The organism is Uliginosibacterium silvisoli (assembly GCF_036017035.1).
GTDB classification, from domain to species: domain Bacteria; phylum Pseudomonadota; class Gammaproteobacteria; order Burkholderiales; family Rhodocyclaceae; genus Viridibacterium; species Viridibacterium silvisoli.
In genome coordinates this window covers 1,751,846-1,866,201 of the sequence record NZ_JAYXHS010000001.1, presented here as the reverse complement: position 1 = coordinate 1,866,201, position 114,356 = coordinate 1,751,846, and the positions used below count along the sequence as shown (strand labels likewise).

General features: G+C 62.9%; 104 protein-coding genes, 2 tRNA genes and 1 pseudogene (1 of these 107 cut by a window edge). 39 read left to right on the top strand and 68 right to left on the bottom strand.

Features of this window, described 5'->3' with window-relative positions; genetic code table 11:
• Together alc and VVD49_RS08460 are read left to right on the top strand one after the other, a co-directional pair.
• Positions 1–356, top strand: the 3' portion of a protein-coding gene (gene alc, locus VVD49_RS08465; RefSeq protein WP_327598702.1) for an allantoicase. It extends 652 nt beyond the left edge of the window; only the last 356 of its 1,008 coding nucleotides appear in the window; its start codon lies beyond the left edge, outside the window; the stop codon is at positions 354–356.
• A 121-nt stretch (positions 357–477) separates the two neighbouring features.
• Complete coding sequence (locus tag VVD49_RS08460; protein ID WP_327598701.1) at positions 478–981, top strand: ureidoglycolate lyase; 504 nt, start codon at positions 478–480, stop codon at positions 979–981.
• A 106-nt stretch (positions 982–1,087) separates the two neighbouring features.
• Here VVD49_RS08460 and VVD49_RS08455 read toward each other — a convergent pair whose 3' ends face one another.
• The 4 genes from VVD49_RS08455 to VVD49_RS08440 form a co-directional block, all read right to left on the bottom strand.
• A complete protein-coding gene (locus VVD49_RS08455; RefSeq protein WP_327598700.1) occupies positions 1,088–1,405 on the bottom strand; it encodes a FlxA-like family protein in 318 nt (105 codons plus the stop codon).
• 161 nt (positions 1,406–1,566) lie between these two features.
• Positions 1,567–2,094, bottom strand: coding sequence for a hypothetical protein (locus VVD49_RS08450; RefSeq protein ID WP_327598699.1), 528 nt, complete (start codon positions 2,092–2,094; stop codon positions 1,567–1,569).
• A gap of 200 nt (positions 2,095–2,294) precedes the next feature.
• Positions 2,295–3,260 (bottom strand): trypsin-like serine protease, encoded by a 966-nt coding sequence (locus VVD49_RS08445; RefSeq protein ID WP_327598698.1) that lies wholly within the window; start codon positions 3,258–3,260, stop codon positions 2,295–2,297.
• Between the two features lie 181 nt (positions 3,261–3,441).
• Positions 3,442–5,367 carry a PhoX family protein gene (locus tag VVD49_RS08440; protein WP_327598697.1) on the bottom strand — a complete coding sequence of 642 codons (1,926 nt, stop codon included), beginning with the start codon at positions 5,365–5,367 and terminating at the stop codon, positions 3,442–3,444.
• A 373-nt stretch (positions 5,368–5,740) separates the two neighbouring features.
• Between VVD49_RS08440 and VVD49_RS08435 the strand changes: the two genes are divergently transcribed.
• Both VVD49_RS08435 and VVD49_RS08430 read left to right on the top strand, forming a co-directional pair.
• Positions 5,741–7,810, top strand: coding sequence for a spermidine synthase (locus tag VVD49_RS08435; RefSeq protein ID WP_327598696.1), 2,070 nt, complete (start codon positions 5,741–5,743; stop codon positions 7,808–7,810).
• Positions 7,811–7,936: 126 nt separating this feature from the next.
• A complete protein-coding gene (locus tag VVD49_RS08430; protein ID WP_327598695.1) occupies positions 7,937–9,559 on the top strand; it encodes a methyl-accepting chemotaxis protein in 1,623 nt (540 codons plus the stop codon).
• A 7-nt stretch (positions 9,560–9,566) separates the two neighbouring features.
• Here the strand turns inward: VVD49_RS08430 and VVD49_RS08425 are convergent, their stop codons facing one another.
• The 3 genes from VVD49_RS08425 to VVD49_RS08415 form a co-directional block, all read right to left on the bottom strand.
• Positions 9,567–11,006, bottom strand: a complete 1,440-nt coding sequence (locus VVD49_RS08425; protein WP_327598694.1) for a hypothetical protein — start codon at positions 11,004–11,006, stop codon at positions 9,567–9,569.
• Positions 11,007–11,101: 95 nt separating this feature from the next.
• A complete protein-coding gene (locus VVD49_RS08420) occupies positions 11,102–12,385 on the bottom strand; it encodes a hypothetical protein (RefSeq protein ID WP_327598693.1) in 1,284 nt (427 codons plus the stop codon).
• Between the two features lie 55 nt (positions 12,386–12,440).
• Complete coding sequence (locus VVD49_RS08415) at positions 12,441–13,796, bottom strand: hypothetical protein (protein WP_327598692.1); 1,356 nt, start codon at positions 13,794–13,796, stop codon at positions 12,441–12,443.
• A 136-nt stretch (positions 13,797–13,932) separates the two neighbouring features.
• On the opposite strand from VVD49_RS08415, the gene VVD49_RS08410 reads away from it, so the two are divergent.
• From VVD49_RS08410 to VVD49_RS08355, 12 genes are all read left to right on the top strand, one after another.
• Positions 13,933–14,709 carry a hypothetical protein gene (locus VVD49_RS08410; protein ID WP_327598691.1) on the top strand — a complete coding sequence of 259 codons (777 nt, stop codon included), beginning with the start codon at positions 13,933–13,935 and terminating at the stop codon, positions 14,707–14,709.
• Between the two features lie 499 nt (positions 14,710–15,208).
• A complete protein-coding gene (locus VVD49_RS08405; protein ID WP_327598690.1) occupies positions 15,209–16,204 on the top strand; it encodes an ABC transporter substrate-binding protein in 996 nt (331 codons plus the stop codon).
• A gap of 275 nt (positions 16,205–16,479) precedes the next feature.
• Positions 16,480–17,547, top strand: coding sequence for an aromatic ring-hydroxylating dioxygenase subunit alpha (locus VVD49_RS08400; protein WP_327598689.1), 1,068 nt, complete (start codon positions 16,480–16,482; stop codon positions 17,545–17,547).
• A gap of 186 nt (positions 17,548–17,733) precedes the next feature.
• Complete coding sequence (locus VVD49_RS08395) at positions 17,734–18,756, top strand: aromatic ring-hydroxylating dioxygenase subunit alpha (protein ID WP_327598688.1); 1,023 nt, start codon at positions 17,734–17,736, stop codon at positions 18,754–18,756.
• A 46-nt stretch (positions 18,757–18,802) separates the two neighbouring features.
• Entirely contained in the window at positions 18,803–19,798 is a 996-nt protein-coding gene (locus VVD49_RS08390) for an ABC transporter substrate-binding protein (protein ID WP_327598687.1), read from the top strand.
• Position 19,799: 1 nt separating this feature from the next.
• Positions 19,800–20,789, top strand: a complete 990-nt coding sequence (locus VVD49_RS08385) for an isopenicillin N synthase family dioxygenase (protein WP_327598686.1) — start codon at positions 19,800–19,802, stop codon at positions 20,787–20,789.
• Positions 20,790–20,821: 32 nt separating this feature from the next.
• Positions 20,822–21,664 carry an ABC transporter ATP-binding protein gene (locus tag VVD49_RS08380; protein WP_327598685.1) on the top strand — a complete coding sequence of 281 codons (843 nt, stop codon included), beginning with the start codon at positions 20,822–20,824 and terminating at the stop codon, positions 21,662–21,664.
• A 9-nt stretch (positions 21,665–21,673) separates the two neighbouring features.
• Positions 21,674–22,480 carry an ABC transporter permease gene (locus VVD49_RS08375; protein ID WP_327598684.1) on the top strand — a complete coding sequence of 269 codons (807 nt, stop codon included), beginning with the start codon at positions 21,674–21,676 and terminating at the stop codon, positions 22,478–22,480.
• Between the two features lie 216 nt (positions 22,481–22,696).
• A complete protein-coding gene (locus VVD49_RS08370; protein WP_327598683.1) occupies positions 22,697–24,124 on the top strand; it encodes an amidohydrolase family protein in 1,428 nt (475 codons plus the stop codon).
• The gene (locus tag VVD49_RS08365) at positions 24,121–25,155 is read left to right on the top strand and encodes a PDR/VanB family oxidoreductase (RefSeq protein ID WP_327598682.1); all 1,035 of its coding nucleotides are present in this window, start codon (positions 24,121–24,123) and stop codon (positions 25,153–25,155) included. The genes VVD49_RS08370 and VVD49_RS08365 overlap by 4 nt, the downstream gene beginning before the upstream one ends.
• 389 nt (positions 25,156–25,544) lie before the next feature.
• Complete coding sequence (locus VVD49_RS08360; RefSeq protein ID WP_327598681.1) at positions 25,545–26,426, top strand: hypothetical protein; 882 nt, start codon at positions 25,545–25,547, stop codon at positions 26,424–26,426.
• Between the two features lie 579 nt (positions 26,427–27,005).
• Complete coding sequence (locus VVD49_RS08355; protein WP_327598680.1) at positions 27,006–27,452, top strand: hypothetical protein; 447 nt, start codon at positions 27,006–27,008, stop codon at positions 27,450–27,452.
• Positions 27,453–27,525: 73 nt separating this feature from the next.
• On the opposite strand, the gene VVD49_RS08350 is transcribed toward VVD49_RS08355, so the two are convergent.
• Positions 27,526–28,539 carry an adenosine deaminase gene (locus VVD49_RS08350; protein WP_327598679.1) on the bottom strand — a complete coding sequence of 338 codons (1,014 nt, stop codon included), beginning with the start codon at positions 28,537–28,539 and terminating at the stop codon, positions 27,526–27,528.
• Between the two features lie 190 nt (positions 28,540–28,729).
• Positions 28,730–29,824: a BMP family ABC transporter substrate-binding protein gene (locus tag VVD49_RS08345; RefSeq protein ID WP_327598678.1), complete on the bottom strand. Its 1,095-nt coding sequence runs from the start codon at positions 29,822–29,824 to the stop codon at positions 28,730–28,732.
• 250 nt (positions 29,825–30,074) lie between these two features.
• Here VVD49_RS08345 and VVD49_RS08340 point away from each other — a divergent pair, with 250 nt between their 5' ends.
• The 11 genes from VVD49_RS08340 (at position 30,075) to guaD (ending at position 43,342) form a co-directional block, all read left to right on the top strand.
• On the top strand, positions 30,075–30,575 hold the full coding sequence (locus VVD49_RS08340) for a nucleoside deaminase (protein WP_327598677.1): 501 nt from the start codon (positions 30,075–30,077) through the stop codon (positions 30,573–30,575).
• A 121-nt stretch (positions 30,576–30,696) separates the two neighbouring features.
• Positions 30,697–32,169 carry a xanthine dehydrogenase small subunit gene (xdhA, locus tag VVD49_RS08335; RefSeq protein ID WP_327598676.1) on the top strand — a complete coding sequence of 491 codons (1,473 nt, stop codon included), beginning with the start codon at positions 30,697–30,699 and terminating at the stop codon, positions 32,167–32,169.
• A 118-nt stretch (positions 32,170–32,287) separates the two neighbouring features.
• Entirely contained in the window at positions 32,288–34,624 is a 2,337-nt protein-coding gene (gene xdhB / locus VVD49_RS08330; protein ID WP_327598675.1) for a xanthine dehydrogenase molybdopterin binding subunit, read from the top strand.
• Positions 34,621–35,805, top strand: coding sequence for a xanthine dehydrogenase accessory protein XdhC (gene xdhC, locus VVD49_RS08325; protein WP_327598674.1), 1,185 nt, complete (start codon positions 34,621–34,623; stop codon positions 35,803–35,805). Before xdhB ends, xdhC begins: the two co-directional genes overlap by 4 nt.
• Positions 35,798–37,357, top strand: a complete 1,560-nt coding sequence (locus VVD49_RS08320; protein WP_416384894.1) for an ABC transporter ATP-binding protein — start codon at positions 35,798–35,800, stop codon at positions 37,355–37,357. The genes xdhC and VVD49_RS08320 overlap by 8 nt, the downstream gene beginning before the upstream one ends.
• A gap of 167 nt (positions 37,358–37,524) precedes the next feature.
• Positions 37,525–38,643: an ABC transporter permease gene (locus VVD49_RS08315; RefSeq protein WP_327598672.1), complete on the top strand. Its 1,119-nt coding sequence runs from the start codon at positions 37,525–37,527 to the stop codon at positions 38,641–38,643.
• Entirely contained in the window at positions 38,640–39,578 is a 939-nt protein-coding gene (locus VVD49_RS08310) for an ABC transporter permease (protein ID WP_327598671.1), read from the top strand. The genes VVD49_RS08315 and VVD49_RS08310 overlap by 4 nt, the downstream gene beginning before the upstream one ends.
• A 71-nt stretch (positions 39,579–39,649) precedes the next feature.
• Positions 39,650–40,255: an acyl carrier protein phosphodiesterase gene (locus tag VVD49_RS08305; RefSeq protein ID WP_327598670.1), complete on the top strand. Its 606-nt coding sequence runs from the start codon at positions 39,650–39,652 to the stop codon at positions 40,253–40,255.
• A gap of 15 nt (positions 40,256–40,270) precedes the next feature.
• Positions 40,271–40,591, top strand: a complete 321-nt coding sequence (locus VVD49_RS08300; protein WP_327598669.1) for a YnfA family protein — start codon at positions 40,271–40,273, stop codon at positions 40,589–40,591.
• A gap of 5 nt (positions 40,592–40,596) precedes the next feature.
• Positions 40,597–41,973 carry an 8-oxoguanine deaminase gene (locus VVD49_RS08295; protein ID WP_327598668.1) on the top strand — a complete coding sequence of 459 codons (1,377 nt, stop codon included), beginning with the start codon at positions 40,597–40,599 and terminating at the stop codon, positions 41,971–41,973.
• A 22-nt stretch (positions 41,974–41,995) separates the two neighbouring features.
• Positions 41,996–43,342 carry a guanine deaminase gene (guaD, locus tag VVD49_RS08290; RefSeq protein ID WP_327598667.1) on the top strand — a complete coding sequence of 449 codons (1,347 nt, stop codon included), beginning with the start codon at positions 41,996–41,998 and terminating at the stop codon, positions 43,340–43,342.
• Positions 43,343–43,436: 94 nt separating this feature from the next.
• Here guaD and VVD49_RS08285 read toward each other — a convergent pair whose 3' ends face one another.
• Both VVD49_RS08285 and VVD49_RS08280 read right to left on the bottom strand, forming a co-directional pair.
• A complete protein-coding gene (locus tag VVD49_RS08285) occupies positions 43,437–44,000 on the bottom strand; it encodes an RICIN domain-containing protein (protein ID WP_327598666.1) in 564 nt (187 codons plus the stop codon).
• A gap of 217 nt (positions 44,001–44,217) precedes the next feature.
• Positions 44,218–45,120, bottom strand: coding sequence for a LysR family transcriptional regulator (locus VVD49_RS08280; RefSeq protein ID WP_327598665.1), 903 nt, complete (start codon positions 45,118–45,120; stop codon positions 44,218–44,220).
• Positions 45,121–45,232: 112 nt separating this feature from the next.
• Here VVD49_RS08280 and VVD49_RS08275 point away from each other — a divergent pair, with 112 nt between their 5' ends.
• Positions 45,233–45,874, top strand: a complete 642-nt coding sequence (locus VVD49_RS08275; RefSeq protein WP_327598664.1) for an NAD(P)-dependent oxidoreductase — start codon at positions 45,233–45,235, stop codon at positions 45,872–45,874.
• A 58-nt stretch (positions 45,875–45,932) separates the two neighbouring features.
• Here the strand turns inward: VVD49_RS08275 and VVD49_RS08270 are convergent, their stop codons facing one another.
• Both VVD49_RS08270 and leuE read right to left on the bottom strand, forming a co-directional pair.
• Positions 45,933–46,439 (bottom strand): fimbrillin family protein, encoded by a 507-nt coding sequence (locus VVD49_RS08270; protein ID WP_327598663.1) that lies wholly within the window; start codon positions 46,437–46,439, stop codon positions 45,933–45,935.
• Between the two features lie 60 nt (positions 46,440–46,499).
• Positions 46,500–47,147: a leucine efflux protein LeuE gene (leuE, locus tag VVD49_RS08265; RefSeq protein ID WP_327598662.1), complete on the bottom strand. Its 648-nt coding sequence runs from the start codon at positions 47,145–47,147 to the stop codon at positions 46,500–46,502.
• 112 nt (positions 47,148–47,259) lie between these two features.
• On the opposite strand from leuE, the gene VVD49_RS08260 reads away from it, so the two are divergent.
• Entirely contained in the window at positions 47,260–47,571 is a 312-nt protein-coding gene (locus VVD49_RS08260; RefSeq protein WP_327598661.1) for a hypothetical protein, read from the top strand.
• A gap of 24 nt (positions 47,572–47,595) precedes the next feature.
• Here VVD49_RS08260 and VVD49_RS08255 read toward each other — a convergent pair whose 3' ends face one another.
• The 10 genes from VVD49_RS08255 to VVD49_RS08210 form a co-directional block, all read right to left on the bottom strand.
• Positions 47,596–48,543 carry an ABC transporter permease gene (locus tag VVD49_RS08255; protein WP_327598660.1) on the bottom strand — a complete coding sequence of 316 codons (948 nt, stop codon included), beginning with the start codon at positions 48,541–48,543 and terminating at the stop codon, positions 47,596–47,598.
• Positions 48,540–49,607 (bottom strand): ABC transporter permease, encoded by a 1,068-nt coding sequence (locus VVD49_RS08250; protein WP_327598659.1) that lies wholly within the window; start codon positions 49,605–49,607, stop codon positions 48,540–48,542. Before VVD49_RS08250 ends, VVD49_RS08255 begins: the two co-directional genes overlap by 4 nt.
• Positions 49,597–51,159 (bottom strand): ABC transporter ATP-binding protein, encoded by a 1,563-nt coding sequence (locus VVD49_RS08245; RefSeq protein ID WP_327598658.1) that lies wholly within the window; start codon positions 51,157–51,159, stop codon positions 49,597–49,599. Before VVD49_RS08245 ends, VVD49_RS08250 begins: the two co-directional genes overlap by 11 nt.
• 334 nt (positions 51,160–51,493) lie before the next feature.
• Positions 51,494–51,790 carry a GIY-YIG nuclease family protein gene (locus VVD49_RS08240; protein ID WP_327598657.1) on the bottom strand — a complete coding sequence of 99 codons (297 nt, stop codon included), beginning with the start codon at positions 51,788–51,790 and terminating at the stop codon, positions 51,494–51,496.
• Between the two features lie 156 nt (positions 51,791–51,946).
• Complete coding sequence (locus VVD49_RS08235) at positions 51,947–52,942, bottom strand: BMP family protein (protein WP_327598656.1); 996 nt, start codon at positions 52,940–52,942, stop codon at positions 51,947–51,949.
• A gap of 100 nt (positions 52,943–53,042) precedes the next feature.
• On the bottom strand, positions 53,043–53,786 hold the full coding sequence (locus tag VVD49_RS08230) for a TetR/AcrR family transcriptional regulator (RefSeq protein WP_327598655.1): 744 nt from the start codon (positions 53,784–53,786) through the stop codon (positions 53,043–53,045).
• The gene (upp, locus tag VVD49_RS08225; protein WP_327598654.1) at positions 53,786–54,430 is read right to left on the bottom strand and encodes a uracil phosphoribosyltransferase; all 645 of its coding nucleotides are present in this window, start codon (positions 54,428–54,430) and stop codon (positions 53,786–53,788) included. Before upp ends, VVD49_RS08230 begins: the two co-directional genes overlap by 1 nt.
• A 190-nt stretch (positions 54,431–54,620) precedes the next feature.
• Complete coding sequence (locus tag VVD49_RS08220; protein ID WP_327598653.1) at positions 54,621–55,889, bottom strand: URC4/urg3 family protein; 1,269 nt, start codon at positions 55,887–55,889, stop codon at positions 54,621–54,623.
• Positions 55,886–57,127: a GTP cyclohydrolase II gene (locus VVD49_RS08215; protein WP_327598652.1), complete on the bottom strand. Its 1,242-nt coding sequence runs from the start codon at positions 57,125–57,127 to the stop codon at positions 55,886–55,888. The genes VVD49_RS08220 and VVD49_RS08215 overlap by 4 nt, the downstream gene beginning before the upstream one ends.
• Before the next feature lie 284 nt (positions 57,128–57,411).
• On the bottom strand, positions 57,412–57,834 hold the full coding sequence (locus VVD49_RS08210) for a VOC family protein (RefSeq protein WP_327598651.1): 423 nt from the start codon (positions 57,832–57,834) through the stop codon (positions 57,412–57,414).
• Between the two features lie 198 nt (positions 57,835–58,032).
• On the opposite strand from VVD49_RS08210, the gene VVD49_RS08205 reads away from it, so the two are divergent.
• Positions 58,033–58,458 (top strand): PACE efflux transporter, encoded by a 426-nt coding sequence (locus VVD49_RS08205; protein WP_327598650.1) that lies wholly within the window; start codon positions 58,033–58,035, stop codon positions 58,456–58,458.
• Here VVD49_RS08205 and VVD49_RS08200 read toward each other — a convergent pair.
• The 11 genes from VVD49_RS08200 to VVD49_RS08150 form a co-directional block, all read right to left on the bottom strand.
• Complete coding sequence (locus VVD49_RS08200; RefSeq protein WP_327598649.1) at positions 58,419–58,838, bottom strand: NUDIX hydrolase; 420 nt, start codon at positions 58,836–58,838, stop codon at positions 58,419–58,421. The genes VVD49_RS08205 and VVD49_RS08200 overlap by 40 nt on opposite strands.
• Positions 58,839–58,843: 5 nt before the next feature.
• Entirely contained in the window at positions 58,844–60,337 is a 1,494-nt protein-coding gene (locus tag VVD49_RS08195; RefSeq protein WP_327598648.1) for a CoA-acylating methylmalonate-semialdehyde dehydrogenase, read from the bottom strand.
• A gap of 118 nt (positions 60,338–60,455) precedes the next feature.
• Positions 60,456–61,268 carry a M48 family metalloprotease gene (locus tag VVD49_RS08190; RefSeq protein ID WP_327598647.1) on the bottom strand — a complete coding sequence of 271 codons (813 nt, stop codon included), beginning with the start codon at positions 61,266–61,268 and terminating at the stop codon, positions 60,456–60,458.
• A gap of 263 nt (positions 61,269–61,531) precedes the next feature.
• Positions 61,532–62,554: a zinc-binding alcohol dehydrogenase family protein gene (locus tag VVD49_RS08185; RefSeq protein WP_327598646.1), complete on the bottom strand. Its 1,023-nt coding sequence runs from the start codon at positions 62,552–62,554 to the stop codon at positions 61,532–61,534.
• 51 nt (positions 62,555–62,605) lie between these two features.
• On the bottom strand, positions 62,606–63,412 hold the full coding sequence (locus tag VVD49_RS08180; RefSeq protein ID WP_327598645.1) for an ABC transporter ATP-binding protein: 807 nt from the start codon (positions 63,410–63,412) through the stop codon (positions 62,606–62,608).
• Between the two features lie 21 nt (positions 63,413–63,433).
• Entirely contained in the window at positions 63,434–63,874 is a 441-nt protein-coding gene (locus VVD49_RS08175; protein ID WP_327598644.1) for a GlcG/HbpS family heme-binding protein, read from the bottom strand.
• Positions 63,875–63,882: 8 nt separating this feature from the next.
• Positions 63,883–64,701, bottom strand: a complete 819-nt coding sequence (locus VVD49_RS08170) for a D-glutamate cyclase family protein (RefSeq protein ID WP_327598643.1) — start codon at positions 64,699–64,701, stop codon at positions 63,883–63,885.
• Positions 64,702–64,860: 159 nt separating this feature from the next.
• Positions 64,861–65,649 carry an SDR family oxidoreductase gene (locus tag VVD49_RS08165; protein WP_327598642.1) on the bottom strand — a complete coding sequence of 263 codons (789 nt, stop codon included), beginning with the start codon at positions 65,647–65,649 and terminating at the stop codon, positions 64,861–64,863.
• Positions 65,640–67,139 (bottom strand): dihydropyrimidinase, encoded by a 1,500-nt coding sequence (hydA, locus tag VVD49_RS08160; protein ID WP_327598641.1) that lies wholly within the window; start codon positions 67,137–67,139, stop codon positions 65,640–65,642. The genes VVD49_RS08165 and hydA overlap by 10 nt, the downstream gene beginning before the upstream one ends.
• A complete protein-coding gene (locus tag VVD49_RS08155; protein ID WP_327598640.1) occupies positions 67,136–67,936 on the bottom strand; it encodes an ABC transporter permease in 801 nt (266 codons plus the stop codon). Before VVD49_RS08155 ends, hydA begins: the two co-directional genes overlap by 4 nt.
• Position 67,937: 1 nt before the next feature.
• Positions 67,938–68,984 (bottom strand): ABC transporter substrate-binding protein, encoded by a 1,047-nt coding sequence (locus VVD49_RS08150; protein ID WP_327598639.1) that lies wholly within the window; start codon positions 68,982–68,984, stop codon positions 67,938–67,940.
• Between the two features lie 154 nt (positions 68,985–69,138).
• Here VVD49_RS08150 and VVD49_RS08145 point away from each other — a divergent pair, with 154 nt between their 5' ends.
• Positions 69,139–69,861, top strand: coding sequence for a GntR family transcriptional regulator (locus VVD49_RS08145; RefSeq protein WP_327598638.1), 723 nt, complete (start codon positions 69,139–69,141; stop codon positions 69,859–69,861).
• Positions 69,862–70,006: 145 nt separating this feature from the next.
• Here VVD49_RS08145 and VVD49_RS08140 read toward each other — a convergent pair whose 3' ends face one another.
• The 6 genes from VVD49_RS08140 to VVD49_RS08115 form a co-directional block, all read right to left on the bottom strand.
• Complete coding sequence (locus VVD49_RS08140; RefSeq protein ID WP_327598637.1) at positions 70,007–70,582, bottom strand: lipid-binding SYLF domain-containing protein; 576 nt, start codon at positions 70,580–70,582, stop codon at positions 70,007–70,009.
• Positions 70,583–70,748: 166 nt separating this feature from the next.
• Complete coding sequence (locus VVD49_RS08135) at positions 70,749–70,916, bottom strand: hypothetical protein (RefSeq protein WP_327598636.1); 168 nt, start codon at positions 70,914–70,916, stop codon at positions 70,749–70,751.
• A gap of 27 nt (positions 70,917–70,943) precedes the next feature.
• A complete protein-coding gene (locus VVD49_RS08130; RefSeq protein WP_327598635.1) occupies positions 70,944–72,017 on the bottom strand; it encodes a BamA/TamA family outer membrane protein in 1,074 nt (357 codons plus the stop codon).
• 266 nt (positions 72,018–72,283) lie between these two features.
• Positions 72,284–73,726 carry a DUF1254 domain-containing protein gene (locus tag VVD49_RS08125; protein ID WP_327598634.1) on the bottom strand — a complete coding sequence of 481 codons (1,443 nt, stop codon included), beginning with the start codon at positions 73,724–73,726 and terminating at the stop codon, positions 72,284–72,286.
• Between the two features lie 59 nt (positions 73,727–73,785).
• Positions 73,786–74,406, bottom strand: coding sequence for a hypothetical protein (locus VVD49_RS08120; RefSeq protein WP_327598633.1), 621 nt, complete (start codon positions 74,404–74,406; stop codon positions 73,786–73,788).
• Between the two features lie 48 nt (positions 74,407–74,454).
• Positions 74,455–74,892, bottom strand: a complete 438-nt coding sequence (locus VVD49_RS08115; protein WP_327598632.1) for a response regulator — start codon at positions 74,890–74,892, stop codon at positions 74,455–74,457.
• A gap of 222 nt (positions 74,893–75,114) precedes the next feature.
• On the opposite strand from VVD49_RS08115, the gene VVD49_RS08110 reads away from it, so the two are divergent.
• A complete protein-coding gene (locus tag VVD49_RS08110; RefSeq protein WP_327598631.1) occupies positions 75,115–76,272 on the top strand; it encodes a DUF748 domain-containing protein in 1,158 nt (385 codons plus the stop codon).
• Between the two features lie 15 nt (positions 76,273–76,287).
• Here VVD49_RS08110 and VVD49_RS08105 read toward each other — a convergent pair whose 3' ends face one another.
• From VVD49_RS08105 to VVD49_RS08020, 18 genes are all read right to left on the bottom strand, one after another.
• Complete coding sequence (locus tag VVD49_RS08105) at positions 76,288–77,727, bottom strand: BatD family protein (protein WP_327598630.1); 1,440 nt, start codon at positions 77,725–77,727, stop codon at positions 76,288–76,290.
• A gap of 254 nt (positions 77,728–77,981) precedes the next feature.
• Positions 77,982–79,730, bottom strand: coding sequence for a VWA domain-containing protein (locus VVD49_RS08100; RefSeq protein WP_327598629.1), 1,749 nt, complete (start codon positions 79,728–79,730; stop codon positions 77,982–77,984).
• 2 nt (positions 79,731–79,732) lie between these two features.
• Positions 79,733–80,779: a vWA domain-containing protein gene (locus tag VVD49_RS08095; RefSeq protein WP_327598628.1), complete on the bottom strand. Its 1,047-nt coding sequence runs from the start codon at positions 80,777–80,779 to the stop codon at positions 79,733–79,735.
• Entirely contained in the window at positions 80,766–81,320 is a 555-nt protein-coding gene (locus VVD49_RS08090) for a DUF4381 domain-containing protein (protein ID WP_327598627.1), read from the bottom strand. The genes VVD49_RS08095 and VVD49_RS08090 overlap by 14 nt, the downstream gene beginning before the upstream one ends.
• The gene (locus VVD49_RS08085; protein ID WP_327598626.1) at positions 81,313–82,296 is read right to left on the bottom strand and encodes a DUF58 domain-containing protein; all 984 of its coding nucleotides are present in this window, start codon (positions 82,294–82,296) and stop codon (positions 81,313–81,315) included. Before VVD49_RS08085 ends, VVD49_RS08090 begins: the two co-directional genes overlap by 8 nt.
• A 24-nt stretch (positions 82,297–82,320) precedes the next feature.
• The gene (locus VVD49_RS08080; RefSeq protein WP_327598625.1) at positions 82,321–83,733 is read right to left on the bottom strand and encodes a DUF1254 domain-containing protein; all 1,413 of its coding nucleotides are present in this window, start codon (positions 83,731–83,733) and stop codon (positions 82,321–82,323) included.
• Positions 83,734–83,807: 74 nt separating this feature from the next.
• Positions 83,808–84,785 (bottom strand): AAA family ATPase, encoded by a 978-nt coding sequence (locus tag VVD49_RS08075; RefSeq protein WP_327598624.1) that lies wholly within the window; start codon positions 84,783–84,785, stop codon positions 83,808–83,810.
• A 31-nt stretch (positions 84,786–84,816) separates the two neighbouring features.
• Positions 84,817–86,229, bottom strand: a complete 1,413-nt coding sequence (locus VVD49_RS08070) for a DUF1254 domain-containing protein (protein WP_327598623.1) — start codon at positions 86,227–86,229, stop codon at positions 84,817–84,819.
• Between the two features lie 66 nt (positions 86,230–86,295).
• Positions 86,296–87,324 (bottom strand): DUF1254 domain-containing protein, encoded by a 1,029-nt coding sequence (locus tag VVD49_RS08065; protein ID WP_327598622.1) that lies wholly within the window; start codon positions 87,322–87,324, stop codon positions 86,296–86,298.
• A 61-nt stretch (positions 87,325–87,385) separates the two neighbouring features.
• Positions 87,386–88,837 carry a DUF1254 domain-containing protein gene (locus VVD49_RS08060; protein ID WP_327598621.1) on the bottom strand — a complete coding sequence of 484 codons (1,452 nt, stop codon included), beginning with the start codon at positions 88,835–88,837 and terminating at the stop codon, positions 87,386–87,388.
• Positions 88,838–88,950: 113 nt separating this feature from the next.
• On the bottom strand, positions 88,951–89,715 hold the full coding sequence (locus VVD49_RS08055; RefSeq protein WP_327598620.1) for a transporter: 765 nt from the start codon (positions 89,713–89,715) through the stop codon (positions 88,951–88,953).
• A 136-nt stretch (positions 89,716–89,851) separates the two neighbouring features.
• Positions 89,852–92,452, bottom strand: coding sequence for a fused MFS/spermidine synthase (locus VVD49_RS08050; RefSeq protein WP_327598619.1), 2,601 nt, complete (start codon positions 92,450–92,452; stop codon positions 89,852–89,854).
• Between the two features lie 112 nt (positions 92,453–92,564).
• Positions 92,565–94,187 (bottom strand): arylsulfatase, encoded by a 1,623-nt coding sequence (locus tag VVD49_RS08045; RefSeq protein ID WP_327598618.1) that lies wholly within the window; start codon positions 94,185–94,187, stop codon positions 92,565–92,567.
• An 85-nt stretch (positions 94,188–94,272) separates the two neighbouring features.
• On the bottom strand, positions 94,273–95,238 hold the full coding sequence (locus VVD49_RS08040) for an HAD family hydrolase (protein WP_327598617.1): 966 nt from the start codon (positions 95,236–95,238) through the stop codon (positions 94,273–94,275).
• A gap of 262 nt (positions 95,239–95,500) precedes the next feature.
• Positions 95,501–96,178 (bottom strand): response regulator transcription factor, encoded by a 678-nt coding sequence (locus tag VVD49_RS08035; RefSeq protein ID WP_327598616.1) that lies wholly within the window; start codon positions 96,176–96,178, stop codon positions 95,501–95,503.
• Entirely contained in the window at positions 96,175–97,077 is a 903-nt protein-coding gene (locus tag VVD49_RS08030) for a sensor histidine kinase (protein ID WP_327598615.1), read from the bottom strand. The genes VVD49_RS08035 and VVD49_RS08030 overlap by 4 nt, the downstream gene beginning before the upstream one ends.
• Before the next feature lie 606 nt (positions 97,078–97,683).
• Positions 97,684–97,760, bottom strand: a tRNA-Met gene (locus VVD49_RS08025).
• A gap of 75 nt (positions 97,761–97,835) precedes the next feature.
• Positions 97,836–97,911, bottom strand: a tRNA-Thr gene (locus VVD49_RS08020).
• A gap of 129 nt (positions 97,912–98,040) precedes the next feature.
• Between VVD49_RS08020 and VVD49_RS08015 the strand changes: the two genes are divergently transcribed.
• The 3 genes from VVD49_RS08015 (at position 98,041) to VVD49_RS08005 (ending at position 102,151) form a co-directional block, all read left to right on the top strand.
• Positions 98,041–99,570, top strand: a complete 1,530-nt coding sequence (locus VVD49_RS08015) for a hybrid sensor histidine kinase/response regulator (RefSeq protein WP_327598614.1) — start codon at positions 98,041–98,043, stop codon at positions 99,568–99,570.
• Positions 99,571–99,593: 23 nt separating this feature from the next.
• Positions 99,594–100,235 carry a response regulator transcription factor gene (locus tag VVD49_RS08010; protein ID WP_327598613.1) on the top strand — a complete coding sequence of 214 codons (642 nt, stop codon included), beginning with the start codon at positions 99,594–99,596 and terminating at the stop codon, positions 100,233–100,235.
• 86 nt (positions 100,236–100,321) lie between these two features.
• Positions 100,322–102,151: a GGDEF domain-containing protein gene (locus VVD49_RS08005; protein ID WP_327598612.1), complete on the top strand. Its 1,830-nt coding sequence runs from the start codon at positions 100,322–100,324 to the stop codon at positions 102,149–102,151.
• On the opposite strand, the gene VVD49_RS08000 is transcribed toward VVD49_RS08005, so the two are convergent.
• The 4 genes from VVD49_RS08000 to VVD49_RS07985 form a co-directional block, all read right to left on the bottom strand.
• Positions 102,152–102,463: a DUF167 domain-containing protein gene (locus VVD49_RS08000; protein ID WP_327598611.1), complete on the bottom strand. Its 312-nt coding sequence runs from the start codon at positions 102,461–102,463 to the stop codon at positions 102,152–102,154.
• A complete protein-coding gene (locus tag VVD49_RS07995; RefSeq protein ID WP_327598610.1) occupies positions 102,460–102,999 on the bottom strand; it encodes a YggT family protein in 540 nt (179 codons plus the stop codon). Before VVD49_RS07995 ends, VVD49_RS08000 begins: the two co-directional genes overlap by 4 nt.
• A gap of 69 nt (positions 103,000–103,068) precedes the next feature.
• Positions 103,069–103,881 carry a pyrroline-5-carboxylate reductase gene (gene proC, locus VVD49_RS07990; RefSeq protein WP_327598609.1) on the bottom strand — a complete coding sequence of 271 codons (813 nt, stop codon included), beginning with the start codon at positions 103,879–103,881 and terminating at the stop codon, positions 103,069–103,071.
• Positions 103,882–103,981: 100 nt separating this feature from the next.
• The gene (locus tag VVD49_RS07985; RefSeq protein ID WP_327598956.1) at positions 103,982–104,704 is read right to left on the bottom strand and encodes a YggS family pyridoxal phosphate-dependent enzyme; all 723 of its coding nucleotides are present in this window, start codon (positions 104,702–104,704) and stop codon (positions 103,982–103,984) included.
• A gap of 130 nt (positions 104,705–104,834) precedes the next feature.
• Between VVD49_RS07985 and VVD49_RS07980 the strand changes: the two genes are divergently transcribed.
• Both VVD49_RS07980 and VVD49_RS07975 read left to right on the top strand, forming a co-directional pair.
• Positions 104,835–105,881, top strand: coding sequence for a type IV pilus twitching motility protein PilT (locus VVD49_RS07980; protein WP_327598608.1), 1,047 nt, complete (start codon positions 104,835–104,837; stop codon positions 105,879–105,881).
• A gap of 93 nt (positions 105,882–105,974) precedes the next feature.
• On the top strand, positions 105,975–107,108 hold the full coding sequence (locus tag VVD49_RS07975) for a PilT/PilU family type 4a pilus ATPase (RefSeq protein ID WP_327598607.1): 1,134 nt from the start codon (positions 105,975–105,977) through the stop codon (positions 107,106–107,108).
• A 69-nt stretch (positions 107,109–107,177) separates the two neighbouring features.
• Here VVD49_RS07975 and VVD49_RS07970 read toward each other — a convergent pair whose 3' ends face one another.
• From VVD49_RS07970 to VVD49_RS07960, 3 genes are read right to left on the bottom strand one after another with little or no spacing between them, the layout of a single operon-like run.
• Entirely contained in the window at positions 107,178–108,329 is a 1,152-nt protein-coding gene (locus tag VVD49_RS07970; protein ID WP_327598606.1) for a THUMP domain-containing class I SAM-dependent RNA methyltransferase, read from the bottom strand.
• A gap of 10 nt (positions 108,330–108,339) precedes the next feature.
• Positions 108,340–108,783, bottom strand: coding sequence for a CopD family protein (locus VVD49_RS07965; RefSeq protein WP_327598605.1), 444 nt, complete (start codon positions 108,781–108,783; stop codon positions 108,340–108,342).
• Between the two features lie 7 nt (positions 108,784–108,790).
• Positions 108,791–109,693 carry an NAD-dependent epimerase/dehydratase family protein gene (locus VVD49_RS07960; protein WP_327598604.1) on the bottom strand — a complete coding sequence of 301 codons (903 nt, stop codon included), beginning with the start codon at positions 109,691–109,693 and terminating at the stop codon, positions 108,791–108,793.
• Positions 109,694–109,723: 30 nt separating this feature from the next.
• Here VVD49_RS07960 and VVD49_RS07955 point away from each other — a divergent pair, with 30 nt between their 5' ends.
• Entirely contained in the window at positions 109,724–110,749 is a 1,026-nt protein-coding gene (locus tag VVD49_RS07955) for a CDP-6-deoxy-delta-3,4-glucoseen reductase (RefSeq protein WP_327598603.1), read from the top strand.
• 157 nt (positions 110,750–110,906) lie between these two features.
• Complete coding sequence (locus VVD49_RS07950; RefSeq protein ID WP_327598602.1) at positions 110,907–112,046, top strand: EAL and HDOD domain-containing protein; 1,140 nt, start codon at positions 110,907–110,909, stop codon at positions 112,044–112,046.
• Between the two features lie 45 nt (positions 112,047–112,091).
• Here VVD49_RS07950 and VVD49_RS07945 read toward each other — a convergent pair whose 3' ends face one another.
• From VVD49_RS07945 to VVD49_RS07935, 3 genes and pseudogenes are all read right to left on the bottom strand, one after another.
• Positions 112,092–112,457 carry a DUF2237 family protein gene (locus VVD49_RS07945; RefSeq protein WP_327598601.1) on the bottom strand — a complete coding sequence of 122 codons (366 nt, stop codon included), beginning with the start codon at positions 112,455–112,457 and terminating at the stop codon, positions 112,092–112,094.
• Between the two features lie 10 nt (positions 112,458–112,467).
• On the bottom strand, positions 112,468–113,913 hold the full coding sequence (locus VVD49_RS07940; RefSeq protein WP_327598600.1) for a mannose-1-phosphate guanylyltransferase/mannose-6-phosphate isomerase: 1,446 nt from the start codon (positions 113,911–113,913) through the stop codon (positions 112,468–112,470).
• A gap of 59 nt (positions 113,914–113,972) precedes the next feature.
• Positions 113,973–114,356, bottom strand: a pseudogene (locus VVD49_RS07935) (UDP-glucose 4-epimerase); the annotation flags it as partial.

Genomic DNA, 114,356 nt, shown 5'->3' with positions numbered 1-114,356 from the left:
GCGACGGTTGGGAAACGCGTCGCCGCCGCGAACCGGGCAATGACTGGAGCATCATCGCGCTGGCCGCACCCGGCATCATCGAGCGCGTCGAAGTCGACACGGCCTTCTTCAAAGGCAACTTCCCGGACTCCTGCTCGCTGCAGGCTGCGCGCATGACGGGCGGCACGGACCAGTCGCTGATCACGCAGAGCATGTTCTGGCAGGAGCTGTTGCCGCAACAGAAGCTGTCGATGGATGCCGTGCATAGCTTCGACGGACTCGCCGCGCTCGGACCGGTGACGCATGTGCGGTTCAATATCTTCCCGGATGGCGGGGTGAGTCGTTTGCGTTTGTTCGGGAAGGTGGCAGGAGCCTAGCCCGCTTGCCGTCATTCCCGCGAAGGCGGGAATCCACGTCAAAACCAGACTTAGCTATCACGTAGAAGTGGATGCCCGCCTTCGCGGGAATGACAGAATTTGAAGGCGTGACCAATCAACGATGACCGACGCACTCCACCTGAAAATCGAACCCCTCACGCACGAAGCCTTCGCGCCTTTTGGCGACGTCATCGAGGCCAGCGATGCGGTGAAGCATTTCCCGATCAACGCGGGCAATACGGAGCGCTACCACGACCTCGCGAATCTCGACGCGGGGGAGGACGGTCGCGTCATCGTGAGCATCTTCCGCGGCCTGCCGCGCGCGCTGCCCTTCATCGTGCCGATGATGGAGCGTCACCCCAAAGGCTCGCAGGCCTTCGTGCCGCTGTCAGGGCGTCCGTACCTGGTGGTCGTCGCACGGCCCGGCGAGCCGCCGACGGCAGGCCATCTGCGCTGCTTCCTTGCAACGGCGGCACAGGGCGTCAACTATGCCAAAGGCGTGTGGCACCACCCCTTGATGGCGCTCGACGAAGTCAGCGACTTCCTCGTCATCGACCGCAGCGGGCCCGGCAATAACTGCGACGAGATCGAGCTGGCGCCGGTGGCGATCATTCCGGCGCTATAGGTTCTCGCAGGCCGGAAAGGCAGAGCGCCTTCCGACATCGGGCCCTGAATCAGGCCCACCACCTATCGATGATGTGAAATGCCGGAAGGCGCTCCGCTTTTCCGACCTACGCGAATTCGTCCACGTTGTTGCCCAGCGTCGCGCTCGACGAACGCCCGGTTGCGGCCTGCGCACCTTGAGCATCCTGGCTGCTCGTCGTCGATTGCTCCTGCGCCTTCGCTTGCGCGATCTTCTGCTCCAGCGCGGCGATCTGCTGTTGCAGCTGCTGCGCCTTGGCTGCGCTGTCCGCGCTGGTCGTATCCTTCTGCGCTTCGGTCAGTTGCTTCTGCAATGACGCGAGCTGCCGCTCCAGCGTCGTGACGTTATTCGAACTGCTCGCGGTCACGGCAGTGACGCTGCTGGCGGAGGAAATGGCGGAAACCATGGTTGAGGTCCTTGACGATATGAATGGTGCCGTGTGCGGCAGGCATACTCATTTATCGACCAGGGCGCGGCCGAGCGAAACCCGCGCGGGGTAAAGCCCGGTAAAAGCGCGTAAAGCCCGACGCGCCACCGCGAGGAGCGCCGGGACCTCGCAACCGACGATCAGGACAAGGCAGTACCTACTGGCGTCGTGCTCGCTGCAGCGCCCGCCCCTGCACGAATGCGCCGCACCTGCAGACCAGCCCCGATCAGGAACAACAGCCCCAGAACGCCAGCAACCACCTGCAGTTCGGGCGCCTCGGCGTTGGGCAACAGGGGAGCGCCCAGAGGTAGCCGCGTCGTGGTCTCGGTAATCGCGGGAATCCAGTGGAACATGAAGGTCAGCGACATGCCCACGACTGCTGCATAACGCGACCACCGACCGAGCAAGGCTGTGTTGTTCGCAACATAAACACCCGCCAGCACCAGCAAGGTGAGCACGCCCAGCGCGTGTGGCTTGCCGAAGCCGCCGTGCTGGAAGATGCCGAAGCCCGTGAGGCACGTCAGCACCGTAGTCCACACATACAGCTTGCCGACGGTATTGGCGGGAGAGATCTCCTTGTCGCGCACGAGCGCAAAGATGCCCGCGAACACCGCGACGAGGCTGATGAGGGTGTGAACAAAACCAAGCTGGGTCAGACCGTAGATCATGGAGTGCTCCTTTCTTGCGACGTCAGGCTTGCCTCGGCGAATGCCGATGCTGAAGTGATGCAACGGGCATGCATGAATCGGGCCGGATCTGGCCGGCAAACCCGTATCGGGCCCCGGCGTTCTTCAGCCTGGCTACGCCGGGCAGCCAGGCCCGACAATCCATGCCATGCCGAATCTAGGCAGCCGGGCTTACGCAGATACTACGGCCGAGCGGAAGTGCGATTGCGGCGCCGGGCAATGCCCCCCAGCAGGCCGGCGCCCGCCATCAGCATCGCCCATGACGGCGCTTCCGGAACCGCCGCTGGAAGATAGCTTTGCAGCCAGGCTGACTGCGCGAACACGGAGGTATCGCCCGCGATATCTCCGAATCGGCCATCAACCGGGCAGTAACCCGATGGGCAGCTCGCGAAAGAGTGAACCCCGGCGAGCAGCCATTCCCCGCCCACATTCACCAGCGTGGCGCCACCGGAATCGCCGGGAGCGATGGTCGCTTCGCTGGCCCCCAGGCCGGCCGAGCCAAAGATACTGCTGCTGCCGGCGGGGCTGTCAAAGTCGTAGAGGTAGACGCTGCTCGAGTAGGCATGCTGGGTGTAGTACAGGCTGCTCGCGTCGTACTCGTTGTATCCGTAGCGAAGCGTGCCGAAGGTATTGGCATTGAAGCCACTCGCGCCCGTACCGACGAAGCCATAGCCCGCGATGATCACGCTCGCACCCTGCACATTGCCAGACGCGAACTGGTACCCGTCAATCGATGTAATGGCGCTGGCCAGTTTGATCAGCGCGATGTCATTGCCGGCGGAGGTGTCGCCTGTCCATCCGCCGTGGGTATAGAACTCGGTTGCGCTGGCGGTCACGCTGCCGCCCTTGAAAGACAGGGCGACGCTGGAAGTCGTCAAGGTGCCGCTATCGCCGCTCAGGCAATGTGCGGCAGTGAGCACATACTGCCCGCCCGCGATCAGGCTGCCGCTGCAACCGAAATTGCCGTCGCTACGCGACACGATGAGCTGGCCCACGCCATCGAGGTAGTCGATGCCACCGCCGAGCCAGCTCGCTGGATTCTGACTGGAGACGATGGCCTGCGCCGGCATGGCGGCCATGCCGAGCACGGCGCCGGTAGCCCAGGGCAAGCAAGCACGAACATGTTGCAAGACACTTCCGGCTTTCATTCGTCAGCTCCGCATGATGTGGCGTCCGGTTCATTGTAGTCGGATTTGACCATGTCATTATTTCAGCGGACGGACGGGAGCCAACGCACCGCACGGCAGCCTCCATCAACAAGGCTGCCGTGAATGAAAAAAGGGCAGCACCTTGCGGCGCTGCCCCTGGCTGGTCCTCGTCCGGCGGGCCTTATGACAGCACGGGCACGCCTGTCAGATAACCCACTGCCGCACCGAAGCGATCCTTGTAGTTGGCACGCACCAGTGGCTCGACGGTCGCCTGCACCTTGCCGTGCAGCGCGGGGATCCAGTCGCCGGCGTGCTGGAAGTTGCTCATGATGTAGGTCCAGCCATGGATCTCATCGACTGCATGCAGACCGGTCGATTCGGCACCGACCGGCATCGAGGCGATGCGCGACAGCTTCTTCGTGTCGACGTTGTAGGCCCACAGGAAGTTATTGACGTGGGTGCTGCTGTCTTCGCCGATGAACAGGGTGCGCAGCTTCTCGGAGAACTTGAGGTTGTCCGGGTTGGCGATCTTGTCGGGGTTGGCGAGATTACCCAGCGCGTCAGAGGGGATGTCTTCCCCCATCAACAACGCACGCGTGCGCACCGGCACCCACTCGCTGTTGATCTGCTTGCCACCGACATCGCTCTGACCGCCGGCGAGGTTGTGTGCAAACACGCCGCCAGCGATGACTGCCTTGTCGACCGTAATGCCGACCGACTCACGCCAGGCGGCATTGCCCTTGACCATGGACGCCTGGATATTCTGCAGCGCCGAGTAGGCGATCTTGTCTTTGGCGTTGACTGTCGTGCCTTCGAGCTTGGTGAAGCCCATGCTGGCACCCACGAGATTGGAATAGCGGTGTGTCTCGAGGAAAGCTGCCGCCTTCTCCATGCCCGGCTTGAGCTTGACCCAGTTCGCCACGCCATCGACGAAGACCTTGGTATAGCTCGCGTCGTTCGGGTCGGTCTTCGACGCCGTCATGATGTCGGCCGGCTTGAGCGTATTGGCAAGGGCTTCGATCTCGGCGCTGGTGGCGTGGCCGAGATTGACCCAGGTGAGGCTTGCGCCCGCTGCGTTCGGGTCCAGCGAGAAACCGGCACCGACCTTGGCAACGTACAGGGAGCCGGCCGACAGGTCTTTCTCCTTGTCGGCGACGAACATGTACAGGCCGCCGTTAGTGAAGTCATCCCCCATCAGCACGGTGCGGTTGTCCGGCATCACCTGGATGAGTTCGTGCGAGATGCGGCCAAGGCAGTAGTGCTTCTTCACGCTGCCAGTGCCGTCCGGCTTGATGGTGATTTCAGGCAGGTGGCCGTAGTGGTACGGATTGGCCTTGGTCTCGTCGCCGTACAGGTTCTTGCTATAGGCCTTGAACACCTTGTTGTCGGCGATGAACTGCGCGTCCGGCTCGTACTCTTCGCTCGACAGGTGCGTGTTCCACGGCGACAGGCTGGCGCCACAGGTGATCCACAGGCCGTGCGCGCTGGACATGTCGACGTTGTGATACTTCACCAGCGTCAGCGCACCGGTGGTCTGGTCCTGGTCCAGGGTGAGAATGGCGATCGGCGAGGGCAGCACGCCATAGGTGTTGTTGCCGCCCTGGTCACGCGTCGTGTACTCGAACTGCACGGCAGCGAACACGGCCTTGCCCTTGATGCCCGGCACATTCGCATCCGCCAGCGTCAGCAGCGATGTGCCGTCAGGACCGTCGGAATAGAAATGGCGCTCTTTCCCCGCGACCGACTTGTCGATGATGGGCTTGTTGTTGATGTCGTAGTAGCCGCCCGCGAGGATGCTGCCGCCCTTGCCGTCCGGCACCATGTCGCCAGTCATGAAGAAAGGCTGGTACTTCAACGCGTAGGTCTGTTGCGTACCATCGACGTAGTCCACGACGAGACCGGACTTGACCAGGGTCGTCGCCATCTCGGCCGGGTTGTTCAGGCTGGGTGCTGCCATCGAGGTAAAGCTGACGGCGCGCGCGGCCGGGCGGCTGCCCATGCTGGCGCAGGCAGACAGCACGGACGCGCTCAGGCCGCTGGCGAGTGGCAGCAAGGGCGCACTGCCGATGAGTTTCAGGGCGTGGCGGCGTGATTGATTGTGTTCCATGGCTAAAACGTGCTCCCTCGTTTGTGGCTTGCTCAATCCGCCAGTTTGAGGCGCCTACATGACAGATTTGTGATGCACACACGCAGCGGGGGCTCACTCGGGCATGACGGGCGATGCACATAGAACAGCCCGGACGGCACGATTCTAAGACCGGCGAACAGCCCTCCCTCAGCAAAGTCATGCATGCAAACGGCTCCTGCGCCAGCGGATATGGTTCGGCACATCCCGCACATATGCAGAGACCATGCACACGTGTCACGAATGTCGGCGACAATCGAACCCGCAGGTGAAGATTTTCCCCAGGGCCCATGGTCAGTCCAGACTCATCCGGCGGATGAACCTGAACAGGCCTCTGCACAGGAAACATGCATCCATGAGAGCTGCCGAGTTTGAGGTTACCTCGCACGCCGCTTCGCGCCTCGCCTCCCGCATCGTCTTTGCGGGCACGATCTTCATCAGTGCCTTCGCACTCTTCCTCGTGCAACCCATCATCGCCAAGCAGATCCTGCCGTGGTTTGGCGGCTCGGCTGCCGTGTGGGCGATCTGCATGGTGTTTTTCCAGGTCGTGCTGCTGGCTGGCTATGCCTACTCGGACTGGGTCACCCACCATCTCACGCCACGACGCCAGGCGATCCTGCATATCGCCCTGCTTGCCATCAGCCTCTCCTGCCTGCCCATCATCGCCGACCCGCACTGGAAACCCTCCGGCGACGAAGACCCCTCCCTCCTCATCATCCGCCTGTTGCTCGGCACCATCGGCCTGCCCTATTTCCTGCTCTCCACCACCGGCCCGCTGATCCAGTCCTGGGTCTCGCGCACATTGATCGGCAGCCACGTCTACCGCTATTTCTCGCTCTCCAATCTCGCGTCGCTGATCGCGCTGATCTGCTACCCCTTCCTCATCGAGCGCCACGCCGCCATCGTCGGCCAAGCCTGGGGCTGGTCGGCGGCCTACGCAGCGTTCGCGATCCTGTGCGCCGCCTCCGCGATCTACTTCGTGCGCCATGCGCATGCACTGCCGCCCGAAGCGCATGCGCGACAACACACGCCCGAAGGCGACTGGGACCCGACCCTGCGCGACTACCTGCTATGGCTCACACCGGCGGCCATGGGCTCATGGTTGCTCGTCGCGATCACCAACCACATCACGCAGAACGTCGCCGCCATCCCCTTCCTGTGGCTGCTACCGCTGACGCTCTACCTGCTGACCTTCGTGCTGTGTTTCGAGAGCGACCGCTGGTATCGCCGCAAGCTGTTCCTGCCGGTCACGGCCACCGTGCTCGGCCTGTGCGCCTACGGCCTGCAGGCCAGCCTCGGTTTCAATATCTGGACAGCCATCCCGTTGTATGCCGCTGGCGTTTTCGTGATCTGCATGTTCCTGCACGGCGAGCTGGCGCGCCTGCGCCCCGGCCCGCGCCATCTCACGCGCTTCTACCTGATGGTGTCGCTCGGCGGCGCACTCGGCGGCATCGTCGTCGGCCTGATCGCGCCGCGCGTGCTGCCCGCCTACTACGAGCTCGGCATCGGCCTCGTCATCACTGCGCTGCTGGCCGTCTCGATCCTGCGCAGGCACCGCTCGCTGCAGCTTGCCGCGAGCGCACTGGCCGCGTGCTGCGCGTATTTCCTTTACGTACAGATCCACGACGACTTCGCCGGCAGCCGCCGCATCGAACGCAATTTCTACGGCACGCTGATCACGCTGGACACGCATCGTGATGACGCCAACGACGACGTGCGCCAGCTCTACCATGGCTCGGTCAAGCACGGCGAGCAGTTCCTCGCGCCTGCGCGCCGCCGTGAAGCGACCGCCTACTACGGCGCCAGCGCCGGCGTCGGCCTGGCCATCGCCAACACACCTGCACTCAACAAGAAGGTCGGCGTGATCGGCCTCGGTGCCGGCACGCTGGCGGTGTACGGCCAGCCCGGTGACAACTACCGCATGTACGAGATCAACCCGGAAGTCATCGAGCTCGCACAGAACGAGTTCAGCTTCATGGCGGACAGCAAGGCCACCATTGCGACCGTGCTCGGTGATGCGCGCCTGTCGCTCGAACGCGAGGCGCCGCAGAACTTCGACGTGCTCGCCGTCGATGCCTTCTCCGGCGACTCAATCCCGGTGCACCTGATCACCACACAGGCAATGGATGCCTACCTGCGCCACATGAAGCCGGACGGCATCATCGCCTTCCACATCACCAACCGCTTCCTGCGCCTCGCGCCCGTCGTCGCCAACATCGCCGCGGCCAAGGGCCTGCACACTGCCTTCATCCACGACGAGAACGACAACCCGGCCCTGCGCAACACGGACTGGATCCTGGTGGCACGCAACCCGGCCGTGCTGGCACAAGACGCCATCCGCAAGGCGAGCAGCCCGCTCGAACCCATGCCGGCGCTGGGCGTATGGACTGACGACTTCAACAACCTGTTCGAGGTTCTCAAGTAAGGCGACCTCGCCGGCACACCCCTCGGGCATGAGTACAACTACTCATGCCTCCACGGTAGAACTACCCATGTACTCCCCGCGCGAGCGGCCGTTAAGGCCAGTAACCCCCAACACTGGTACGCAACGATGTTCGCCAATCTCCCTCTCAAGACCAAGATGCTGGCCGTCGCCGCAGCAGCACTTGTCGGCATGCTCGCCGTCGGTACCATCGGCGCCTTCAGCCAGCGCAGTCACGCCTACGCTGAGCGCGAGGCCTTGTTGCGTTCCGTAGTCCAGAGCACACGCTCGCAACTGGCGTACTTCGAGAAGCTGGAGAAGGAAGGCAAGCTGTCGCGCGAAGAAGCGCAGGCGCAAGCCCGCGAGCTCGTTCGCAATGCGCGCTACGCCGGTACGGAATACATCTTCATCTTCGACACGGCGGGCAACAGCCTGCTGCTGCCTTCCGCACCGGAAAAAGAAAACAAGCCGATGATGGACGCCAAGGACGCGGACGGCGTCCCCTATGTCTCGCATCTGATAGACGCGGCGAAGAAGGGTGGCGATTTCGTGCATTACAAATTCGTACGCCTTGGCGGAACAGTCGCCGCAGACAAGACCTCCTATGCTGAACTCGTGCCCCAATGGGACTGGGCCATCGGCACCGGCATGTACGTCGATGACGTCGCCGCAGCGTTCCGCAAGGAGCTGCTGACCAGCCTGGCCATCGTCGCGGCACTGACCCTCGGCGTATTCGGCCTCGTCGTGGTGATCGGGCGCTCGGTGATCGCGCAGATCGGTGGCGAACCCGGTCATGCAGTGGCCATCATGAAACAGGTCGCCGAGGGAGACTTGCGTATGAGCGTGCCCTCCGCCGCTGCCGGCAGCGTGCTGGCCGAACTGAATGCATTGATCGGCAAGCTGCGCAGCATCGTGCAGGAAATCACTTCGGGTGCCGACCGCATTGCCACCGCTTCGCAGGAAATCAGCGTCACGTCTTCGACAGTTGCCGAAGGCGCGCACCAGCAATCCGATTCAGCACAGACCATGGCCGCCGCCATGGAAGAGCTGACCGTCAGCATCTCCCACATCTCCGAGCACGCAGCCCAGACCGAGCAGCATGCGCGCGGCGCCGCCGAACACGCGGAAGCAGGCAAGGAACAGGTGCAGAACGCGACCATGCAGATGCGCGACCTGGCCGGCGCAGTGGAAGACGCCAACACGCGCATCGAGAGCCTCAGCAAGCGCGCTGCGGCCGTCGGCACCATTGCCGCCTCCATCAAGGAAATTGCTTCGCAGACCAATCTGCTTGCGCTCAATGCAGCCATCGAGGCGGCACGTGCCGGCGAAACCGGGCGCGGCTTTGCCGTCGTTGCCGACGAGGTGCGCAAGCTGGCGGAACGTACCGCCACCGCCACGGTGGAAATCGAAACCATGCTGGGTGCCATCCAGACCGAGACCGGCGGTGCCGTCGAGGCCATGACAACCGCATCCAATCGCGTTGGCGCGAGTGTTGCCGCGGCTGAAGACTCAGCGCGCCTGCTCGACCTGATCACCGATGGCGCGACGCGCGCCACCAATCTCGTCAGCGAAGTGGCCGACTCCACGCGCGAACAAAGCACGGCCAGCACCAGCCTCGCCCAACAGGTCGAGCAGATCGCTCACATGGTGGAAACCACCTCGCAAGGTATGAGCGAGACAGCCCATGCCACACAGGAGCTGGAGCGCGTTGCCAGCCAGCTCAACGTGGTGGTGTCGCGCTTCCAGTGCTGAGTGAGGCTCAATCCATCCTGCACGGGTCAAGCTGGACGGCCTTGCCATCGCGGAAGCAGGTCACCGAGGTCGGGTACTTCGTGTCCGGCAGCAGGAACCCGCCTGGCCGCGTGTAGCCATAGATCGTCATGGGGCCATGCAGCTTGCCATCCTTCATCAGGGTGCGGCTGGCCAGTCGCAGTCCGTCGTAGCCCAGCGACTCGGCAGTGTTCGCCGAGGTCGGGCGCGTAAAGCTCGCTTTCAGCCCGCCGGAATATTTCTGCACGTCTGAATTGGCGAACAGCGCGACCGAGATGGATGCGGAGCGCGACTGCATCTGGTCGCCCTCGCTGTAGATCACCATGAAACTCTCGGACGGATCGCCCTGCATGCCTTTGCGCATCATGGCGTCGGTGGACGCATCGGCATAACGCGTCAGCGACGAGCCCGTGCGCGTGGCCACGTACCAGGGCCCGGCCGGCTTGCCACCCACGACCGTGCCGCGCACGTGCACCAGGCGCGGGCCGACATTGACCATGCCCTGGCTGGACCACACGCTGTTGCCAAACCCCCATAGCTCGAGTGGGCCGTTCAGCACGCCCTGGCTGCAAGTCGCCTGCACTGGCCAGATGCGAATGTCGCGCAGGTAGCTGAGGTAATCCGCGCTCATGCCCGGCTGCGCCAGCATGGCCTTGCGGTCTGAGGCAGACATGTCCCCCATGTCGGTCAGCCCGGCGAGTTTGCGCATGGCCTCGAAGGCGCCTTCGCAGGGCATGGCGATCGCCTGTGAAGGGGGGCGAAAACTTGCGCCCTCCTCGCCCACATAACTTACGACTTCCGTGCGAGCCTTTTGCAACCATTCCGCCATGCCGGCGTCGGGCGCGGGCGGTACATCCGTGTCGACACGTGCGCCAGGGCGTACACCACGCGGACAATCCGGGCAGTCCGCCGTCGGCGCAGCGCCCCGCGCGCGCAGCTCCGCGAGCAAGCCGTCGACGACAGGGTCGACGCGCTGGCGCTGCGCCGCCACGCTCTGCGTATAAGCAGCATTGTCCACGCGTGCCTGCTCTTCAGCGGCACGACGACGCACCTGCGCTTGCCGCTCAGCCTCCACTGCGGCCTGCTGGCGACGTGTCGCCTCGATACGCTCGCCCCCCGCTGTCAGGGTCTCCGGCCCCAGCGCAACTTCGATCCGCTTGGCCGTGCCACCCGCCACGCGCACCGTCTGTTCGAAGACGCGCTCACGCGTGTCACCGATCTTCTTCACGACACGTATCGCGTGGCTGCCTGCGGCCAATGTGATATCCACCGGGCATTCGCCTTTGAACTGGGCGTCAACAAAGACTTCTGCATCCTTGGCCTCGCCGTCGCAGAGCACACGCAACGCAGCGCTCTCGGCGACACTCTTCGTCTGAGCATTTGCCATCGGCACGACGACGGGCGCGCACACCGCGCCCAGCACCAACATCCGGACCAAAACCCCTCGCACGTCCCTTGCACACCCTCTCACACACCACCTCCAGCCTCGGATCCAGGAAACGACGCAGCCCGACGGGCAAGCGTTCATCGTTGCAACATGCCACCCGCCACGACGCGCTGCGACAGGCAGCCCGACGGTTCATCCCACTCCGCACGCAGCACCATCACCTGGGTGAAGTTGCTGAAAGCCACCTCGCGCATGCAGATCATCGTGCGACCGCCCCGCGGGCCGGGCTCATTCGCAGACAGTCCGCAATCGAGCCGGGTCCCCATGTCGCCTTCGAGCTTGGAGGACTCGTCGCGCGTCTTCAGGCCGAAGCGCTTGCCTGCCTGCAGCGGGAAAGGCTGACCCCAGGTCGACTCCACCACCGTGAGTGAATTGCGCGGACCGAACAGACCACCCTGGCGCCACTCCAGATTCAACAGCCCTCCCAACAGGTAGGTGCCCGATGCGCTGTTGACGATCTGGGGTACGCCGCTTTCCGACTCGACGTCAAACAGGCCATTGTCATTGCGCCGGCAGGTGCCGCGATTGATCTCGTTCGCGCTGCCGAGATCGAAGCTGAACTTGCGATTGCCGCCGGGCGTCACGAAGAACGCATCGCGCAACACGAACTCGCGCACGGCATCCTTGCCGCGGATCGCTACGTTCCTGACCGGCTCCGTCGGCAAAGCCAGCATCTGCGCAAGGGCATCAGCGTCCGCACGCCCCAGCGGCACGCCGAAGCGTGTGAGCTTGATGACGGCCTGGCGACTGCCGGCATCCGCCGCCCTGCCGTACCAACTGCGTGCGGTGCTCATGTCAGGCTTGCCGTCGACGCCCGTCTCGAAGAGCCCGCCCAGGGTGAGCATGGCGGCCACGTCGCCAGCGGCCGCCGCAGTCTCCAGCGCTGTCATCTGCTTGCGTAGCTCGCGTTCACGCTCAGCCCTCGCGCGTTGTGCCTGCTCGAGGCGTTCCCGCTCACGCTGCTCGACCTGCTCCCGCGCCACGCGCTCAGCCTCCAGGCGCTGCGTCTCGCGCACTTTCGCCGCGGCCGTCAGCTGCGGCAGGCCAAGCACGATCTCAAGTCGCTTGATCGTTCCCTCACCCACGCGGGTCTGCTGTTCGAACACGCGCTCGCGATCGGCGCCTGATGCCTTGACCGCACGGATGTTCAGGACGCCTTCCGGCACCGTCGCGTCGAACGGACATTCACCACGGAACTTGCCGTTGATGCTGACCTCGGCACCGAGACTGTCCCCATCGCAGAGAAAGCGTATGGCGGCGGTGCCGGGCGATTGTTGTGCGTGGGCCAGCGGCACGACGCCGAAAAGCAGACCGAACACCAGCCCCTGCGGGCGGCAGACACGAGAGAGTCGCTGAATCACGAGTACTCCAGAAAACAGTTGGACAGGAAACTTCCACCGACGCATCGAGCGGGCTTCACCACGACGCAGGCATGCCGTTCCAGATCTTGCGGATGTCGCGGTTCCAGGTCATTCCACCGGTATCGCCGACCGACAACTTGAATCCGCAGCCGAAGACAAAGCCCGTGTGCGACTTGCCATTGCGCTTGCGTGTCAGGGTGATCAGCCCGTCCGACAGTTGCCGGGCGTTCTCGCAGCCCACGCTCTTGAGCTGCTCCTCGCGCGTCTTCTCTCCCACGATGGTCTCGTCGACGCGGCCATCGCACCACCAGTACGTCTTCTTGTCGTTCTGCCAGCAAAATGCCAATGCTTCCGGCATGTTCTCTTTCGCCTGCTCGGCAGCGAGCTTTTCGGCCTCGCGGGCTTTCTTGCGCTCTTCCTCTTTCTCGCGCGCAATGCGTTCCTTCTCCGCCCGCTCCTTGTCGACGCGTTCCTTTTCGAGACGGGCCTGCTCTGCACGTTCCTTGTCAAGACGCTCGCGCTCCCTGCGCGCATCAGCTTCGCGCTGGGCGGCGGCCTGGCTTGCGGCGGCCTGACTCGCCGCTGCCTGGCTTGCTGCGGGCTGCGTACTGCCGCGCGAATCGTCCGTCAGCGCGGCCAGCGGAATACCGGCCGCCTTCGCGCCAGCGCGCAGGGCTTCATCATTGCTGACACCCGCGGCCGACGCCGTGGTGTAGATGCCATTCGAATTGCCGGCGGTGGCAACCCGTTGCGCAGACGGTGTTTGTGCGGGCGCTTGGGCAGACGCCTGCGCGACCGGTCGTTGCAGGGTCTGCCGGGCTGCGGCAATACGCGCCCGCTCTTCGGCGAATCGCTGTTGCTGCCGCGCGTTGTCGGCCGCGAACTGCTGCTGCATCTGGTTGAAGCGTTGCTGACCGGCCAGCTCCTGCGCGCGCTGGTTGCTGCGCAGCTGGGCGTAGGTGTCCAGCCCGGCCTTGACGGCGCCGAAAGCGGCCTGCCAGGCATTGTCGCGATTGGCCTGCTCTTCTGCGCGCGCCTCGGCGTCGGCCTGCTGCCGGCGGTAGCGCTCTTCGGCGAGCGCCAGCTGGCGCTCCTGCTCGGCGAGTGCATCCTCTTCGGCCTTGAGGCGTTTCCGCTCGGCGACGAGCGCCAGGGCCGCGCGCTCGACATCTGCCTTGTCCTTGCCGTTGTTGGCAAACTTGCGCGCCTTGCGCAGCTCGGCTTCGCTGCAATCGAAGTTGCGCGCACGCGTGCAACGATCGGCCTTCTCGATCGCCTCATCGAGGTCCATGCGATCAAGCTGGTCGAGCTTGTCGCTCATCTCCAGCAGGTCACCAACGGCGGCGTTGGCGGGACAGGTGAACACGGCCAGCAGGCCATACAGGAACCAGTGGCAGGTGAAACGGCGCATCGTCGGGGCTCTCGGCGGATTCGGCGGGATCGTTTCCCGTGCGCCAAGGCGCACACGGGCGTGCAGATTCTATCGGCACACGGGCGTCAACTTGTAGGGCAAGCATCACGCCGCGAGACAGACGGGGCGCGGCTCCGTGCCAGACCCGGCGCGGCCACGCGCGGTGTATCGTCTCGACTTCGTCGGGCGCCAGCGGCGCCATCCACCGCGCATCCCGACCTGGACGACGCAAGGCAGGAAGATCCTCAAGGAGAACATCGTGGCGAACTGGTTCAAGGAAGAGATCGCGCAGTTCGGCGAGACCGTCGACAGCTCCATCCAGAAAGCCAGCACGCAGATCCAGACCCACATCGACACCATTGGCGAGGAGCTGAACAAGCAGCGCTCGCTGACCAAGGCCGACGTGGAATCCCTGATCGACTACGCGGCGCTGAAATTCGGCACGGTGCTCGACGAGCGCGTCGAAAAGGCCAAGACTGAGTTTGCCGCGCTGGTGACGGAGAAAGTCGCCGAAGTGCGCACGCAGCTTTCCGAAGCGGCAGACGAGCAGAAGAAAATGGCGGTCAGGAATGCCACGGTGGCCGTCGGCGCCGCGCTGCTGATCGGCATCCTGTCGCTGGCATACCGCAAGGTCCTGCATGGCGAGGTCGACCTGCTGACGATCTTCCGCATTTCGCTGCTGGCCATGGCCTGCGGCCAACTGGTGTGGCTGGCACAGCGCTACCTGATCCGCTTCATGAACCTGAACCGCACGCGCAAGAACATGTTCATCGTTGGCTCACAGTACATCGGCGTACTCAGCCCGAAGGGCGCACTCAGCCAGTTGCTGGCCTTTCTCGTGATCGCACTCCTGTGGCTGGTCGTGAGCTTCTGGCCGCAGATCTCGCTGCACTTGTCGAGAATCCTGGGATAGCACAGTCGGAGCTCCTGCCGAAACGGCCGGCAGCGGAGCAGTGATCGCCGCCGCTGAGGCCCGGGCACAAGTGCGGTGCGTGCATGCCCCATCAGATACCACGACACGCGCCCGCTCAGGCCAGCATGGCCGGCGGATTGCCATTCAATTGACATTTCGCTGCCACGAAAATGCTTGCCACTCCTTGATCTCCATCAACAAGCCGGCGGAATTTTCCCTTAATGGCACAGGGGTTGCTTTAAGGAGGGTGGAGTAGAAGCTGTCAGCTGCGGTTGCCATCAGTTTTCAACGAGGTCTTCCACAGCAGGTCATTGCTCCGGTAGCAGTCGCTTGTCGACTGCTGCGCACCCGGTACCGGGTGCTTGTGTTCGTTACGGAACGCAACGGGGATCCTTGCTACTTCGTCATGAAGTCGTTCATCCAGAACGATGCCAGCCCCCAGCGTGTTCCGGTTCCCCGCACTTGAATTCAAGTGCGAACTTCTCAACGGAGAACCAGCATGCTTCACACATCCAGTCTCAAATCATTCTTCTCTCGCAGCGTGCTTGCTTCCATTGCCGCGCTCACCCTTGCCACGCCTGCCCATGCCGACGACAAGGTCACCTTCCTCACTTCGTGGTTTGCGCAGGCCGAGCATGGTGGTTTCTACCAGGCCGTCGCGAAAGGCATCTACAAGAAATACGGCCTCGACGTCACCGTGAAAATGGGCGGACCGCAGGTCAACGGCATGCAGTTGCTTACCGCGGGCCAGGCTGACTTCATCATGGGTTATGACTTCCAGGTACTGAACTCGATCGAGAAGGGGCTGCCCGTCGTCACCGTCGGCACGTCTTTCCAGAAAGACCTGCAGGGCATCATGACGCACGACGACGTGAAGAGCCTGGCCGAACTCAAGGGCAAGACCATCCTCGCCGGCACCACCGCGCACACCAGCTGGATTCCGTGGATCAAGGCCAAGTACGGTTTCACCGATTCGCAGTTCCGCACCTACACCTTCAACCTGCAACCCTTCTTCGCCGACCCGACCCTGTCGCAACAGGCCTACCCGTCGTCCGAGCCCTTCCAGGCGATGAAGAACAACGTGAAGGCCAACTTCTTCCTGTTCGCCGATGAGGGCTACCCGCCATATGGCACCACCATCGTCAGCACGCAGAAGCTCGTCGCCGAGAAACCTGACCTCGTCGCGCGCTTCGTCAAGGCGTCGATCGAGGGCTGGAAGAGCTACCTCGCCGATCCTGCTGCCGCGAACGAGCTGATCAAGAAAGACAACCCGAAGATGGACGACGAGCAGATTGCGTATGGCATCAAGCGCATGAAGGAGTTGAAGGTCTTCGACGGCGGCGATGCGGCAAAACTCGGCGCGGGGATCATGACCGATGCGCGCTGGGAAGCGACCTACAAGTTCATGGTGGGTGCGGGCTTGCTGAAGGCGGATACGGACTGGAAGAAGGCTTACACGACGCAGTTCGTGAAGGATCTGAAGATCATGCCTTGATTGAACCCTGCCCTCACCCGGCCTGACGGCCACCCTCTCCCATGCTTGGGAGAGGGGACTGCAACGAGGGGGCCGGTCTTGATGCATCGGACACTGTCTGCCGTCCCCTCTACCGCTTGCGGGAGAGGGTGTCGCGACAGCGACGGGTGAGGGGCGATGACAACGCGCAATAGACACACGCCGCAAATGGCACAGCAGCAACTCAGCGAAGGCGACCATCTTGGCGCGCCGGCTGAAGGCGAGGAGAGATCGCCACCAGGCATGGAGAAGCTCACATGCTCGTCACACAACAGAAAGTCCTGCGTCGTTTCTGGTACGCGATCATGCCGATCAGCAAGCTCGACGCCGGCCCGCAGCCCTTCACGCTACTCGGCGAGAAGATCGTCCTCTGGAAGAAATCCGACGGCACGCCCGCCGCATTGCGCGACCGTTGCTGTCACCGCACGGCGAAGCTCTCGAAGGGCTTCGTCGAGGGCGATCATATCGTCTGCGGCTATCACGGTTGGCAATACGACTGCAGCGGCAGCTGCGTGAAGATTCCGCAAGCGCCTGCGATGGCAATTCCCGCCGGCGCAAAAGTCCCGGCCTTCCCCTGCCAGGAGAAATACGGCTACGTGTGGGTTGCGCTCGAAGATCCGCTCAAGCCCATCATGGACATTCCGGAACACGCTGAAGGCAGTTATCGCTGCATCCAGCAGTTCGATGTGAGCTGGAAAACGGGCGCGCTGCGCCTGATGGAAAACTCCTTCGACGCTGCGCATTTCGCCTTCGTGCACAAAGGCACCTTCGGCCAGTTCTCGCAGCAGAAGCCGGAGTTCTTCGGCATCACGGAAACCGACTACGGCTTCGAAGCCGAGACAAAGCTCACCATCAACAACCCGCCGGCCTCGCATCGCATCACCGGTACGACCGAGCCGACAACGCGGCGCCACTTCCGTAACCAGTGGCACCTGCCCTTCAACCGTCGCCTGGGCCTCAACTATCCGAACGGGCTCGAGCATCTGATCATCACCTGCGCCACGCCGATCGATGACGAAAACATACAGATCCTGCAATGGCTGTACCGCAACGACACGGAAGCGGATTGCCCGGCCGCCGAGCTGAACGAATGGGACCTGCGCGTCATTGCAGAGGACAAGGAAATTCTTGAAACGGTGGATGCCGATGCACCGGTGGATCTCGGGCGGCGGGTCGAGCAGAACATGGCGGCGGATCAGCCGGGCTTGATCATGCGGAAGCGGTTGCTGGCTTTGCTTGAGCAACACGGGGAGCAGGAGGTGCATCGTGCAGCGAAGACGATTATTCCGATTCGTGAGGTCACCACCTGCCCTCTCCCGGCCTGACGGCCACCCTCTCCCGCAAGCGGGCGAGGGAACGGCAGCGACCATCACGTGGCAGTTCCCTCTCCCCCGCCGGGGAGAGGGTGGCCGTCAGGCCGGGTGAGGGCAGCTCTCGAAAGAATGGAAAGACCAGCGAAGGCGACCACATCGGCACACCGGCTGGCGTAGTAAAGATTGAGGAGTAGAAACATGTTGGTTACGAAACAGAAAGTTCTGCGTCGCTTCTGGTACGCACTGATGCCGATGACATCGCTCGACGACGGCCCCAAGCCCTTCACCCTGCTCGGTGAGAAGATCGTTCTCTGGAAGAAAGCGGACGGCACGCCCGCCGCGCTGCGCGACCGTTGCTGCCATCGCACGGCGCAGTTGTCGAAAGGCTTCGTCGAGGGCGACAACATCGTCTGTGGTTATCACGGCTGGACTTACGACTGCAGTGGCGCCTGCGTGAAGATTCCGCAGAGCCCCGGCACGGCCATTCCCTCGGGCGCGAAAGTCGACGCCTTCCACTGCCAGGAAAAATACGGCTATGTGTGGGTCGCGCTGGAAGACCCGTTGCGCGACATTCCGCACTTCCCCGAAGACAGTTCGCCCGAGCATCGCCGCATCTTCCAGTTCTACGAGCAATGGAAGACCAGCCCGCTGCGCATGATGGAGAACTCCTTCGACAACTCGCACTTCAGCTTCGTGCACAAGGCCAACTTCGGCATCCTCGATCAGCCGACGCCAGCACCTTACGAGTTCCGCGACACCGACTATGGTTTCGAAGCGGAAACTCGCGTGCCGATCCGCAATCCGGAAGCGAGCTTTGCCATCACCGGCACCACCGACCCGATCACCGAGCGTCACCTGATCAACCGCTACTACCTGCCCTTCTGCCGCCGCTTCGGCTGCAAGTACCCGGCCAGTGGCATCGATCACATCATCTACAACTGCGCCACGCCGATCGATGACGAGAACATGATTCTCGTGCAGTGGCTGTATCGCAACGACAGCGAAGAATCCGTCAGCACGCAGGCACTGATCGACTGGGACGCGGCCATCACGGCCGAGGACCGCGACATCCTTGAAGCGACCGATGCGGATGCCTGCGTCGATACGCGTCGCCGCGTGGAATTCCACATGCCCTCTGACAAGCCCGGCCTGATGATCCGCAAACAGCTGATGGACCTGCTCACCGCGCACGGCGAAGAGGAGATTCATCGTGGCTCATGACTTCATGCCTCAGTTCGCCTCTTTCTCAATTCACCGGAGATTCACCATGCACAAGCTCACCCTCATCGCCACCGCACTCGTGGGTCTCTCCAGCTTGTCCGCACAGGCGGCCGAGAAAATCCGTTTCGGTCTCAACTGGCTGCCGCAGGCCGAGATGTGCGGCTTCTACCAGGCGAAGGCAACGGGCCTCTACGACAAGGCCGGGCTCGACGTAGACATCATCCCCGGCGGGCCAGACCGCAATATCCCGCTGATCGTTGCCTCGGGCGAGCTGGACCTTGCCATGGGCTCGAGCTTCACGACGCTCAACATGGTCAATCAGAAGATCCCTGCGAAGACCATTGCGGCCTATCTGCAGAAGGATCCGCAGACACTCGTCGCGCATGCCGATCAGGGCGTGAAGACGCTGGCCGATCTCAAGGGTCGCCCCATCATGGTGGCGAAGTTCTCGCAGGCGGAGTTCTGGCAATTCCTCAAGCAGAAGCACGGCTTCTCGGACAGCCAGCTGCGGCCCTACACCTACTCCGCTGCGCCCTTCCTCAACAATCCGAAAGCCGTGCAGCAGGGCTACATCACCGAAGACGCGATGCTGCTCGGCAAGGAGCTGCCCAAGCCGCCCGTCTCCATCCTGCTCGCTGACTACGGTTACCAGAACTACGCGACCACCGTGTTCGGCATGAACAGCACGCTGGAGAAACGCAAGGCTGCTGTCGCCGCCTTCATCGACGCCAGCCGTCAGGGCTGGGAGCAATGCGTGCAGGGCGATTACACACCCGCATTGAAAGCGACGCTGGTCGCCAACCCACAACACGGCGAGCCGCTCTACCACTTCAAGATGAAACAGATGCGCGAGCTTGGCCTGATCGACAGCGGCGATGCGAAGAAGGGCGGGCTTGGCGCGATGAGCGATGCGCGCTGGAAGGCGTTCTTCACCACCATGGCCGCAGCAGGCGTCTACCCTGCCAAGCTCGACTACAAAGCCGCCTACACGCTTGATTTCGTCAGCGCTGGGCCAGCCGCGGGCAAGAGCGGAGAGAAATGAGATGGCGACGCAGACGATAGTGCCCGTCATCGATATGACGGGCTTCCTGCACGGCAATGCGGCCGACAAGGCTGACATCGCGCGCCAGTTCGGCGCCGCATTCGAGCAGGTCGGCTTCGCGGCCATCGTCGGTCATGGCGTGCCGGAGACGCTGGCGCAGGAGATGTACGCGCAGGCCAGCAACTTCTTCGCACGACCGTTCGCCGAGAAGGTCGCACACATGCCGCCGGAAGCTGCAAAGGGCCGCGGCTACCTGCCGCTGGGCATCGAAAGCGTGGCTGCCACGCTTGCCGGTGAAACGCCTCCCGACCTGTGCGAAGCGCTGGTCTTCGGCTCGCTGCAACGCGAGCGCGCCGGGCTTGGCAAAGCCAACATCTGGCCAACGGAGCCGGCCGCGCTGAGTCCTTGCGTGAATGCCTGGTTCGACGCCATGCACGCGCTTTGCGGCCAGCTGATGCGCATGTCCGCGCTGGCGCTGGATCTGCCCGAGGATCACTTCGAGTCGAGTTTCACCGAGCCCTCGCTGACGCTGCGCTTCGTCAACTATCCCGATCAGATCGAGCCGCCCGCAGCCGGGCAGCTGCGCTATGGCGCCCACCATGACTACGGCGGCCTCACCATCCTGCGCCAGGATCCAGCGCAAGGCGGCCTGCAGATATGCCGAAGGGATGACAACGGCAATGACACATGGCACGACGTGCCCGCCATTCCCGGAAGTTTCGTCATCAATGCGGGCGACCTCATGGCACGCTGGACCAATGACCGCTGGCGTTCGACGCTGCATCGCGTGAGCAACCCGCCGCGTCATCTCAGTGGCTCGACGCGGCGCCTGTCGATGGTCGCCTTCACCGGCCCCAATGACGCGACCGAAGTCCGTTGCCTGCCCACCTGCCGCAGTGCCGATGCACCGCCGCTCTATCAACCCGTACTGGCCGGTGACTACATCCGCCAGAAGCTCGCGGCCTCCATGGATATCGGCAAAGCTGCCTGACCATGACGCGACCAGAAGAAAAGGAAGACTCCATGCTGATGAAATACAGCGAGATCGCCCCCGACGACGCCTCAGGCGACCTTGGCGAACGACTCACGCCCGATGCGAACACCGTGCTCTTCGCCAATCGTGTCGAGAAGACCTATGGCAACGGCACGCGTGCCCTCGATGAAGTGCGCCTGCGCATCCAGCGCGGTGACTTCGTCTCCCTGCTCGGCCCGTCGGGCTGCGGCAAGAGCACGCTCTTGAAGATGTACGCCGGCCTCGAAGCCCCTTCGCACGGCCACCTGCGCTGGCTGGGTACGGATACACCCGCGAAGAGCGGCCTGAAGATCGCGATGGTGTTCCAGGAAGCCACGCTGATGCCCTGGGCCAATATCGCAACGAACGTGCGCCTGCCACTGGACCTCGCCGGTGTGCCACGCGCGGAAGCGGACGCCCGCGTCGAGAGAGCATTGGAACCCGTCGGCCTCGGCGCTTTCGGTAAAGCCTATCCGCGCGAGTTGTCCGGCGGCATGCAGATGCGTGCCTCCATCGCGCGCGCACTGGTCACCGAACCGGATGTGTTGTTGATGGACGAACCCTTCGGCGCGCTCGACGAGTTCACGCGCAACAAGCTCGATGCCGACCTGCGCGCGCTGTGGGCTGCACGCAACCAGCAGCTCACCGTCGTGTTCGTCACGCACAGCATCTACGAGTCCGTGTACCTGTCGAGCCGCGTCGTGATGATGGCAGCACGCCCCGGTCGCATCGTCGCCGACGTAGCGATTCCCGAACCGGTACGCGACGAGGAGTTCCGCCTGTCCGATGGCTTCGCCCACCACTGCCGCGACCTGTCGGCACGCCTGCACGCCGCCAGCGGCGGCCAGCATTAGGAGAAGGTCATGAACATCAAGATGAAAACGCCGCTTCTGCACAAACCCGCTGTCGTGAAGATCGTCGCGCCGCTGATAGTCGGCGCAGTCCTGCTGATCGCCTGGCAGATTCTCTGCGTCGCATGGAAGGTGCCCATCTACCTCATTCCGAAGCCGACCGACATCCTCACCACGCTGTGGACCGACGGCCCCGGCCTGCTGCGCGCGCTGGGCGTGACACTGAAGATCACCTTCCTCGCCTTCTTCACGGCAGTCGTGCTGGGTGTCATCGCGGCCTTCCTGTTCGTGCAGAGCAAACTGATCGAGACCAGCCTGTTCCCTTACGCGATCCTGCTGCAGGTCACGCCCGTAGTCGCCATCGCACCACTGATCATCATCTGGGTGAAGAACCCGACGCTGGCGCTGGTGGTGTGCGCAACCCTGGTGGCCCTGTTCCCCATCATCTCCAACACGGTACTGGGCCTGCGCAGTGTGAATCCGGGCCTGCTCAACCTGTTCCGACTCAACGGTGCCAACCGCTGGCAGACACTGGTACGCCTGCGTATTCCAAGTGCATTGCCTTACTTCTTCGGCGGCCTGCGCATCTCGAGCGGCCTCGCACTGATCGGCGCGGTCGTCGCGGAGTTCGTGGCAGGTACAGGCGGTACGGGTGCGGGGCTGGCTTACGAGATCCTGCAGGCGGGCTTCCAGATCAACATCCCGCGCCTGTTTGCTGCGCTGGTGCTGATCTCGATTACGGGCGTCATGCTGTTCTCGATAATGGCTTGGCTGGCCAAGATCTCTCTCTCGCATTGGCATGAAAGTGAGATGGGCTAGCACCAGCGCTCAAGCTGGATCGCTCCCAATAAGTACCCTTCCCCCTCTCCCGGCCTGACGGCCACCCTCTCCCTCAGGGAGAGGGGACTGCAACGTGCACGCGGACTCCAGCCGTTCCCTCCCCCGCGGGGGAAGGTGCCCGGAGGGCGGGAGAGGGGAAATCGCTCGCGCCCCAACTCACAGACTTGTCGCACAGAAAAATTTGAAGGCAACGCCATGACCTCCCTACTCATCAAGAACGCCACCGCCATCCTCACCGGCTTGCCCGGCGACAAGGCCCGCCACGCCGGCCCCGATATCCGCATCACCGACGGCAAGATCGCAGCCATTGGCCAACTCACCGCAGCTCCCGGCGAGCATACCCTCGACGCCACCGACTGCGTCATCTATCCCGCCTGGATCAACACCCATCACCACCTCTTCCAGGCGCTGCTCAAGGGTGAGCCGCAAGGCATCAATGCGACGCTCACACCCTGGCTGGCGGCAACGCCCTACCGCTTCCGTGGCGCATTCGATGCAGAGTCCTTCCGCCTCGCAGCGCGCATCGGCCTCGTCGAGCTCGCGCTGTCCGGCTGCGCCACGGTCGCCGACCACAACTATCTCTACTACCCCGGCCAGGACTTCGATACCTCGGCCATCCTCTTCGAGGAAGCCGACGCGCTGGGTCTGCGTTTCGTGCTGTGCCGTGGCGGCGCGACGATCACGCGCCAACTCGAGGCGGAGCTGCCGCAAGCATTGCGACCTGAAACCATGGACGCTTACATGACCGACATGGAGCGCCTCGCCGCGCGTTATCACGACGCCTCCCCCACGGCGATGCGCCGCGTGGTGATGGCACCGACGACGCCGCCGCATTCGATGCGCCCCGAAGAGCTTCGCGAGTGCGCAGCGCTGGCGCGCAAGCTCGGCCTGCGCCTGCACTCGCATCTCTCCGAGACCGTTGCCTACCAGGACAGCGTGTTCGGTACGCACGGCATCAGCCCGGTGCGCTTCTGCGAGTCCATCGACTGGCTCGGCAATGACGTCTGGTTCGCCCATCTCGTCAAACTCGATCCGGACGAGATTGCCCTGCTCGGTGCGACGCGTACCGGCATCGCGCATTGCCCGCAAAGCAACGGCCGCCTGGGTAGCGGCATCGCGCCGATCCGCGCGCTCGAAGCGGCGGGCGTACCCATTTCCATCGGCGTCGACGGCGCGGCTTCCAACGAGGCGGCCGACATGATCTCGGAAGTTCACGCCACCTGGCTCATGCAGCGCGCCAAGGGCGGCGAAGCGGCGACGCCCAAGTTTCGCGCTGGCTCGGGCGAAGCCGGTGCCGACGAGGCAAGCGTGGAGGAGGTCGTGCGCTGGGGTACGGCAGGCGGGGCAGCCGTGCTGGGCCTGCCCGGCACCGGCACGCTGGCAGCGGGTCAGGCGGCTGACATCGCGATCTACGACCTGTCACGCAACCCGCGCTACTTCGGTTTGCACGATCCCGCCATCGGCCCGGTAGCAAGTGGTGGCACAGCGCATCTGCGTGCGCTGCTCGTGGGCGGCCGACAGATTGTCAGCGAAGGCGCCCTGCCCGGCCTCGACATGGCCGAGCTGGCCCATCAATCGCGCACGGCTGTGCGGAAACTCATCGCGCGCGCGGAGGCAGCATGAGCACGAGCCTTACCAGCGCGCCCGATCAGCTCCGGCCTGTTGCCTCTTCCGTGTCGAACAGCGCCCCCTCCTTCATCGACACGCTCGTCCGCAGCGTGCGCATCGAGGCGGAAGATATCCGCAGCTTCGAGCTTGCCCCCCTGCCTGGTGAACAACTGCCTGACTGGACGCCCGGCGCCCACATCCAGGTGCGGCTGGCAGGCGGCCTTACGCGCGCTTACTCGCTGTGCAACCACCCCGGCGAGACGGGCAGCTATCGCATCGCCGTCAAGCTCGAAGCGCAATCACGTGGCGGCTCGCGCGCCATGCATGGTCTGGCCCCCGGCGACCGTGTGCAGATATCCGCGCCACGCAATCTGTTCGGACTCGACATGGCGGCGACCGCCCATGTACTGATCGCCGGCGGCATCGGGGTCACGCCGCTCTACGCCATGTTCAACGCACTGAAGGATCACGCAGAATGCGAAATGCATTACTTCGCGCGCAGCAATCTGCATGCAGCCTTCAGCGATAGACTGAGTCAGCGCAGCCACCTGCATCATGGACTCGACGCCGAGGGGACATTGCAGACCTTGCGTGCACTTGCCGCCATGCATGCGCGACGCCCCGGCACGGTGTTCTACACCTGTGGCCCCGCTGCCTTCATGGATGCGGTGGAAAAGACGCTCGCCGCTGCGGGCATACCTGCCGCGCAACTACGCAGCGAACGCTTCGGCACCGAAGCTACGCCCGCGAAACCTGTTTCCGGCGAGGCCCTGCCCAGCGGCAGTTTCCGCATCGTCTTCGCACGCAGCAAGATAGAGGCGGAGGTGACGCGGGGCGAGTCCATCATTGGCGTCGCTCGCGCGCATGGTGTAGACATCCCAAGCTCCTGCGAGCAAGGCGTGTGCGGCGCATGCCTGAGCGATGTACTCGATGGCACGCCGGAACATCTGGATGCCTATCTTTCGAGCGCCGAGCAGGCCGGTAACAAGCTCATCCTGCCCTGCGTGTCGCGCTGTGCAGGCGCATGCCTGGTCATCGACCGCTGATTCCGCCGCCATACCCCTGTTATGTGTTGCGGATTTGCCACGGGCACATGTGCAAACGTTTATACCGCGAATGTGAAATGACGTTTTCCCGCGCACTGCAAACAAGCCATTTCGTGCAGCTTTGCAGTGCGCAGCCCCGAGACATGCTGTAAGCATCGCCACAACACCCACCAGACAAGGGTTTTCGCAAAGCCGGAATTTCCGTCGTAGCGCTGAAACCGTGCATGAATTTCGCGGCAAAGCGCACCACTGAGGCACATAGGGTTTTACGTATGCCTCTCATGCGCCGGGCAAGCGAGGGGGCTCCCTAGAATCAAGCTGCGTTCGTTAAGGCACCTTCCGATGTGTGCCTGCGGCGAAACCCAATTGAATCCTAGCGGAGGTAAGAGATGAAATCTTTCGGACACAAGACAGTTGCAACTGTCATAAGCACCGGGGTAACTGCTGCACTGTTGTCGCTGTCTGCAAATACTCAAGCGGCTGACTGGAGCGACACCTATCTCGGCTATCGCTACGGCACAGGCTTTGCCGAACCCTTCGGCTCGACCGACATCGCCAAGAACATCTTCAATCTTGGCCATGCCAGCGGCTACAAGTACGGCACCAACTTCCTGAACGTCGACCTGTTGCTGTCCGACAAGAACGACCCTGCTGCACCAAACTCCACCCAGGGCGCGCAAGAAATCTACATGGTCTATCGCAATACGGTGGACATCGGCAAGGTCGTCGGCAAGGATCTCGGCGCCGGACCGCTTGCGGGCTACGGCATTACCCTTGGCTTCGACGCCAACAGCAAGAACGATGCGGGCTACAACTCGGCCAAGCGCATGCTCGTGCTCGGCCCGACCATCAACTTCAAGGTGCCGGGCTTCCTGGCCGTCAGCGTGCTTGCGCTGTGGGAAAGCAATGCCCCGTACAACAAGTTCACCGGCGTGCAGACGAAGCGTTATTCCTACGACGTCCACCCTGCCTTGACGGCGGCCTGGGGCATTCCGTTCAACGTCGGTCCGGTGGGGCTGTCGTTCGAAGGTTTCATGAACTTCATCGCAGACAAGGGCAAGAACGAATTCGGCGAACCGACGGCACCTGAATTCAACTTCGACGCCCAGATCATGTACGACGTAGGCGCGCTGCTCGGTTCGAAGAACACCTTCAAGATGGGCTTCGAATACCAGTACTGGCACAACAAGTTCGGCAACTCTCACAAGGGTGCTGCCGGCCCGGGTGCGCTGGCATCGACGCCGATGATTCGCGCCGAGTACCACTTCTGATCCTGCATGACCCCGCTCGCGGGGACTTGTAGAGCACGAGCGGCCTTCTCCATGCTGAGAAGGCCGCTTGTTTTCTACCCCTCGAAACGGGCTCGATTCGCATTTTCTATCGCCCGACTGCAATCAATTGTGAGAGAGCCCGGCAGCACTTCGGCACCGCGCCCCGCACTGCGTCAAATGTAGGAATAACTCCTACATGCCGGATGGATGAAGCTCTGGTGGATGGATTTTGCTGCCGCCGCCCTGCTCGCAGTAAGGCCGGTCCCGGCAGCACCACGAATCGCGGTTTTACCGTACGGGAACACCCTGCACAGCCACTGGCACCTGAATGCAGCCCCGCGCCACGCCTTGCTCTGCGGGCCGTTACACTGCGCGGCACGCCCTGCCCGCAAGCTCATCCGCACCCCTGCCACAAAGCACCTGACAACCTGCTCCAGCCAGCCTTGTAGCAGATGGCTTCCGCTTTCTTACCTTTAGCGGAAGTCATAAAAATATCCTCCTGAAGTTTCCGGGAGCAGCTTCGTAAATTGCCTCATACGCCGCATATCTGCGCGCACTTGAGACTTTTGAGATGCTGTCATGAAAAATATTCTTGCTTTGTTGTCACTGCTGTTCTCGCCACTGTCAGCAACGACTGCCAATGCTTCCGAGGATCTGGGCTGGGCGGTACTGTCCGGCTTCGAATCCTGGCACTCGGACAACCGGGACGACCTCAACCCGCACAACACGGGTATCGGCGTGCGCGCTCCCGGCGGCTGGACGCTGGGCACGTACTACAACAGCATCCGTCGCTGGTCGGTATATGCCGGCAAGGAATGGCAATGGAAGCTGTTCGGCACCGACGACCGCGCCCTGCGCATTGGCGGGGTGGCTGGCGCGGTGTCCGGCTACAAGGGCGGCATCAAGGCTCTGCTCCTGCCAGAGCTCATGATGGTGTGGAAGCCCGTTGAACTGGGCATCATCGTGATTCCGCGTTACTCCAAGGACCCCGTGACCGTTGCGGCGCAGTTGCGCTACACCTTCTAGGGGCGGCAAGCGGAAAGAAAACGGCAGCCCACAGGCTGCCGTTTTCTTTGCAGAGGCGCGAGACGTCTGCTGTTCAGGCCAGCGCCAGCATGTGGGCATCCACTTGCGCCAGCCACTTCTCCTTCTGCGCTTCATCGACGAAGGACGCGTCGAAGCTGTTGCGGAAAAACTCCCGCCAGGTTGTGGCATCGAATGCGAACGCGGCCTGCACGGCGCGGATATTTGCGCCAAGGTAGCCGCCGAAATACGCCGGGTCATCACTGTTGATGGTGATGCACAGACCGCCGGCCAGCATGCTCGGCAAGCTGTGCAACTCCATCTTCTCGAACACGCACAGGCGCACATTCGACAGCGGGCAGACGGTCAGCGCAATACGGTCATGCGCCAGGCGATGGGTCAGTGCCGCATCCTCCACCGCGCGCACGCCATGATCAATGCGACTGACCTTGAGCAGATCCAGCGCCTCGACGATATAGGCCGGCGGACCTTCCTCGCCCGCATGCGCCACGACCGGCTTGCCAAGCGCGCGGCATTTGGCAAAGACGCGTTCGAACTTCGACGGCGGGTGCCCCACCTCCGACGAATCCAGGCCGAAACCGTGGATGCGGTCGATGAAAGGCAAGGCCAGCTCCAGCGTTGCAAACGCATCCTCTTCAGACAGATGACGCAGGAAGCACAGGATCAACCGCGTGCTCATGCCCCACTCTGCCGCCGCAATGGCAGCGCCTGCCTCCAGCCCCTTCAGCACGGTCTCGAAGGACACGCCGCGCGGCGTGTGCGTCTGCGGGTCGAAGAAGATCTCGGCATGCACGACATTGTCTTCACGCGCACGGCGCAGGTAGGCCAGCATCAGGTCGCTGAAGTCCTGCTCGGTGCGCAGCACATCGGCACAGGCGTAGTAGAGATCGAGGAAGGACTGCAGGTCACTGAAGTCGTAAGCCGCGCGCAGCGCCTCGACACTGGCATGCGGGAAGGCAATGTTGTTGCGCTGGGCCAGCGCAAACGCCAGCTCGGGCTCCAGCGTGCCCTCGATATGGACGTGGAGTTCGGCCTTGGGGCAGCTCAGTGCGCGTTTCAGGACATCCATGATTTGCTCCCGGAATGCAAAACGTCATTCTCCACGAGAATGACGTTTGTTTTGGAACAACCGCACGCAATAGAACCGCAAGGCAGGGAGCGAGCGCGCGGCTGGCTAGGCGGCTCACGCAGAGCAGTGCTCAAGCACGGCGAGTGAGCCAACAACGCCAGACGTGCGCGCAGCCCCTGCATTGCGAGTTCTATTTCGGGATTGTGCCCTCTACGCCTTCCACATATACGTTCCATTTACCGAGGTCAGCGTCGGTTGGCGTCTTGCCTGCCGCCACGATTTCCTTGCCCGTGTTGTCCTTCAGCGGCCCCGTGAAAGGATGCAGCTTGCCGGCCTTGATGGCATCGCGACGCTCTTCGGCCAGCTTCTTCACATCGGCCGGGGTCGAAGGGCCGAAGCTCTCGATGTTCACTGCGCCATCTTTCACACCCGCCCAGATCTGTGAAGGCTTCCAGGTTCCCGCTGCGACCGCCTCGAGTTGCGGCTTGTAAATGATGTCCCAGTGCAGGACGGACGCTGCCAGCTGCGCTTTCGCGCCGAACTTGCTCATGTCCGAATCCCAGCCGAAAGCGTAGATGCCCTTCTCTTCAGCAGCCTGCACGACGGCTGGCGAATCGGTGTTCTGCATCAGCACGTCGGCGCCTTGCGAGATCAGCGTCAGAGCGGCTTCACGCTCCTTGCCCGGATCGAACCAGGTGCTCACCCAGATGACCTTGGTGGTGATCTTCGGATTGATACTGCGTGCGCCGATCGTAAAAGCATCGATGTTGCGGATCACTTCCGGGATCGGGAAGGAGCCGACCACGCCGAGCTTGCCGCTCTTGCTCATCTTGCCGGCGACGACGCCAAGCATATAGGCGCCTTCATACGTGCGAACGTCATAGGTGCCGAAGTTCTTCGCGCTCTTGTAACCGGTGGCGTGCATGAAAGCCACCTTGGGGAAACTCTTCGCCACCTTCTCCATGGCGTTCATGTAACCGAACGAGGTCGCGAAGATGATCTTGTTGCCCTTGGCCGCGAGATCGCGGATCACACGTTCGGCATCGGCCGTCTCGGGGACGTTTTCCACGAAGCTCGTCTTGACCTTGCCACCCAGTTCTTCCTCGGCTTTCTTGCGACCCACATCGTGCGCGTAGGTCCAGCCATGGTCACCGGTCGGGCCAATGTAGACGAATGCGGCCTTGGCCGGATCGGCCGCGCCGGCTGTTGCACTCAGCGCTGCCAGGGCCGCTGCGCAGCCCGCAACCCGAACTGTCTTGCTCAAGCCCTTCAAGAATGATGACATCCCGACTCTCCTGTATGACATCCGAGGGAAGCCCCGTCGGACGATGGTGGTACGAACATGAACGACAGACACCCGCTGTTTCCGATATTCCGGAAAAAGTGATGCCGGGCAAGCCGCCCGGCGATCTGCGATGGAGAGGACTTTAATCCCCTCAGAGAGGCGATACCATCGCCACTGAATTATGAGACTTATATGTGCGCCATGCACTGAATGCGAGCAGCGCGAGCCACAATTGCGCCAGGAGAATCAAATGCCCACACCGATCACCGAACTCGACATGCGCCTGCTGAGGCAGGCCATTGCACTGTCGGCCGAAAGCCGCAGTCGCAAGCGCCACCCGTTTGCCGCCCTCGTTGCCGACCAGGAAGGCAATGTCTGGGTGGAATGCTTCAATGATTCCAGGCCACCGACCGGCGACCCGACCTGCCACGCCGAACGCCTCGCCGCCGCGCAGGCGGCACGCATCATTCCGCAGGAGAAACTGGCAGGCTGCACGCTGTACACGAGCGCCGAACCCTGCGCCATGTGCGCCGGCGCGATCTACTGGTGCGGCATCGGCCGCGTCGTGTATGGCCTGTCGGAAGAGCGCCTGCTGACGCTGACCGGCGACGACCCCGAGAACCCGACCCTGTCCCTGCCCTGCCGCGAAGTCTTCACGCGCGGCCAGCGCCAGGTCGAGGTCTTCGGCCCACTGCTCGAAGACGAAGCCGCCGTGCCGCACCACCAGTTCTGGCGCCCGGCAGGCAACTGACAGCCCGGCTGGAACATCCGTGTTGGCTGATCAAGCCTATCGCCGGCACCGACGATAAACCGGCATAGCGCGTGCTAGCCTGAATCTACAAACTCCGAAACATCAAAAGGCATCGCAAGATATGTCCCAACGCGCAATCCGCTTCTGGCATCGGGGCAAGGTCGTCGAAGTCTCCGGCGTGTCACCGCAACGCACCGTCCTGCAATGGCTGCGCGAAGACGCCCATTGCACGGGCACCAAGGAAGGCTGTGGCGAGGGCGACTGCGGCGCCTGCACGGTAGTCGTCGGCAGTCGTGACGACGCGGCACCGGGCGGCGTGCGTCTCGAAGCCGTCAACAGCTGCATCCAGTTCATGCCGACGCTCGATGGCAAGGCTTTGTTCAGCGTAGAGGACGTGAAGCTGACGGATGGCACGCTGCACCCTGTACAGGAAGCCATGGTCGAATGCCATGGTTCGCAGTGCGGCTTCTGCACCCCCGGTTTCATCATGTCGCTGTGGGCGCATTACGAAAACAATCGCGAGAGCCGCGACGCGGCGCCGACGCGCGATGAAATCACGGACACCCTCTCCGGCAACCTGTGTCGCTGCACCGGTTACCGCCCCATCATCGATGCAGCGCAAGCAGCCTGGCAGAAGCCCTGCGTGAAGCTCTCGCGCGCGCCGCTGCGCAGCACGCTCGACGAACTCGCCGCGCAACCCGCCCTCGAATACAGCGATGGCAAGCAGACCTTCTTCGCGCCCCGCTCGACCGACGAACTGGCCAGCCTCTACGCCGCGCATCCCGATGCACGCATCCTCGCCGGCTCCACCGATGTCGGCCTGTGGGTCACCAAACAACTGCGCCAGCTCGGCGACATCATCTATGTCGGCGCCGCCGAGGATTTCGCGCAGATCGCCGTCGATGACAAATGGATCGAGATCGGTGCCGGCGTTTCGCTCACCGATGCCTTCGACACCCTGACGGCCGACGAGCCGCAATGGACGGAAATGGCCGAGCGTTTCGCCTCGAAACCGATCCGCAACGCCGGCACGCTGGGCGGCAACGTGGCCAACGGCTCGCCCATCGGCGACAGCATGCCCGCCCTCATCGCGCTCGGCACACTGGTGGTATTACAGCAAGGCGAGCGCATCCGCGAAATGCCGCTCGAAGCGCTGTACCTCGCGTACCAGAAGAACGCCATGGAGAAAGGCGAATTCGTGCGCGCACTGCGCATCCCGCGCGCAAGGCCGGAACGACTCTTCCGCACCTGGAAAATCTCCAAGCGCCGCGACCAGGATATCTCCGCCGTGTGCGCCGCATTCTCGCTGACGCTTGCCGAAGACGGTACCGTCAGCGCGGCGCGCATCGCCTTCGGTGGCATGGCAGCCACACCCAAACGTGCGGCCGCTGCAGAAGCCGCGCTGACAGGCCGCATCTTCTCCGACGAGAGCACCTGCGATGCCATGCGCGCCCTCACCGGTGACTACCAGCCACTGGCTGACATGCGCGCCTCGGCCGAATACCGCATGCAGGTCGCACAGAACCTGTTGTGGCGACTGTGGCTGGACTATTCCAGCAGCGATGCCGTGCGCATCGAGGAGCTGAACGTATGAACGTCATTACGCGCGCAGGGTGGGTTCGGACGCAGTTGGCAACAGCGGCGGCGACCCACCATCGGGCACCAACGGAGGTGGGTTGCTTCGCGAACCCACCCTACAAAAGGGTATCGACATGAACGCAGTCGAACCACGCATCGCCACGCAGGACGAAAAGACCGTCGGCCTCTCCATCACGCATGAGAGCGCGGCCCTGCATGTCAGCGGCAGCGCCAGCTACATCGATGATCTGCTGGAGATGCAAGGCACCTTGCACGCAGCCTTTGGCCTGTCGACCTGCGCGCATGGTCGCATCCTGTCCATGGATCTCGATGCAGTGCGCCAGGCTCCGGGCGTGGTGAGCGTACTCACGGCCAGGGACATTCCCGGCCTCAACGATTGCGGCCCCATCATCAAGGACGACCCCATCCTCGCCGACGGCCTCGTGCAGTTCTATGGCCAGCCGATGTTCATCGTCCTCGCCGAAAGCCACGACGCCGCCCGCCGCGCCGCGCGTCTCGCCAAGGTTGAATACGAAGCCCTGCCCGCCATGCTGACGACGGCGGAGGCGATCGCTGCCGAATCCTGGGTGCTGCCGCCGGTCGACATGCACAAAGGCGACGCCGAGGCCGCACTCGCGGCCGCGCCGCAGCGTCTCAAAGGCAAGGCACATCACGGCGGGCAGGAGCACTTCTATCTCGAAGGCCAGATCGCCTACGCCCTGCCGCGCGACCAGGACACGATGCACCTGCACAGCTCGACGCAGCACCCGACCGAAATGCAGCACGCCGTTGCTCACATGCTGCACTGGCACAGCCACCAGATCAGCGTGGAATGCCGGCGCATGGGCGGTGGTTTCGGTGGCAAGGAATCGCAATCCGCGCAGATTGCCTGCGCTGCTGCGCTGGGCGTGTGGAAAACCGGCCGCCCGGTGAAGATGCGCCTCGATCGCGACGACGACATGACGCTCACCGGCAAACGCCACGATTTCGATTTCGAGTGGGAAGTCGGCTTCGACAACGAAGGTCGCATTCTCGGCCTGCGTGTGCAGATGGCTTCACGCTGCGGCTTCTCGGCAGACCTATCCGGCCCCGTGAATGACCGCGCGCTGTGCCACATCGACAACTGCTACTACCTCGATGCGGTCGCCGTGAAGAGCCTGCGCTGCAAGACGCACACCGTGTCGAATACCGCCTTCCGTGGCTTCGGTGGCCCACAAGGCATGTTCGCCATCGAGTACATCCTCGACGACATTGCACGCCACCTCGGTCGCGACGCACTCGATATCCGCCGCCTCAACCTCTACGGCGACTCGGCCGGAGACGAACGCGTGATGACGCCCTATGGCGCCAAGGTCGAGGACAACGTCGCGCCGGCCATGATCGAAGAACTCGCCGCGAGCAGCGACTACGCCGCGCGCCGCGCTGCCATTACTGCGTTCAACGCCAGCAGCCCGGTCATCAAGCGTGGCCTGGCGCTCACGCCGCTCAAGTTCGGCATCTCCTTCAACGCCACGCTCTACAACCAGGCCGGTGCCGTCGTGCACGTTTATGCCGATGGCACAGTGCTGGTCACGCACGGCGGCACGGAGATGGGCCAGGGTCTGTACACGAAGATCCGCCAGATCGTCGCCCACGAACTGGGCCTCTCGCCGGCCACGGTACGCCTGTCGAGCACCGACACCAGCCGCGTGCCCAACACCTCGGCCACGGCCGCATCAAGTGGCGCCGACCTCAACGGCAAGGCCGCGCAGGCGGCCGCGATCAAGATCAAGCAACGCCTGACTGATCTCTTCGCGAAACACCACGGCGTGCCCGCAGACAGCGTCGTCTTCGCCAACGATTGTGTGCAGAGCGGCAGCGCAAGCATGCCCTTCGCCGAACTGGTCATCGAAGCCTACCGCTCGCGCATCCAGCTGTGGGACTCCGGCTTCTACTCGACGCCGAAGATCCACTGGAACAAGGAAACCCTGCAGGGCAAACCGTTCTTCTACTACGCCTACGGTGCCTCCTGCGCCGAGGTGGCCGTCGACACGCTCACGGGCGAGTCGAAGGTGTTGCGCGTCGACATCCTGCATGACGTCGGCAAATCGCTGAACCCGGCGATCGACATCGGCCAAATCGAAGGCGGCTTCATTCAGGGCATGGGCTGGCTCACGACGGAGGAGCTGTGGTTCCGCCCGGCAGGCGCACAGCAAGGCCGCAACATGACGCACGCGCCCTCGACCTACAAGATTCCCGCCGCCAGCGACTGCCCACCGGTGATGAACGTGAAGCTGTTCGACAACGCCAATGTCGAAGACACCATCCACAAATCCAAGGCCGTCGGCGAACCGCCGCTGATGCTCGCCTTCAGCGTGTTCTTCGCGCTGCGCGACGCTTGCTCGGCCGCACGTGGCAGCACGGCGCCGCTGCAGGCTCCGGCGACGGCAGAAGCCATCCTGCGCGCGATTACAGAGGACGCCACGGCATGAACTGCTGGCGCGCCCTGCCCGGCCTGCTCGAACACGAAGACCTCGTACTCGTGACGGTTGCGCAGACGCGTGGCTCGGCACCGCGCGAAGCGGGCACCAGCATGCTGGTCAGCCTCACGCGCACGGTCGACACGATTGGCGGCGGCCATCTCGAATGGGAAGCGATGGCGCACGCGCGGGCGATGTTGCTGCAGGCGACGTCGGCGCCTGCGCTGCAGCGCCTGTCGCTCGGCGCGAGTCTCGGGCAGTGTTGCGGTGGCGTGGTGTGGCTGGTGTTCGAGCGGATTGCTCGGGCTTCGCGAGTGGAGTGGATTGAGCGTCTTGGCGTGATTGACGGAGGTCGGGCTTTGACGCGTGAGCTGTTTTCGCATGCTGCGTCGCAGTGGACGATATGTGGCGTGGATGAAGCGGCGCGGAATCCGGGGGCTTGTCTCGATACGTACCATCCCCCCTCACCCGGTACTGACGCACCCTCTCCCTCTGGGAGAGGGAACGGCAACGCTCCGGCCCGACTCCAGCAGTTCCCTCTCCCTGAGGGAGAGGGTGGCTCGAAGAGCCGGGAGAGGGGGGATGGTGCAAGAAGCGACACGCCTGCGATTGCTGTAACGAGCACATCACCTGAGCCTGCCAAAGCCGCGTGGCACCTCACCCACACCATCACCCCACCCAGCTTCAACATCACCCTCTTCGGCGCCGGCCACGTCGGCGCTGCCATAGTCAATGTCCTCGCGACGCTCGATGTGCACATCCGCTGGGTAGACGTACGCGACGATCTCTTCGGCGCCACACCGTCGAACGTCACCTGCATCGCCACTGACGCGCCGGAAGAAGAAGTCGACAAAGCGCCACCCAACAGCTTCTTCCTCGTCCTCACGCACAGTCACGCACTGGACCTCGAACTCACCGCACGCATCCTCAAACGCGATGCCTTCGCCTGGTTCGGCCTGATTGGTTCGCGCACCAAGCGGGCGCGCTTCGAGCACCGCCTGCACGCACAAGGTATCGCAGCCGCGCAGCTCGCACGCATGACCTGCCCCATCGGCGTGGCAGGCATCCGCGACAAGGCGCCACAGGCCATTGCCATCGCCGTCGTGGCCCAGCTCTTGCAAGCAAGGGAGCACACCACGCACAGACAAATGCAGGAGAGGGCTATGGGAAAGGAATTGACGCATGATGACTGAAGAGCCGATAGCGCCCGAGAGAGCCCCGACGCAAACGCCGATCGAACCGCGCCTGGCCCTGCACCACATCACCAAGCGCTACCCGGGCGTCGTTGCCAACAACGACGTGAGCCTCACCGTCATGCCCGGCGAGATCCACGCCGTGCTCGGTGAGAACGGCGCGGGCAAGAGCACCTTGATGAAGATCATCTACGGCACAGTGCAGGCCGATGAAGGCCAGCTGATGTGGAACGGCCGCGAAACGGTGATTCCGAATCCGGCGGCCGCGCGCGCCTTCGGTATCGGCATGGTGTTCCAGCACTTCTCGCTCTTCGAGACGCTGACGGTCACCGAGAACATCGCGCTCGCACTCGATGCGCCGTTCGACCTCAAGGCCCTCGCTGTTCGCGTGAAGACCGTTTCCGAGAAATACGGCCTGCCGCTGGACCCTTACCGCCTCGTGCACAGCCTGTCGGTCGGCGAGCGCCAGCGCGTCGAGATCGTGCGCTGCCTGCTGCAGGACCCGAAGCTGCTGATCCTCGATGAGCCGACTTCGGTGCTCACGCCACAGGCCGTGCTCAAACTGTTTGAGACCCTGCGCCAGCTCGCCAGCGAGGGCGTCTCCATTCTCTACATCAGTCACAAGCTACACGAGATCCAGACCCTGTGCGATGGCGCTACGGTGATGCGCGGCGGCAAGGTCACGGGCCACGCCAATCCGAAAGAGGAAACCACCGGCAGTCTGGCACGCATGATGATCGGCCGCGACCTGCCGGTATGCCAATCGCCTGACTATGCAGGTGACACAGGCAACGCGCTGGAAGTGCGCAATCTCACGGCAGCCTCCGACGATCCTTTCGGTGTCTCGCTGAATGACATCAGCCTGAGCGTGCAGCGCGGCGAGGTCGTCGGCATTGCCGGCATCTCCGGCAACGGCCAGGCAGAGCTGCTTGCCGCCCTGTCTGGCGAACACACGGTGGGCGACGACGCGGTATTGCTCGACGGCGTGCCGGTCGGCCAGCTCGATGCCGGCCAGCGCCGCGATCTGGGCCTCGCCTTCGTGCCGGAAGAGCGCCTCGGTCGTGGCGCGGTCCCCTCCATGTCGCTGGCCAATAACGCCATGCTCACCGCACACCGCCAGAGCGGCATGAAGAAATATGGCCTGCTCAACTACGCCGCCACACGCGAGTTCGCCAAGCGCTGTATCGAACGCTTCGACGTGCGCTGCAATGGCGAACAATCGGCCGCGCGCAGCCTGTCCGGCGGCAACCTGCAGAAATTCATCGTCGGCCGCGAAATCATGCAGTCGCCCAAAGCCATGATCGTCGCGCAGCCCACCTGGGGTGTCGACGTGGGTGCCTCGGCCTTCCTGCGCCAGACCCTCATCGACCTGTCACGCAGCGGCGTCGGCGTGCTGGTGATCTCGGAAGAGCTCGACGAGCTGTTCGAGATCTGTGACCGCATTGCCGTACTGTCGGAAGGTCGCCTCTCTCCCGCCGTACCCAAGACGCAGACCAATGCCGAAGACATCGGTTTGTTGATGGCGGGCAAGGCGGAGAAGGAACCGGTTTGATGCCTTTCCGATTGTCCCCGCACGCCCACCGACTATCCGTTGGCACCGAGCGTAGTGCAACGCAGTCGAAGTGTGTGCCCGCATGCCCATGCTTCGACTTCGATCGCGTCGCCCACCTCCGCTCTGCACGAACGGGTCCGCACTCCAACTCCTAACACGACCAGACCATGGCCCTACTCGAACCCCGCGCCAATCCCTCTCGCGTCATGCAGTGGGCTGCTCCCCTGATCGCCATCGTGCTGATGCTGCTGGTCGGCGCCGTGCTGTTTGCCAGCCTGCACGTCAGCCCGCTCAAGGCCTTCTACGTGTTCTTCATCGAGCCGCTCGAGACCAGCAACGGCTGGAGCGAACTTGTCCTCAAGGCCTCACCGCTGATCCTGATTGCCGAGGGACTGGCGCTGGGCTTCCGCGCACGCATCTACAACATCGGTGCCGAAGGCCAGTTGCTGATGGGCGCAATCTGCGCCAGTGGCGTAGCGATCTACAGCCATGGTTCGGAAGCCGGCTGGGTATTGCCGGCGATGGTGATTGCCGGCGCCATCGGCGGCGCGATCTGGGGGGCGATTCCCGCATGGCTCAAGACGCATTTCAACGCTGAAGAGACGCTCACCACGCTGATGCTCACCTACATCGCAACGCTGTTCCTGTCGTGGCTGGTCAGCGTGCCCTGGCGCGATCCGGACGGCAGCAATTTCCCGCAATCCATCATGTTCGGCGACAGCGCGCTGTTCACCCTGCTGTTCGATGGCCTGCGCATCAACACCTCGGTGTTCATCACCATCGCCGCCGTGCTGATCTTCTGGGTATTCGTCTCGCGCAGCTACACGGCCTTCCAGATCGCAGTGGGCGGGCAGGCGCCGGCTGCAGCGCGCTACGCCGGTTTCTCGTCGCGCAAGACGGTGTGGCTGAGCCTTGTCATCTCCGGGCTCACCGCGGGGATTGCCGGCGCGGGTGAGGTCGCGGGCCCGGTCGGCCAGCTCACGCTGTCCATGTCCCCCGGCTACGGCTACGCCGCCATCATCGTCGCCTGGGTCGGGCGCCTGCACCCGCTGGGCATCGTTCTGTCGGGCTTCCTGATGGCGATGATCTACATCGGCGGCGATGCAGGCCAGGTGTCCCTGCAACTGCCGTCGGCCATTACGGGCCTGTTCCAGGGCATGTTGCTGTTCTTCCTGCTGGGCGCGGATGCCTTCGTCAACTATCGCCTGAAGCGCCGCAAGCCGCGCGCGCACCTGGAATCCCACACAGCAGCTGCCCCCAAGGCAGCACCGGAGGCCGCGACATGACCGACTCATTCTTCGTCCATCTGGTCCCCATCCTCATCGGCACGCTCGGCGCCGCCACGCCACTGGTCTTCGCAGGACTCGGCGAGCTCGTGGCCGAGAAAACGGGCGTCATCAATCTCGGGGTCGAAGGCATGATGCTGATCGGCGCCATCGCAGCCTTTGCCGCGGCCGTCGGCACCGAGGGCAACCTCGCCGTCGGCCTCATTGCCGGGGCCATTGCCGGGGCCGCAGCGGCGCTGCCCTTCGGCATCCTCACCCTGTCGCTGGGGGCCAACCAGGCCGCCTCGGGCCTGGCGCTGACCATCTTCGGCCTTGGCCTGTCTGCCTTCATCGGCCAGAGCTTCGTCAGCTACAGCCTGAGCGGCGTGAAGCCGATTGCCATCCCCTTGCTGTCGAAGATCCCGGTGCTGGGGCCTGTGTTCTTCAATCAGGACATCGTCGTCTATCTGTCCTTCGTGACCTTCGGCCTCGTCGCCTGGACACTCGCCAAGACCCGTCTCGGCCTGATCCTGCGCGCCGTCGGCGAGTCGCCCGAAGCGGCACACGCCATCGGCTACCCGGTGACCGCCATCCGCTACGGCGCGGTGGTGTTCGGCGGCGCCATGGCGGGCATCGCCGGTGCATACCTCTCCGTCGTCTACACGCCGCTATGGGTGCAGAACATGACGGCAGGCCGCGGCTGGATCGCCGTCGCGCTGGTCGTCTTCGCCACCTGGAAACCGGCGCGCCTGATGCTGGGCGCCTACCTGTTCGGCGGCGTCACCATCCTGCAACTGCATGCGCAGGGATTCGGCGTGGCAATCCCCTCGCAACTGCTCTCCGCCCTGCCCTATATCGCCACCATCGTCGTGCTGGTACTGATCTCGCGCGACCGCAAGCTGCTGCAGCTCAACCTGCCGGCCTCGCTGGGCAAGCCGTTCATTGCAGGTGGTTAGACATGCCGCCGGGCGCAGCGCACACTGCGCCCTTGCGCGCTCCTCTGCGCGTGGAACCTGCGTGGAGCTCAATGAATTTTCTGGCGCACATCCTTCTCGCCCGGCACAGCGACGACGCCATGCTCGGCGCCTTGCTGGGCGATTTCTGCAGACCGGGACAGGAACGCGACTTCAGCGTCGAGACGCAGCGTGAAATCCTGATCCACCGGAAAGTGGATGCTTTCACCGACAGCCATCCCCTCGTGCGCGAAGCAAAGACGCAATTCCGTGAACACACGCGACGCTTCGCCGGCATTGCACTCGACGTGTTCTACGACCACGTCCTGGCCGCAAACTGGGCGCGCTATAGCGACCAGGCACTGGATACCTTCACCCGCGATTTCTATCGCGTGCTGCTCGCCCGGCGCAGCAGCCTGCCGGATAGTGCAGCCACCGTCGCGCAGTACATGACGAGCCAGGACTGGCTGGGCAGCTATATCGACTTCGAAGGCGCGCGGCTCGCCGTACGGAGAATCTCGCGGCGCCTGTCGAAGAATGGCGAGCGACTTGCGGAAGCGGCCGACGATCTCGAAACCCACTACGCACGATTCGCGACCGGCTTCCACGCGTTCTTTCCGGAGCTGCAGGATTTTGCCGCGCGCACGCGCGAACACATGAGCACACAGCCGACCTCTTGAATGCCTCCTGAACCGATGAAGACACTCCTTCTGTTCCTGCTCACCGCCGTCGCTGAAATCGTCGGCTGCTATCTGCCCTGGCTGTGGCTCAAGCAGGACAAGAGCATCTGGCTGTTGATACCGGCTGCGCTCAGCCTGGCGTTATTCGCATGGCTGCTGACACTACACCCGACAGCGGCTGGCCGCACTTACGCAGCTTACGGTGGCGTCTATATCGCCGCCGCCATCGCCTGGCTGTGGCTCGTCGACGGCGTACGCCCGACAAGCTGGGATCTGGTCGGCTCGGCCGTATCGCTACTGGGTATGACCATCATTGTTCTAGCACCAAGGAGTTGAACGCCATGAGCACGCTGCTCCTCAAGAATGCCGACATGCTTGTCACCATGGATGCCACGCGCCGCGAAATCGCCGGCGGCGGCGTGTTCATCCGCGACAACGTGATCGAAGCCGTCGGCGCCGTGCACGAGTTGCCGAGCGGCGCTGACGAAGTCATCGACCTCGCAGGTCACGTGCTGATGCCCGGCCTCATCAACACGCACCATCACATGTATCAAAGCCTCACGCGCGCCATCCCCGCCGCGCAGGACGCCGAATTGTTCGACTGGCTGCAGGCGCTGTATCCGATCTGGGCCCACCTCACGCCGGAGATGATCCGCGTATCGACGCAGACCGCTATGGCCGAGCTGATCCTCTCGGGCTGCACGACCTCGTCCGATCACCTCTACATCTATCCGAATGGCTGCCGGCTCGACGACGCCATCGAAGCTGCACGCGAGATCGGCATGCGCTTCACGGCGACTCGCGGCAGCATGAGCGTCGGCCAGTCGCAGGGTGGTCTGCCGCCTGACAGCGTGGTGGAGAAGGAAGACGACATCCTGCGCGACACGCGCCGCCTCATCGAGACGTACCACGACGCCAGCCGCCACAGCATGCTGCACATCGCCGTCGCGCCCTGCTCGCCTTTCTCGGTCAGCCGTGAGTTGATGCGTGAGTCCGCCGTGCTGGCACGCGAGTACGGCGTACGCCTGCACACCCACCTCGCCGAGAACGTCAAGGACGTCTCCTACAGCCTGGAGAAGTTCGGCATGACGCCCGCGGAGTACGCCGAATCCCTCGGCTGGACAGGCAACGACGTGTGGCACGCCCACTGCGTGCAACTCGACGACGCGGGCATCAACCTGTTCGCACGCAGCGGCACCGGCGTCGCCCACTGCCCGTGCTCGAACATGCGCCTCGCTTCGGGCATCGCGCCGATTCCGAAGATGCGCGAGGCCGGAGTCCCCGTCGGCCTCGGCGTCGACGGCTCGGCATCGAACGATGGCGCGCACATGCTCGGCGAAGCACGCCAGGCGATGCTGCTGGCGCGCGTCGGCTTCGGCCAGTCGGCGATGAACGCACGCCAGGCGCTGGAAATTGCCACACTGGGTGGCGCCCGCGTGCTGGGCCGCGACGACATCGGCGCCATTGCGCCGGGCATGAGCGCCGACTGCGTAGCCTTCGCGACAGACAGCGTCGGCATGGCCGGCGGTGCCGTGCATGACGCCGTCGCCGCCCTCATTTTCTGCGCGTCGCCGCAGGTGGCGTACTCCGTCATCAACGGCCGCGTCGTCGTGAGCGCAGGCAAACTCACCACTGTCGATCTGCCTGCTGTCGTCCAGCGTCACAATGCGCTGGCGCAACAACTCGCGGCACTGGCCCGTGCCGCAGAGGCCCCCTGATACATTCCTCAAGGAGCGCTCGATGAATCCACACAATCACGCCATCCTCGTCCGCGGCAGCATCCTGCACTTCCTTGCCGACCCCGGCGAGGCGGATAGCGCCGATAGCTGGCAGTACTTCGAAGACGGCGCGCTACTCATCGAGGACGGCAAGGTCGTTGCCTGCAACCACTGGCAACAAGTCCTCGCCTCGCTGCCTGCACTCACGCGCACCACCGCACGCACTTACGACTACAGCGGCAAGCTCATCCTGCCGGGCCTCGTCGACACGCATGTGCATTACCCGCAGATGCAGGTGATGGGCTCTTTCGGCCGTCAGTTGCTCGACTGGCTCGAGCACTACACCTTCCCGGCCGAAGCCAGCTTCGCCGATCGCAAGATTGCCGAGAGGACATCGGCCTTCTTCCTCGACCGCCTGCTCGCCCACGGCACGACGACGGCATCCGTCTTCGCCACCGTCCACCCGCATTCGGTGGATGCCTTCTTCGAAGCCGCACAGGCGCGCAACCTGCGCATGCTGTGCGGCAAGGTGATGATGGACAGGCACTGCCCCGAGAACCTGCGCGACACGCCGCAGAGCGCGCTCGCCGACAGCCAGAAACTCATCGAGCGCTGGCACGGCAAGGACCGCCTGCGCTACACCGTGACGCCCCGCTTCGCACCGACCTCGACGCCCGAACAGCTCACCGTCGCCGGCGAATTGTTCACCGGCTTCCCCGACATGCACCTGCAGTCGCATCTCTCGGAGAACCGTCGCGAGATCGAGTGGGTCAGCGAACTCTTCCCCGGCCACCGCAACTATCTCGACGTCTACGATCATTACAAACTGCTCGGCCGCGGCGCCATCTATGGCCACGGCATACACCTCGATGCAGCCGAGCGCGCACGACTCGCCGAAACGCAGACGGCCATCGCCTTCTGCCCCACCTCCAACCTGTTCCTCGGCAGCGGCTTCTTCCATCACGACGCGGCCCACGCAGCAAGCATGCCGGTTGGCCTGGCCACCGATGTCGGCGGCGGCACCAGCCTCTCCATGCTGCGCACCATGGCTGCCGCCTACACCGTCAGCCAGGTACAGCACCAACCGCTCTCGCCCTGGCGCGCCCTCTACCTTGCGACGCTCGGCGGCGCCCACGCCCTGTCGCTCGACAAGTTCATCGGCAACTTCCAGATCGGCAAGGAAGGCGATTTCGCCGTCTTCGACTACAAGGCCATCCCCGAACTCGAATGGCGTGTCAGCCATGCGAAAGGCATCGAAGAGAAACTGTTTGCCCTGATCACACTGGGGGACGAGCGTTGCGTTGCCGCCACGCACATCCTCGGCAAACCCGCCACGCCGACGAGTGCAAGCCGCGAGATGAGCCAGTGATGCCAAGGCGGGCGGCCCACTTGGGGCGCACACTGGCACGCAGGTATCGGCCCCGTTCAACGAGAGTGCGGTACCCCCTGCGTGCCGACTTTTCCTACAGCTTCAGCCTGATCGTCCAGCGACGGGAGGGATCGCTGTCACAGTTGAACTGAAGCGCCTTCACGTTGTTGGCGGCACTCACCCCGCCGGCAATCGTCAGGCACTTGTTGGTCTGCACATTCCGGATCTGATAAACCCCGCTGCCGGTCACATCGCTGACCCTCCAGGTACGCGAGGGATGATTGTCACAGTCGAATTGAAGCGCCGTTACATTGTTCTCGGTGCTCAAACCGCCTGCGATTGTCAGGCACTTCCCTGTCTGCACGTTCCTGATCTGGTAAGTGCTGCCATCGACCATCTCTTTGATAGTCCAGCGACGTGAGGGATCACTGTCGCAATCGAACTGCACGGCGTCGACGTTGTTGTCAGTGCTTACACCTCCGGCGATCGTCAGGCATTTGCCGGTCTTGGCATTAATGAACATCAACTCGCTGGATATGGCAGCAGCGCCGGCAGGTTGTGGCCAAGCCCCCATGACCGCCAGGGCAAACGCACCTACACAGCCGATGGGCAAAATGCGAAACGGATTTTCTCTGTCTGCTGCATGACGGTTCTTCATACTCTTCTCCTTGCACGTTGGAAGCGAAGGCCATCGGCCGGGGCGCGCTCATGTGCCCGGACAACACGGCGTGTCCATGCAACGTAACAGGCCCCCCTGACGCTCTTCCCCCCGCAAGCGGGGGTATCCGGAGCGAAGGACTGCAGACCAACAGGCGAAAATCCACCCAACGACCACCCGCCGAGCGCAGATGTCGATACTGAACCCCATATCCGTCTCAGACAGATGCGCCGGGCACGCTGCGCAGATAGCTCTGCAGGGCTTCGATGGCGTGCCGGACTTTCGCTGGCTGGGCGTCGCGCTGTGGCGTAACGGCCCAGATCGGGAAGGTACGTGAATGCCATTCAGGTAGAACGGCAACGAGCCGGCCGCTGCGCAGATCATCATCGACATCAGCGCGCACCAGCTGCGCAATACCCAGGCCTGCGCCGCACATCTGCTGCAGGCTGAGCTGGTTGTTGCTGGTAATACGCGGTTCGATGCGCAATTGCTCCACAGGCTTGCCCGGCGCACTGAGTTCAAGCTCCAGGCCTGCGCCATCGCGCGGCAAACCAAGCCAGTCATGACGCAGCAGATCGGCGGGCGCCTGCACGGGCGCACGCCGCGCGAGCAAGGCCGGTGCCGCGCACAACACCGTATCCAGAGCACACAGGCGCCGCGCCGACCAGGACGAGTCCGCCAGACGCCCTGCGCGCAAGGCCAGGTCGATGCGCGCCTCGATGAGATCGATCATCTCGTCGGCCACCATGAGATGCAGCGTGAGCCCCGCGTTGGCGGCCAGCATGGGCGCAAGAGCGGGCGCGACAAGGCGCGCGAAGCCGACAGGGGCGGAGATGCGCAACTGTCCGGTCGGCGCGTCATGCGCGAGGCGCAACTGCGCCTCGGCGGCATCCGCCGCGACCACCATGGCCTTGCAGTGCACGGCGAAGCGCTGGCCTGCATCGCTCAGGCTGATCTTGCGCGTCGAGCGGTGCAACAGGGTCACACCGAAAGATTGCTCCAGCGTGCGCAGCTGCTGGCTGACCGCCGAGGTACTCATGCCCAACTGTCGCCCGGCCGCGCTGAGCGAACCGTGCTCGACCACTGCAGCGAAGATCGCCATCCGCCTCAGATCTGCCATTGTGAAGCCCCGCTTAAATATATAAGCAAAAAATAGCGACTTCCGGAGCATTTGTGAAGCGCCTAATATTCCTCCATCGCTTCATTCCGAAGCTCTTTCAGGAAGACGCATCATGAAAATCGCTCTGATCGGTGGCACAGGTTTCGTTGGCTCGGCCGTGCTCAAGGAATTGCTGGATCGCGGTCACGAGGTGGTTGCGCTGGCGCGCACCCCCGGCAAGTACGCCTCGCAGCCGAAGCTATCCGTTGTGCAGGCCGACGTGCTCGACGCCAGGCAGGTGAGCAGCGCGGTTGCCGGCACCGACGCCGTGGTCGATGCCTACAACCCGGGCTGGAGCAATCCGGATATCTACAACGAATTCCTGGCAGGTACGCAGGCAATCCTCGACGGCATCAAGACCGCCGGTGTGAAACGCGTGCTGGTGGTCGGTGGCGCGGGCAGCCTCTACGTCGCGCCCGGTCTGCAGCTGATCGACACGCCGGAATTCCCCGCTGCGTACAAGCAGGGCGCGCTCGGCGCACGCAAGGCACTCAACGACTTGCGTGACGAGCAGACGCTGGAATGGAGCTTCCTGTCACCGCCCGTGTTCCTCGCTCCCGGTGAGCGCAGCGGCAAGTACCGCTTCGGCAAGGACGACCTACTGTTCGATGGCGACAAGCCCGCCGGCATCTCCGTCGCCGACCTGGCTGTGGCCATCGTCGACGAGATCGAGGAAGGCCGTCACATCCGCCAGCGCTTTACCGTCGCTAGCTGATCGCGCTTTTGACTGACACGCCGTGCGCGGTGTCGCAGACACCGCGCACGGCAATGCATCAAGGCTGGATGCCCTTCGGGGCGATGATGTTCTGCGCAAGCATCTCGTCAGCCAGCTCTTGCACCGAAGCGCGCGAGAACTTCTGCGGATTGCCGTCCACCACCAGCAGGTACGACCAGACAGGCTTCTGGGTGGCCACGTGCACCAGAACCGCATCCACATTGATCACCACCCCTGCTCTTGCACGCACTGATGACGGACGGAGCAAGAGCACATAGCTCGCGTCCGTCTGCACAGGCTTCTGCAGTGGCCCGGTAGTCACCCGCACGTTGCTGATGTCGAAGGTGTTGCCGACTTCCTTCCCGATGAAATGCATATAGATGCCGATCTGGGCATTGGCGGCGGCAGCAATCGACCGGGTCGTCGTGGGCTCCGGAGACTCGTTGACCACGACATGCAGCGACGACACCGGCTCGGGCAGATCGGCAAGTTTGCGTCCGCTCGTTGCACAGGCGGCAAGCATGAGGCACAGGGCGGCGATAAAGGCGAATGAAGAGCGGGGCATGGAATGAATGCCATGGAGATTTATCAGGTGGCGCGCATTCTATCCTGAACGCCCCGCACTTCAGACCAGGCGTGCCGTCGCCAGCTTGATGCAGAAACCGATGAAAGCCAGACCGACCAGCCCCATCGCGAGCGCCGCGCTGCGCTGATGCGCGCGGAACTGTTGCGCCAGATGCGCGCCGCCGAAGATCAGCATCGACAGGTAGAGCGCGCTGAGGATCTGCACGATGACACCGAGGATCAGGAAGGACAGCCCCGGGTATTCGTAGTGCGGGTCAACGAACTGGATGAAGAATGAGATGAAGAAGAGGATGGCCTTCGGGTTCATCAGGCTGATCACGAGGGCCTTGTGGAAAGGCTGGCCGACGTCGGTGGTGCCCGGGTCGGCATCGACGGGCGCTTTGCCACGCCAGCGCATGATGGCCGTGCGCAGCAAGCCGATACCGATCCAGCCGAGGTAGGCGGCGCCCACGTACTTGATCAGCATGAACAGCAAGGGCGTGGTGTGCAGCAAGGTGGCGACACCGCTCGCCGAGAGAATCATGAGGATGGTGTCGCCGACGAAGATGCCGCAGGCGCCGCGATAGCCCGTCGCCACGCCGAAGCGCGAGGCGATGGCCATGACGTAGAGGGAGTTCGGGCCCGGCAGCAGGACGATGAAGATCGAGCCGAGAATATAGGTCGTGAGGTCGGTGATGCCATAGAACATGTGGCGATTCTACCGTCACGACCGCTTCGCCAACTCGCGGCGCAGAGGTACTCTCTGTCGCCAGCATCTGCTATCGCCTGCAACGGCGGCAAGAATCGATATCAGGAAGAAGATGAAGATCACCGTACTGCGCCAGGCTTGTTGCGCCCAGGACGATCAGGCTGGTCCGCTGGACATGCAGTTCAGCATCGAGCCCGACGCCACGCTTGCCTCTCTCATCCAGGAAATCGCCAGGTCGGGCTTCCTGCAATATTCCTCATCGCACAACCGGTTGACCGGGGAAGTGGATGACATTGCGCTCGTCGAGGTCTTCTCCCCCTGGAGCGTCGATGCGAAGCCTCCGGAATTCAGGATCGATCCACAGACAAGCGCCCTTGCCCTGCTCGACGGGAAGACGCTGTTTTTCAATTTTCGCCATGTATAGGCCGCGCCCCGGCTCGCAGGGTGCTCAGCGCTCGCCCTTGCGATAAGGCTTCATCAGCGCTTGCGGATACGCAGCCCGGCGCGCCATGAAGATCAGCGCAAGGATGGACAGCAGGTACGGCAGCATCAGGTAGAGCTGGTAGGGCAAGGCACCGCCCGACTGCTGCAGGCGCAACTGCGCCGCATCGAAAGCCGCGAACAGGATGGCGCCGAGCAGCGCCTTGCCCGGCCGCCACGAGGCGAACACGACCAGTGCCACGCAGATCCAGCCGCGTCCGTTGATCATGTTGAAGAAGAAGGCGTTGAAGGCTGACAGGGTCAGGAACGAGCCGGCCACACCCATCAGCGTCGAGCCAGCGACGATGGACAAGGTGCGTACGCGGATGACATCCAGCCCCTGCCCTTCGGCCGCAGCCGGGTTCTCGCCGACCATGCGCAGCGCCAGCCCGGCCGGCGTGCGGTAGATCAGGTAGATCATCAGCGGCACGATCAGCAGCGCGAGCAGGGTCAGTGCCGTCTGCGCAGCGAGCACCGGGCCGATCACGGGAATGCCCTGCAAGGCCGCCAGCGGTGCGAACGGCTCAATGGTGGGCGGCGTCGTCACCTTCGGAAAACTCACGCGATAGGCGAACGACGCGAGGCTGGTCGCCAGCATGGTCAGACCCAGCCCGGCGACGTGTTGCGAGACGGTCAGCCACACCGTGAGGATGGCGTGCAGCAAGCCGCACAGCGCGCCGGTGAGCGCAGCGACGAGCACACCGGTCCACAGGTCGGCGCCGTGGTACACCGCCAGCCAGCCGGTGAAGGCCCCCGCCACCATGATGCCTTCTATACCCAGATTGAGTACGCCGGCGCGCTCGCAGACGAGTACGCCCAGCGTGCCGAAGATCAGTGGCGTGGCGATGCGCAGCGTGGCGATCCAGAACGGCACTGAAGCCAGCATGTCGGCGAGCGTGGAGAGGAAGTCCATCATGCCCGTCCCCAGCGGATGCGGTAACGCGTCAGTAGCGTCGCAACCAACATGGCCAGCAGCGCGGTCGCGACGATGACATCGGCAATGTAGTTGGGCACGCCGATGGCGCGACTCATGCTGTCAGCACCGACCAGCACGGCGGCGACGAACACGGCAGAGAGCATCACGCCGAGCGGATGCAGGCCGGCCAGCATGGCGATCACGATGCCGGCGTAGCCATAGCCCGGCGACATATCGAGCGTGACGTAACCCGCGCGCCCAGCCACCTCGCCGACACCGGCGAGGCCTGCCAGCGCACCCGAGATCAAGGCGCACAGCAACACGGTGCGCCGCACCGGCAAGCCGGCGAAGGCCGCTGCGCGCGCATTGGCACCCACCGCACGCAGCGCGAAGCCGAAAGTGGTGAAGCGCTCGACCAGCCACACGATGACGGCCAGCGCACTCGCCATGAGCAGGCCGCTGTGCACACGCGTGCGCTCAAGCAGCTTGCCGAATTCGAGTTCGGGATTGATGCCCACCGACTGCGGCCAGCCCATCGCCATCGGGTCTTTCATCGGGCCGTCGAGCATCATCGACACGAACAGCAGCGCGATGAAGTTGAGCAGCAGCGTCGTCACCACTTCATCGACGCCAAGCTTCGCCTTCATCCACGCAGGGCCGAGCAGCAGCAAAGCGCCCGCGGCCGCACCCGCGATCAGCATCAGCGGGAAGAGCACGGCAGGCGGCAGATCAAAGCCCGTGCCGCCGTGCAGGCCACCGACGGCTACCGCCGCCAGCGCGCCGACATACAGCTGGCCCTCTGCGCCGATGTTGTAGAGCCGCGCGCGAAACGCCACCGCAGCCGCGAGACCGGTGAGGATCAGTGGCGTGGCGCGCGTAAGTGTTTCGGCTATCGCGAAGCGCGAACCGAATGCGCCTTCGATGAGCAAGGCATACGTGCGCCCCACCGGCGCGCCCGCCCAGGCCACGAGCAAAGCGCATATACCGAAGGTGAACAGGATGGCGATGACGGGCGCCAGCACCAGCGCACTGCGCGAGACCTCGCCGCGTGCTTCAAGCCGCATGTTGCTCCCCCGCTCCACCCGCCATGGCGAGCCCGATGTCGGAGAGTGTCCATTGCTCGGTCGGCAAGGCCTTGCCGAGACGCCCCTTGAACATCACGGCAACGCGGTCGGCAATCGCGAACAACTCATCGAGGTCTTCCGAGATCAGCAACACGGCGGCACCCTGCGCAGCGGCATCCAGCAGGCAGCGATGCACATAGGCGACGGCGCCGATGTCGAGACCCCAGGTCGGCTGGTTGGCGATGATGAAAATTGGCGTCGCCGCTTGCGTCTGATCGCTTTGCGAAACAGACAAGGCGCGGCCGAGAATCAGCTTCTGCATATTGCCGCCGGACAGCACGCGCGCCGCGACGTCGATGCCGGACAGGCGCACGTCGAAACGCTCGACCAGCGAACGCGTGAAGGCACGCGATGCCTTGCGACGGATGAAGCCGAAACGTGAAAAGGCAGGCAGGTGCAGGCGCTCGGAGACGGCGTTCTCCCACACCGCCAGATCGCCGACCACGCCAACGGCATGCCGATCTTCCGGAATGCGTGCGACACCACGCGCCACCCATTCGCGCGGGTTGGCACGCATCGATTCGCCCTTGATCGATACCTTGCCCGCACTCGCCGCCAGCGTGCCGCACAGCAACTGCGCAAGCGCCAGCTGACCGTTGCCGGACACGCCAGCGATGCCGACGATCTCTCCTGCATGTACTTCGAGATCGAGGGCGCCGAGCAGATGTCGACCGCCCTGCACGACACTCGCACGTTCGAGTCGCAACACCACGTCGCCATGTGCTGCCGCATCGGGGCCACGCTCACGTTGCGGCAGACTCACTGTGCGCCCCACCATCAACTCTGCGAGTTCTGCCTTGCTGGTCTCATGCGTGGCGCGCGTACTGACCAGCTTGCCTGCACGCAACACGGCCACGCGATGCGATACGCGCAGCACTTCGTCAAGCTTGTGACTGATGAAGATGATGGACAGGCCTTGCGCCACGAGTTGCGCCAGCGTGGCGAACAGCGACTCGCTCTCCTGCGGCGTGAGCACAGCCGTCGGCTCATCGAGAATCAGGATGCGTGCGCCGCGATACAGCGCCTTGAGAATCTCCACGCGCTGCCGCTCACCGACCGACAGCGAGCCGACTGCGGCATCGGGATTCACACCGAGACCAAAACGCTGTGCCGTGTCGACCAGCTTCGCGCGCGCAGCACGACGTCGCGAGAAGAGTTGCCACAAAGGCTCCGTTCCCAGCAATACGTTGTCGAGCACGCTGAGGTTGTCAGCCAATGCGAAGTGCTGATGCACCATGCCCACGCCCGCAGCAAGCGCGGCTTTCGGATCTCCAGCGGGCAGCGCTTTGCCGAACACTTCGATGCTGCCGGCATCTGCCACGTAATGCCCGAAGAGGATGCTCACCAGCGTGCTCTTGCCGGCGCCGTTCTCGCCGAGCAAGGCCAGCACTTCGCCGTGACCCAGTTCGAGCGAGATATCGTCATTGGCCACCAGCGAACCGAAGCGCTTGGTGATGTGCGACAAGCGCAGCGCTGATCCGATCTGGGTCATGGTTGACTGCCCGCGCGATGTGGCCGCCAGACACCCCGTCGTTCCCGCGAATGCGGGGACCCAGTGACTTTCGGGAGGTAACCAACGCCGCTGGATTCCCGCGTTCGCGGGAATGACGGGATTGGGCGGCTGGTGGTGCTTTTCGATCGTTGTGGTAGACGCCGTACGTCTGGATCAGTTCGACTTCCAAGTCGCGAACCTGTCACGCAAGCGACCAAAGTGCCTGGCAGCCCAACATACCGCCACACACGCCGTCGTTCCCGCGAACGCGGGAACCCAGTGGCGTTCGCGTCGCCCACGAAACTGGACTCCAGCTTTTGTCCAAATGAGGACGCTACGCGGCAAGGCTTTCCCATAGATCGTTCCAGTAAGGATTGCTCGCTTCGATCAACTCGATCTTCCATGCGCGAGTCCATTTCTTCAGCTGCTTCTCGCGCGTGATGGCTGACTCCATCGTGCCGTGCTGTTCGTACCAGACGAGTAACTTAACGTCGTGGCTCGAAGCAAAGCCTTTGACCACCTTGTTGCGATGCTCCCAAACCCTCTTCACCAGATCCGATGTGACACCGATGTACAAAGTGCCGTTGCGTTGGCTGGCGAGGAGATAAACACAGGGCGAAAGCTCTCTCACGGAAAATTCAGCTCGGGTGATGCGGCACCTGATGCCGCGAAGCGGCAATCCTACAACTCTCCGTCGTTCCCGCGAACGCGGGAACCCAGTGGCGTTGGCGACCCAACGAAAGCCGCTGGATTCCCGCTTTCGCGGGAATGACGGACGCTTGGTTGGTCAATTGGACTTCGGCTCGGTCTCGACGACCTTCACCACGAACTTGCCATCGGCAATCGCCTTCTCCTTGGCTTTCACCTTGGCAACGATGTCGGCAGGAATCTTCTTCTCGAAGGTGCCCAGCGGCGCGAGCTCCGAGCCCTTGTACTTCATCGTCGAGAACACGCCGTAGTCCTCCGGGGTGAACTTGCCGGCCTTCACTTTGGCGAGCGCCGCATTGATGGTCGGCTCCATGTTCCACAGTGCGGAGGCCACGACCGTGTCGGGGTATTGCGGCTGCGTGTCGATCACGTTGCCGATGGCCAGCTTGCCCTTCTCCTTCGCTGCATCCGACACACCGAAGCGTTCGGCGTAGAGCACGTCAGCGCCCTTGTCGATCATCGCGAAAGCCGCTTCCTTGGCCTTGGGCGGATCGAACCACGAACCGATGAAGCTGACCGTGAACTTCACCTTGGGGTTGATCTCTTTCGCGCCCTCCATGAAAGCGTGCATCAGGCGATTCACTTCCGGAATCGGGTAGCCGCCCACCATGCCGATGTGGCCGCTCTTGCTCACGCCAGCGGCGATCATGCCGCTGAGGTAGGCCGGCTCCTGGATGTAATTGTCGAACACCGAGAAGTTGGGTGCCTGTGGTTTGCCGGACGAGCCGAGCAGGAAGGATGTCTTCGGATAATCCTTCGCCACCTTGCGTGCAGCCGCTTCGACCGCGAAGGCCTCGCCGACGATGAACTGGTTGCCTTGCTCGGCGTACTGACGCATGACGCGTTCATAGTCGGCATTGGTCACGTTCTCGGAGAACACATAGTCAATCTCTCCACGCGTCTTGGCAGCGTTCAACGCCTTGTGGATGCGTGACACCCACTGCTGCTCGACGGGCACGGTGTAGATGGCAGCGACCTTGAGCTTGGTCTGGGCCAGTGCGGTGCCCGGGCCGAACAACATGGCACTGACAGCGAGCGCGGCACACAGCAAGCCGCGACGGGATAGATGGCTCATCGGAACTCCTTTCAGTAAGGCAACGAAAACTCGGTTACAGGCAATCAGCAAGGACCGGCATGCACTCTGATGCATGCCGCGAAAACGGGTTTGACCGGCATCAGTTGTGCTCGCTTGCAACATCCAGTCCACATGCGCGCAGGACGAAGTTCTCGACATGCGTGGCAGCACGCGACATGGCACGCGGCCCCAGCGTCTCGGCGCCCAGCACGGCAGAAATCTGCGGTTCGAAATCGGCGTAGGTCTGGGTCATCGCCCACAGGCTGAAGAACAGATGCACTGGATCCACCGGCGCCATGCGGCCGGCCTCTATCCAGCCCTCAACCACTTTCGCCTTGCGGCGCATCAGCGGGCGCAGCTCGTTGCGCAGGATGTCGCCAATCTGCGGCGCGCCGTGCAACAACTCGTTGGCAAACACACGCGAGGCATCCGGCCGCTCGGCGGTGAGCACCATCTTGTGGCGGATGTACCGGCACAGCGCATCGCGCGGCTCGGCATCGGGCGCGATGGCATCCATGCCCACCAGCCACAGCTCGAGGATATTGGCGAGCACCGCACGGTGCAACGCTTCCTTGGTGCCGAAGTAATAATGCAATGTGGATTTCGGCAAGCCCGCCGCGAGGGCCAGTTCGCTCATGCTGGCGCCTGCGAAACCGGCGCGCGCAAAAACCTTCTCCGCTGCCTGCAGGATCGTGCTCTCCTGCGCCTGACGGATGCGCCCTGCCTTCGCATCGGGCACGGCCTGGCCTGCCGCAGGCAAACCGGCCGACACGTCAGCAGCAAGAGGTTTGCGCACGAGTGCCCGGGCAGCGGAGCCCGAGATCGCGCGCGGGCGCGCCGGCATCACTTCGTCCCGAAGATCCGGTCGCCCGCATCGCCCAGCCCGGGCACGATGTAGCCGTGATCGTTCAGGTGCGAATCCACCGAACCGGCCCAGATCGGCACATCCGGGTGCGCCTCCTGCATCGCCTTGACGCCTTCCGGCGCCGCGATCAGGCAGGCGAGCTTGAGGCTGTTCACGCCGCTCTCCTTCAGGCGATTCAACGCGGCAATCGCCGAGTGGCCTGTGGCAAGCATCGGATCAACGACGATCACGAGGCGGTCCTGGATGTCGTCCGGCAGCTTGAAGTAATACTCGATCGCCTCCAGCGTTTCCGGATCGCGATACAGGCCGATGTGGCCGACGCGCGCGCCCGGCAGCAAGTCGATCATGCCATCGAGCATGCCGTTGCCGGCGCGCAGGATGGACACGAGGCACAGTTTCTTGCCGCTGATGACAGGTGAATCGAATGTAGTGATCGGCGTCGTGATCGAGATTTTCTCGGTCGGCAGGTCACGGGTAATTTCGTACGCGATCATCGACGCGACTTCGCGCACCAACCGGCGGAAATTGTCAGTCGTCGTGTCCGCACTGCGGATGTAGGAGAGCTTGTGTTGCAGCAACGGGTGGTCGATGACGGTGACGTTGGGAAAATCAGTGGCAGGCATGGAGCTCTCCTTCGTTAAATCAGATATACAGACTGCGACTCAGATTGCTGAGCAATAGACTCAGTTGTAGGAGCGGGCCATGCCCGCGACACCACGCACTGAATCGAGGCCAGAGCTACAACGAGACCTACGTGGTCGCGGGCATGGCCCGCTCCTACACGAGAAACCCCGGCGTCACTCCGGCGTGCATTCAAAACACCGTCCCGTCACTCACCAGATTCAAAGGTGGCCCGCCACCCGCGCGCTTCTCCGCCGCAATCCGTCGCCCCGCCGCCCAGGTGCCGCCTTCAAGCACACGCGCCAGCGGAAATTGCGCAGTGGTCAGGCCGAACTGTGTGCGCACCAGATCGGCAATGCGGTCCAGCGCAATCACGGTTACGGCGCGCCACTCGACGATGGCCTCATCGTCGACCTTCCAGCTGCGCGTGCTGAACTCAGGGTCGCGCGGCACCAGCAGACCGAGGTCGAGCAAAAGGCCGCCGTTGCGGTACTCCGGCAAACCGGTCAATGCGTCCAGCCCTTCGATCTGCAGGCCACTCTGCTCCAGCGGTTCGAGCAACGAGTAGGTCAGCCACTGTGTGAGCTTGTGGAACGGCACCCAGCCGTCGGCCAGTGCGGGGTGACGCCAGCAGTCACCAAGCGACACACCGTGCAGCTCCGCACGGCCGGGCCATACTGGCCCGAGGGCACGCAGCAAGGTCTCGACAACGAAGGCCGCGCCGATCTTGCCGCCCTGTGAATGCGCCAACAGGTAGTCATAGAGATTGCCGATGCGGCGCTCACTGCTATCGCCATTGATCTTGCCGAACACGGCTGGTGTCGCCGCCACCACCTCGCCTAACCGGCGCATGAGTGCAGCGCGCCCCTCCAGGCCGACAAGCTCGTTGCCCGGGCCCGCCTGGAAAGCCGTTGCCAGACGCAGCGGCGTGATCTCGCGCAGCGCTGTCGCATCGGTGCGCAGCGGCTGGCCCTTCACCGCGGAGAAAGTGCCGGCCTCGAACATGCGCAGGCTGGCGACGCCGAGACCTTCAGAGCGCGCATGCGTCTGCCCGGTCGGCTCGTCGATGAATTTCCACACGGGTCCCGCGCCCGCATCCAGCAGCACGCTCGGGATTACGAGATCGATGGCCACACGTGCCCGCTCAGCCGGATCGCTGTTCAGCCCGTTGCTTTCGGCAAGTATCTGCCAGCGATCCACACCACCCGCCTCGAAGTGCCTATTGCGACTGTGGTATGGCACATTCAGATCGGGATAGCGCAGACGGATGGTCTCCGCAACGAAAGCAGCCACATCCGTCAGGCGCTCGGCATGCCAGGTGAAGTGCTTCGAGGCGCCGTCGCGCACCCAGCGCGCAACCGCCGCGCAACGCACGCGCACGGCATCGGTGGTCAGCAGGTCGCTGGCCGGGTGCTCGGGCGCAACCGGCGTATGCCAGCCCGTCAGATTTTCAGCCTTCATTCGTCGAGCCCCCGACCTTTCGGCAGCAGCAGCTCGGCCGCTTCGGGCACGCTCTCGGAGAAATAGCCAGCAGCTTTCTTCGCATCCATCTCGACACGTGCATCAGCGGGAATCAATTCATCGGGGATCGGCACGCGCTGCACGACTTCGATGCCCTGCGCGACGAGCGCACCATGCTTCATGTCGCTCATCGACGCCCAGCGATCGATACGCGTGATGCCGAGCCAGTGGAACACGTCGGGCATCAGCTCCTGGAAGCGCATGTCCTGCACGCCGGCCACGCATTCGGTGCGCGCGAAATAGGTCTCGGCGCGATCGCCACCGACCTGGCGTTTGCGCGCGTTATACACGAGGAACTTTGTGACTTCGCCCAGCGCGCGGCCTTCCTTACGGTTGTATACCACCAGGCCCACGCCACCCTGTTGCGCCATCTCAATGCACACCTCGATGCCGTGCGCGAGATACGGGCGACACGTACAGATGTCCGAACCGAACACGTCCGAGCCATTGCATTCGTCGTGCAGACGGCAAGCAACTTTCGTCTCCGGCTTACCGAGTTTCTCGACATCGCCGAAGAAGTACAAAGTCATACCGCCGATGGGCGGCAGGAACACTTTCAGGTCGGAGCGCGTCACGAGTTCGGGGAACATGCCGGCCGTCTGCTCGAACAACGCACGACGCAGAGAGCTCTCCTTGACACCGAAGCGCTCGGCGAGGCCCGGCAGATACCAGACGGGCTCGATGGCCGCCTTGGTCACGCGCACATCGCCATTCGCGGCCAGGATGTCGCCGTCCGGCTTCAGGCGGCCGGCGAGGATCGCATCCTTCAGCTCCGGCATATTGATGTGCGCCTTGGTGATCGCAATCGACGGCCGTACATCCAGCCCCGCCGCAATCTGTTCGGCAAAGGCCTCACCGACGCGATGCCCCCACGGATCGAGCGAGATAATCTTCGAAGGGTCAGCCCACTGCGGATGCGGCCCGATGTTCACCACCGGCGCGGTGTTCGTGTAGTCCGGCTTGTGATCGCGACCGAGATGCCCGGCCGCCACGGCCAGCGCGCGATACACCGAGTAGGCGCCCGAGTGGGTCCCGATGGCATTGCGTTGCGCAGCTTGCGTCAGGCTGGCCACAACGGGCCCGCGTTCCAGCGCGGTTGCCGCCCCCCAATGCACGTGAGCCACTTGAGACATCTTCCCGCCGCGTGGGTGGGAAGTCAGCATGATGTGATCCGACATTCAGAGCCTCCGAAACCTGACCGAATGGTCAGCTTTTACATTAGCTCAAAGCCAGATCTGTGCCATGGGGAAATGACCTCGTTTTATGGGGAAACCAGGATTTGATGCACCCGTTGCGGGCCGAACGCATCGATCGATGTGCCGAAATGATGCAACTCTAGAGCCTGCCCGATCTCTGAAAAATCATCGTCATCCCAGCCAAGGCCGGGATCCAGTACCAGATGTCCGATCTGGATCCCGGCCTTCGCCGGGATGACAAGCCTCTTTGGATGGGCGCTGCGGATCTAGTCCGGCGCAGCCCACGCAGGATTCCACACCACCTCCCACAGATGCCCATCCGGGTCCTGGAAGTAGCCTGCATAGCCGCCCCAGAAAGTGTCCTGTGCAGGCTTGACGATCTTCGCGCCCGCCTTAGTTGCTTCGCCCATGACAGCATCGACTTCAGCCTTCGACGAGACGTTATGCCCGATCGACAGCTCAGTCCCGCAGGGCGCGCTCACCGGCAAGCCCGAGTCATGCGAGAGGCTGGCGCGCGGCCATAGCGCGAGCTTGATTCCGGCCTGCAGGTCGAAGAAGGCGACCGCGCCATGTTCGAACTCCTTGCCGATGATGCCTTCGGTCTGCAGGCCGAGGCCGTCGCGATAGAAGGCAACGGCGCGCTCCAGATCGGCGACGCCCAATGTGAGAACGGTGATGCGTGGTTTCATGCGACGCCCTTTCTTTCCGGCATATCAATTCGTCCAGCCTTTTCCGCCATGGAATGGCAGCAAGCGGACGTGCACATGATCCGCGACTTATAAGCGTCTTGCACACCGACACAGGGTGGCGCAGCCAGAATGTGAGACGATGCCGCACGCCACGTTGCCGGGTAACCGGCGCGCAACCCACCTGATGTCATCCTGTCCATGCAAGGCAAGCAACGCAAGGTCGTACACGCCGTCCTGTTCGAACTCTTCGCCGTCATCAGCGTCACGCTCGCTTTCATGGCGACGACGCAGCACGGTGTCGGCCGCTCCGGCTCATTGGCGATCGCCACCTCGCTGGTCGCCATGTCGTGGAACATGGCCTACAACGTGCTGTTCGAGAAATGGGAGGCACGCCAGACGAAACGCGGTCGCAGCCTGAAGCGGCGCATCATTCACTCCATCGGCTTTGAGGCTGGCCTGGTTGTCCTGCTGCTGCCACTCGTGATGTGGTGGCTGGATCTGGGGCTGTGGCCAGCCCTGACACTCGAGTTCGGTCTCGTGGTGTTTTTCGTGGTGTATGGGCTGGTGTTCAACTGGTGTTTCGATCACATCTTCGGGCTGCCCAACTCGGCAAAGCCTCGCTGAGAAGACGCTGACGTGGATAGTGCGCGCGCGCCCTCACCCGGCGCTGTCGCGCACTGATCGGCATCATCCGAAGTAAGCCAGCCGAGTGCATCGATTTCCGCCTGCGGCGCCGGCTCACCCACACCATCCGCGAAGAAGCATGCCATACGCATCGGCAACGCCAGTCCATACGCGTCATCATGAACAACACAACATGGAAACAGGCTGTCCGGCCTGAGCGTCACGCCCAGTTCTTCGCCAACTTCGCGCAGCAGCGCCTGCGCTTCGCTCTCGCCCGCCTCGCGCTTGCCGCCCGGCATGTACCAGACCTCGCGTCCACGCGCACGTACCGCGAGCATCCTGCGGTCACGCACGCAGACCCAGGCGACAACGTCCAGCACGCTTGTTATTTCAACGTCGGCATGACGAACTCGGCACCGGCGCGAATACCGGTCGGCCAGCGGCTCGTGACGGTCTTGAGGCGCGTGTAGAAGCGCACGCCCTCCATGCCGTGCATGGCGTGATCGCCGAACATGGATTGCTTCCAGCCGCCGAAGCTGTGGAAAGCCATCGGCACGGGAATCGGCACGTTGATACCGACCATGCCGATCTCGACACGCTGCACGAACTCGCGTGCGCAGTCGCCGTCACGCGTGAACAGCGCAACGCCATTGCCATAGGCATGTGCATCGATGAGTTTCACCGCCGCATCGAAATCCGGCACGCGTACGACGGCGAGAACCGGGCCGAAGATCTCTTCGCGCCACAGGCTCATCTCGGGCGTCACCTTGTCGAACAGACAAGCGCCGAGGAAGAAGCCGGCTTCATGACCCGGCACTTTCAATGCGCGACCATCGACCACCAGCGTGGCGCCATCGGCCACGCCTGCATCGACGTAACCACGCACCTTGTCGAGGTGCGTACGGGTGACCAGCGGGCCCATCTCGGCCTTGTCATCCGTGCCGGCGCCGACCCGCAAGGCTTTCGCGCGCGTGGCCAGCTTGTCGACCAGCGCGTCAGCCACATCACCGACCGCCACCGCGACGGAGATCGCCATGCAGCGCTCGCCTGCCGAGCCGTAGGCGGCTCCCATGAGGGCGTCGACAGCCTGATCGAGATCGGCGTCGGGCATCACGACGAGGTGATTCTTGGCACCGCCAAGGGCCTGCACGCGCTTGCCGTGTGCCGTGCCGGTCGAATAGATGTGGCGCGCGATGGGTGTGGAGCCGACGAAGCTGATGGCGTTGACGTCGTCATGCACGAGCAGCGCATTCACTGCTTCCTGATCGCCATGCACGACGTTGAAGACACCGTCGGGCAAACCCGCTTCCTTGAGCAGGTCGGCGAGCATCAGGCTGGCCGACGGGTCGCGTTCGGAGGGCTTGAGGATGAAGGCGTTGCCACAGGCGAGTGCCACCGGCAGCATCCACAGCGGCACCATGGCCGGGAAGTTGAAAGGCGTGATGCCGGCAACGACACCGAGCGGCTGGCGCAGGCTGTAGCTATCTACACCCGTGCCGACCTGCGGCGAGAACTCGCCCTTGAGCAGGTGCGGAATGCCACAGGCAAACTCGACGACTTCGAGGCCGCGCGTGACTTCACCGAAGGCATCGCCCTGCACCTTGCCGTGCTCGCTGCTGATGAGGGCAGCCAGTTCCTGCTGATGCTTCTCCAGCAGCTCCTTGAACTTGAACATGACGCGCGCGCGGCGCAGTGGCGAGGCGTCGCCCCAGGCGGGCTGCGCGGCTTTTGCCACGGCGACGACGCGCGCCACGTCGGCCACGTTGGCGAGCACGACTTCGGCCGTCTGCTCGCCGCTGGCGGGATTGAACACCGGCGCGCTGCGGCTGCTGCTGCCTGCGTCGCGTTGTCCGGCAATGAAGTGCGTGATCCTGTTCATGCGCTGACTCCTGAGCGTGGTGCTGCCACGGGATGCTTCTATTGTGGCAGGCAGCAGGCACGCATTGGTTGCGCAAGATGAATATCTGTCATGCGCAGACCCGAAGGCCGCGGGCAGACTAGCGGGTGCTACCGGCGCGCAAACCCAGCGTGTCGTGCAGTGCGTACAGACGACGTGCGATGGGCAGGAATTGTTGTGCCTCGGCCAGGCGCCGCGGATCTTCGGGATGGGTCGCGACGACGGCCTGATGTTGTTCGCCGGCAGCGAGCTTGCGCAGGAAGCCGCTGGCACGGTCCGGGTCGTAGCCCGCCAGCGCGGCGAACATGAGGCCAGTCCGGTCGGCTTCGAGCTCCATGTCGGACATCATCGGTGCCAGGCGCAGCAGCAGGCCCATATCGAAATCCAGCGTCGCGTACACATCACTCACCGACGCACTGACGCCAAAGGGCACGAGGCGACGCACGATGTCGACCGTGTCCGCCTCGTGGGCGAGCACGACATGGGAGACCTCGTGCGCGATGACGAAGGCGATCTGCTCCGCATCCAGCTTGTTACGCCGAATGAAATCCTCCGAGATGAAGACGTGCCCGTCAGGCAGCGACCAGGCTTCCTCGCCGGGCATGCGGGTGACGATCAGTTGCCAGTCATGGTCGGCGCCGCCCGGCACCTGGTAGGTCGCGACCCGCACGACACGCTCGAAGATGTCGGCAAGCAGTGCGCAGTACTGTTCGCAACCATAGGCGTTGGCCTTGCGAGCCTCCGCCTCGCGCTGCACGAGCAGCTCGGCCGAGGTCACGCGCAGCTCGGCCTTCCAGTGCGGGTTGGGTTGCAGGTCGAAGACCGGGGCCGCCCGCAACGCGGTACTGGCCACCGCGCAGGCAAGCACGCCCACGACCATCGCCATGCCTGCCAGGCGTCGCAATTGCCCCATGAGCCAGCCCTCCCCCGAACGTCGGACGGTGCCGACATTCTTCACACTAGGCGGCGGTCTTCAGGGTCTCAAGCAGACATAGGGGTAGTAAGTACATTCATATAACGCAGGGAGGCTTCAGTCACGCTCCCAGGCCACCCCGCAGGTCGGAAAAGCAAAGCGCCTTCCGACATCCTCACTTCAAAAGATGCCACGGTGAGGTGTGGGCGCGTGCATGTTCGGGGGGCGCTGCGCCGCTCTTGCCGGTTCCGACCTACAGATACCTACCAACCCTCCATCACGATCTTGCCGCGCGCCTTGCCGGATTCGAGCAACGCGTGCGCGCGCCGCAGGTTGGCCGCGTTGATCGTGCCGAAGTGTTCGCCCAGCGTAGTGCGGACCTCGCCGCTGTCGACCAGGCTTGCAAGCTCTTCGAGGATGCGGTGCTGCGCGATCATGTCCGGCGTCTGGAAGATGGTGCGCGTGAACATCAACTCCCAGTGCAGCGAAATGGCTTTGCGCTTGAGCTTCGTCGCATCAAGCGATGCCGGGTCGTCGATGAGCCCGAAGCGGCCTTGCGGCAGCAGACACTCGACGATCTGCGCGTAGTGCGCATCGGTCTGCGTCAGGCTCACCACGTAGCGCACCTGTGGAATGCCGATGCGTTTGAGTTCTTCGCTGAGCGGCTTGCTGTGGTCGACGACATGATGCGCACCCAGCGCTTGAACCCAGGCCTGCGTCTCGGGTCGCGAAGCGGTGCCGATCACAGTGAGCCCGGTCAGCTTGCAGGCGAGCTGGACCATGATGGAGCCCACGCCACCACTCGCGCCGATGATGAGGACGGCGTCTGGCTCGTCACTCCCCGACGACTGCCCTGGCTTTACCTCGAGGCGGTCGAACAGCATCTCCCACGCCGTCAGGCCCGTCAGCGGCAGCGCCGCTGCCTGGGCGTCGTCCAGCGTCTTCGGCGCATGCCCGACGATGCGCTCATCGACGAGATGCAACTGGCTATTGGCGCCGGGGCGCGTGATCGAGCCGGCGTACCAGACGCGGTCACCCGGTTTAAAAAGGCTCACCTCGGGGCCTACGGCCTGCACGATCCCCACAGCATCCCAACCAAGGACCTTGTATTCGCCAGCAGCCGGTGCCGTGCTCTTGCGCACCTTGGTATCGACCGGATTGACCGCGATGGCGCTGACTGCCACCAGCAGGTCACGCCCCGTCGCGACGGGATCCGGCAGGGTGATGTCGAGCAGTGCTTCGGCGTTGTCGACGGGCAATGACTGTGAGTATCCAACGGCTTTCATGCTGCGCTCCCGAGATGAATGGAGTCAGCATAGCCTTTGTCGGACGACAGGTCAGCCTGGCGTCACCAGCGCCGGTGCGGGCGTTTCGCGCAGGCGCCCGATGTGCTCGCGCAACACGTGCACGTGCGACGAGAACGCATCGGTATAAGTCACGTCGAGTTCGCGCGGGCGCGGCAGGTCGATCTGCCGACGCGTGAGGATGCGACCCGGCCGCTTGCTCATCACATAGACGGTATCGGCGAGGAACACTGCTTCGCGCAAGTCGTGGGTGACAAGGATGACAGTGAACGGCTGCTCCTGCCACAGGTCGCGCAACATGCACCAGAGCTCTTCGCGCGTGAAGGCATCGAGCGCGCCAAAGGGCTCATCCAGCATCAACAATCGCGGCTTGTGGATCAGCGCGCGGCAGATCGATGCGCGCTGCTGCATGCCGCCGGAAAGCTCCCACGGGTACTTGTCCTCGAAGCCTTTCAAACCGACGCGGGCGATCAGCGCACGTGCCTCGGCCTCGTACTCCGCACGTCGTGCGCGCAGGTCCTGGCGATGCGGCTCGACAATTTCCAGCGGCAGCATCACGTTCTCCAGCGTCGTGCGCCAGGGCAGGAGGTTGGAAGCCTGGAAGGCCATGCCGACGATCTTCAGCGGCCCACCGACCTGGCGCCCGCCCGCATAGACGTAGCCCTCAGTCGGCGCACGCAGGCCGGAGACCAGTTTCATCAGCGTGGACTTGCCGCAACCCGAAGGCCCGACCACGGCGATGAACTCGCCCTCCTGCACATCAAGATCGACATTCTCGATGGCCAGCGGGGCGCCCTCGGCGTAGGCCAGGCTGACGGATTCAAAACGGACAAAGCTCATGATGCGGCTCTCTTGATCAGGTCACACATAGTCGAAAGTCGTTGCGCCGGGGAAGGCCGCCAGCGCGGCATTGGCAATGATGCGGTCCTGCTCGCCGGTACCTGAGCCGACGCCGATGCCGCCGATGACGTGACCATCGACAATCACCGGCAGACCGCCCTTCAGATTGACGATGCGGCCGTCCGACGCGCTGGCCAGCTTGTCACCCAGTGCAGCGTCCTTGTCGCCGGTCGGCACGCGGTCGGATGCCGCCGTCATCGCCTTGCGCATCGTCGGCTGTTCGGACAGGAGCTTCGCGCCATCCATGCGCACGAAGGCGAGCAGATTGGCGCCTTCGTCGACGATGGCAATGCATTGCGGCAGCAGCATCTCGTCGGCCTTGCGGATGGCGGCCTGCAGCAGGATCAGGGCGCCCTGGTGGGTCAGGCGTGGGCGCAGCACGGTAGCAACGGGTTCGGTCATGATGGCCTTCAGGAAGTTTGCAGTGGCTCGCTAAGTGACTGGTTAAGCACGTCGCAGACCAGCATCTTGCCGGGCGCGTGGGTCATGAAATCGATACCAAGGTTCTGCAGCGCGCAGGTGGCCGTGAGGCCACAACCCCAGAACAGGCCGACCTCGCTTTCGAGCGGCAGCAGGCGCTCACCGAAGTCCGGCAGCGAGATTTCAGCAATGCCCAGTGCGCTCGCGTCGCCCTCGTGAATGGGCGCGCCATGCACGCGCGGGAAACGCCCTGTCACCTCGCGCACGCGCGCCACGTCGTGGCGCTGGAAAGGGCGCATCGACACCACGACGGGGCCGTGCAAGGCGCCATGCGGTCGCGTGGCGAGACTGCTGCGGAACATCGGCCCCTGTATGCCCAGTTCGACATGACGCAGCCGTACGCCGGCTTCCAGCAAGGCCTCCTCCATCGAGAACCAGCAGCCGATGGCGACAGCCACCAGATCGTCACCCCAGTGCCCCCTGATGTCGTCGCAGACATCGCTGAGACAGCCCTGGCGATAGATGCGGTAGCCCGGCAGGTCCGTGCGCACGTCGATGTCATGGCCGAGCGCCGGCAAGGAGGGGTCACCCACTTCGCTGACACCCAGCACGGGACAAGCCGCCGCATTGGCCTCGCAGAAGCCAAGCAGGTCGTCGCGATAGCAGGCCGGCACGACAACCAGATTGGCCTGCACGAAGCCACGCGCGTGACCCGTGGTCAGGCCGCGATGCGTCCTGTCGCGGATGCGCTGGCGCAGGGCGTGAGCGGGAGTCTCCATCTCAGCGGCCCCCCAGACGAGGATCGTCATCCCGGCCCTTCGACAAGCTCAGGATAAACCTGGCTTTGCCCGAACCGGGATCCAGATCGCACGTCCGGTACTGGATCCCGGCCTTCGCCGGGATGACGGGCTCTCTTTCAGAGCCCTTCATGCATACCACCCTCGCCACAATGTCATTCATCAGTAGCCTCAAACGCTGCGAATGATGCCGCCATCACAGCGCACCATGCTGCCCGTCATGTAGCTGGCACGCTCGCTCGCCACGAAGGCCGCGACCGCTCCGAACTCCTCGACGCTGCCATAACGCTTGAGGGGAATCACCGAGGTCGAGCGCTGCTGCGCTTCATCAGCCGTGATGCCTTCGCGCTCGGCAACAGCCTCATCGGTGAGGCGTACGCGCTCCGTATCGATGCGGCCCGGCACGAGGATGTTCACGGTCACGCCTTCAGCCGCCACTTCGCTCGACAAGGTTTTCGACCAGCCCAGCAAGGCGCCGCGCAAGCTGTTCGAAATGCCCAGCACGGGCAGTGGCTGGACCACGCCCGAGGACACAACGGTCAGCACCCGTCCCCAGCCACGCAAGCGCATGCCAGGCAACACGGCGTCGGTCAGGGCGATCACCGACATCACCATTTCCTCGAAGCTGCCGCGCCAGGCTTCGCTGCCGCGATTGCTGGCGCCGCCGTATTCGGGGCCGCCGGTGTTGTTCACGAGAATGTCGATTGCACCGAAGCTCTCCGCCACGCGATCTGCGAACGCAGCTAGGCCATCGGGGTCACGCAGGTCGACGCTGAAACACGCGACCGCGCCACCACCTTCCGCACGCAGTTCGGCTGCAGCCTGCTCGAGCCGCTGCATGTCGCGCGCCGCAATCGCCACATTCACACCCTCCTGCACCAGCGCACGCGCAATGCCGAAACCGATGCCGCGATTGCCGCCGAGCACCAATGCGCGCTTGCCTGCAATGCCTAGATCCATGCTGCCTCCAGCGTTTGTCCTTCAGCTTTCTTGTCGCGTGCGCTGCTGCCTCGGGCGAGGAATTCACCGTAACCCGCCTCGCCATGCAACTGGCCCTGCAGTACGCCATCGCGCTCGGTGTAGTCGCACACGATCCTGCCGCGCACCATCACCGTCATCGGCCAGCCCTGCAGGGTGCGCCCCTCGTACGGCGTGAAATCCACGTTGTGATGCAGCATCTCGTTGCGTATCGTCACGCGCTGCTCGGGATCCCAAATCGCGATGTCGGCATCGGCGCCGATGGCAATCGTGCCCTTGCGGGGGTACAGGCCGTAGAGCTTGGCCGCATTGGCGGAATTGAGCGCCACGAAGCGGCACAGGTCGATGCGGCCAGCCATGAAACCTTCGGAGAACAGCAGCGGCGCGCGCGTCTCGAGGCCCGGTATGCCATTCGCAACTTTGCGGAACGGCGCGTTGCGCCCGTGCCGCAGTTTGCCGTCTTCATCGAAGCGATAAGGCGCGTGGTCCGACGAGAAGATGTCGAACAGCCCGTCTTCGATACCGCGCCAGACGATCTCCTGATTGCCCTTGTCGCGCGGCGGCGGGCTGCAGATGCACTTGGCGCCGTGGAAGTCCGGCTGGTCGAGATCCTCTTCCGACAGGAACAGATACTGCGGGCAGGTCTCGGCGAAGATCGGCACGCCGCGTTCGCGGCCACGGCGGATCTCGTTGATTGCTTCGCCACCCGATACATGCACGATCAGCAGGCGCGCCTCGGCCACTTCCGACAAGGCAATCGCGCGGTGCGTGGCTTCGCGCTCCACGGCCTGCGGACGCGAGTCGGCGTGATAGCGCGGCGCGATCTTGCCCTCCGCCTCCAGCTTCTCGGTGAGCCAGCTGATGCACTCGAAATTCTCGGCATGGATCATCGCCAGCGCGCCGTGCTGGCGCGTGACGTCGAGCACGTCGAGAATCTGCCGGTCGGAAATGCGCATCGCCTCATAAGTCATGTACACCTTCACCGAGGTGTAGCCCTCGGTCAGCAGGCGCGGCAGCTCTTCCTTGAGCACGCGCTCGGTCGGGTCGGAGACGATGAGGTGAAAGGAATAATCGCAGTAGGCCTTGCCGGCGGCGCGGCGGTGGTAATCCTCGACCGCAGCGACGACCGATGTGCCGCGATGCTGGACCGCGAAGGGCACGATGGTCGTGGTGCCGCCGAAGATCGCCGAACGCGAGCCCGAGAAAAAATCGTCGGCCATCACCGAACCGGCAGCGGCGAGGCCTTCGGCCTTGGGTTGGTCCAGGTGGCAATGTGCGTCGATACCACCGGGCAGCACGTACTTGCCCGTCGCGTCGATTTCGCGCCTGGCTCCGCGCAGGCCTTCGCCCAGCGCGACGACACGGCCATCGCGGATGCCTACGTCGCTGCGGAAGACATCGGAGGCCGTTGCCACCGTTCCGCCGCGGATGATGGTGTCGAATTCGTATGAGTCTGACGTGTCGATGCTCATGACATCATTCCTCCCTCGCGTCGGGCCCAGTGCGTCAGGCGATTCTCGATGAAGGCAAACACCGCGTACATGATGATGCCCATGATGGAAATCATCGTCAGGCCAGCAAACACCAGCGCGGTATCGAAGTTGGAAGTGGCCGCCATCATCAGGTAGCCGATGCCGTTCCGCCCCGCCACCGTCTCGGCGATGATCGCGCCGACGAAGGCCAGCGTGACCGACACCTTCAGCGAGGCGAAAAAATACGGCAGCGTGCGTGGCAGGCCCACCTTGCGCAGGATGTCCCAGCGCGAGGCGCCAAGTGCGCGCAGCACGTCGAGCAGTTCGGGCTCCACGTTGGCCAGACCCGCTGCCACATTCACCGCGATGGGAAAGAAGGAGACGAGGAAGGCAGTGAGGATGGCGGGCACCATGCCTGCGCCGAACCAGATGACGAACAGCGGCACGACAGCCACCTTGGGGATGCTGTTGAAGCCGATCAGCACCGGGTACATGCCGCGATAGATGAAGCGCGAGGAGCCGATGGCCACGCCCAGCGCGCCCCCCAGCACGACCGCGATGACGAAACCGCACAGGGTCGCCAGCAAGGTGAAGCCCGCATTCTGCATGATCGGCCCGCCCCATTGCCGCATCGAGGCCAGCACCGCGGTCGGGCTGGGCAGCACGAAGGAAGGCAGCTTGAAGCCGATGCAAGCAATCTCCCACAGCACGAGCATCGCGCCGACGAACAACCAGGGCAGCAGGGCTTCCTGCTGCCGGTCGCTCAAGCCCTTGCTGATGACTTTAGGTGTCGTCATGTCAGGGCAGCTTGCGGATGTCCGCCGCAGGCAGGAAGGCGCTGGTGAACACGTCCTCGACCTTGGGCTTAGCCGGCAAACCGAAGGCGCCGGTCAGCGTGTCGATGGCCTTGCTCATGCGGGCAGTGCGGATGCCGCCCATGCCGTCCGCACGCGATTCTGCCGTGGTGATCTGGTTCTTGATCAGCCAGTTGAGCTTGTCCGTCTCCAGCTTCTCATCGGTCAACGCCGACTGTGTCTTGAGGGCAGCAATGGCGGCGGCCGGATTGGCGATGGCATCGCGCCAGCCCTTGGCGGTTGCCGCTACGAAGGCCTTCACCACGGCCGGGTTGGCGTCGAGCATCTTCTTCGAAACGACAATGCCATTGCCATAGATATCCATGCCGGCGTCGGAGTAGTAGAGGAACTTGATGTCCTCGGGCTTGATGCCTTGCCGCACGAAGCTGAAGTACATGGTGGAGTCGAAGCCGACGACGGCGTCGACATCGCCCTTGAGCAGCATGACTTCGCGCAGGCGCAGGTCGCCGTATTCCCACTTCACGGCATCAGGCTTGAGGCCGGTCAGGTCTGAATAGGCCGGGAAGAGCTTGTAGGCGCCATCGGTCAATGCACCGCCGAGTTTGCGACCGGCGAGATCGGATGGCTTGCTGATATTGCTCTTGGCGAAACTCGCCACGGACAGGGGTGAGCGGTAGTAGAGCATGTACACGCCCTTGCCTGCAGCAGCCGGATTCTTCGCGTTGAATTCCATCAGGACATTGATGTCGCCGAAGCCGAAATCGTAGGCGCCACTGCCGATGCGCGTCGCCACTTCACCCGAGCCACCAGAAGGATCGAACTGGACGGTCAGACCCTCCGCTGTGTAGTAACCCTTCTGCTGCGCCAGGAAGAAGGCTGCATTCGATCCATCGAAAGGACCATTGAGCGTGACCTTGACCGCCGTCGCGGCCTGCGCTGCGTGAGCCGACAGGAAACCCACTGCCGCGCCCACCATGAGACCAAGCGCTTTCTTGAGGCTGGTCCTCTTCAATCCATTCATGCCGTTCATGCCCATCTCCCTGCGTTGATAAGTGACAGGGCCTTCATAGCAACCGTTGTGCCAATTCAGTCTGTGGATTGCACGAAACCTGCTTAATAAATTGCGCAACATCCTCCAGAAAAATTGTGCGCAATTTGAAGATAGCGATTCAGGGAGCCCGGACATGCCACGCAGCAGTACAAGCAATGGGGAAAGCAGTTCGTTCAGCCAGGACGAAATCTATGCACAGATTGTCGAGGCGCTCGTCGATCAGCGCATGCTGCCCGGCACGCGCCTCAACGAGCTGGCGTTGTGCGAAGTCTTCAAGTTGTCACGACGCGAGATGGAGAAGGTGCTGCTCAAGCTGAGCTTCGTCGGCCTCGTCAAACTCATCCCGAATCGCGGCGCCTTCGTCGCAAGCTCGGATGCCAGCGAAGCACGCGCCATCCTGTCGGCACGCAAGATCGTGGAGGCTGGAATTGTCGAAGCTGTCGCGCTACGGGCGACGGGCGCCGACTTCAAGCGACTGGAGCAGAACATCGCGCGCGAGGACGAATGCAGACATGCCGGACGCATGCGCGAGGCCATCAAGCACTCGGGCGAGTTCCACATCCTGTTGGCGGAGATCACCGGCAACTTCATCCTCTGCGACCTGATGAAGCAGCTCGTCGCGCGCACCTCACTGGTGGTGAGCCTCTACGAGAATCCCAACGGACTGTCGTGCTGGCATGGCGACCATGCAACCCTGCTGCGGCACCTGCGCGCGCACAAGGCCCGGCCCGCCATGACCCTCATGCAACGCCATCTCGACGATCTCGAAGAGAGCCTGGTTTTCGCTCCGCAACAGGATCAGTCGCCCGATTTGCGCGCAATTTTTGGCGGTGTGGGTAAAGGTCGTAACGGCTAGGGAGCACCATTGCGACGCTCCGCATCAGTGCGTGCGGTGCGTCCAGGCACCATATCGGGCACTGATTGCAATGCCCCTGCCGGCAGGAGCACGGCAGGAAATGTCTGGCGCAGGCCTCAACGGGCGCTACGCCAGACGCGGATGCTCACTTTGCGTTCAGCGCCTCATCCTTCCAGTACTTGCGGCCCCCTACCGAGCCGCCCGCCGAGAGCCCGGTCTTGGTCATCGGGAAGATCTCGATCTTCGCCGTCACGCTGGCACCCTTCTCGGCCGTGCCGCCCTTGTCCTTCGCGTCGGCCGAGGCGCCGCCACTGCCCGTAAGCTCCCAGCCACTGTCGACGAATGACTTGAGCGTGGCGTGATCCTTGAACACCAGCACTTCCCGGTAGTCCTTGATGCCGACTTCGATGCCCGCCGACATCTGCCCCATGTTCATGTAGGTGTCGGTCCTGGTCGTGTTGTCATGCACCAGCCCCTTGCCGCCGGCGCCACCGACGAGGAAGGTGATGCCGAAGCTGGAGAAGCAGCCATAGCCGGGCGACCTGGCAATCTTCGCCTTCTCCTGCGGTTTTGATTTGTAGAGCGTCGCCAGCGCCTCGTCGCACATCTTGCGCACCTCGGCGCGATCCTTCTGCACATCGGCCTGCACACCACCTGCCGCGAGACACAGCGCCGGAATCAGCATCAGGCGCAATCGCACACTCCTGTCGATACATGGCATTTCGTTCTCCTGAGTTGCTGCCGCGGCAGATCGCACTCCTTGATCCGGCCGCGGCGTCGGCAGCCCGGCAATACGACGAGGCCATCATGACTGCATGGCCGGCCATTGTCGGCCCCTGTCGATCATCAATTCCTTGTCGCACGCCACCCCGGGCCGCGCGCGGCCATCAACGCCCGACCGCGTGCAGATACTCGAGCCAGAGGGGAGAGCCTGGCCGCGCGAAGGGCTGCGCGCTGGTGTCAGGCGTCGCCGCATCCATCGACCCGCATGCCGACAACACCAGAGCGCCGACGAAGCATGCAATCAGCATCAACAGCACGGGGCGGATCATCATCAACTCCTTGCTGGCGCGAGGCCAGGCTCAACGCCATGCATTGCCGACCTGGATGTAGAAGGCCTGTTCCTTGTCCGGCCCCCACGCGTAGTCCATGCCCATCCACAGACCGAGAAGGCGCGCCAGCTCGTAGCGGAAGCCGACGCCCTTGGACCACTTGCTGGAAGTGTCGTCAAAGCTGGTCTTGCCCCAGGTATGCCCCACACCGACGAAGCCGATCAAGCCCCAACGGTCGGTGACATTCCAGCGTCCTTCGACTTCGCCGAGGGCGACGTTCTCGTCCTGATAACGCATGGCAGGCACGCCACGCATGTCGATGTAAGGCAGCTGGTAGAACGGCACATCACCGCGTGCCGCGCGACCATCGAGTCTTCCTGCCAGTACGAAGGAACTGCCCAGCGGGGTGTAGGCAAACATGTGTGCGCGATAACTCTGGAAGTTCTCGTCACTACCGATTTCCTTCGAGTAGAACAAGGTATCGAAGGCGCCCAGCACGCCGGTCGACGGCGTGAAGATGTTGTTGCGCGAGTCATGCTCGAAAGACACGCCGAGACCGGAACTGCGGGTGGCGAACGCCTTGTCCGCCAGGATCGGGCGCGCACTGTCGAAGCTGCTCTTGGTGTCGATATACATCCACCGCGCCGCGAGGAAGTTGTTGCTGTTGCCGAGGCGGTACATCGCCTGCTGCGACGAGATCCAGCCGTCCAGCTTGTAGCCCATCTTGAAGTTCTCGCCGAAGCGGTCGCCGAGACCATAGAAATCCAGATGCACATCCATGCGCGCGACGCCACCACGATAGCGCCAGCGGTCATCGAGGAAGGACAGCATGGCACCGCCCCCGCCGAACTTGGTGCCGTTCTCCGTCGCCGCCAGCACGACGCCGTAGATGTCCGGCGGCGTCACATGCCCGGTCGCCTTCGCGTTGGCTGCAGCCTCGGCAATGGACTGGCTGAAGAACATCAGGCCCACGCCAGCGCCATAGCCCACGGCGGGCTCGGTGATGATCATCGGGACTGGCAGGAAGCCCTTCTTCTCGAGCAACCATTTCGAGACGTCGAAAGCGCCATCCTTGTCGTCGCGGAACGGAGAAGAATTCTTCATCGGCTCGGCCGCGGGCGCGGATTGCGGCCCGGGAGTCGCGAGGGGCGCAGACGTCTCCTGAGCATGAGCAACAAGGCACGACGTCAGGAGCACGGCCCCCCCGGACACAGCACGCGCGAGGAAAGAAGATGCATTCATGAAATCGGACTCCTTGTGGTTACTTACGCCGGAAGCAAATAGTGCACGCGGACTCCGCCCACCTGCGGCGACTCTGCTCATGCGGCCAGCGCAGGATTGCGCTCAACATCCTGCACATCAACTCGTCCTCACTTCACGAGTTCAAAGTCGGCGGGCTTCCAGCTGCCGTCGAAGGCAGGGCCGGTCGGTCCGTACAGACGGAAATAGGCGAACCAGCCCTTGCCGGGATTGGTCTTGATCCACTGCCCCTCTTTACCCGCCGGCGCCTTCGGGCCGAAATAGAGTTCAGTCGGCGCGCTGGTGGGGACATCCTTGAGTTCGACCAGCGAACGGAGCGCGGCCTTGTCCTGGCTCGTCTGGATCATCGATCTCGTTTCTGCGTCATAGACGGTGACGGACCAGAAAAGCTTCTGCGGTACGGGCTGAGGCACGCTCAACTTGTAAGTCTTGCCGCCGTCGAGGTACGCACCGCTCTTGTCGCGAAGGCCGAGCCAGTAGAGCGAGCCTGCGCCCTCCGTGCGCAACACCATCTTCGGTGACATGCCAACGGCCTGCGAGTACCAGCGATCGCGCGCTTCGAGATCAATGCCGGTGGGCAGCTCGAAATCGCCATTTTCCCAGCGTAGCGTGGCGTACTCCCACTTGCGGTCTTTCCAGACGAAGCGGTCTGGTCGATCACTCCCGTAACCGGCAATCAACATCTGCGCGCGGCCATCCTGTGCGGCGCGCACGAGGATTTTCTTCATGCGCTCGTCAGGCTGAAAAGGTTTTCCCTGTTCGATACCCAACATGGCCAGCATGCCGTACATGGGGCGGAACTCGTCGATGGAGGTCTCCTCGTCGACGACCTTCTTCAGTTTCTCCCAGTACTGCAGATTGTTCTCCCACTTCAACGGCGTGACATCGACCTTGTCGCTGGTGCGATCGACGAAGCCATAGGCTGGCGGATTTCCGGCCTGTGAAAGCGGATAGATCCTGATATTCCGCTGCGCCTCCCGCCCTGCGACGATGTCACCGTTCGGTGGCAATGCACGCGCCCCGACCAGCACATACCAGGTCTTCGAGCGCGACACGATATAGCCCTCTGGCGGTGTCTGCTTGTAGTCCGGCGGCAGGATCAAGTGCTTGCCGCCTTTGCCCGCATCCGGCCCGGGTATGCCGATGTCGTTGATCCAGTTGAAGTTGTGATCGTTGAGCACACCGAGGTACGCCCCCGCAGGCATCTCGACCACCATGGGCCCCTCCTTCAGATTGAGGGTACTGCCCATATAGGGTGTATCGGAGTTGCCGGTAAAGAACACGTGCCGCGGCCCGCCAGCGAGAATGAGCGCACTCTTGTTGTCCACAGCACCGGCAGCACGCATCCCATCGAACGTGGCCTCCAGCGACACGGTCGGATAGAAGAAGCGATAGGCCTGCACGGCACGCTGGTAGTCCTGTTCATCGTGCGCGCGCTGCGCCGCCTGTGGCGTCGGGAAACCTGCCTTGAAAGGATAGGCACTGGCAGCGTGGCTGGTGGTAAGACCTCCTGCCAGCAATAGTGCGAAAGCGATTTTCGTGTAGGTGTCCATTTCCGGCGTTTCTCTCTTCGGGAGGGGATAAGTTCTGATCGATTCCAATTACTTCACAGCTACTTGCTTGCGGCCTTGCGAGCAGCATCGGCTTCAGCCTTCGGCCACAGCGCGACGGCGAGTGTCTCGCTGACGACCGCAATGACCTGATCACCCTTCTTGAGATCGCTGGCGATGGCCGGGTCTTCCACCTTTACATCCACCACGCGGCCCTTGGGGCCCTTGAGCGTGGCGATCTTCTTGTCCTTGTCGTATGCCGTGACGGCGGCCGTGATCGTCGTTTTGCGCGTCACCTGACGGCCCGTGTCGTAATTGGCCAGCGGACCTGAAGCCTCGGACTGCGCGAGCTCGCGCTGCCCCTTGCCACCCTTGCGCAGGGCAAGCGCCACAGCAAGCTTGTAGTTCACGACGATCTGGTCACCCTTCTTCACCTTGTCGAACGCCTGGACAGAAGGATCCACCTGCACATCGCGCACGACGCCGTTGCGTTCACGCAGGGTCAGCACGCGATTGGTCTTGTCGACGTTCGTCACCACCGCGTCGAGCTGCGCTTCACCTTCCACACCGTCGGCCGCAAGGATGCGCGGCGCATCCGCCGCCGAAGCGGGCAAGTGCACCGCAAGGCCGGCCGCAATCGATGCAATCGTCATTGCACGCATCAGGAAATTTCGCTGGTTCATTTCATCAGTCCTCGCATTGGTTGAAACTGCAATCCGGTCGTACCGGTGTCACACCTGCCCTGTCGTGCTGCCTGGCGACCAGGCGCCGGATCTCTCATGACCGGAGGCCCCCGACAATCGATAACCGATGACGTCGGAAACACAGACAAGCAGGGCATCACCCTGGAAAGGTTTGGGCAGGAAAGCCGCGACGCTGCGCTGGCGCGCGGCAAGCCGCGACGCATCGTCGTCGTAGGCGGTGATGCAGACAGTCTTCGCGCCAGGAATCGCACAGCGATCCATCATCTCGACACCCGACATGCCGGGTAGATGCAGATCAAGCACGAAGCAATCGTAGTCATCGATTGCCACGCCAGCGTCTACGTAGCACTCCGCGCTCTCATAGGCGTCAGTCGACAGGCCGCACACCTGCAGCAGGCGTTGCATCGCCCGGCGCAGGCTGGCGTCGTCTTCTACGATCACAACGCGCGTACTGCGATCGCTCATGGCATACCTCGTTCAGTTGCCCTCAGATTAGGCTGATGTGACGGCTTGCGCACCGGCCCGGAGTGCAGACAGCTCTGCACCTTGGTGCAATTGCCGGCGCAGGAACGCCGCCAGCACGTTCTGTTCCGGAGCGTCACGGCGGACCCGCCGGGCAGCCGACGCGCGTGACCGCCCGGGCGCCCTGATCCGCGCCCTGCCGGACGCCTGATCTATGATGAGCACATGAGCCGCCGCCTTCGCCTGATCCTGTTACTTGCCATCCCGCTGCTTGCCCTGCTGGCAATCGTCGCCTATTACACAGCCCTGCATCTGTTACGCACCCAGATCGTTACCGCATTGGGGCAGACGGGTGAAGTCGGCGAGATCCGTGTCGGCTTAGCGCGCATCGAGATCGACGGCCTGCGCATTCGCGCCAGCCAGCCCGGCTGGCCAACGCAGGACGAGCTGCGCGCTGCGCGCGTGTTCGTGACGCCCGACCTGCGCAGCCTCCTCAGCGGCAGCATCGTGGTCTCGCGCGTCGATATCGAGGATGCGGCGCTCACCGTATTACGCAGCCGAGCCGGCATGAAGATCGTGCCGGCCCTGCTCGACAAGCCGAAGGAGGCTGCGGGCAAGCGCGGCACGTCCGTATCGGATTCGGCATCGGCATCGGCATCGGCATCGGCCTCCGCCTCCGCATCGTCTGCAGGCAGCGGGCCGCAGGTGCGCATCGGCCACATCGCGCTGCGCAGCAGCCGTGTCGATTTCTACGATGTGACCCTGGGCGGCAAGGCCCATCACATCCCGCTCGAAGCGTTGGCATTGGACTTCACTGATCTCGTACTGCCGACCTTCGACGCACGCAGCAAGCTCGACATGCAGGCGCGCGTGGGCGGGCAAGGCAAGCTGTCACTCGACGGCTGGCTCGTCGCCAGCACGCTGGATTCGGACCTCACGCTCAAGCTGGCCAACACGCCGGTCAAGCTCGTCGAGCCCTACCTGTTCCGCAAGCCTTATGGCGACGTGAAGGCCGGCACGCTGGCGCTGGACCTGCACAGCAAGGTCGACAAACGCCGCCTCAGCGCCCCCGGGCACATGCAACTCTCGCAGCTCGAAATCGGCGGCGTAGTGGGCCTGACGCGCGAAGCCGCCGCCCTGCTCGCGCGCTCACGCGGCCTCGATGCCGACACGCGCCGCCCCGTCTCGCTGGACTTCACGCTGCAAGGCAATCTCGACGACTCGCGCTTCTCGCTCAACGACGCGATCTACGCGCAGGCCGGCAAGGCCCTCATCCAGCTCGTTGGCCTGGGCAGTGGTGACAAAGGCGAAGGCGGCTCATCCTCGAGTACCGACCTCGGCAGCCAGATCGGCGATGCGGTAGGCAAGCTGTTCGGCAAGTAGTTACCCGGTACCCTCTCACGGGTTCAGCGGTGCGAGGCTCGCCTTGTTGCGACGGCGTCCGGCGCTCGCGGTCTTGCGCAAGGCACTTGCCCAAGCAGGCACTGGTCGTGCCGCGCCCTTCCCGTCTGCAGACCGGTCGTGCGATTTTCCGTAATACCCTGCCAACCAGTCACGAGCTTGCCCGCCCAGCTGCACGTCGCCAGCACGCTGCACGACCTCTTCCAGTGAGGCCGGCTTGCGTTCGCCCGGCAGGCGATCCAGCCATTGGTAGAAAGCGCTGACGCGCTGGGTGCTGTCCGCATGTTGCAGCTTGTCGAAATACGCCTGCTCGGATTGCGCACGCTGTGCGCGACGTTGCGCCAGCCTGCCCTGCAGGCTCTTCGATGCACGCAGCAAGGGGGGGAGCAGCCACCAGGCAAGAAAACCCGCGACGACCACAAGCGCGCCGACCTCCAGCACACGACGCAGGTTGATGCGCACATGCCGCGCGGCCTTCGGCTGCGATTGCTCCGCGGCGATGTCGAAGGCAGGTTTATAACCGGGGTTTGCTGCCACGCTGAAATGCAATGCGGGTACTTGCGCGGTCCGCAACTGGTTGGCGCGCGTGTCCCACCACTGCATGCTGAACGCCGGCAAGCTGTAGTCGCCCGGCTGCTGCGCCACGTAGGTGATGGCATCGACGCGCCTGCCGCCGATGAACACACCGCGCTCGCCCTTGATGTCTTCGACGACGGGCGCGACCGGGTAGATCGCCAGCCCTTTCACGGGCGGGAAGTCCGGCGCCGGCAGCAGCATGGCCTGCACGCCATCTACATCGATCTCGATACGCCGCGTGAAGGAATCTCCCTGCTTGAGCCCGTCGAGCTTGCGATCCAGCGACTGCTTGAGCGTGAGCTGCGTCGTGCCGACGGCATTCTCGGCACCGGCCGGACGCTGCACCACTTTCACGTGCAGGGTCAGCGGCGCGGTGCGCAGCTTCACCGCAGCAGCGCCCGCCCCCACCTTCGCCGTGATCTCCAGCGCAGGGATGGCGAGCTCGCCACCGGTCTGCGGCGTGATGAGATAGCTGCGCGAGATGCCGAACCACGGCTTGCCGTTGATGGTCTCGTTGAGGTGAGAACTGTCATCGCTGACGGGCGCCACGATCGCCCCCGGCACCGCCAACCCCGGGAAAACCGGCGCGCCGGTGAAGAACTCATCGGTAAGCACGTCGACGACGAGCTTCACCGGCGTGCCGGGCGCCACTTCGCCAGTGGGCGACAGGTGCGCGCGTATCGTGGCGCCGGCGTGTGCGGCTGGCGCGCACAGCAGGAGCGTCACGAACAGGAGGAACGCACGCCACAGGGCGTAGGGTGGGTTCGCGCAGCACGCCACCGCGGTCGGTGGCGATGGTGGGTTGTCGCTGCGCTCCGAACCCACCCTACGAACTGCTGCGTCATTTTCGCCCTCGGGCATGTGCGCAATCCCGCAAACCCGTCGAGCCCGCGCGCCAAGCACCGCGAGCATCCTCTCCAGCCCACCCCGCGCCGTCGTTCCCGCGAAAGCGGGAACCCAGTGGCGTTGATTTGCGGGTGGCGTGGCGAACGCCGCTGGATTCCCGCGAAACTTCCACCTCTCGTTACGCGTTTGAGGCTCGCATTCACTCGCAATGCTCGTCATTCCCGCGAACGCGGGAATCCAGCGTCTTCCGAAGCGCCACGGAAGCGACCTCATCGCGCGCCCCCTTCCGGCTTGCGCGCACGCGCCGCCTCGACCTGGAACTTCTGCCGCAGGAAATCCACCGGCGACACCTTGAGGTTGCGCATCCACAGCTCGGCGTTCTGCTTCTGCATGGCGACGATCTGCTTGCCCTGTTTGCCCTTGTCGCCCTTGTCGTCGAACTTGATATCGTCGGGTTTCAGGTTGGGGCCTTCCTCATCACCCTCGTCGTCCTTCTTCTTTTTCGGGATCAGCGAGGTGACCAGTTCGCGGTTGGCCGTGGCTTCCGGAAATACCTTTCGTGCCTGCAGTGCATTGTCATAGGCACCGATGGCATGCGGGTAGTCCTTCAGCTGCGCATAGCAGTTACCCATCATGAAGAAGGCATCGGGCGTGTCGAGGCGCGCGAAGGCGGTCAGCGCCGCCGCGTAGTCACCCGCGCGGTAGTACGCCTGCCCCTGCCACATCGGGTCACGGAAGTGCGCGGCGGCGGCCTTGTAATTGCCATGCTCGAAGTGCCAGCGGCCCTGCTGGTCGGGCGTGAGGAAGGCGTCGACCAGCCACTGCTTCGCGGCCGAGAACTCACCGCTCGCCAGCTTCGCGACGGCCTGCTTCTCCGCGCCGATTTTCTCGCTGACGACCTTGCCCGCCTGCAGGGCGCCGGCCGCTGCAGCGTCCCTGGCCGTATCCGCCGCTTCACTCTGCTGCGGCAAAGCGATCGTCACGGCGAGCAACACGCCCGCCGCCCAGCGCACGACCCAGCCACGGCGGAACCACAGCGCTGCAAGCAACGCGATGGGGAAGCACAGGTAGTAGCCGAACTCGCGCCAGCGCACCTCGGCGTTCTTCGCCTGCACGTCTTCCATGTGATTCAGTGCACGGCGCTGTACCCATTCGACATCCTTGTCATCGAGCGTGATGCTCGCCAGTGGCACGTCGGCCTCGCTAGCGAGGCGTTTGAGCGCAGCTGCATCGAAACGCCCCTGCACGGGTCGGCCGCTGGCATCGAGCGCCACGCGGCCATCGGGTGTGCGCACCGGGCCGCCCGCCTCCGTGCCCACGGCCAGCACCAGCACCTGGTTTTTGCTCGTGTCGTTATGCTTGTCGAAGTCACCGATCTGTCCGACGTCGAACCCGTCTGTCATGAAGACGATGGTGCCGGGCACGTTCTCCTTGCTCAGCAGATGCTCGGCCTCGTTCAGCGCGGCGAGCGCGTTCTTGCCCGCGGTGGGCATGAGGTACGTCGACAAGGCTTCGAGATAGATCTCCATCAGCGCCGGGTCTTCGGCCGGTGGCAGCACCATGTGAGCGCTGCCGGCATAGACGACAAGCCCGGTGCGCGAGCCGGCGCGCAGCTTCATGAGATCGCGGATCTTGTGCTTGCTGCGCTCGAGGCGCGTCGGCGCGATGTCGGTTGCGTCCATGCTGCGCGACAGGTCGAGCGCCACCACCAGCGGCGCCTTGTCGTCGCTGAAGGGCGGCGGCACCTGCTCCCAGGTCGGGCCGGCCGCGGCGAGGCCGATGATGCACAGGGAGGCTGCCAGCAGATAGGTGGGACGAATGCGCCAGCCAGATGTGTCCGACACCATCAGCCGGTTGAGCAGATGCGGCGCCACGAGATCGCGCCAGCGGCGGCGCTGGTCGGAAGCGATGCGCCACAGCAGCACGATGAGCAACCCGCCCGGAATCAGCAGCAGCCAGAGCGGGCGCAGGAAGTGGAAGGCGGTGATGTCGATGCTCAGGGTGCCAACAGGATCCATGTCTAGGCCTCCACCCTTGCGCCGCGCGCACCAGCCTTCTCTTCGGCACGCTCGCGCCGCGCGCCCGGTGTCAGCGCCCGCATCGCTGCGAGCAGCCCCGCCAGCAGGTGATAGGCGACCAGCAAGGAGCCTACTGCGCCGAGCGGGACGTGGAACAGCTCGCGCTTGGGCCGATGCACTTCGCGCTTGGCTTTCTCGGGCGTAATGCGGTCCAGCGTGGCGTAGATTTCCTCCAGCCCGGCGCGATTCTCGCCACGGAAAGAGCGCCCGCCCGTAGCCGTCGACAGCTTCTGCAGCGCGCCGAGGTCGACCTTGTCCTCGCCCGTCGCGTTCGGGTTGCCGATACCGATGGTGTGGATGATCAGTCCGCGCACCTTGGCCGCTTCCGCCGCGCGCTCCGGTGGCACACGGCTGGCCGTGTCGTTGCCATCGGTGAGCAGGATCAGCACCTTCTCCTGCGCCTTCGAGTTCTCGACCATGCGCGCCGCTACGCCAATAGCATCACCGATGGCGGTCTGCGGCCCGGCCATGCCGATACGCAATTCGTCGAGCAGCAGCTCCACGCTTTCGTGATCGAGCGTCAACGGTGCCTGCGGAAAGGCACTCGCGCCGAACACGACGAGGCCGATGCGGTCTGTCTTGCGACGCTCGATGAACTCATGCACGACCTCCTTCACCGCCGTCAGCCGGTCGACGCGCTGGCCTTTGGCGTTGGTGAAGTCCGTCGCCTCCATCGACTGCGAGAGATCGATGGCCAACATCAGGTCGCGCGCGGGCTCGACGCGTTCGATCGGCGGATCGACCCACACGGGGCGTGCCGCGGCCGCCACGATCAGCAACCAGCACACCGGCGCGAGCAGTTTCTGTACCCAGTGACTGGCCATCACGACAGCACCCGGCCGCGGCTCTGCGCCAGCCGCCTCGGCGGCTTCCTCGAAGAAGGGCAGACGCAGGGCCTGGGTACGCTCGCGGTACGGCGGCAGCAGCCACCAGGCGAGCAAGGGAAGCGGCAGGAGGATCAGCGCCCACAGCGCATCAAACTGCAGCATGGTGGCGTGCAATCCAGTTACGCAGGAGCGCGATCAGCGCCTGCAGGTCAGTCGCTGAAGGTGGCCGCGGATCGTAGGCCAAGGACGGCAGCAGCTTGCCGGCGCCCTGCGTGAAAGGCTGGCCGGAAGTCGTGCGGTCGAGGAAGGCCAGCCACTCGGCATCGCTCAGCGCGGCGACACGTTCGCGCGGTGCGAAGGCCAGCACGACGCGCTTGACCAGCGCCGGCAGCGCACCGAGTGCGCGCCCGCGCGCTGCCGCAGACTCCGCTGTCGCCGGCCCGTTCAGCACCTGCTCGAGACGTGCGAGTTCGCCCAGCGCTTCCGCACGATAGCGATTGGCAACATGACGTCGGTACAGCCACCAGCCAAGCCACGCGATGGCAAGCAGCAGCAAGGCGGCTACGACCAGCCAGCCCCAGGTCTGGGGTGTCCACGCAGGTGGCAGCGGCAAGGGAATTTCCTTGAGCCCGGCGAGCGGCGCCGAGCTTTCAGCCAGGGGGGCTGAAACACCGTCGGCAGTCGTTCTGACGAGATCAGCCATGCCGCGCTCCCGCGCCCGGCAGATGGCCGAGGAAATGCCGCAACTGCTCGATGCTCGAGCCCTCCGTGTCGAAGGCCATCAGCGGCACGCCACTTCGCCGCAAGAGCTCGGCCACGTTCGCAAGACGACCGGAGAAGAATTTCTCGACGGGCTCGCGCACCGTCTGCGCACCGAAGTTCAGCTCGGCCTGCAAGTCTCCCTCGGTAACTACCAACTTCTGGCTGGACCAACCTTCCACCTTGGCAAGCGGGTCGAACACCAGCGCGGCCAGCACGTCGTTGTGCGCAGAGAGCGCGCGCAGCAGTTGTTGCGTGCGCTCCGACGCACCGGCGAAATCGCTGATCACGCACACGAGGTAATCGTGCTTGGCGATGCGCAGCGCTGCCTCCAGCGCGCGATCCAGTTGCGTGTGGTCAGGGCGTACATCGGATGTAGCGTGCAGGCTCTGGTTCATGCGCGCCACGCTGGCCAGCGTGGCATGTGCGCGCGCACGACTGCGCAGCGGCCGCACCATCTCCACGCCCTTGTCATCGAACAGTACGGCGCCCACACGATCGCCAGCGCGCAGTGCCATCCACATGCCCAGCGCCGCCACCTCGGCGGCAATCACCGACTTCATCGCGCGCCGCGATCCGAAGAACATCGTCATGCGCTGGTCGACCACGAACAACGCAGGCCGGTCGCGCTCTTCCGTGTAAACGCGCACCAGTGGTTTGCCGACGCGCTGACTGGCACGCCAGTCGATGTGGTGCACATCGTCACCCGGCAGGTAGCCGCGCAACTCTTCGAAGTCGAGGCCGCGCCCGCGCATGCGCGAGGCATGGCGCCCGGCGAGCACGCTGGCCCGCGGCTGGCGCGGCAGCATGTCGAGATCGCTCACGCTGTATTCGAGGCGTGCCAGCCAGGCCGCATCGACCCACACCGTACCGAGGTCGGTGGGCTGGATAGCAGGAGCAGTACGGCTTTCGCTCGCCACGATGGTCTGCCTCCTGACTGCCGCTTACCTGACGGCCTCGATGTCCGGCAATTTCCACTTCTTGTCGAAGAACTCCTTCTTCGGGCCATAGAGGCGGAAGATCAGTTCGAACTGCCGCTTCGGATCGGTCGGCACCCAGTTGGACTCCTTGCCGGCAGGCGCCTTCGGCCCGAAATAGATATCTGTCGATCCGTCAGCGTTTTTTTGCACTTTCGAATCATTCGACGCGAGGCTCGGGCGGGACATCCCGACAATCAGCGCGTGCGTCTCGCGGTCATAGGCGGTTGCCGACCAGTACTGTTCGATCGGTGCATTCGGCGGAACCGTGAGGCGATATGTCTTGCTGCCTTCCAGCGCATGACCGGACTGGTCGCTGATGTTCAGGATGTAGAACTGCCCGCCGCCAAAGACCTTCGGGCTGAAATAGGCCATGTGATACATCACCGCCCGCCCGTCGAGGCCGTACTGGTTCGGATCGGCAAAGGCATTGCCCAGGCCGTCTCTCGTTTCCGGGGGAATCGGCACCGACCAACGCGTTCCCTCGAAGAACGCAGGGACAAAACCCTTTTCGTACTTGAGCGCGACCACTGCATGTGCCTCCCGTACCGCATCGGCGAGGATGGTCTTCGTCTTCACATCCGGTTTGAACGGTTTGCCCTTCTCGATGCCGATCGTCTTCAGCGCGTCGATCATCACCTTGTCGCGCGTGAGCCAAGGCTCGGCCTGCACGAAGCGGTCGAGCAGTTCGAAGAACGTCGCGTCGTAGGGAATCGTGGCGTTGAAGGCTTTGTCATAGGCATCCACGAACACTGTCGAGTCGGGATTGCCACCGAGCGGATAGACCTTCACGCGCTTGCCATGTGCGACGGCGGACTGGATGTCTGCATCGCTGCGACTCTTGAAGTTCGAACGCAAGATCACGAAGCCACGATAGGTCTCCGATTGCAGCACGATGTAGCTGTCCGGTGCTTTCTGCTGATAGCCCGGCGGGAGGATCAGGTACTTCGCACCCTTGCCCTTGTCCTCGCCAGCAGGCCCGACATCCGCGAGCGCGTTCTGCCATGCGACGTCGAAGCTGCCGACGATGACATGATCTGCATCAGCAGGAGGTATCTCCACCACGACGGGTCCCTTCGACGTGTCGTAGAACGGATTCAGGTAGATCGTGTCGGGGTTCGGCGTGAGGGTCTGGTTCCTTGAATTGACCGGGCGCGACCAATAGACGACCTGGTTCAGCTTCGCGCCATTGTCGATCGCTGCCTGCAGCATCCGTTCGTAGTTGACCGCTGGCATGCCCCAGATGGCTGCTTCGACGGCACGCCGATGAATGGCACGCTCCTGCAGCTCCTGCGCCGAGTAGTCCTTTGCGTGAATCGAGGGAGCAATAGCTGCAATCGCGAGGGTGGCGACCAAGCTGAGGATGAGTCTGGTTTTCATGGGAGGGTATCTTTCATCTGGTTTGCGTCGTGGCCGATGCGATGTCTTCCGGGTTGTGTCAGCTCGCGCCTGGCTCAGGCAGGCACAGCCACCACTGCAACGAGCTTCTTCAGAACCTCATCCGCATCGATGCCATCCGCATGTGCGTCGTACGAGAGCGCGATGCGATGTCGCAACACGGGCAACAACATCGCGCGCACATCGTCGGGCGTGACATGATCGCGGCCGGCGAGCCAGGCATGCGCCCGCGCAGTGCGATCCAGCGCGATGCCGCCGCGCGGGCTTGCGCCAACTGAAATCCACTTCGCCAGCGTGTCGTCGTATTTCTTCGGGAAGCGCGTCGCGCCGAGCAGGTCGACGATGTAGCGCTCGATGGCTTCCGACACATACACCGCATGCACCTCTTCACGCGCAGAGAACACGGCCTCCTGCGGAATGCGTTCGTCCGCCGCGTTTGCAGCGCCCCGCTTCGCCTGTTCCTCGCCACGCACGAGTTGCAGCACGGCGCGCTCATCGTCCGGCGCCGGATAGTCGAGCACCACCTTCATGACAAAGCGATCCATCTGCGCTTCGGGCAAGGGATAAGTACCTTCCTGCTCGATCGGGTTCTGCGTCGCCAGCACCATGAAGAGATCGGGCAGCGCATGCGTAACACCACCGACCGAAACCTGCCGCTCTTCCATCGCTTCCAGCAAGGCCGATTGCACCTTGGCCGGTGCGCGGTTGATTTCATCCGCGAGGATCAGGTTGCCGAACAGCGGCCCCGCCTGGAAGCGGAAGCTGTTCTTGCCGCCCTCCTGGTAGAGCATGTCCGTGCCGGTCACGTCGGCGGGCAGCAAGTCCGGCGTGAACTGGATGCGCCGCATGTCGGCATCGAGACTCGCCGCCAGCGCGCGCACGGTGCGCGTCTTGGCGAGGCCCGGCAGGCTCTCCAGCAACAGGTGGCCGTTCGCGAGCAGGCCGATCACCACCTGCTGGATCAACTCGCCCTGCCCCTTGATGGAAGACTCCATCTGGCGCGCCAAGGCTTGTATGGCCTCACGAGGATTCATTGCAACCTCCATCTCGAATATGTCATGTGCGTCAGCTTGCAGGCTGCAGCGGGGGAGCTTTCCACTTTCCACTCAACGCGTCCGGCTTTGGCCAGTACAGGCGCATTGCCATGAAAAATGCCTCCTTCGGCGCGGGCAACCAGTTGCTCTCCTTGTCAGCACCGGGCGACTCGGCCTGCACATAGAGCGTGATGCCGCCATCGGCATCCTTCTTCAGCGAAGGCAGCATCGCGGAATTGATGAGATAGCGATTGAGCGCATTAGCATGCAGCAGGCTGGCCGGCAGCTCATACATCGTGAGCGACCAGAAGGCATTCGCCGGCGGCAGTTGGCCGGGAGCAAAGCGCAGGGTGTAGCGATTGCTGCCTTTAAGCGGCTGCTTCTTCGCGTCGACGAAGTAGGCCGGATAGATCGCTTCCGCCTTTGAATTGCCGTAGATGCCCAGTACCGCGGCACTCATGCGATCCATGTAGCGGCCATTCAGGTAAGCACGTGTGCCGAAGGCATCGGCACTACTGGATTTGCCTGCGTCGATTTCTTCCTTGTGCAGCTTGAACGCGGACCAGGCATCGGCAATGCCATCGCTCACAGCCTTGCGTATCTCCGGCGAAAGAACGTCGGGATTGAAACTCTGGCCAGGGCCGACGCCAATCTTCGCGAAGCGCGCCATCATGGCTCTCTCGGAAGGATGCGTCGGGCTTTGCGTGAGGACGAAGTTGAGCACCTTGAAGAAGTCGAGTGAGCTGCGCTCCTGCTCTACTGTCAGCGGCTTGATGAAATCGATCGCGGGTGCCGCTGCGTGGGCCGGCTGTCCGGTGAAAGACGACAGTGTCTGTACCTTGTAGCCGGCCTGCACCTTCTTCACGTTCTCGATGTCGTCCGGCCCGAAGAGCTGGGTGCGATAGAGCACGAAGGCGAACGAGGTCTCGGAGCGGATCACCTTCTTGATACCGGGCGGCGTCTTGCCCTTCCAGTCCGGTCCCGCCAGCAGGTAATTGCCAGCATCGTTGCCGGTTGCACGACTGCCGACGTAGGCGAAGTTGAAGGTGTAGGCATCGATGAACTGCAGCGAGTAATAGCGCTTCTTGTCCACTGCCGGTACGGTGATGACAAGCGGCTCGGCCCGCAAGTCAGCGCCGACGTAGGAGTAAGGTGTATCCGAATTGGGCGTCTGGATGGATTTGTCTTCCGGCGTGTAGACGCGGGCATTGTTGACCAGCGTATTCCAGTCGGCCTTGAACTCCTTTCCTCCCCGCTCGACGAAATACGAGTACTGGATGCGATAGCTATCCACGAGCGGGAAGCCGTAGATGTAGGCGTCCTTCGCGATGCTCCGTGCCTCGGCGGGCGTGAGGGCAGCCGTAGCTGCATCGGCAGCCTGAGCGGCCGGGAACACGCTCACGCCCAGCAACATGATCGCGATACCGATCAATACATTTCGCATACTCAGTTCCTTCTACCCGTCCGCTATCTGCGTCTCTGACAAGGGATTGCCGCCAGCATGGCAAGTTCAGCTCGCTGGCTGCGCCTCGGGGAATTTCCACTTGCCGTTGAGAATTTCGGCGCGCGGGCGATACAGGCGTACCGTGTAGTTCCAGCCCTTCACGATGGGGATGCAGTTCGGGATCTTGCCGTCGCAACCGCCAAACTGGATCGTCACGGCACCATCCGCATCGCGCTTCGCGGTGAGGTTGTTGAGCGAGTAGGCGTTGAAGTCGTTCTTCTGGTAGTAGCCGTCGGCGTTGTAGACGCTGATGGACCAGAAGGCATCGACGGGTACGTCCTTCACGCTTACCTTGTGCACCGTCGCGCCATCGTTCTTTGCGGGCGTGACATTCAGGTAGGTTGCGTCCTTGTCCGGATTGCCGCCCCAGGCAGCGGCCGAGCCGATCAGGTGACGTACTGGATCGACGTCCTGTTTCGTGCCGAAGGCTTTCTGGAAACCGGGAAGCGTCGAACCGAGCACCAGCAACGCATCACGCACTTTCTTCTGGCTGGCCTGGTCCCAATTCGGAATCTCGAACTTGCCTGCGCCCTTCTGACTGGCCTTGATGCCGTCCTGCAGCGCATGGACCTGCTCGACGTCTTTCGGATCAGCCGGGTTCACCAGCGTGCGCACGCCAACGAGCACATAGCGCGTGCCGATCTTGTCGCGCGTCAGCGTGTGATTTCCCTTGCCATACGCCACAAGGGGAACATAGTGGTCTTCATTCACGATCATCAGGGACATGAAGCGTTTGCCCGGGTCGGGCATGGTGACCGTCACGGGCCCCGCATCCAGATCGAAGATTGCTGACGAGTAGAGCGTGTCACGGTTCAGGCGGATGATCGTCTGCTTGTCGATACTCGCAGGCTCGCGGCGATGGGTGAATTTCCCGGGGCCACCGCTCTCCTTGATGAGATTGGCGAAGTACAGATCGCTCTCTGCGCGCACGAAATTGTCCACGGTGACGGGCACCGTCCCGGCACTCCCTGTCTGCGCATGTGCAGGCGAAATACCCACCAGAAACGAACCCACTAGCAATGCAGCAATCTTCATGAAGATCTCCTCGCGCGCGGACTACCCGCCCGTCATTCAAAGTATCGGGGCAATGACTTGTCTACTTCACAGCCTCGACTTGCGGAAACTTGTAGCTGCCATCGAATACTGCAGGCTTGGGCTGGTAGATCCGCATCAGGAGATAAAAGGCCCCCTTGGGCGCAGGCAGCCAGTTCGTCTTGTCGCCTGACGCCGGCTGCTTGGCCGAGATGCTGATGGCGACGCTGCCGTCGGCGCCGCGCACGAGGCCGGGAGTGTCATTGCCGATCTTGTAGCGCTTGATCGGATTGCTCACCAGCATCTTGGTCTTGGCGTCATACATCGTCAGTGACCAGAAGGCATCGTTGGGCGGCTCAGGAGAAAACTTGACGGTATAGGTGCCGGCGCCTGTCAGCGGCTTGCCGGCGCTATCCGTGTAGCGGATCGGATAGACCGCCTCTTTCTCGCCCTGCCCGCCGAGATAAGGACCTGCGACCAGCGCACGCAGGGGATAGTTGAAACCGAAGTCATCCAGGCCACGCACGTAGTCCCAACCCTCGCGCCTGACGGAAGACGTCACGATGCCGGAGACAGCCACCAGCGGCCCGTCCTGGATGGCGCGCTTCAAGCCTTTGCGCTGCGCGTCGTTGAGCTTCGAGGGATCGAAGCCCTGTGCCGTGAGTCCGATGCGCTCGAACTGCGCCGCCAGCGCCTTGTCTGCAGGCTTGATGGTGTTGGCCTTCAACGCGGCACCGAGGTGCGTATAGAAACCGAGAGGATCCTTGCCGATGTCAGGCAAGGCGGGCAGCGTCGCGGCGGGCGTCTTCCAGTTCGCGTTGCCCAGGGCGGACAAGGGTCGCAGATCGAAGCCGTCCTGCAGGGCGTGGACCTTGGCGATATCTTCGTCGGCCGATACGCGGATACGGCCCCACAACCAGACCTTGCTGGTCGTCACGTCCAGACGTTTCACATCGGCCGGCAACTTGCCGTTCCAGCCCGGCGGCACGATTGCGAATTTGCCGGCCTTGGTGCCCGTCACGCGTCGGCCGATGTACTGCTCGAGCTCCTGCCACATGTTGAACAAGTCCACCACGTAGTAGCGGTCGTTCGTGTCGGGCACCGTCAGCACATAGGGCTCTTTCGACAGGTCGACGACTGCGCTCAGGTAGGCCGTGTCGTTGTTTGCCGTTGGCATATCCAGCGCAGCAGGCGTTGCCAGCTCGCGCGCCCAGCCGATCTGGTTCAGCGGTGCTCGGTAACTGGTCGCTGGCTTCGGATTGGGCACGTCGGTGTACTCACGCGCCACGCGCTCCATCCGCACGAGCGGATAGCCCCAGACGTAGGCCGACACGCCGAGGGTGTAGGCGTCGGTCTCCTGCCCCTTGGCGATGTTCTCCGGCGTGCCCGGCGTGCTCACCAGCGCATCCGGCCAGTCTGCAGCGATTGAGCACAAAGAAAATGACGTGGCCAACACACCGAGGCCTGACCAACGGCAGGTTCTACCAATGGAAGTCCAGAGACTCGAGCTACGCATTGCATCCTCCTGACAACAAGACTGATTTACCGCCAGGGACATCACAGATGTCCTTCACCCATTTCGTAATCGACCAAGCCATCCTGACTGCTCAGGCAGCGCGGTGCGGTGCCTCACTTCGGGAAGAGAAAGGTCACCACGAATCGCAGACCCCAGCCGTGCGCTCCGCTGTCGGGGCTGTCGGCCCAGTAACGCACGCCGCCGGTGAAGCTCACCGGCAGGTCACCGAGCTTGGTGAGCTTCGCCAGTGTCAGGTTGAGCGGCACGCCCCACTCCTTCCCTTTCCAGTCATACGTCGACTCGGTATTCAGCGCGAGCGTCCACGCATCTTTCGTCGTGTAGGCCAGAAAGGGCTGCAGGAAGGTGCTGCTCAGGCTGGAGCGCTGGTCATCGCCTGCGACGGACCAGATGTGGTTCGCAAGTGCGCCATAGGTCCACGGCCCGTCCTGCTTGAGCAACACGAGGGTCGGCCCGAGCCCCCACTTGCGCGCACTCAGCTTGTCATCGCTGCCGCTCGGCACGTACACCACCGGCCCCGCGCCCCATATCAAGCCACTCGCCGTGGGCTTGGCGGGTGAGAAGAAGAAGCTCTGCGTGATATCGCCGATGCCGGTCTGCGTACCCGAGCCCGGCGAGATCTCCTTCTGGCTGATCACGGGCAGGATGGTGCGGGAGATGAGCACCCAGTCCGCATCGAGCGTGAAAGGTGCGACGGGCTGGATATTCAGCGTGGATTTCTCGCCATCGCGAGCGGAGCCGATCTTCTGGTCGTAGTTGTACTGCAGCGGCACACTGATCATCGCCGCCACGGGATTGGAGAGTTTCTTGGCCAGCTCTTCGTTGCTCTGGGCGAATACCGCAGGCGAAAGCGCGAGCATCAGGGTTGTGACTGCGCAATGCCGAATGCAACCCACATATCTGCCAACATGATTTCTCACTTCAGTTCTCCTGCACCATACGGTTTCAGGCAGACACGTATTTGCCGCCCGGTCCTCATGTTTCGTTTCCATGGTTTCAGGGCGCACCTGCGACCCAGCGGTAATATGCGTTCGAACCATCCCGCCGCATGACGTACTGCAGGGACTGTAGCCAGTTGTTGCGGTCACCCGCGTAGGCATAGAGCCCCGCCTCATAGAAGACCAACAGGTTGTCGCGCTCGCGTTCGATCGCCTTGCGCAACGCATCGTCAGCACCCAGCAGCGGCACGGGCGCTTGTAGTGCGATGAGTTTGGGCAGCACCTTGGCGATCTCTTTCGGACGCACCCACGCGGCATACTCGATGCGCGGGCGATCATCGGTTACCGGCTGCGCATCGCCTGCATAGCGCACCAGCCCGGCACGATCCGTCACCCAGGTGGCGAGCAGCGCTGCCGGCGACACAACACCGACCTCGCGCAACACACTGGACACCTCCGGCTGCGCGAAGCGCTCGGCGATACGCTGCGCGTCGAGCTGGATGGGTTGCATCGAACCCACCAGCAACATCTCGTGCAGCTCGGTCGTCCACAGCGACGCATGCGGATACACGTCGAGGAAGCTGCGCACGAGGCTGCGCGAGTCCTCATCGTTCTGCGTCGGCAAGGGCAGCCACTGCGCGACGATGCCGTTCACGTTCAGGCGCGAACCGGCCAGGCGATAGAAGTCGCTCGAGTAGAGATTCGCAACGCCCGCAGCCGAGGGCGGTGGCGGCTCGAGGGTGATGAGGTCGTAGCGCTCGGCGCTTGCCAACAATTCTCGGCGGCCGTCGCGCAAGCGGATGTCCATGCGCGCATCGCTCGCCACTTTCTGGTTGCCGTCGAAGTTCGGCACCGCGCGCAACACCGCCGGCAGCAGTTCCGCGACGACCCGCTTCTCGAGACCCGGATAGCTCAGCAGCGCGCCAGCGGTGATCCCCGTACCCAGCCCCACGACCAGCGCCGACTTCGGCTCGCCGTTGTGGATGATCAGCGGCAACAGGGCCTGCAAGCGCATGTAACGCTGCGAGGTCATCGCGTCGCCCGAGTTGGAGACGCCGTTGATGTAGAGGCGCTGGAAGTTGTTGGAGCCCGTGTGTTGCGACACCACGGCCACCGTGCCGCCCCGACTTTCTTCGTAGAAACTCAGCATGCCACCGCGCGATTGAGCGAGCAGTTCGGCGAGGTGATTGGCAGGCGTCATCACAGCCACGACGACTGCAAACGCGCCGACCGCCAGCGTCGCAAAGCGCAGACGATGCCTCTTGGTCATGGTCGGCACCACTGCGAACGCACCAACCACCACCGCGCCGAGTGCCAGCAGCGCCAGCGTGTGGATGAGCCCCAGCCACGGCACCAGCACAAAGCCGACCAGCAAGCTGCCGACGATACCGCCCAGCGTATTGCAGGCCAGCAGGCGACCCGTATCACGCCCCGCATGTCCGGCATCTGCAGCAAGGCGCAATGCCGCAGGGAAAGCCGCCCCCAGCAGCAAGGTGGGCGCGAACACGACGAACAGCGCCGCCACCGCAAAGCGTGCGCTCATGGAGGCAAGTGCGTTGCCTGTGCCGGCAAACGCCATATCAGCCGCATGGCTTTGCGCAACAGCGAGCCAGCGCCCGGTGCCCGCGAGACACACCAGCGCGAGCAAGCCGGCACCTGCGATCAACAAGCCGAAAGCGCCCCAGGCATCCTTGATGCGATCCGCGTATCGCGAATACAACGCACTACCCAGCGCGAGGCCGGCGAGATAGGTTGCCAGCACGACCGAAAACGCGAACGCGCGTGTGCTCATGAACTGCACGATGGCCTGCGACCACACCACTTCGTAGCCCAGCGCAATGCCGCCAGCCACGGCGTAGAGCGCCAGCGCACGCCTTGCGGAAGCGGAAGCCACGGATGACTGTGCAATGCCCTCCCCCGCATTTTTCGCCACGGGCTCTGCGACGGTCTCAGAGGCGGACATCTCCTTGACGGAGATGGCCAGCGCACACAAAGCCACAGCGAGATTGATGCCCGCCGCGACGAAAGCTGCGCCGGTCAGGCCCAGCGCGGGAATCAGCAGGAAGGACGCCAGCAGCGCGCCAACGATTGCGCCAGCCGTATTCGCTGCATACAGACGGCCACCGCCCCGGCTCACCTCTGCGCCACGTGGCGCGACTGCGCGCAACACGGCGGGCAAGGTGCCGCCCATCAAGGCGGCCGGCAAACCGACAATGAAGAACAGTACGAGCCAGGCCAGCACGCCGGCCTGCGCTTCGAGTGCCACGAATGGCGCAGCGGCGCGCCCGAGCAAGAGCGTCGCACTCAGTGCCAGCACGGCCACACCCGCTTCGAGCAGGGCGAAGAGACGCATCGGACGCGGGCTCGCATCGGCTCTCGCGCCCCACCACCACGCACCGAAACCCAGCCCTGCGAAGAAGGCCGCGATGGCAACGCTGATGGCATGCACCTCGACGCCGACCACCAGCGAAAGTTGTTTGATCCAGAGAACCTGGTAGATCAGTGAAGCGGCCCCCGATCCAGCCAGTAAGACGAGGGGAACGCTGGCGAGCAACATGTGCGCGGGATGACGCACTTTCACGTGCTGCGCATTGCTGGCGTCAGCAGGCAAGGACGAGCGCAATGATTCGTTGCCGATGACGGAGCTGGAAGAACTCAAGGCGACCTTTCTGATGCGGCATGGTCATGGCGACGGCGCACCCTCGGAACGGTGCGCCGTGCATCCGGCTCGGGTCGCGATGATCGTGCGGCAGCATCACGACCCGGCTCCATCATTTACCTGCTGGCTTCATCTTCTCTGCCACCTGACGCTTTATGTTTGCTTCGATCTGATCGATCGTGAAACTCGCCGGAATCTGGCTAGGTGGGTAGTCAATGAAAGTCTGCAGGAAGGCTCCGGCCCGACGTTGCGCATCGATGAACAGATACGGGTTCTCGGTCTCAAGCGCGTGGTACAGATTGGTCGGACCCGTGTCGGCACGCTCGTAAGGATCCATCCGGAGGTTGAAGTACTTCGGCGCGCGCGTGCACGTGAAGGGCTCCTTCCAGATCTCCATGCCACCGGGCGCCCGTTGTTCGCAGAAGACGATCTTCCACGCCGTCGGCGTCGTTGCGCCTTGCGTCAGGATGTCATAGCGCATGGCAACGAGGTCGGCGTCATCATTGAAGTAGTAGAACTCGTTACGCGCGCTCTTCTCGGTTTTTCCGGTGAGCAGATCGAGCTGGTTGTAACCGTCGAGGTGAACCTTCGCCGACGTACCACCAAGACTCGTGCCTTTCAGCAAACGATCCTTGACCGTTGTGTCACCTGCGGCAGCAAGCAAGGTCGGGAACCAGTCGAGCCCGGAGAACAGGCCGTTCGTGACCTCACCGGGCTTGATTTTTCCAGGCCAGCGCACCATCGCCGGCACGCGGAAGGCGCCTTCCCAGTTGGAGTCCTTCTCGCTACGGAATGGCGTGTTGGCTGCATCTGGCCACGAGAAGAAATTTGGTCCGTTGTCGGTGGTGAAGAGGACGATGGTGTCATTGGCGATACCCGCATCATCAACGGCCTTCAGCAACTTGCCGACGTTTTGGTCCATCTCCCACATACCGTCCGCGTATTCGTGGCCCAGGCCCAGTCCTGCCTTGCCTCGATACTCGGGGCGCACATGCGTATACATGTGCATCCGCGTGAAATTCATCCATACGAAGAAAGGCTTCTTGGCCTGAGCCTGTTTCTGGATGTAGGAAATCGCGGCACCGGTCGTCTCATCGTCGATCGTTTCCATGCGCTTCTTGTTCAGCGGACCGGTGTCCTCGACCTTGCCATCAGCATACGAATGCAGCACGCCGCGCGGGTTATAGAACTTGAGAAATTCAGGATTGTCCTTGGGCCAGTAAGCACGCTCAGGCTCTTCTTCCGCATTCAGGTGATAGAGATTGCCGAAGAACTCATCGAAGCCATGCTTGGTGGGCAAGAACTTGTCCTGGTCACCGAGGTGATTCTTGCCGAACTGGGCGGTTGCATAACCAAGCGGCTTGAGTGCCTGTGCAATCGTGACATCCCGATCCTGCAAGCCAACCGGAGCACCGGGCAGGCCGACCTTGGAGAGGCCGGTGCGGAACACCGACTGACCGGTAATGAAAGTCGAGCGCCCCGCCGTGCAACTATTCTCCGCGTAGTAGTCGGTGAACAGCATGCCCTCCTTGGCGATACGATCGATATTGGGCGTCTTGTAGCCGACAATGCCACGTGTGTAGGCACTGACATTGGACTGACCCACGTCATCGCCAAAAATGACGAGGATGTTGGGCTTTGACTGCGCCGCGGCGGGCGCCGAGAAACCGATACTTGCCACCAGCGGTACCGCCAGCGCGAGCAAGCCGCGTTTCAACTTGAAACCGACTGACATGACGATCTCCTTCAGATTGCCGCGCGAGCGGCGATTGCACAGACGCACTGCGATTGCAGTCCGCCAACTTCAAGAATCGCCGGCATCACGGGTAGATCCGCTTCCAGTCCCTCTTCATGCTGACCACCGTCCAGCCGTCGCTCTGCGCCTGGTCGAGCGCTTTGTCGAGCTTGCCGATGGAGGATTGACGGTCGTATGCGAATTCGCGCTCTGCATCGTCGTGATGGACGATCAGCGCGAGACCGCCACCCGGCCTTGCTGCGACGGTCTGCAACATCTGCAGGTCACCGTCGGAATTGCCGAAGGCTATGAGCGGCCAGCGGCCGATGTTGCGGTAGATGCCGACGGGTTTGCCGGGGCCGTCGTCGACGAAGTCGATCTTGGCGTCACGCACGAGCGTGGGCTTGCCATCACGCAGTTCGAACTTGATGAGCTGGCTGGAGCCAACCACTTGCTCTGGAGGAATGCCGTACACCTTCTCCGCCCACGGACGCATGAATTCGATGGTGCCGCCAGAGACGATGTAGGTCTTGAAGCCGTTGGCACGCAGGTAGGCGAGGAGTTCGAGTTGCGGCTTGAAGACCAGCTCCGTATAGGGCTTCTTGAATTTCGGATGGCGTGCCGTGGCGATCCAGTCACGGATGGTCTTGTCATACTCAGCGACGGTCATGCCACTATTGGCCACGGCCATGAGCTGGAGCAGCTCTTTCTGGTGCTGGGCAATCAAGGCATGGTCGCCACTCTGCAAGGCCTTGAAGGCCGGGTTGTCTTTCCATTCCGGATGTTGCGGCGCCGCCGCCTTCACCTGATCCAGCAGGAAGATGAACTGGAAATAGAGTGGCTGTTCGCTCCACAGCGTGCCGTCGTTGTCGAACACCGCGATGCGTTCAGCAGGCGCCACGTAACGAGGACTTCCCTTGTGGGTGACCTCGCCAACGAACTTCACGATGGCCTGCTTGGCAGGCCCGGCCGTCCAGGAAGGCAGCGCGTCATTCGCAGCCCACACAGCCGATGCGCAACCGAGCAGGACGCACGAGAACGCAAGACCCATTAATTTCCGGATTTCTTTCACCGCACTCTCCACGCACGTCAGCACGCGCCAAGAGTACGCGTGCGGCAGAGCGCGTGCATTGGCCCCAGGTGCTGGTGCATCTGCACTTTGGTGCAAGTGCACCGGGCGCGGAGAGGCAGGCGAACGACATCAGGCAGCGCGCCTTTTGCGCAGCCCGTAACCGCCACGACAAGGAGTCGTCAATCAGGTGGGGGGTTGCGATGCGCCGGACGACCGTCCGGCGCGGCCCGAACACGGGCTCTTACAGGGGCTGCGCGCTACCACGCAGCCGATCCGTCATGCGGACCAGATCCAGCACCGTTCGCGCCTGCATCTTCTCGAGAAGATGGGCGCGATGCGCCTTCACCGTGCGTTCAGCAATATTGAGCGTCAGTGCAATGTCGCGATTCAGATTTCCCTCTACCGCCAGGGTCAGTACCGCGCGCTCACGCTCGCTGAGGGCGTCGTAACGCGTGCGCAAATCGCGCAGGCTCTTGCGTTCGTCGCGCCTGGTCTGGTCCCTGAGCAAGGCGTTGCGCACGCTGTCGACCAGCACAACGCCTTCGACCGGTTTGCTGAAGAAATCCACGGCGCCAAGCTTCATCGCGGTCGCCACACTGAGCACGTCGGACTGCCCCGACAGGAAGATGACCGGCGGCGGCTCGGGCCAACGCGACAGAACCTGTTGCAGCTCGAGACCGGTGGCGTCCGGCAAAGCCATGTCGAGGACAAAGCAACCCGGTGCGTCCAGCCCTTCGAGCAAGACTTCGGCCACCGAGCTATAGGAACGCACCTCGAAGCCCTGCGCGCGCAACAAGCGATGCAAGGCAATGCAGTAGGCACGATCATCGTCGACCACCCGCACGACCGGGACCCCGGGGCGACAAACAGCGCGCGACGTCAGCTCGGGATAATCAATACCGGGTAGTGATGTATTCATGCGAGCGCTCCTTTGCATTCAACAACCTTGCTGGTGTTAGCGGACTCTTCGGGCTCGGGCAAAGCCTTCAGTACGAAGCCTGCGACAACTCCTCCGCCTTGTCGATCAGCCAGCGTGATACTGCCATCATGACGCTCCATGATGCTGCGACTGATCGTCAAGCCGAGACCCAGCCCCCCGGGCTTGGTCGTGAAAAAAGATTCGAAGATGCGGCCGCGATGCTCCTCGACGATGCCATGGCCACGATCCAACACTTCACAATGCATTGCCCCGTTCAGCACGCGCGTACGCAGGATCATTTCCCTGTTCGGCGCAGGGGTATCCTTCATCGCGTCGAGTGCATTCAGCAACAGGTTCATGAGCACTTGCTGCAACTGGGTACGATCGCCGCACACCAGGACAGATGTGTCCGCGTACTCCACGCATAGCCGGGCATTGGCACGGCGGATTGCTCCCTGCACGAACAACAGGGTCTCGGCCACCAGCTCGTTGAGCGACAGCGGCGACATCTTCTGCTCGCTCTTGGTCAGCAGGGCACGGATCTGCCGGACGATCTTGCTTGCACGCAGATCGTCGGCTCGTATGTCATACAGGATGTGGCGCAGCTCTTCGGTCTGCAGCGGCTTCTGGCTCAGCAGCACATCCGCCGCCTCGGCATTGCTGAGGATGGCACCAAGAGGCTGGCTGATTTCGTGTGCGATGGAGCCCGTCAACTCACCTACCGTGACAAGGCGCGTGGAATGCGCGAGATCTTCGCGGCGCAGCGCAGCCAGATGCTGGGCAGCAATGCGCTTGTGCCGCTCATCCAGCCAGAGCCCGAGGAACAACAGACTCGGCGCCAGCCCGACGACCAGCACCCCGACACTGCTGCCGGGAATGCCTGCAAGAAAATCAACCACGTAATCTGGCACCCACACCTCGCAGCATCACGTCTGGTCACCGGCACACCCAGCAACATATAACTGGATTCGATCGAAATTCAGTGTGGATACGCGAAGCGCCCACGCAAGCGTACAGAGAGACTAGATCAAAGCGCAGGAAGTTTCCGAACAATTCCGTTTATGCGGGGTCGGGAACGATAGTTGCGCGATGACTCCAGCAATCCGCCGCCATCCGCGTCGATGACGACAGCAAACACTATTCAGAATGTCTGACTGGAAACTTACATAATCCCGCGTCTCAGGCCGTGGTTATAGACCAGCTCTATGACAATCCGACGACCGTCGTCATGCCTGCCGAAAAACCGATGGCATGGTCGCCCATCGTCGACCCACGGGACGAAACCATCCGCATAACTCACGTTTATGGATTTCCCGGAGAGGTAGCGCCGCCTGGGCCATGAACTGCAATGAATACGAAGCCTGATCACGACAAGGCCTTGCACCTTGCCGCTGTTCTTGCCGATTGAAGCAGCGTTTGAACGCTGCGCTCAGCTCCGACACACACAAGAAAGCAAAAGACAAAACAAAAAGGGCTTGGCGCATTCGCCAAGCCCTTGTTGTATTTGGTTGCGGGGACAGGATTTGAACCTGTGACCTTCGGGTTATGAGCCCGACGAGCTGCCAGACTGCTCCACCCCGCGTCAGAGAGGCAAAACTATAGAGCTTATTGATTTACTTGTCAAGATTATCTGCAGATCGCAGACAACAGAATGAGGTGGTGCCGCTTGTCGGATTCGAACTGACGACCTACCGCTTACAAGGCGGTTGCTCTACCAACTGAGCTAAAGCGGCAACTCGGCGCGCATTATACGGGAAGGAAATGTTTCCGGCACAAGCTACATGCGCTCGCACGACATGCGCTCGTACAATTTCCGGCCAGACTAGTCGTGCTATCTTCAAACGAGTCACAGCGGAGGTTTCATGCATTCAGGCCCGGGTACGGCAGCACTCAAGATCTTGTTCATTGAAAACAGCGACGCCGAAGTCGCGCGTCTGCGTGGCCACCTTGAAAACCTGGGCTACGCCATTGAGGGCCGACGGGTGTCTGACGAGCAGTCAGTAACCAGCGCCCTGACCGGGGAGATCTGGGACGTCGTCATTGCGGACTTCAGCGTGCCCGACTGTTCCGTGCTTGCGGCGCTCGAATTGTTGCAGCGGAGCGCGCGCGACATTCCGTTCATTGCTGTTTCGAACCAGCTCGATGAAGTCGCAGCCTGCCAGGCCATGCAGGCAGGCGCACAGGACTGTCTTGATTTCAGCCGGCTGGGCCGCCTCGCCCCTGTTATCGAGCGCGAACGACGCGAGGCGTGCATGCGCCGCGAGCGCCGCGCGGCGCTGGATGCAATGCGAGTGAACGATGAGCGCTTCCGCGCGTTGGCGACGAACGTGCCGGGCATGCTGTTCCAGATGCAGGTTACCCCCGAGGGGATGCCGCACTTCCTGTACGTCAGTGAGGCCAGCCAGATGCTGCTGGGCATGAGCGCAGAGACGCTGCTCTCTCACGACAACCCGCTGGTTGGCGTGATCGTGCCGGAAGATCGGGAGGATTTTTTCAGCGCACTCGCCATGTCCAGCGAGCGCCACGCGACCTTGAACTGGGAGGGCCGTGTGCTGCCGTCCGGCGCCGACATCAAATGGATCAATCTACGCTGTTCGCCGCGGGAGCTGGAGAACGGCACTCATATCTGGGAAGGCGTGATGTGGAACATCACGCAGAGCAAGCTGGCTGAAGCCGAGCTGCGCACCTCCCGCGAACAGCTCGCCGAGCTTTCCAACCACCTGCAGCGCGCCAAGGAAGAGGAGCGGGACCGCATCGCACGCGACATCCATGACGTGCTCGGCGGCACGCTGGTCGGCATCAAGATCTCCACTTCGTTGCTGGCAGGCAAGATGGATACGGGCTCGCCTCAGCTCGAACGCTTGCGGCAGATCGAAACCATGCTCGACGACGCGATCACGACGACTGGCCGCGTTGCCCGCGAGCTCAGGCCGGGCATCCTCAAGGAGTTCGGCCTCGCCGCCGCTGTGGAGAGCCATGCCGAGGACTTCCAGCACCGCACCGGCATTCCCTGCGAGGTGCTGTGTGCAGACCACGACATCGAGACCTCCGAAGACGCATCGATTGCCCTGTTCCGCACCTATCAGGAAGCGCTCACCAATATCAGCAAGCATGCGGGTGCCGAACACGTCGAGGTGCGCCTGATGCAGGAAGGCGACGAGATCGTGCTGGAGGTCAGCGACAACGGCCGCGGCATGAAGAGTGCCGATTTGCGCAAGCCGAAGTCCTTTGGCCTGCGCAGCATTCGCGAACGCCTCGACAGCCTCGGTGGCACCATGATCATCCACCCACGCAATCCGCAGGGCACGACCGTCGTCCTGCGCGTTCCACTGCACCCCGTGCGCGCTGAAATGGGCCGGGAGACCGCCGCTTTTTCGGCTGGACAGGCATGAGCACCGCAGATAGATTCGCCACCATGAGCCAGAAGATTCGCGTCCTGATTGCCGACGACCACGCCATCATCCGCCAGGGACTGAAACAGATCCTCTCCGACACCGAGGATCTGGAGGTCGTTGCCGAGGCGGATGGAGGAGTCAAGGCCCTGCAAGTACTGCGCAACACGCAGTGCGATGTCGTGCTCATGGACGTCTCGATGCCCGACCGTAACGGGATCGACACCCTCAAGCTGGTCAAGAAGGAATTCCCGCGCCTGCCTGTGCTGATCCTCTCCATGCATCCGGAAGAGCAATACGCCGTGCGTGCCTTGCGCGCCGGTGCCGCGGGCTATCTTTCCAAGCAAGGCGCGCCTGAGCAACTGGTCACAGCCATCCGCCAGGTTGCTGCCGGCAAGAAGTACGTGAGTGCGGCCGTCGCCGAAGAGCTGGCCAATGCGATCGGCGAAGACATCGAGCGCCCACCACATGAAAAGCTGTCGGATCGTGAATACCAGACGCTGTGCATGATCTCGTCGGGCAAGACACTCACGCAGATTGCCGAGCAGCTGAATCTGAGCGTGAAAACGGTCAGCGTCTACCGCGCCCGCCTGCTGGAAAAAATGAAGCTGCGCAATAACGCGGAGTTGACCCACTACGGCCTGAAGCATGGGCTGGTCGAGTGAATCAGAGCTGCGCATCGCTTAGCTCGGGCGCAACCCGACGGCCACAAACCGTCGCATGACAACAGAGATTCGGGGCGTTTACTAGCATGGCAGAATTCGGCACACCTTCTGAAATTGCACGGGAAGTGCTGCGTCGCCTCGCTACCCAGCGCAAACCGCCGACGCCCGACAATTACCGCGAGTTGTACCAGCAGATCTCGGGGACCAATATCGACGAGGTATTTCCCGAGCGTCAGTTCAAGATGGTTGCAGCGGCCCTGCCCCGCTCCACGCCCGAACAACTCAAGGCCACGCGCCGCTTCGAATCAGCCATCGCAGAACGCAGCTGGCAGCCATTCAAGACCCAGCTGATTGCCCTGCTGACCGAAAAAGCCCCCGAGTCCCCCGGCTGGGGTGCGCTGGTGCGTGATCTGGTCACGCAGTACGAGCGCCCCACTGCCGGCATGAGCAGCCAGGCCAAGCTGGAAGCGTTAACGCACGTCCTGGATGCCAGCAGCACCAGCGAGGCCAGCGTGCTGTTCGGCCGCCTGCAAGGCATGGTGCGTGGCTGGTCGCAAGGAGATACGGCGGAAAAAAGCGGCATCGAGGTCAAAAGCACCGACCTGCCACTTGCAACGGAACAATCCGGCACCCAAGCTGCAGCATCGGCAGCAACGCCTGCGGCAGCCACACCTTCAATCAGCACGCAGACTGCCATTGCGCCACGCGGCAGCCTGGCCGACGCGCCCGAGGCATGGAGGGTGCTCGTCGGCCAGACGCTGGAAAACGCCATCGGCATACTCCTGATCGACACGCCGGAGCTGGTCCAGCAAGCCACCATCCTGTCGAAGGCCTTGCGCAACCCCGAGACGCTGGACATCACCCAATTCGAGGCTCAGTTGCAGGAGTTCTCCTACAAGGTGCAGTGGGTCGTACAGGACCAGAGCTACATCCGCCAGGCGCTGATGAATCTGCTGCAGCTCATCATCGAGAACATCAGCGAGCTGGCCATCGACGACAAGTGGATGCAGGGCCAGATGTCGATGGTGCTCGACCTGTTCTCGCGCCCGCTCGACAAGAAGGTCCTCGACGAACTGCGCGAGCGCCTGCGTGATGTCATCTTCAAACAGGGGACACTCAAGCGCAGCCTGTCCGATGCTCACGACAAGTTGCGCGACATGCTGGCGCACTTCATTGACCGCCTCAGCGAACTTGCGGAGTCCACCGGCACGTACCACTCCAAGATCGAGGTATTCGCGGCACGCGTCGGCAGCGCCAGCAGCCTCTCCGAGTTGTCGGGCCTGGTCGACGAAGTCCTGAATGAAACGCGCATGATCGAGAGCCGCACACGTCGTTCGCAAGACGAATTGTCGTCGCTGCGCTCCACTGTCGATCAGGCCTACAAGGAAATCGCCCGCCTCGAAGACGAGTTGCAGCAGGCCAGCGAACTGGTGCGTCACGACCCGCTCACGGGCACCCTCAACCGCAAGGGGCTGGAAGAAATCCTCGGGCGCGAAATGGCGCGCCAGCAACGCCGCAATTCGCGCCTGTGCATCGCGCTGCTCGATGTCGACAACTTCAAGTCGCTCAACGATACCTATGGTCACGCCACGGGCGACGACGCGCTGCGCCACCTCGCGCAGGTGATCCGCGAGACGCTGCGCCCGCAGGACTCATGCGGTCGCTATGGTGGCGAGGAATTCCTCATCCTGTTGCCGGATACGACAGTCGAGGAATCCGTCGTGGCGCTGACACGCCTGCAACGGGAACTCACGAAGCGCTTTTTCCTGCACGAGAACAAGAAATTGCTGATCACCTTCAGCGCCGGCGTGACGGAGCTCGTGAAAGGCGAAGACCCGGATGTCGCGACGGACCGGGCAGACAAAGCGATGTACCGCGCCAAGCGCGCTGGCAAGAACCGCGTCGAATCGAGCTGATCAAGCCTTGCCTGGCGGCTCGGCCTCTGCCTCAAGCTTCGCCAGTGCGGCCTCGCCCGCTCCCTGCACCCACAGGATCTTGTGCCGCGAACTCTCGCCACTCAGGATGCTGATGGCAACCTTCGGCACACTCAGATAAGTCGCCAGAAAGTTCGTCAGTACCGCATTGGCCTTGCCATCGATCGGCGGTGCTGCAAGGCGGATCTTCAACGCCTCACCATAGAGACCGGCAAACTCGGTGCGCTTTGCACCCGGCTGTGCGTGCAAGGTCAATGTGACCGTGCCGTCACTGGCGCGTCGCAACCAGTTCATGCAATGGCGATAAGCAGCAGCTGCACGACGACCAGCAACACGAACGGCGACAGATCAACGTTCGCCACCGGCGGCACGATGCGACGGATCGGATCCAGGAACGGCCGCGTCAGCATGTTCAGGACTGGCGCCATCGGCGCGCGTGGATTTACCCACGAAATGGCCGCGCCGATGATCACCACGAACATCAGCAGATAGAGCGCGGAGCGCAGCAGCTCCAGCGCGCCAATGCCGAGCGCGCGCACCAGCACCGCCACCGGATCGTTGAAACCAAAGCCATTGATCGCGGAAATCAATAACACCAGCACGACCTGCAACAGCCATGCAGGCACCAGCGACGACAGGTCGAGACGCCCCACGCTCGGCAGCACGCGCTGCATCGGGACCACCGCCCAATTGGTCGTGACCAGGACGAACTGACCAATCTGATTGACGAAGGAAATCCGCATCCAGCGCATGGCAGTACGCACCAGTAGCAACATGCAGAAGAAACCGATGACGGTTTGCAGCAGGAAAACAATCATTTGGATGAGCATATGGGCGCCGTCTTGATCAATGCATTTCGGGTATTGGTACTCGCTGCCGGATTCGCCAGCAAACGACGTTCAGTCCTGGCCCAACTCGTTACCCAGCTCCCCGCCACGCAATGCGGCAGCACGCGTCGCACGCGCAATCAGGTCGGGGAGCGCATCAGCAGCCATGCTCTGCAGCGCCGCTGCAGTGGTGCCGCCCTTCGATGTAACACGCTCACGCAATACGCTGGCAGGCTCGTCGCTCTGCACCGCTAGGGTCGCTGCGCCGATGAAAGTCTCCAGCGCCAGCGCGCGTGAAGTCTCTGCCGCAAGCCCGAGTTTCTCGCCGGCGGCCTGCAGCGCTTCAATAAAGTAGAACACGTATGCCGGGCCACTACCGGAGATCGCCGTCACGGCATCCATCTGTGCCTCGCTGTCGAGCCAGACGCTCTTACCTACGGCGCGCATGATGCGATCGACCGCCTCACGACCTTCGGCCGCAACGCTCTCCTCCGCATACAGGCCGGTGATACCAAGGCCGATCAGCGCGGGCGTATTGGGCATGGCACGCACGAGCGTGGAATATCCACCCAGCCAGCGCGAGAGATCCTGCAAACGCAAGCCGGCCGCAATACTCACGACCAGTTGGCGAACCAGCTTGCCGGCAGCAGGCGCCAGCGCGGCACGCATCTGCTGGGGCTTCACGGCCAGCACCAGCACATCGCAATCGAGTGCCTGCGCGTCGAGCGTCTCTGTCGTGCGCACGCCGAAGCCAGTCTGCAAACGCTCGCGCCCAGCCGCGAACAGCTCGACCACCTGGATCTCATTGGCAGCAAAGCCCTGCTTCAGCATGCCGCCAATCAGTGCGGAGGCCATGTTGCCGCCGCCGAGGAATGTGATTTTCATTGCTCAGTAAGGAGTGAAGAGTGAGGCGTAAGGAGTTTCACAACCCCGCACGCCTGACGCCTCTCGCCGCTATGCGTCGCAGTTTGTCGCTGTTCGTTCTTCACGCCGCAGCCTGCGGCACGCCTCTCGCACCGAAAATCGCCGAGCCGATGCGCACCATCGTCGCGCCTTCGGCAATCGCCGTTTCGAGATCGTCCGACATGCCCATGGATAAAGTATCCATGCTCAGACCCAGCTCGGCATTCAGGGTTTCAAGCAAGTGGCGCAATTGCGCAAAACGCTGTGCCTGCAAGGTCACGTCTGGCGTCGGCTCCGGTATGCACATCAAACCACGCAGTTGCAGATGCGGCATGGCGGAGACCGCACGCGCCAGTGCAACGAGCTCTGCAGGTGCCACGCCACCCTTGCTCGCCTCGCCACTGACGTTCACTTGCAGGCAGACCTGCAAGAGCGCTTTCCCGGCACTGCGTTGTTCGGACAGGCGCTGCGCAATCTTCTCGCGATCGACGGTATGCACCCAGTCGAAATGCTCTGCGACCGGTCGAGTCTTGTTGCTCTGGAGCGGACCGATGAAGTGCCACTCCAGTGACAGGTCGCCCAGCTCGAGAATCTTGTCGACACCTTCCTGCACGTAGTTCTCGGCGAAGGCGCGCTGACCGGCAGCATGGGCTTCGCGTATTGCAGCGGCGGACTTGGTTTTGGACACGGCCAGCAACTTGACCGTGGGCACACCGTCGCCCAGTCCACGATTTTGCCCGCCCGCCCGCTCGGCGGCAGCGATACGGGTACGAACTGCTTGCAGGTTGGCGGCAATCGCCGTCATATAATCCACTCAACTTCCCAAGGATGCCGCCGAAAGTATAGCAGGGGGCTCCCGGTCGCCCGGCACGACGCCTGTAGTCGCTTAGTCAGCCCCTTACGCACTCATCAACCAGTCAGGATCGACGCACGCCATGGACATCACAGAACTGCTCGCCTTCTCCGTCAAGAACAAGGCTTCCGACCTGCACCTCTCGGCTGGCTTGCCACCGATGATCCGCGTCAATGGCGACGTGCGCCGCATCAACCTGCCTCCGCTGGAACACAAGGACGTGCATGCCATGGTGTATGACATCATGAATGACGGCCAGCGCAAGCAGTTCGAAGAATTCCTCGAGTGCGACTTCTCGTTTGCGGTGCCTAACCTGGCGCGCTTCCGCGTTAACGCCTTCAACCAGAACCGTGGCGCCGGTGCGGTATTCCGGACGATTCCTTCCAAAGTGCTGTCGCTGGATGACCTGAACTGTCCGCGCAGCTTCAAGGACATCGCCAGCCAGCCGCGCGGCATCGTACTCGTGACCGGTCCGACCGGCTCGGGCAAATCAACGACGTTGGCGGCGATGGTCGACTACCTCAATGAGAACGAGTATGGCCACATCCTCACCATCGAGGATCCGATCGAGTTCGTGCATGAATCGAAGCGCTGCCTGATGAACCAGCGCGAAGTATCACGGGACACCCTGTCCTTCTCCAACGCACTGCGCAGCGCATTGCGTGAAGACCCGGACATCATCCTCGTCGGCGAGTTGCGTGACCTGGAAACGATCCGCCTCGCGATGACCGCCGCCGAAACGGGTCACCTGGTGTTCGGCACCTTGCACACCTCATCGGCAGCCAAGACGGTCGACCGTATCGTCGACGTCTTCCCTGCCGAAGAAAAGGAAATGATGCGTGCGATGTTGTCGGAGTCGCTGCGCGCGGTGATCTCGCAAACCCTGCTCAAGACCAAGGACGGCCAGGGCCGTGTAGCCGCGCATGAAATCATGATCGGCACACCGGCCATTCGTAACCTGATCCGCGAGAACAAGGTGGCGCAGATGTATTCGTCGATCCAGACCGGCGGCCAGTACGGCATGCAGACTCTGGATCAGTGCCTGCAGGATCTGGTCAAGCGCAACCTGGTATCGCCCGCGGAAGCTCGCCCACGTGCCATGAACAAGGACCTGTTCCCCGGCGCTTGAGCGCTCTGCGCCGCGCGCTGGTCAGGCTCGCCCACTACTGCGGGCCTGCCAGCGCTATCATGATTCATTGAATCCGCTATCGGGGTTGGCACCATGGAACGCGATCAGGCCATCAAATTCATGCAGGACCTGCTCAAGCTCATGACGAGCAAGAAGGGTTCTGACCTTTTCATCACCGCCGGCTTTCCGCCCGCCATCAAGGTGGACGGCAAGATCGTGCCGCAGTCCAACCAGATCCTGAGCCCGCAGCATACGGCTGAGCTGGCACGCTCGATCATGAACGACCGGCAGGCTGCCGAGTTCGAGTCCACCAAGGAATGTAATTTCGCGATCTCGCCATCGGGCATCGGGCGTTTCCGCGTGAATGCCTTCGTGCAGCAAGGCAAGGTCGGCATCGTGGCGCGGACGATTGCACAGAAAATCCCGACCCTGCAGGAGCTGGGCGTGCCGCTCATCCTGCAGGATATCGGCATGACCAAACGCGGCCTGATCATCTTCGTCGGCGGCACCGGCACCGGCAAGACGACGACACTTGCCGCCATGGTCGACTACCGCAACGAGAACAGCTACGGCCACATCATCACGCTCGAAGATCCGATCGAATTCGTGCACGCCCACAAGAACTGCGTGGTCACGCAACGCGAGATCGGCCTGGATACGGATAGCTGGGAAGCAGGCCTCAAGAACACCCTGCGTCAGGCGCCAGATGTGATCCTGATGGGCGAAATCCGCGACCGCGAGTCAATGGATCACGCCATTGCCTTCGCCGAAACCGGCCACCTGTGTCTGGCCACCCTGCACGCCAATAGCGCCAACCAGGCGATTGACCGCATCATCAACTTCTTCCCTGAAGAGCGTCGCGCGCAACTCCTGATGGACTTGTCGCTGAACCTGCGCGCCATGGTGTCGCAGCGCCTCTTGCCGATGAAGGACCGGAAGGGCCGCGTTCCTGCGGTTGAGATCATGCTCAATTCGCCCTTGGTCTCCGACCTGATTTTCAAGGGCGAAGTCCATGAGCTGAAAGAAGTGATGAAGCGTTCGCGCGAGCTGGGCATGCAAACCTTCGACCAATCCTTGTTCGATCTTTTCGAAGCCGAGCTGATCAGCCTCGAAGACGCGCTGCGTAACGCCGACTCGGTGAACGATCTGCGGCTGCAGATCAAACTCAACAGCAAACACACCGACAAGGACTTCCTAGGCAACGTGCAAAACCTCGACATTGTCTGAAGAACACTGGAAACAAAAAAGGCCGCAAGAGCTCACTCCTGCGGCCTTTTTTCTGGTGTGGCTTTAGACCTACTTGAAGACCTCTCGAGCACTGCCCGCCAGCATCTTGTATTCATAGAGCCTGCAATCAAGATCGCCATTCATCAATGGCGTCTTCTTGCTGGCACGCAAACCGATCAGCTTGGCGAGCTGCGTATCTGCGGTAAGGAAGTAGCAATTCCAACCCGCAAAGCGCCGTTTCAGTACATCCCCCAGCTTCGGATACCACTCGGCCAACTCATCCCCGGTCGACAGACGCACGCCATAGGGCGGGTTGCTGACCCACGTTCCTTCGGCCGTCGGTGGCTCCAGATCGAGCACGTCATTGACCACCAGCTCTACCTGTTCCAGCAAACCTGCGGCCGCGAGATTCTCTTCGGTTGCGGCGATCTGATAGGGATCGATGTCAGCGCCGAATACCGGCAGCGAACGCACCGGCAAGCGTTGATTCAGCAAGGAGGTGTGCAGGCGCCGATACTCGCCCGCATCGAAATTGCGAAACTTCTCGAACGCAAAACCACGCCCCAGCCCGGGGGCAATGTTCAGCGTCATCTGGGCCGCCTCGACGAGAAAGGTGCCACTGCCGCACATGGGGTCAAGCAGGCTCTCGCCCGGCTGCCAACCACTCAAACGCAAGATGCCCGCAGCAAGATTTTCCTTGAGCGGTGCTTCGACCTTGGCGGGCTTGAAGCCGCGTTTGTAGAGCGGTTCGCCCGAGGTGTCGAGGTACAGCGTGCACATGTCTTCGGTCAGGAAAGCATGAATGCGCATGTCGGGCGCTTCGGTATCCACACTGGGCCGCTTGCCGACCACGGTACGGAAGTGATCGCACAGACCATCCTTCACCTTGAGCGTAGTGAAGTTCAGGCTCTTCAGCGGTGACTTGATGGCCGTCACGTAAACACGAATCGTCTGCTCGGGGCTGAACCATTTGGCCCAGGTCGTCGCATAGGCAAGCTTGTACACCTCGTCCTCACTGCGATAGCGCGTCATGCCGACGCGCCACAACACGCGCGTGGCGATGCGGCTTTCGAGATTGGTACGCCAGGCCAGCAACCAGTCGCCCTTGTACTGCACGCCACCATGCACGGTCTCGATATCGCTCGCACCAAAGCGCTTCAGCTCGTCGACGAGGAAGGACTCCAGGCTACGCGGACAGGGGGAGAAGAAGGTTTCACTCATGGATATGCAATCAGAATGGCTTGACGATCACAAGGATCAGGATCAGCAGCAACAAGGCTGCCGGTATCTCGTTGAACCAGCGATACCAGACATGGCTGCGCTTGTTACGGTTGTTCTGGAAGTCGCGTAGCAGCTTCTTGCAATAGCCGTCGTAACCAGTCAGCACCAGCACCAGGGCAAGCTTGGCATGCAGCCAGTGCTGCTGGAACCACACCGACATGCCCTCGGTGCCACTGCTGGCGATCATGGCGATGCCGAAAATCCAGGTGCCCAGCATCAGCGGAATCATGAAGCGCTTGAGGCGCACTGCCATGCCCAACAAGCGCGCTCTCTCGGCACCGCTCTCCGGGGAGATGCTGGCAAGGTTAACGAAGATTCGCGGCAAGTAGAACAAACCGGCAAACCAGCTGATGACGAAAAATACGTGAAGGGCTTTGAGCCACAGGAAAAGCATGGAAATCCTATCGGTCCGGATTGTGGGGGTTTGATATGCGCTGATCGCGAATCGCCTGCAAACCAACGAGCACTTGCGGCCACTGCAAACGCAACCGCAACTCCTTCTTCATGCGCGCGTTGTCGAGACGGCGGGACTCCGACATGAAGGTCATCATCATCGGCGACAGTCGCTGCGCACACTCTTCGCGCGACATGCGTGGCGGACGCGCGAGTCCGAAAACATCAGCCATGCCGTCGTAATAATCACCCATCTTCAACACAGCATCGTCGTTGATGTTATAGGCGCGCCCACCCTGCCCGCGCACGATGGCGCGTGTCAGCGCGTGTGCCAGATCGTCGGCGTGGATGTGATTGGTATACACGTCATCCGTCTGCTGCAGAACGGGGTCGCCACGCTTCAGGCGCTCCAGCGACAAACGCTCGGCAGCGTAGATGCCGGGCGCACGCAGGATGGCAAGTTGCAAACCGTTGCGCACCGCAAAACTCCGCAGGCGCCGCTCGGCCGCCACACGACGCCGCGCCCGCGCCGTCGCCGCCCTCAGCGGGCTGGCTTCGCTTACACGCCCACCACCGCAATCGCCATAGACGCCGCTCGTGCTGATATAGACCAGCCTGCGTGCTAGACTTTCGCCGCCTCCCAGCGCCGCCAGCAAGTTGCGCGTTCGGGGGTCGTCGTAGCCCTGATCGGGCGGCGGCGCGCTGTGCAACACGACATCTGCAATCCCGGCCAGCCGCCTGAGCGAGCGCAGGGAATCCAGATCCCCCGGTACGGGCGTAACGCCTCTTGCACGCAGGGCGGCGGCGGATTCAGGCCCACGCGCCAGCGCCAGCACGCGAAAACGCCGCGTCAGCCACGGCAGGGCGCGCTGCGCGACATCACCGCAGCCAACGATCAGAACGTTTTTCATTACCCGCATTCTCTCACGTCAGGTTTTTCCATGTCTTTCAAGGTCACGCTCCAACCCACCGGCCACCAGTTTCCGGCCGCCACCGACACCACCATCCTGCAAGCCGCGCTCGACGCCGAACTGGTCATCCCTTACGGCTGCAAGGACGGCGCCTGTGGCTCCTGCAAGGCCCGCGTGATCTCGGGCCAGATCGACCACGGCCGTTCGCCGCTCACGACGCTGTCGGCCGACGAGCGCGAGAAAGGCATGGGCCTGATGTGCTGCGCCCACCCCATGTCTGACGTCGAGGTGGAGTGCCGCGAAGTGCGGCGCACGACGGACATCCCGATCCGCAAGCTGCCTTGCCGCGTGCAGAGCCTGACCAAGGCTGCGGATGATGTGATGGTGCTCAGCGTCAAGCTACCCGCCAATGACCCGTTCCGCTTCATGGCAGGTCAATACATCGACTTCCTGCTGCCAGGCGGAAAGCGCCGTAGCTTCTCGATGGCCAATCCACCGCATCAGGCCGAGGCACTGGAGCTGCATATCCGCAACGTCGAAGGTGGATTCTTCACCAGCCAGGTGTTCTCGACGATGAAGGAGCGCGACATCCTGCGCATCGAAGGCCCGCTCGGTGGCTTCTACCTGCACGAAGGCGACAAGCCGATTATCTTCCTCGCGGGCGGCACGGGTTTCGCGCCGATCAAGAGCATCATCGAAGACATGGCCCAACGCGGCATCCGCCGCCCCGTGCATCTGTATTGGGGCTCCCGTGACCTCGCGGGGCTTTACCAACATGAACTGGCACAGGGCTGGGCACGCGAACTGGCCGACTTCAGCTACGTACCCGTGATTTCGGACGCGCAGCCAGAAGGCTGGACGGGCCGCACAGGCTTTGTCCATGAAGCGGTGATGGCCGACCACCCGGATCTGTCGGGGTTCGATGTGTATGCATGCGGTGCGCCGGCCATGATCGACGCGGCACGACGGGACTTCTCGCTACGTGGCAATCTGCACGCCGATGCATTTTTCGCTGATGCTTTTACTTTTTCCGCCGATAACACCCAAAGCACCTGATAAAGCGGGCTGCGCGAAGGACTGGCGTTGTGAGCCTGCTCGCCGTACTTGCGTACTGCTTGCGCAAACAGCCTGACCAGCCGTCTGCTCGCTCCGCTTTCTCAGGCACTTTTGGTTCATGCTTTGCAAAAGGCGTGAATTCATTCTGGAGAAACTGATGTCAGCTGGAGTGCTCATTACCCGCGAGCCCGTCGTAAACAAGCAACGCGCGATTACCGCCAACCGTCTGGTGTTTCACGCCCCCAGCGTGCCCGCCGCGGCCGCTGCGCTCAATAGCTTCAGTGAAGACTGGCCGACCGGCCATATGGTTTTCGTCAGCCTTGGCCGTCTCGTGCCGACCGCCGAACTGCAAGCCTGGCAAGCCCCACAGAACACTCTGGTCGAAATTCCCGCACCTGCCCTGCAATATCCACAGACGCAGGAGCTGATCAGTCAGCTGAATTCATCAGGCATGCCTTTGGCACTGACCTGGTACCAGCCTGGCGTACAGTGGCCGGCAAATGTCGATTGCCGTTTCGTCATGGCCGATGCAAACAAGCTGCCTAACCCGAACGGCGCGCCTGGTCTGGCCATGGCCTGGGGCCTGAAGGATGTTGCCGGTTTCCAGCAAGCCATTGCCAACGGCTACGACGGCGCGGCCGGCTGGTTCTTCCTCAATGGAGCCCCTCTCGCCAAGCAGATGTCCTCCTCGCACGCGGGCATCGTGCGCTTGCTCAACATGGTGCGTGACGAGGCCGAAGTCTCGCAGATCGAGGCAGCCCTGAAGCAGGACGTAACCTTGTCGTACAAGCTGCTCAAGTACATCAACTCGGCAGGCTTCGGGCTGATGGTGGAAGTGCAGTCCTTCCGCCATGCGGTCACCATCCTCGGCATGGACAAGTTGCACAAATGGCTTTCACTGCTGCTGGTGTCGGCCAGCAAGGATCCGATCGCTCCTGCCGTGATGCAGGCGTCGATCACGCGCGGCCATTTCATGGAAAAACTCGGCGCCCAGTTCTTCGCGAAAACCGAACTGGACAATCTGTTCATCACCGGCGCCTTTTCATTGCTCAACGTCTTGCTCGGCACCTCACTTGATGCGGTGCTGGAACAGATGAGCCTGCCCGCCGCCGTGGGCGACGCTTTGCTGCGCGGTGAGGGTGCCTATGCCCCGCTGCTGAAGCTGGCCATCGCCACCGAGAACTTCCTGCCTGATGCATTGCGCGCGCAGACGGAAGCCCTGGGACTGACCAATGAACAAGTCAGCAAGGCCTTGCTGGAATCGGTGTCGTTCGCGGATCGGCTCAATTTCGCCTGATCACCAAGTACTCAAGAAAAAACGGCGCCGCGGCGCCGTTTTACTTTAGCTCACTGCAAACTCACGCAGCAGATTCAGCGGGATGATCTCCAGCGCCGACTCATGCGTCGCCTCCAGCACAACAGCAGGCGCAACGCCGGCTTCGTGAGCCTCGAGCCAGCGCAAAGCGCACAGGCACCAGCGATCCCCTGCCTGCACACCACGAAAGCGGTACTCCGGTCGCGGCGTCGACAGGTCGTTGCCGGCCTTGGCACTGAACGCCAGGAACTCCGCGCTGGCCTTGATGCAGACAACATGCCGGCCCAGATCGGAAGCATCCGTCTCGCAACAACCGGTGCGGAAATAGCCCGTCAATGGCGCATAGCTGCATGCCATCAGCGGACTCCCCAGAACATTACGTGCATCACTCATACGACGTAGCTTACTTGGTACGCCCGTAAGTATCTTCAAAACGCACGATGTCGTCTTCGCCGAGATAGGACCCGGACTGCACTTCGATGATCTCGAGCGGCACCTTGCCAGGGTTGGCCAGGCGATGGGTCGTTCCCAACGGAATATAGGTGGACTGATTTTCGGAGAGCAGCAGGACCTGATCCCCGTTGGTCACTTCTGCTGTCCCGCTGACGACGATCCAGTGCTCGGCACGATGATGATGCATCTGCAGACTCAGCTTGGAGCCGGGATTGACGACGATGCGCTTGACCTGGAAGCGCTCACCCATATCGATGCTGTCGTACCAACCCCATGGGCGATAGACCTTGCGGTGGCTGGCTGCCAGCGTCTTGCCCTCACTCTTTATGCGCGTGACGATGGCTTTCACATCTTGCGCATGCGCCTTGTCAGCGACCATCACCGCATCAGGCGTTTCGACAACGATGACGTCCTTGATGCCCACCGTAGCCACCAGCCGGCTGCCAGCAAAAATCAGGCTGTCTTGCGTGTCATGCAGCATGACCTCGCCACGCGTCACATTGCCTTCGGCATCCTTGTCACTGACTTGCCAGAGCGCATCCCATGCGCCGACATCACTCCAGCCTGCGTCCAGAGGCACGACGATCGCAGCCCCGAGTTCAGGGTGGGCGCCGAGCTTCTCCATGACGGCATAGTCGATGGAGTCGGAAGGACATGCCGTAAACAAGGCCTTGTCGACACGAATGAAGTCCATGTCGCGCTGTGCTGCCGTAACGGCCTGCTCACACGCTGCCGCAATATCCGGCCTCAAGCTTGCCAGAGCCTTGAGCCAGATAGATGCCTTCATCATGAAGATGCCGCTGTTCCAGAGGTACTCGCCGGAGCTGACGTATTCTGCTGCGCGCTGTGCATTGGGCTTCTCGACAAAGGCGGCCAGTTGGCGCGCACTGTCGGCCCCCGCCACGGGCGCCCCGACGCGGATATAGCCGTAGCCCGTTTCAGCACGATCCGGCACGATACCAAAAGTCACCAACTCGCCCGCCTGCGCCTGCGCGTGCCCCTCCAGCATCGCCTTGCGAAACGCCGGAGCATCTGCCACCACGTGGTCGGCCGGCATCACCAACAACACCGGATCGGCCCCTTCCTGGGCCGCGACCAGAGCGGCAAGCTGCATGGCTGGCGCCGTATTGCGGCCGACCGGCTCAAGCACGATACGACGGCTGGGCTTGCCAATCTGACGCAACTGCTCGGCGATGATGAAGCGATGGTCTTCGTTGGTAACGACGATGGGCTCAGCGATATCCACACCAGCGATGCCATCAGCGCGTGTCGCGGTAATCTGAAGCAAGGTGTCCTGTGAGGTAAGCGGCAACAACTGCTTCGGGTAGTGCTCACGCGAGGCTGGCCACAGGCGTGTGCCGGAGCCTCCGGACAAGATGACGGGTTGCAGGGACATCAATAACTCCTGAATTGGCTTGTTGCAGAAATCGCGGCCGGAAAGGTACGGCTCATCGCTTATTCATATCCGTTGGGGTTGGCACTTTGCCAACGCCACGCATCAGCGCACATGTCCTCGATGCCGCGCTCGGCACGCCAACCCAGTTCTTCGCCAGCCAGCACCGTCTCGGCGTAGCACTGCGCGACATCGCCTGCACGGCGAGCGACGATCTGGTAGGGGACCGGACGGCCACTTGCCGCCTCGAAGGCCTTGACCACCTCCAGCACGGAGTAGCCACGGCCCGTACCGAGATTCACGGTCAGCACCCCCACACGCGCAGCAAGTCGCTTGACTGCCTGCACATGGCCAACGGCCAGGTCAACCACATGGATGTAGTCGCGTACGCCCGTACCATCGACCGTCGCATAGTCACCGCCAAACACGCTGAGTTTCTCGCGCTT

What these genes read in the sequence shown, in the direction of transcription:
- VVD49_RS08065 (WP_327598622.1), bottom strand. Translation starts at nt 87,324, where the DNA reads ATGAAGATTGCTGCATTGCTAGTGGGTTCGTTTCTGGTGGGTATTTCG.
- VVD49_RS08375 (WP_327598684.1), top strand. Translation starts at nt 21,674, where the DNA reads ATGAACATCAAGATGAAAACGCCGCTTCTGCACAAACCCGCTGTCGTG.
- VVD49_RS08180 (WP_327598645.1), bottom strand. Translation starts at nt 63,412, where the DNA reads ATGAGCTTTGTCCGTTTTGAATCCGTCAGCCTGGCCTACGCCGAGGGC.
- VVD49_RS08235 (WP_327598656.1), bottom strand. Translation starts at nt 52,942, where the DNA reads ATGAGCCATCTATCCCGTCGCGGCTTGCTGTGTGCCGCGCTCGCTGTC.
- VVD49_RS08370 (WP_327598683.1), top strand. Translation starts at nt 22,697, where the DNA reads ATGACCTCCCTACTCATCAAGAACGCCACCGCCATCCTCACCGGCTTG.
- VVD49_RS08170 (WP_327598643.1), bottom strand. Translation starts at nt 64,701, where the DNA reads ATGACGATCCTCGTCTGGGGGGCCGCTGAGATGGAGACTCCCGCTCAC.
- VVD49_RS08350 (WP_327598679.1), bottom strand. Translation starts at nt 28,539, where the DNA reads ATGGATGTCCTGAAACGCGCACTGAGCTGCCCCAAGGCCGAACTCCAC.
- VVD49_RS08440 (WP_327598697.1), bottom strand. Translation starts at nt 5,367, where the DNA reads ATGGAACACAATCAATCACGCCGCCACGCCCTGAAACTCATCGGCAGT.
- VVD49_RS08315 (WP_327598672.1), top strand. Translation starts at nt 37,525, where the DNA reads ATGGCCCTACTCGAACCCCGCGCCAATCCCTCTCGCGTCATGCAGTGG.
- VVD49_RS08390 (WP_327598687.1), top strand. Translation starts at nt 18,803, where the DNA reads ATGCACAAGCTCACCCTCATCGCCACCGCACTCGTGGGTCTCTCCAGC.
- xdhC (WP_327598674.1), top strand. Translation starts at nt 34,621, where the DNA reads ATGAACTGCTGGCGCGCCCTGCCCGGCCTGCTCGAACACGAAGACCTC.
- hydA (WP_327598641.1), bottom strand. Translation starts at nt 67,139, where the DNA reads ATGAGCATCGACACGTCAGACTCATACGAATTCGACACCATCATCCGC.
- VVD49_RS08455 (WP_327598700.1), bottom strand. Translation starts at nt 1,405, where the DNA reads ATGGTTTCCGCCATTTCCTCCGCCAGCAGCGTCACTGCCGTGACCGCG.
- VVD49_RS08310 (WP_327598671.1), top strand. Translation starts at nt 38,640, where the DNA reads ATGACCGACTCATTCTTCGTCCATCTGGTCCCCATCCTCATCGGCACG.
- VVD49_RS08000 (WP_327598611.1), bottom strand. Translation starts at nt 102,463, where the DNA reads ATGAACTGGTTGCGACGCGCCAGTGACGGCACGGTCACATTGACCTTG.
- VVD49_RS08250 (WP_327598659.1), bottom strand. Translation starts at nt 49,607, where the DNA reads ATGCGGCTTGAAGCACGCGGCGAGGTCTCGCGCAGTGCGCTGGTGCTG.
- VVD49_RS08080 (WP_327598625.1), bottom strand. Translation starts at nt 83,733, where the DNA reads ATGAAAACCAGACTCATCCTCAGCTTGGTCGCCACCCTCGCGATTGCA.
- VVD49_RS08010 (WP_327598613.1), top strand. Translation starts at nt 99,594, where the DNA reads ATGAGCCAGAAGATTCGCGTCCTGATTGCCGACGACCACGCCATCATC.
- VVD49_RS08255 (WP_327598660.1), bottom strand. Translation starts at nt 48,543, where the DNA reads ATGATGGACTTCCTCTCCACGCTCGCCGACATGCTGGCTTCAGTGCCG.
- VVD49_RS08285 (WP_327598666.1), bottom strand. Translation starts at nt 44,000, where the DNA reads ATGAAGAACCGTCATGCAGCAGACAGAGAAAATCCGTTTCGCATTTTG.
- guaD (WP_327598667.1), top strand. Translation starts at nt 41,996, where the DNA reads ATGAATCCACACAATCACGCCATCCTCGTCCGCGGCAGCATCCTGCAC.
- VVD49_RS07970 (WP_327598606.1), bottom strand. Translation starts at nt 108,329, where the DNA reads ATGAGTGAAACCTTCTTCTCCCCCTGTCCGCGTAGCCTGGAGTCCTTC.
- VVD49_RS08205 (WP_327598650.1), top strand. Translation starts at nt 58,033, where the DNA reads ATGCAAGGCAAGCAACGCAAGGTCGTACACGCCGTCCTGTTCGAACTC.
- VVD49_RS08140 (WP_327598637.1), bottom strand. Translation starts at nt 70,582, where the DNA reads ATGCCATGTATCGACAGGAGTGTGCGATTGCGCCTGATGCTGATTCCG.
- VVD49_RS08120 (WP_327598633.1), bottom strand. Translation starts at nt 74,406, where the DNA reads ATGAACCAGCGAAATTTCCTGATGCGTGCAATGACGATTGCATCGATT.
- VVD49_RS07955 (WP_327598603.1), top strand. Translation starts at nt 109,724, where the DNA reads ATGTCTTTCAAGGTCACGCTCCAACCCACCGGCCACCAGTTTCCGGCC.
- VVD49_RS08175 (WP_327598644.1), bottom strand. Translation starts at nt 63,874, where the DNA reads ATGACCGAACCCGTTGCTACCGTGCTGCGCCCACGCCTGACCCACCAG.
- VVD49_RS08300 (WP_327598669.1), top strand. Translation starts at nt 40,271, where the DNA reads ATGAAGACACTCCTTCTGTTCCTGCTCACCGCCGTCGCTGAAATCGTC.
- VVD49_RS08380 (WP_327598685.1), top strand. Translation starts at nt 20,822, where the DNA reads ATGCTGATGAAATACAGCGAGATCGCCCCCGACGACGCCTCAGGCGAC.
- VVD49_RS08015 (WP_327598614.1), top strand. Translation starts at nt 98,041, where the DNA reads ATGCATTCAGGCCCGGGTACGGCAGCACTCAAGATCTTGTTCATTGAA.
- VVD49_RS08430 (WP_327598695.1), top strand. Translation starts at nt 7,937, where the DNA reads ATGTTCGCCAATCTCCCTCTCAAGACCAAGATGCTGGCCGTCGCCGCA.
- VVD49_RS07995 (WP_327598610.1), bottom strand. Translation starts at nt 102,999, where the DNA reads ATGCTCATCCAAATGATTGTTTTCCTGCTGCAAACCGTCATCGGTTTC.
- VVD49_RS08215 (WP_327598652.1), bottom strand. Translation starts at nt 57,127, where the DNA reads ATGTCGGATCACATCATGCTGACTTCCCACCCACGCGGCGGGAAGATG.
- VVD49_RS07980 (WP_327598608.1), top strand. Translation starts at nt 104,835, where the DNA reads ATGGACATCACAGAACTGCTCGCCTTCTCCGTCAAGAACAAGGCTTCC.
- VVD49_RS08100 (WP_327598629.1), bottom strand. Translation starts at nt 79,730, where the DNA reads ATGGATCCTGTTGGCACCCTGAGCATCGACATCACCGCCTTCCACTTC.
- VVD49_RS08110 (WP_327598631.1), top strand. Translation starts at nt 75,115, where the DNA reads ATGAGCCGCCGCCTTCGCCTGATCCTGTTACTTGCCATCCCGCTGCTT.
- VVD49_RS08115 (WP_327598632.1), bottom strand. Translation starts at nt 74,892, where the DNA reads ATGAGCGATCGCAGTACGCGCGTTGTGATCGTAGAAGACGACGCCAGC.
- VVD49_RS08040 (WP_327598617.1), bottom strand. Translation starts at nt 95,238, where the DNA reads ATGGGTCTTGCGTTCTCGTGCGTCCTGCTCGGTTGCGCATCGGCTGTG.
- VVD49_RS07940 (WP_327598600.1), bottom strand. Translation starts at nt 113,913, where the DNA reads ATGTCCCTGCAACCCGTCATCTTGTCCGGAGGCTCCGGCACACGCCTG.
- VVD49_RS08230 (WP_327598655.1), bottom strand. Translation starts at nt 53,786, where the DNA reads ATGCCGGCGCGCCCGCGCGCGATCTCGGGCTCCGCTGCCCGGGCACTC.
- VVD49_RS08185 (WP_327598646.1), bottom strand. Translation starts at nt 62,554, where the DNA reads ATGAAAGCCGTTGGATACTCACAGTCATTGCCCGTCGACAACGCCGAA.
- VVD49_RS08425 (WP_327598694.1), bottom strand. Translation starts at nt 11,006, where the DNA reads ATGTTGGTGCTGGGCGCGGTGTGCGCGCCCGTCGTCGTGCCGATGGCA.
- VVD49_RS08360 (WP_327598681.1), top strand. Translation starts at nt 25,545, where the DNA reads ATGAAATCTTTCGGACACAAGACAGTTGCAACTGTCATAAGCACCGGG.
- VVD49_RS08415 (WP_327598692.1), bottom strand. Translation starts at nt 13,796, where the DNA reads ATGCGCCGTTTCACCTGCCACTGGTTCCTGTATGGCCTGCTGGCCGTG.
- VVD49_RS08155 (WP_327598640.1), bottom strand. Translation starts at nt 67,936, where the DNA reads ATGACGACACCTAAAGTCATCAGCAAGGGCTTGAGCGACCGGCAGCAG.
- VVD49_RS07960 (WP_327598604.1), bottom strand. Translation starts at nt 109,693, where the DNA reads ATGAAAAACGTTCTGATCGTTGGCTGCGGTGATGTCGCGCAGCGCGCC.
- VVD49_RS08345 (WP_327598678.1), bottom strand. Translation starts at nt 29,824, where the DNA reads ATGTCATCATTCTTGAAGGGCTTGAGCAAGACAGTTCGGGTTGCGGGC.
- VVD49_RS07945 (WP_327598601.1), bottom strand. Translation starts at nt 112,457, where the DNA reads ATGAGTGATGCACGTAATGTTCTGGGGAGTCCGCTGATGGCATGCAGC.
- VVD49_RS08045 (WP_327598618.1), bottom strand. Translation starts at nt 94,187, where the DNA reads ATGTCAGTCGGTTTCAAGTTGAAACGCGGCTTGCTCGCGCTGGCGGTA.
- VVD49_RS08060 (WP_327598621.1), bottom strand. Translation starts at nt 88,837, where the DNA reads ATGCGTAGCTCGAGTCTCTGGACTTCCATTGGTAGAACCTGCCGTTGG.
- VVD49_RS08195 (WP_327598648.1), bottom strand. Translation starts at nt 60,337, where the DNA reads ATGAACAGGATCACGCACTTCATTGCCGGACAACGCGACGCAGGCAGC.
- leuE (WP_327598662.1), bottom strand. Translation starts at nt 47,147, where the DNA reads ATGTTCTATGGCATCACCGACCTCACGACCTATATTCTCGGCTCGATC.
- VVD49_RS08340 (WP_327598677.1), top strand. Translation starts at nt 30,075, where the DNA reads ATGCCCACACCGATCACCGAACTCGACATGCGCCTGCTGAGGCAGGCC.
- VVD49_RS08385 (WP_327598686.1), top strand. Translation starts at nt 19,800, where the DNA reads ATGGCGACGCAGACGATAGTGCCCGTCATCGATATGACGGGCTTCCTG.
- VVD49_RS08190 (WP_327598647.1), bottom strand. Translation starts at nt 61,268, where the DNA reads ATGGGGCAATTGCGACGCCTGGCAGGCATGGCGATGGTCGTGGGCGTG.
- VVD49_RS08270 (WP_327598663.1), bottom strand. Translation starts at nt 46,439, where the DNA reads ATGCCCCGCTCTTCATTCGCCTTTATCGCCGCCCTGTGCCTCATGCTT.
- VVD49_RS07950 (WP_327598602.1), top strand. Translation starts at nt 110,907, where the DNA reads ATGTCAGCTGGAGTGCTCATTACCCGCGAGCCCGTCGTAAACAAGCAA.
- VVD49_RS08395 (WP_327598688.1), top strand. Translation starts at nt 17,734, where the DNA reads ATGTTGGTTACGAAACAGAAAGTTCTGCGTCGCTTCTGGTACGCACTG.
- VVD49_RS08150 (WP_327598639.1), bottom strand. Translation starts at nt 68,984, where the DNA reads ATGAACGGCATGAATGGATTGAAGAGGACCAGCCTCAAGAAAGCGCTT.
- VVD49_RS08280 (WP_327598665.1), bottom strand. Translation starts at nt 45,120, where the DNA reads ATGGCAGATCTGAGGCGGATGGCGATCTTCGCTGCAGTGGTCGAGCAC.
- proC (WP_327598609.1), bottom strand. Translation starts at nt 103,881, where the DNA reads ATGAAAATCACATTCCTCGGCGGCGGCAACATGGCCTCCGCACTGATT.
- VVD49_RS08405 (WP_327598690.1), top strand. Translation starts at nt 15,209, where the DNA reads ATGCTTCACACATCCAGTCTCAAATCATTCTTCTCTCGCAGCGTGCTT.
- VVD49_RS08090 (WP_327598627.1), bottom strand. Translation starts at nt 81,320, where the DNA reads ATGGCTGATCTCGTCAGAACGACTGCCGACGGTGTTTCAGCCCCCCTG.
- VVD49_RS08135 (WP_327598636.1), bottom strand. Translation starts at nt 70,916, where the DNA reads ATGATGATCCGCCCCGTGCTGTTGATGCTGATTGCATGCTTCGTCGGC.
- VVD49_RS08145 (WP_327598638.1), top strand. Translation starts at nt 69,139, where the DNA reads ATGCCACGCAGCAGTACAAGCAATGGGGAAAGCAGTTCGTTCAGCCAG.
- VVD49_RS08070 (WP_327598623.1), bottom strand. Translation starts at nt 86,229, where the DNA reads ATGCGAAATGTATTGATCGGTATCGCGATCATGTTGCTGGGCGTGAGC.
- VVD49_RS08275 (WP_327598664.1), top strand. Translation starts at nt 45,233, where the DNA reads ATGAAAATCGCTCTGATCGGTGGCACAGGTTTCGTTGGCTCGGCCGTG.
- VVD49_RS08005 (WP_327598612.1), top strand. Translation starts at nt 100,322, where the DNA reads ATGGCAGAATTCGGCACACCTTCTGAAATTGCACGGGAAGTGCTGCGT.
- VVD49_RS08210 (WP_327598651.1), bottom strand. Translation starts at nt 57,834, where the DNA reads ATGAAACCACGCATCACCGTTCTCACATTGGGCGTCGCCGATCTGGAG.
- VVD49_RS08435 (WP_327598696.1), top strand. Translation starts at nt 5,741, where the DNA reads ATGAGAGCTGCCGAGTTTGAGGTTACCTCGCACGCCGCTTCGCGCCTC.
- VVD49_RS07975 (WP_327598607.1), top strand. Translation starts at nt 105,975, where the DNA reads ATGGAACGCGATCAGGCCATCAAATTCATGCAGGACCTGCTCAAGCTC.
- VVD49_RS07985 (WP_327598956.1), bottom strand. Translation starts at nt 104,704, where the DNA reads ATGACGGCGATTGCCGCCAACCTGCAAGCAGTTCGTACCCGTATCGCT.
- VVD49_RS08035 (WP_327598616.1), bottom strand. Translation starts at nt 96,178, where the DNA reads ATGAATACATCACTACCCGGTATTGATTATCCCGAGCTGACGTCGCGC.
- VVD49_RS08295 (WP_327598668.1), top strand. Translation starts at nt 40,597, where the DNA reads ATGAGCACGCTGCTCCTCAAGAATGCCGACATGCTTGTCACCATGGAT.
- VVD49_RS08075 (WP_327598624.1), bottom strand. Translation starts at nt 84,785, where the DNA reads ATGAATCCTCGTGAGGCCATACAAGCCTTGGCGCGCCAGATGGAGTCT.
- xdhB (WP_327598675.1), top strand. Translation starts at nt 32,288, where the DNA reads ATGAACGCAGTCGAACCACGCATCGCCACGCAGGACGAAAAGACCGTC.
- VVD49_RS08165 (WP_327598642.1), bottom strand. Translation starts at nt 65,649, where the DNA reads ATGGATCTAGGCATTGCAGGCAAGCGCGCATTGGTGCTCGGCGGCAAT.
- xdhA (WP_327598676.1), top strand. Translation starts at nt 30,697, where the DNA reads ATGTCCCAACGCGCAATCCGCTTCTGGCATCGGGGCAAGGTCGTCGAA.
- VVD49_RS08450 (WP_327598699.1), bottom strand. Translation starts at nt 2,094, where the DNA reads ATGATCTACGGTCTGACCCAGCTTGGTTTTGTTCACACCCTCATCAGC.
- VVD49_RS08305 (WP_327598670.1), top strand. Translation starts at nt 39,650, where the DNA reads ATGAATTTTCTGGCGCACATCCTTCTCGCCCGGCACAGCGACGACGCC.
- VVD49_RS08245 (WP_327598658.1), bottom strand. Translation starts at nt 51,159, where the DNA reads ATGACCCAGATCGGATCAGCGCTGCGCTTGTCGCACATCACCAAGCGC.
- upp (WP_327598654.1), bottom strand. Translation starts at nt 54,430, where the DNA reads ATGCCTGCCACTGATTTTCCCAACGTCACCGTCATCGACCACCCGTTG.
- VVD49_RS08220 (WP_327598653.1), bottom strand. Translation starts at nt 55,889, where the DNA reads ATGAAGGCTGAAAATCTGACGGGCTGGCATACGCCGGTTGCGCCCGAG.
- VVD49_RS08105 (WP_327598630.1), bottom strand. Translation starts at nt 77,727, where the DNA reads ATGCCCGAGGGCGAAAATGACGCAGCAGTTCGTAGGGTGGGTTCGGAG.
- VVD49_RS07965 (WP_327598605.1), bottom strand. Translation starts at nt 108,783, where the DNA reads ATGCTTTTCCTGTGGCTCAAAGCCCTTCACGTATTTTTCGTCATCAGC.
- VVD49_RS08260 (WP_327598661.1), top strand. Translation starts at nt 47,260, where the DNA reads ATGAAGATCACCGTACTGCGCCAGGCTTGTTGCGCCCAGGACGATCAG.
- VVD49_RS08400 (WP_327598689.1), top strand. Translation starts at nt 16,480, where the DNA reads ATGCTCGTCACACAACAGAAAGTCCTGCGTCGTTTCTGGTACGCGATC.
- VVD49_RS08055 (WP_327598620.1), bottom strand. Translation starts at nt 89,715, where the DNA reads ATGCTCGCGCTTTCGCCTGCGGTATTCGCCCAGAGCAACGAAGAGCTG.
- VVD49_RS08365 (WP_327598682.1), top strand. Translation starts at nt 24,121, where the DNA reads ATGAGCACGAGCCTTACCAGCGCGCCCGATCAGCTCCGGCCTGTTGCC.
- VVD49_RS08095 (WP_327598628.1), bottom strand. Translation starts at nt 80,779, where the DNA reads ATGCTGCAGTTTGATGCGCTGTGGGCGCTGATCCTCCTGCCGCTTCCC.
- VVD49_RS08320 (WP_416384894.1), top strand. Translation starts at nt 35,798, where the DNA reads ATGACTGAAGAGCCGATAGCGCCCGAGAGAGCCCCGACGCAAACGCCG.
- VVD49_RS08460 (WP_327598701.1), top strand. Translation starts at nt 478, where the DNA reads ATGACCGACGCACTCCACCTGAAAATCGAACCCCTCACGCACGAAGCC.
- VVD49_RS08125 (WP_327598634.1), bottom strand. Translation starts at nt 73,726, where the DNA reads ATGGACACCTACACGAAAATCGCTTTCGCACTATTGCTGGCAGGAGGT.
- VVD49_RS08445 (WP_327598698.1), bottom strand. Translation starts at nt 3,260, where the DNA reads ATGAAAGCCGGAAGTGTCTTGCAACATGTTCGTGCTTGCTTGCCCTGG.
- VVD49_RS08130 (WP_327598635.1), bottom strand. Translation starts at nt 72,017, where the DNA reads ATGAAGAATTCTTCTCCGTTCCGCGACGACAAGGATGGCGCTTTCGAC.
- VVD49_RS08355 (WP_327598680.1), top strand. Translation starts at nt 27,006, where the DNA reads ATGAAAAATATTCTTGCTTTGTTGTCACTGCTGTTCTCGCCACTGTCA.